This is a genomic window from Enterococcus sp. 2G9_DIV0600 (genome assembly GCF_002140615.1).
GTDB lineage: Bacteria > Bacillota > Bacilli > Lactobacillales > Enterococcaceae > Enterococcus_D > Enterococcus_D innesii.
This window is the reverse complement of sequence record NZ_NGLL01000001.1, coordinates 1,287,749-1,403,091: the sequence shown is the minus strand read 5'-3', so window position 1 is coordinate 1,403,091 and position 115,343 is coordinate 1,287,749. Positions and strand designations below refer to the sequence as shown.

The 115,343-nt window shown below is 43.3% G+C and carries 110 protein-coding genes, 1 tRNA gene, 2 pseudogenes and 3 other annotated features (1 of these 116 cut by a window edge); of the genes and pseudogenes, 24 read left to right on the top strand and 89 right to left on the bottom strand.

Features of this window, described 5'->3' with window-relative positions:
- The 13 genes from A5870_RS06710 to A5870_RS06640 all read right to left on the bottom strand — a co-directional run.
- A protein-coding gene (locus tag A5870_RS06710; RefSeq protein WP_086292195.1) for an SLC13 family permease crosses the window boundary here: on the bottom strand, positions 1-697 show its 5' portion. The gene continues 656 nt to the left of window position 1, outside the view; 697 of the gene's 1,353 nt are visible here — the first part of the coding sequence; its start codon is at positions 695-697; the stop codon falls past the left edge of the window.
- Positions 698-1,374: 677 nt separating this feature from the next.
- Positions 1,375-3,150, bottom strand: a complete 1,776-nt coding sequence (locus A5870_RS06695) for an ABC transporter ATP-binding protein (protein ID WP_086292193.1) — start codon at positions 3,148-3,150, stop codon at positions 1,375-1,377.
- A complete protein-coding gene (locus tag A5870_RS06690; protein WP_086292192.1) occupies positions 3,150-4,898 on the bottom strand; it encodes an ABC transporter ATP-binding protein in 1,749 nt (582 codons plus the stop codon). Before A5870_RS06690 ends, A5870_RS06695 begins: the two co-directional genes overlap by 1 nt.
- A gap of 200 nt (positions 4,899-5,098) precedes the next feature.
- Positions 5,099-5,320: a YneF family protein gene (locus A5870_RS06685; protein WP_005225816.1), complete on the bottom strand. Its 222-nt coding sequence runs from the start codon at positions 5,318-5,320 to the stop codon at positions 5,099-5,101.
- A gap of 107 nt (positions 5,321-5,427) precedes the next feature.
- Positions 5,428-6,231, bottom strand: a complete 804-nt coding sequence (locus A5870_RS06680; protein WP_081118090.1) for an ABC transporter permease — start codon at positions 6,229-6,231, stop codon at positions 5,428-5,430.
- A 2-nt stretch (positions 6,232-6,233) separates the two neighbouring features.
- Entirely contained in the window at positions 6,234-7,142 is a 909-nt protein-coding gene (locus A5870_RS06675) for an ABC transporter ATP-binding protein (protein WP_086292191.1), read from the bottom strand.
- 240 nt (positions 7,143-7,382) lie between these two features.
- Complete coding sequence (locus A5870_RS06670) at positions 7,383-8,906, bottom strand: helix-turn-helix domain-containing protein (protein WP_086292190.1); 1,524 nt, start codon at positions 8,904-8,906, stop codon at positions 7,383-7,385.
- Between the two features lie 297 nt (positions 8,907-9,203).
- On the bottom strand, positions 9,204-10,256 hold the full coding sequence (locus A5870_RS06665; RefSeq protein ID WP_086292189.1) for an LPXTG cell wall anchor domain-containing protein: 1,053 nt from the start codon (positions 10,254-10,256) through the stop codon (positions 9,204-9,206).
- A gap of 182 nt (positions 10,257-10,438) precedes the next feature.
- Positions 10,439-11,809 (bottom strand): Ig-like domain-containing protein, encoded by a 1,371-nt coding sequence (locus tag A5870_RS06660; RefSeq protein ID WP_086292188.1) that lies wholly within the window; start codon positions 11,807-11,809, stop codon positions 10,439-10,441.
- A gap of 303 nt (positions 11,810-12,112) precedes the next feature.
- Positions 12,113-14,203 (bottom strand): ABC transporter permease, encoded by a 2,091-nt coding sequence (locus tag A5870_RS06655; RefSeq protein ID WP_086292187.1) that lies wholly within the window; start codon positions 14,201-14,203, stop codon positions 12,113-12,115.
- Positions 14,175-14,951, bottom strand: a complete 777-nt coding sequence (locus A5870_RS06650) for an ABC transporter ATP-binding protein (protein ID WP_077454307.1) — start codon at positions 14,949-14,951, stop codon at positions 14,175-14,177. The genes A5870_RS06655 and A5870_RS06650 overlap by 29 nt, the downstream gene beginning before the upstream one ends.
- 89 nt (positions 14,952-15,040) lie before the next feature.
- On the bottom strand, positions 15,041-15,988 hold the full coding sequence (locus tag A5870_RS06645; protein ID WP_077454308.1) for a sensor histidine kinase: 948 nt from the start codon (positions 15,986-15,988) through the stop codon (positions 15,041-15,043).
- A complete protein-coding gene (locus A5870_RS06640; protein WP_086292186.1) occupies positions 15,985-16,680 on the bottom strand; it encodes a response regulator transcription factor in 696 nt (231 codons plus the stop codon). The genes A5870_RS06645 and A5870_RS06640 overlap by 4 nt, the downstream gene beginning before the upstream one ends.
- Before the next feature lie 162 nt (positions 16,681-16,842).
- Between A5870_RS06640 and A5870_RS06635 the strand changes: the two genes are divergently transcribed.
- On the top strand, positions 16,843-17,460 hold the full coding sequence (locus A5870_RS06635; protein ID WP_005225804.1) for an FMN-dependent NADH-azoreductase: 618 nt from the start codon (positions 16,843-16,845) through the stop codon (positions 17,458-17,460).
- 140 nt (positions 17,461-17,600) lie between these two features.
- On the opposite strand, the gene A5870_RS06630 is transcribed toward A5870_RS06635, so the two are convergent.
- The 4 genes from A5870_RS06630 to tyrS form a co-directional block, all read right to left on the bottom strand.
- Complete coding sequence (locus A5870_RS06630; RefSeq protein ID WP_086292185.1) at positions 17,601-17,987, bottom strand: cytidine deaminase family protein; 387 nt, start codon at positions 17,985-17,987, stop codon at positions 17,601-17,603.
- A 43-nt stretch (positions 17,988-18,030) separates the two neighbouring features.
- Positions 18,031-18,924, bottom strand: a complete 894-nt coding sequence (locus A5870_RS06625) for a deoxyribonuclease IV (protein WP_077454311.1) — start codon at positions 18,922-18,924, stop codon at positions 18,031-18,033.
- 88 nt (positions 18,925-19,012) lie between these two features.
- A complete protein-coding gene (locus A5870_RS06620) occupies positions 19,013-19,924 on the bottom strand; it encodes an AEC family transporter (protein ID WP_086292184.1) in 912 nt (303 codons plus the stop codon).
- Positions 19,925-19,993: 69 nt separating this feature from the next.
- Positions 19,994-21,256 carry a tyrosine--tRNA ligase gene (gene tyrS, locus A5870_RS06615; RefSeq protein WP_086292183.1) on the bottom strand — a complete coding sequence of 421 codons (1,263 nt, stop codon included), beginning with the start codon at positions 21,254-21,256 and terminating at the stop codon, positions 19,994-19,996.
- A gap of 262 nt (positions 21,257-21,518) precedes the next feature.
- Here tyrS and A5870_RS06610 point away from each other — a divergent pair, with 262 nt between their 5' ends.
- Positions 21,519-23,957, top strand: a complete 2,439-nt coding sequence (locus A5870_RS06610) for a transglycosylase domain-containing protein (protein WP_086292182.1) — start codon at positions 21,519-21,521, stop codon at positions 23,955-23,957.
- 144 nt (positions 23,958-24,101) lie between these two features.
- Here the strand turns inward: A5870_RS06610 and ccpA are convergent, their stop codons facing one another.
- Complete coding sequence (gene ccpA, locus A5870_RS06605; protein ID WP_005225798.1) at positions 24,102-25,100, bottom strand: catabolite control protein A; 999 nt, start codon at positions 25,098-25,100, stop codon at positions 24,102-24,104.
- Between the two features lie 194 nt (positions 25,101-25,294).
- Between ccpA and A5870_RS06600 the strand changes: the two genes are divergently transcribed.
- Positions 25,295-26,395: a M24 family metallopeptidase gene (locus tag A5870_RS06600; protein WP_086292181.1), complete on the top strand. Its 1,101-nt coding sequence runs from the start codon at positions 25,295-25,297 to the stop codon at positions 26,393-26,395.
- A gap of 53 nt (positions 26,396-26,448) precedes the next feature.
- On the top strand, positions 26,449-27,327 hold the full coding sequence (locus A5870_RS06595; protein WP_086292180.1) for an NAD-dependent epimerase/dehydratase family protein: 879 nt from the start codon (positions 26,449-26,451) through the stop codon (positions 27,325-27,327).
- 81 nt (positions 27,328-27,408) lie between these two features.
- Here the strand turns inward: A5870_RS06595 and A5870_RS06590 are convergent, their stop codons facing one another.
- From A5870_RS06590 to hprK, 6 genes are all read right to left on the bottom strand, one after another.
- Complete coding sequence (locus tag A5870_RS06590) at positions 27,409-28,089, bottom strand: YtxH domain-containing protein (protein ID WP_086292179.1); 681 nt, start codon at positions 28,087-28,089, stop codon at positions 27,409-27,411.
- 14 nt (positions 28,090-28,103) lie between these two features.
- Entirely contained in the window at positions 28,104-28,529 is a 426-nt protein-coding gene (locus A5870_RS06585; protein WP_005235398.1) for a DUF948 domain-containing protein, read from the bottom strand.
- A 160-nt stretch (positions 28,530-28,689) separates the two neighbouring features.
- Complete coding sequence (gene galU, locus A5870_RS06580; protein WP_086292178.1) at positions 28,690-29,607, bottom strand: UTP--glucose-1-phosphate uridylyltransferase GalU; 918 nt, start codon at positions 29,605-29,607, stop codon at positions 28,690-28,692.
- A 17-nt stretch (positions 29,608-29,624) separates the two neighbouring features.
- Positions 29,625-30,653: an NAD(P)H-dependent glycerol-3-phosphate dehydrogenase gene (locus A5870_RS06575; protein WP_081118074.1), complete on the bottom strand. Its 1,029-nt coding sequence runs from the start codon at positions 30,651-30,653 to the stop codon at positions 29,625-29,627.
- A 75-nt stretch (positions 30,654-30,728) separates the two neighbouring features.
- A complete protein-coding gene (gene lgt / locus A5870_RS06570; RefSeq protein ID WP_005235390.1) occupies positions 30,729-31,559 on the bottom strand; it encodes a prolipoprotein diacylglyceryl transferase in 831 nt (276 codons plus the stop codon).
- 14 nt (positions 31,560-31,573) lie between these two features.
- Complete coding sequence (hprK, locus tag A5870_RS06565; protein ID WP_005235388.1) at positions 31,574-32,509, bottom strand: HPr(Ser) kinase/phosphatase; 936 nt, start codon at positions 32,507-32,509, stop codon at positions 31,574-31,576.
- Positions 32,510-32,666: 157 nt separating this feature from the next.
- Here hprK and A5870_RS06560 point away from each other — a divergent pair, with 157 nt between their 5' ends.
- Positions 32,667-34,367, top strand: coding sequence for a M3 family oligoendopeptidase (locus A5870_RS06560; RefSeq protein ID WP_086292177.1), 1,701 nt, complete (start codon positions 32,667-32,669; stop codon positions 34,365-34,367).
- Between the two features lie 62 nt (positions 34,368-34,429).
- On the opposite strand, the gene A5870_RS06555 is transcribed toward A5870_RS06560, so the two are convergent.
- The 37 genes from A5870_RS06555 to rplU form a co-directional block, all read right to left on the bottom strand.
- Positions 34,430-34,789, bottom strand: coding sequence for a phage holin family protein (locus A5870_RS06555; RefSeq protein ID WP_086292176.1), 360 nt, complete (start codon positions 34,787-34,789; stop codon positions 34,430-34,432).
- Positions 34,789-35,097: a PspC domain-containing protein gene (locus tag A5870_RS06550; protein ID WP_005225787.1), complete on the bottom strand. Its 309-nt coding sequence runs from the start codon at positions 35,095-35,097 to the stop codon at positions 34,789-34,791. The genes A5870_RS06555 and A5870_RS06550 overlap by 1 nt, the downstream gene beginning before the upstream one ends.
- A gap of 49 nt (positions 35,098-35,146) precedes the next feature.
- Positions 35,147-36,709, bottom strand: a complete 1,563-nt coding sequence (liaX, locus tag A5870_RS06545; protein ID WP_086292175.1) for a daptomycin-sensing surface protein LiaX — start codon at positions 36,707-36,709, stop codon at positions 35,147-35,149.
- Positions 36,710-37,241: 532 nt separating this feature from the next.
- Positions 37,242-37,919 carry a phosphate signaling complex protein PhoU gene (phoU, locus tag A5870_RS06540; protein ID WP_010748004.1) on the bottom strand — a complete coding sequence of 226 codons (678 nt, stop codon included), beginning with the start codon at positions 37,917-37,919 and terminating at the stop codon, positions 37,242-37,244.
- Between the two features lie 11 nt (positions 37,920-37,930).
- Positions 37,931-38,689 carry a phosphate ABC transporter ATP-binding protein PstB gene (gene pstB, locus A5870_RS06535; protein ID WP_077454322.1) on the bottom strand — a complete coding sequence of 253 codons (759 nt, stop codon included), beginning with the start codon at positions 38,687-38,689 and terminating at the stop codon, positions 37,931-37,933.
- 31 nt (positions 38,690-38,720) lie between these two features.
- Entirely contained in the window at positions 38,721-39,527 is an 807-nt protein-coding gene (pstB, locus tag A5870_RS06530) for a phosphate ABC transporter ATP-binding protein PstB (protein ID WP_005225783.1), read from the bottom strand.
- Between the two features lie 13 nt (positions 39,528-39,540).
- The gene (pstA, locus tag A5870_RS06525; protein ID WP_077454323.1) at positions 39,541-40,425 is read right to left on the bottom strand and encodes a phosphate ABC transporter permease PstA; all 885 of its coding nucleotides are present in this window, start codon (positions 40,423-40,425) and stop codon (positions 39,541-39,543) included.
- Positions 40,425-41,345 (bottom strand): phosphate ABC transporter permease subunit PstC, encoded by a 921-nt coding sequence (gene pstC / locus A5870_RS06520; protein WP_077454324.1) that lies wholly within the window; start codon positions 41,343-41,345, stop codon positions 40,425-40,427. Before pstC ends, pstA begins: the two co-directional genes overlap by 1 nt.
- A 97-nt stretch (positions 41,346-41,442) precedes the next feature.
- Positions 41,443-42,297 (bottom strand): phosphate ABC transporter substrate-binding protein PstS, encoded by an 855-nt coding sequence (locus tag A5870_RS06515; RefSeq protein WP_086292174.1) that lies wholly within the window; start codon positions 42,295-42,297, stop codon positions 41,443-41,445.
- 398 nt (positions 42,298-42,695) lie between these two features.
- On the bottom strand, positions 42,696-43,427 hold the full coding sequence (locus tag A5870_RS06510; RefSeq protein WP_170924018.1) for an alpha/beta hydrolase: 732 nt from the start codon (positions 43,425-43,427) through the stop codon (positions 42,696-42,698).
- A gap of 96 nt (positions 43,428-43,523) precedes the next feature.
- Positions 43,524-45,197 carry a DNA repair protein RecN gene (gene recN / locus A5870_RS06505; RefSeq protein WP_077454327.1) on the bottom strand — a complete coding sequence of 558 codons (1,674 nt, stop codon included), beginning with the start codon at positions 45,195-45,197 and terminating at the stop codon, positions 43,524-43,526.
- A gap of 15 nt (positions 45,198-45,212) precedes the next feature.
- Positions 45,213-45,662 (bottom strand): arginine repressor, encoded by a 450-nt coding sequence (argR, locus tag A5870_RS06500; protein WP_005235362.1) that lies wholly within the window; start codon positions 45,660-45,662, stop codon positions 45,213-45,215.
- A 97-nt stretch (positions 45,663-45,759) separates the two neighbouring features.
- A complete protein-coding gene (locus A5870_RS06495) occupies positions 45,760-46,581 on the bottom strand; it encodes a TlyA family RNA methyltransferase (protein WP_086292172.1) in 822 nt (273 codons plus the stop codon).
- Positions 46,578-47,474 (bottom strand): polyprenyl synthetase family protein, encoded by an 897-nt coding sequence (locus A5870_RS06490; protein ID WP_086292171.1) that lies wholly within the window; start codon positions 47,472-47,474, stop codon positions 46,578-46,580. The genes A5870_RS06495 and A5870_RS06490 overlap by 4 nt, the downstream gene beginning before the upstream one ends.
- Positions 47,471-47,692, bottom strand: a complete 222-nt coding sequence (locus tag A5870_RS06485) for an exodeoxyribonuclease VII small subunit (RefSeq protein WP_086292170.1) — start codon at positions 47,690-47,692, stop codon at positions 47,471-47,473. The genes A5870_RS06490 and A5870_RS06485 overlap by 4 nt, the downstream gene beginning before the upstream one ends.
- Entirely contained in the window at positions 47,673-49,025 is a 1,353-nt protein-coding gene (gene xseA, locus A5870_RS06480) for an exodeoxyribonuclease VII large subunit (protein WP_086292169.1), read from the bottom strand. The genes A5870_RS06485 and xseA overlap by 20 nt, the downstream gene beginning before the upstream one ends.
- Entirely contained in the window at positions 49,026-49,877 is an 852-nt protein-coding gene (locus A5870_RS06475) for a bifunctional methylenetetrahydrofolate dehydrogenase/methenyltetrahydrofolate cyclohydrolase (protein WP_086292168.1), read from the bottom strand.
- A 292-nt stretch (positions 49,878-50,169) separates the two neighbouring features.
- Positions 50,170-50,634, bottom strand: coding sequence for a transcription antitermination factor NusB (gene nusB, locus A5870_RS06470; RefSeq protein ID WP_034858046.1), 465 nt, complete (start codon positions 50,632-50,634; stop codon positions 50,170-50,172).
- Positions 50,627-51,052: an Asp23/Gls24 family envelope stress response protein gene (locus tag A5870_RS06465; RefSeq protein WP_005225770.1), complete on the bottom strand. Its 426-nt coding sequence runs from the start codon at positions 51,050-51,052 to the stop codon at positions 50,627-50,629. The genes nusB and A5870_RS06465 overlap by 8 nt, the downstream gene beginning before the upstream one ends.
- Positions 51,053-51,261: 209 nt before the next feature.
- Positions 51,262-52,326, bottom strand: coding sequence for a M24 family metallopeptidase (locus A5870_RS06460; protein WP_086292167.1), 1,065 nt, complete (start codon positions 52,324-52,326; stop codon positions 51,262-51,264).
- 214 nt (positions 52,327-52,540) lie between these two features.
- Positions 52,541-52,780, bottom strand: a complete 240-nt coding sequence (locus A5870_RS06450; RefSeq protein ID WP_005225767.1) for a GlsB/YeaQ/YmgE family stress response membrane protein — start codon at positions 52,778-52,780, stop codon at positions 52,541-52,543.
- Positions 52,781-52,854: 74 nt separating this feature from the next.
- Positions 52,855-53,220, bottom strand: coding sequence for a DUF956 family protein (locus A5870_RS06445; protein ID WP_005235348.1), 366 nt, complete (start codon positions 53,218-53,220; stop codon positions 52,855-52,857).
- 116 nt (positions 53,221-53,336) lie between these two features.
- A complete protein-coding gene (locus A5870_RS06440; protein ID WP_005235347.1) occupies positions 53,337-54,248 on the bottom strand; it encodes a PTS system mannose/fructose/sorbose family transporter subunit IID in 912 nt (303 codons plus the stop codon).
- Between the two features lie 20 nt (positions 54,249-54,268).
- Positions 54,269-55,072: a PTS mannose/fructose/sorbose transporter subunit IIC gene (locus A5870_RS06435; protein ID WP_008378492.1), complete on the bottom strand. Its 804-nt coding sequence runs from the start codon at positions 55,070-55,072 to the stop codon at positions 54,269-54,271.
- Between the two features lie 30 nt (positions 55,073-55,102).
- Entirely contained in the window at positions 55,103-56,095 is a 993-nt protein-coding gene (locus A5870_RS06430) for a mannose/fructose/sorbose PTS transporter subunit IIA (protein WP_081118063.1), read from the bottom strand.
- Positions 56,096-56,164: 69 nt separating this feature from the next.
- Entirely contained in the window at positions 56,165-56,659 is a 495-nt protein-coding gene (locus A5870_RS06425) for a PTS system mannose/fructose/N-acetylgalactosamine-transporter subunit IIB (RefSeq protein WP_026008065.1), read from the bottom strand.
- A 229-nt stretch (positions 56,660-56,888) separates the two neighbouring features.
- Positions 56,889-59,711, bottom strand: a complete 2,823-nt coding sequence (locus A5870_RS06415) for a sigma-54-dependent transcriptional regulator (RefSeq protein ID WP_086292166.1) — start codon at positions 59,709-59,711, stop codon at positions 56,889-56,891.
- 180 nt (positions 59,712-59,891) lie between these two features.
- Entirely contained in the window at positions 59,892-60,425 is a 534-nt protein-coding gene (locus tag A5870_RS06410; protein WP_086292165.1) for a GNAT family N-acetyltransferase, read from the bottom strand.
- Positions 60,426-60,520: 95 nt separating this feature from the next.
- The gene (locus tag A5870_RS06405) at positions 60,521-61,429 is read right to left on the bottom strand and encodes a diacylglycerol/lipid kinase family protein (protein ID WP_086292164.1); all 909 of its coding nucleotides are present in this window, start codon (positions 61,427-61,429) and stop codon (positions 60,521-60,523) included.
- A 144-nt stretch (positions 61,430-61,573) separates the two neighbouring features.
- On the bottom strand, positions 61,574-62,365 hold the full coding sequence (gene phnE / locus A5870_RS06400) for a phosphonate ABC transporter, permease protein PhnE (protein ID WP_081118059.1): 792 nt from the start codon (positions 62,363-62,365) through the stop codon (positions 61,574-61,576).
- Positions 62,362-63,144: a phosphonate ABC transporter, permease protein PhnE gene (phnE, locus tag A5870_RS06395; protein ID WP_005235330.1), complete on the bottom strand. Its 783-nt coding sequence runs from the start codon at positions 63,142-63,144 to the stop codon at positions 62,362-62,364. Before phnE (A5870_RS06395) ends, phnE (A5870_RS06400) begins: the two co-directional genes overlap by 4 nt.
- Complete coding sequence (gene phnC / locus A5870_RS06390; protein WP_016610305.1) at positions 63,141-63,929, bottom strand: phosphonate ABC transporter ATP-binding protein; 789 nt, start codon at positions 63,927-63,929, stop codon at positions 63,141-63,143. Before phnC ends, phnE (A5870_RS06395) begins: the two co-directional genes overlap by 4 nt.
- Positions 63,930-64,020: 91 nt before the next feature.
- On the bottom strand, positions 64,021-64,956 hold the full coding sequence (gene phnD / locus A5870_RS06385) for a phosphate/phosphite/phosphonate ABC transporter substrate-binding protein (protein WP_086292163.1): 936 nt from the start codon (positions 64,954-64,956) through the stop codon (positions 64,021-64,023).
- A gap of 459 nt (positions 64,957-65,415) precedes the next feature.
- Positions 65,416-65,880: a GNAT family N-acetyltransferase gene (locus tag A5870_RS06380; RefSeq protein ID WP_086292162.1), complete on the bottom strand. Its 465-nt coding sequence runs from the start codon at positions 65,878-65,880 to the stop codon at positions 65,416-65,418.
- Between the two features lie 109 nt (positions 65,881-65,989).
- Positions 65,990-66,283, bottom strand: coding sequence for a 50S ribosomal protein L27 (rpmA, locus tag A5870_RS06375; RefSeq protein ID WP_003126181.1), 294 nt, complete (start codon positions 66,281-66,283; stop codon positions 65,990-65,992).
- A 12-nt stretch (positions 66,284-66,295) separates the two neighbouring features.
- Entirely contained in the window at positions 66,296-66,640 is a 345-nt protein-coding gene (locus A5870_RS06370; RefSeq protein ID WP_005225752.1) for a ribosomal-processing cysteine protease Prp, read from the bottom strand.
- 26 nt (positions 66,641-66,666) lie between these two features.
- Entirely contained in the window at positions 66,667-66,975 is a 309-nt protein-coding gene (rplU, locus tag A5870_RS06365; protein ID WP_005225751.1) for a 50S ribosomal protein L21, read from the bottom strand.
- Positions 66,976-66,994: 19 nt separating this feature from the next.
- Positions 66,995-67,065, bottom strand: a sequence feature (ribosomal protein L21 leader region).
- A 169-nt stretch (positions 67,066-67,234) separates the two neighbouring features.
- Here rplU and A5870_RS06360 point away from each other — a divergent pair.
- Positions 67,235-67,888: a uracil-DNA glycosylase gene (locus A5870_RS06360; RefSeq protein ID WP_086292161.1), complete on the top strand. Its 654-nt coding sequence runs from the start codon at positions 67,235-67,237 to the stop codon at positions 67,886-67,888.
- A 17-nt stretch (positions 67,889-67,905) separates the two neighbouring features.
- Here the strand turns inward: A5870_RS06360 and leuD are convergent, their stop codons facing one another.
- The 4 genes from leuD to A5870_RS06340 are packed head-to-tail and all read right to left on the bottom strand — an operon-like array spanning position 67,906 to position 72,437.
- Positions 67,906-68,493: a 3-isopropylmalate dehydratase small subunit gene (gene leuD, locus A5870_RS06355; protein ID WP_086292160.1), complete on the bottom strand. Its 588-nt coding sequence runs from the start codon at positions 68,491-68,493 to the stop codon at positions 67,906-67,908.
- Positions 68,493-69,875, bottom strand: coding sequence for a 3-isopropylmalate dehydratase large subunit (gene leuC, locus A5870_RS06350; RefSeq protein ID WP_086292159.1), 1,383 nt, complete (start codon positions 69,873-69,875; stop codon positions 68,493-68,495). The genes leuD and leuC overlap by 1 nt, the downstream gene beginning before the upstream one ends.
- Entirely contained in the window at positions 69,856-70,920 is a 1,065-nt protein-coding gene (gene leuB, locus A5870_RS06345; RefSeq protein WP_086292158.1) for a 3-isopropylmalate dehydrogenase, read from the bottom strand. Before leuB ends, leuC begins: the two co-directional genes overlap by 20 nt.
- Positions 70,917-72,437 carry a 2-isopropylmalate synthase gene (locus A5870_RS06340; RefSeq protein WP_086292157.1) on the bottom strand — a complete coding sequence of 507 codons (1,521 nt, stop codon included), beginning with the start codon at positions 72,435-72,437 and terminating at the stop codon, positions 70,917-70,919. The genes leuB and A5870_RS06340 overlap by 4 nt, the downstream gene beginning before the upstream one ends.
- A 575-nt stretch (positions 72,438-73,012) precedes the next feature.
- On the opposite strand from A5870_RS06340, the gene A5870_RS06335 reads away from it, so the two are divergent.
- Positions 73,013-73,711, top strand: coding sequence for an O-methyltransferase (locus A5870_RS06335; RefSeq protein ID WP_005225745.1), 699 nt, complete (start codon positions 73,013-73,015; stop codon positions 73,709-73,711).
- A 145-nt stretch (positions 73,712-73,856) separates the two neighbouring features.
- Positions 73,857-73,930 (top strand) — tRNA-Arg (locus A5870_RS06330).
- 112 nt (positions 73,931-74,042) lie between these two features.
- Here A5870_RS06330 and A5870_RS06325 read toward each other — a convergent pair.
- On the bottom strand, positions 74,043-75,338 hold the full coding sequence (locus A5870_RS06325; RefSeq protein WP_086292156.1) for an ISL3 family transposase: 1,296 nt from the start codon (positions 75,336-75,338) through the stop codon (positions 74,043-74,045).
- A 338-nt stretch (positions 75,339-75,676) separates the two neighbouring features.
- On the opposite strand from A5870_RS06325, the pseudogene A5870_RS17790 reads away from it, so the two are divergent.
- Positions 75,677-75,922: pseudogene (locus A5870_RS17790) on the top strand (PhzF family phenazine biosynthesis protein); the annotation flags it as partial.
- Positions 75,923-76,068: 146 nt separating this feature from the next.
- Here the strand turns inward: A5870_RS17790 and trpA are convergent.
- The 7 genes from trpA to trpE are packed head-to-tail and all read right to left on the bottom strand — an operon-like array spanning position 76,069 to position 82,477.
- Entirely contained in the window at positions 76,069-76,845 is a 777-nt protein-coding gene (gene trpA, locus A5870_RS06315; protein WP_086292155.1) for a tryptophan synthase subunit alpha, read from the bottom strand.
- Positions 76,842-78,035, bottom strand: coding sequence for a tryptophan synthase subunit beta (trpB, locus tag A5870_RS06310; RefSeq protein WP_086292154.1), 1,194 nt, complete (start codon positions 78,033-78,035; stop codon positions 76,842-76,844). The genes trpA and trpB overlap by 4 nt, the downstream gene beginning before the upstream one ends.
- The gene (locus tag A5870_RS06305; protein WP_086292153.1) at positions 78,032-78,679 is read right to left on the bottom strand and encodes a phosphoribosylanthranilate isomerase; all 648 of its coding nucleotides are present in this window, start codon (positions 78,677-78,679) and stop codon (positions 78,032-78,034) included. Before A5870_RS06305 ends, trpB begins: the two co-directional genes overlap by 4 nt.
- Positions 78,676-79,434: an indole-3-glycerol phosphate synthase TrpC gene (gene trpC / locus A5870_RS06300; protein WP_086292152.1), complete on the bottom strand. Its 759-nt coding sequence runs from the start codon at positions 79,432-79,434 to the stop codon at positions 78,676-78,678. The genes A5870_RS06305 and trpC overlap by 4 nt, the downstream gene beginning before the upstream one ends.
- Positions 79,435-79,460: 26 nt before the next feature.
- Positions 79,461-80,495: an anthranilate phosphoribosyltransferase gene (trpD, locus tag A5870_RS06295; RefSeq protein WP_086292151.1), complete on the bottom strand. Its 1,035-nt coding sequence runs from the start codon at positions 80,493-80,495 to the stop codon at positions 79,461-79,463.
- A 16-nt stretch (positions 80,496-80,511) separates the two neighbouring features.
- Positions 80,512-81,090 (bottom strand): aminodeoxychorismate/anthranilate synthase component II, encoded by a 579-nt coding sequence (locus A5870_RS06290; RefSeq protein ID WP_086292150.1) that lies wholly within the window; start codon positions 81,088-81,090, stop codon positions 80,512-80,514.
- On the bottom strand, positions 81,071-82,477 hold the full coding sequence (gene trpE, locus A5870_RS06285) for an anthranilate synthase component I (protein ID WP_086292149.1): 1,407 nt from the start codon (positions 82,475-82,477) through the stop codon (positions 81,071-81,073). Before trpE ends, A5870_RS06290 begins: the two co-directional genes overlap by 20 nt.
- Before the next feature lie 58 nt (positions 82,478-82,535).
- Positions 82,536-82,780 (bottom strand) — a binding site (T-box leader).
- A 65-nt stretch (positions 82,781-82,845) separates the two neighbouring features.
- Positions 82,846-83,060: a binding site (T-box leader), on the bottom strand.
- Between the two features lie 842 nt (positions 83,061-83,902).
- On the opposite strand from trpE, the gene A5870_RS06270 reads away from it, so the two are divergent.
- Positions 83,903-85,354 (top strand): helix-turn-helix domain-containing protein, encoded by a 1,452-nt coding sequence (locus tag A5870_RS06270; protein WP_086292146.1) that lies wholly within the window; start codon positions 83,903-83,905, stop codon positions 85,352-85,354.
- A gap of 16 nt (positions 85,355-85,370) precedes the next feature.
- On the opposite strand, the gene A5870_RS06265 is transcribed toward A5870_RS06270, so the two are convergent.
- Positions 85,371-87,935 (bottom strand): HAD-IC family P-type ATPase, encoded by a 2,565-nt coding sequence (locus tag A5870_RS06265; protein WP_086292145.1) that lies wholly within the window; start codon positions 87,933-87,935, stop codon positions 85,371-85,373.
- 268 nt (positions 87,936-88,203) lie between these two features.
- Between A5870_RS06265 and A5870_RS06260 the strand changes: the two genes are divergently transcribed.
- Positions 88,204-88,542: a RidA family protein gene (locus A5870_RS06260; protein ID WP_086292144.1), complete on the top strand. Its 339-nt coding sequence runs from the start codon at positions 88,204-88,206 to the stop codon at positions 88,540-88,542.
- 89 nt (positions 88,543-88,631) lie between these two features.
- Here A5870_RS06260 and A5870_RS06255 read toward each other — a convergent pair whose 3' ends face one another.
- Positions 88,632-89,783 carry a glycerate kinase family protein gene (locus tag A5870_RS06255; protein ID WP_086292143.1) on the bottom strand — a complete coding sequence of 384 codons (1,152 nt, stop codon included), beginning with the start codon at positions 89,781-89,783 and terminating at the stop codon, positions 88,632-88,634.
- A 155-nt stretch (positions 89,784-89,938) separates the two neighbouring features.
- Between A5870_RS06255 and A5870_RS17785 the strand changes: the two are divergent.
- From A5870_RS17785 to A5870_RS06235, 4 genes and pseudogenes are all read left to right on the top strand, one after another.
- Positions 89,939-91,129, top strand: a pseudogene (locus A5870_RS17785) (helix-turn-helix domain-containing protein).
- A complete protein-coding gene (locus tag A5870_RS06245; protein WP_010747962.1) occupies positions 91,122-91,349 on the top strand; it encodes a PLD nuclease N-terminal domain-containing protein in 228 nt (75 codons plus the stop codon). The pseudogene A5870_RS17785 and the gene A5870_RS06245 overlap by 8 nt, the downstream one beginning before the upstream one ends.
- Positions 91,346-92,257 carry an ABC transporter ATP-binding protein gene (locus A5870_RS06240; protein WP_016610334.1) on the top strand — a complete coding sequence of 304 codons (912 nt, stop codon included), beginning with the start codon at positions 91,346-91,348 and terminating at the stop codon, positions 92,255-92,257. The genes A5870_RS06245 and A5870_RS06240 overlap by 4 nt, the downstream gene beginning before the upstream one ends.
- Positions 92,254-93,018, top strand: coding sequence for an ABC transporter permease subunit (locus A5870_RS06235; protein WP_086292142.1), 765 nt, complete (start codon positions 92,254-92,256; stop codon positions 93,016-93,018). Before A5870_RS06240 ends, A5870_RS06235 begins: the two co-directional genes overlap by 4 nt.
- A 102-nt stretch (positions 93,019-93,120) precedes the next feature.
- Here the strand turns inward: A5870_RS06235 and A5870_RS06230 are convergent, their stop codons facing one another.
- The 4 genes from A5870_RS06230 to A5870_RS06215 form a co-directional block, all read right to left on the bottom strand.
- Entirely contained in the window at positions 93,121-93,744 is a 624-nt protein-coding gene (locus A5870_RS06230) for a YitT family protein (protein ID WP_016610336.1), read from the bottom strand.
- 164 nt (positions 93,745-93,908) lie between these two features.
- Complete coding sequence (locus tag A5870_RS06225) at positions 93,909-94,469, bottom strand: NAD(P)H-binding protein (RefSeq protein ID WP_015509475.1); 561 nt, start codon at positions 94,467-94,469, stop codon at positions 93,909-93,911.
- Positions 94,470-94,529: 60 nt separating this feature from the next.
- Positions 94,530-94,937, bottom strand: coding sequence for a MerR family transcriptional regulator (locus A5870_RS06220; protein WP_086292141.1), 408 nt, complete (start codon positions 94,935-94,937; stop codon positions 94,530-94,532).
- Positions 94,938-95,025: 88 nt separating this feature from the next.
- Positions 95,026-96,006 (bottom strand): aldo/keto reductase, encoded by a 981-nt coding sequence (locus tag A5870_RS06215; protein ID WP_086292140.1) that lies wholly within the window; start codon positions 96,004-96,006, stop codon positions 95,026-95,028.
- A 209-nt stretch (positions 96,007-96,215) separates the two neighbouring features.
- Here A5870_RS06215 and A5870_RS06210 point away from each other — a divergent pair, with 209 nt between their 5' ends.
- The gene (locus A5870_RS06210) at positions 96,216-96,581 is read left to right on the top strand and encodes an HIT family protein (RefSeq protein ID WP_086292139.1); all 366 of its coding nucleotides are present in this window, start codon (positions 96,216-96,218) and stop codon (positions 96,579-96,581) included.
- A 65-nt stretch (positions 96,582-96,646) separates the two neighbouring features.
- Here A5870_RS06210 and A5870_RS06205 read toward each other — a convergent pair whose 3' ends face one another.
- The 3 genes from A5870_RS06205 to A5870_RS06195 are packed head-to-tail and all read right to left on the bottom strand — an operon-like array spanning position 96,647 to position 100,859.
- The gene (locus A5870_RS06205) at positions 96,647-97,495 is read right to left on the bottom strand and encodes a PRD domain-containing protein (RefSeq protein ID WP_086292138.1); all 849 of its coding nucleotides are present in this window, start codon (positions 97,493-97,495) and stop codon (positions 96,647-96,649) included.
- 20 nt (positions 97,496-97,515) lie between these two features.
- Positions 97,516-98,979: a glycoside hydrolase family 1 protein gene (locus A5870_RS06200; protein ID WP_086292137.1), complete on the bottom strand. Its 1,464-nt coding sequence runs from the start codon at positions 98,977-98,979 to the stop codon at positions 97,516-97,518.
- A 47-nt stretch (positions 98,980-99,026) separates the two neighbouring features.
- Positions 99,027-100,859, bottom strand: coding sequence for a beta-glucoside-specific PTS transporter subunit IIABC (locus tag A5870_RS06195; protein WP_086292136.1), 1,833 nt, complete (start codon positions 100,857-100,859; stop codon positions 99,027-99,029).
- 336 nt (positions 100,860-101,195) lie between these two features.
- On the opposite strand from A5870_RS06195, the gene A5870_RS06190 reads away from it, so the two are divergent.
- The 8 genes from A5870_RS06190 to A5870_RS06155 all read left to right on the top strand — a co-directional run bounded on the left by A5870_RS06190 (position 101,196) and on the right by A5870_RS06155 (position 108,513).
- Positions 101,196-102,119 (top strand): dihydrodipicolinate synthase family protein, encoded by a 924-nt coding sequence (locus tag A5870_RS06190; protein ID WP_086292135.1) that lies wholly within the window; start codon positions 101,196-101,198, stop codon positions 102,117-102,119.
- The gene (locus tag A5870_RS06185) at positions 102,109-102,768 is read left to right on the top strand and encodes an HD domain-containing protein (RefSeq protein ID WP_005225715.1); all 660 of its coding nucleotides are present in this window, start codon (positions 102,109-102,111) and stop codon (positions 102,766-102,768) included. The genes A5870_RS06190 and A5870_RS06185 overlap by 11 nt, the downstream gene beginning before the upstream one ends.
- A 314-nt stretch (positions 102,769-103,082) precedes the next feature.
- A complete protein-coding gene (locus A5870_RS06180) occupies positions 103,083-104,147 on the top strand; it encodes an ABC transporter permease (protein WP_005235249.1) in 1,065 nt (354 codons plus the stop codon).
- Positions 104,148-104,158: 11 nt separating this feature from the next.
- Positions 104,159-104,875, top strand: a complete 717-nt coding sequence (locus tag A5870_RS06175) for an ABC transporter ATP-binding protein (protein WP_005225713.1) — start codon at positions 104,159-104,161, stop codon at positions 104,873-104,875.
- On the top strand, positions 104,872-106,359 hold the full coding sequence (locus A5870_RS06170; protein WP_005235239.1) for a phytoene desaturase family protein: 1,488 nt from the start codon (positions 104,872-104,874) through the stop codon (positions 106,357-106,359). Before A5870_RS06175 ends, A5870_RS06170 begins: the two co-directional genes overlap by 4 nt.
- Complete coding sequence (locus A5870_RS06165; RefSeq protein ID WP_086292134.1) at positions 106,349-107,272, top strand: phytoene/squalene synthase family protein; 924 nt, start codon at positions 106,349-106,351, stop codon at positions 107,270-107,272. The genes A5870_RS06170 and A5870_RS06165 overlap by 11 nt, the downstream gene beginning before the upstream one ends.
- Before the next feature lie 2 nt (positions 107,273-107,274).
- On the top strand, positions 107,275-107,835 hold the full coding sequence (locus A5870_RS06160) for a TetR/AcrR family transcriptional regulator (protein ID WP_010747950.1): 561 nt from the start codon (positions 107,275-107,277) through the stop codon (positions 107,833-107,835).
- A gap of 99 nt (positions 107,836-107,934) precedes the next feature.
- On the top strand, positions 107,935-108,513 hold the full coding sequence (locus A5870_RS06155; protein WP_170924019.1) for a TMEM175 family protein: 579 nt from the start codon (positions 107,935-107,937) through the stop codon (positions 108,511-108,513).
- Positions 108,514-108,619: 106 nt separating this feature from the next.
- On the opposite strand, the gene A5870_RS06150 is transcribed toward A5870_RS06155, so the two are convergent.
- The 7 genes from A5870_RS06150 to A5870_RS06120 are packed head-to-tail and all read right to left on the bottom strand — an operon-like array spanning position 108,620 to position 115,267.
- Complete coding sequence (locus tag A5870_RS06150; RefSeq protein ID WP_086292132.1) at positions 108,620-109,630, bottom strand: sugar kinase; 1,011 nt, start codon at positions 109,628-109,630, stop codon at positions 108,620-108,622.
- 9 nt (positions 109,631-109,639) lie between these two features.
- Positions 109,640-110,389: a 2-dehydro-3-deoxy-phosphogluconate aldolase gene (gene dagF / locus A5870_RS06145; RefSeq protein WP_086292131.1), complete on the bottom strand. Its 750-nt coding sequence runs from the start codon at positions 110,387-110,389 to the stop codon at positions 109,640-109,642.
- Positions 110,386-111,492 (bottom strand): DgaE family pyridoxal phosphate-dependent ammonia lyase, encoded by a 1,107-nt coding sequence (locus tag A5870_RS06140; protein ID WP_086292130.1) that lies wholly within the window; start codon positions 111,490-111,492, stop codon positions 110,386-110,388. Before A5870_RS06140 ends, dagF begins: the two co-directional genes overlap by 4 nt.
- On the bottom strand, positions 111,476-112,588 hold the full coding sequence (locus A5870_RS06135) for an amidohydrolase/deacetylase family metallohydrolase (RefSeq protein WP_086292129.1): 1,113 nt from the start codon (positions 112,586-112,588) through the stop codon (positions 111,476-111,478). Before A5870_RS06135 ends, A5870_RS06140 begins: the two co-directional genes overlap by 17 nt.
- A gap of 4 nt (positions 112,589-112,592) precedes the next feature.
- Positions 112,593-113,687 (bottom strand): DUF871 domain-containing protein, encoded by a 1,095-nt coding sequence (locus A5870_RS06130; RefSeq protein WP_086292128.1) that lies wholly within the window; start codon positions 113,685-113,687, stop codon positions 112,593-112,595.
- Position 113,688: 1 nt separating this feature from the next.
- Positions 113,689-113,940: a hypothetical protein gene (locus A5870_RS06125; protein ID WP_005225703.1), complete on the bottom strand. Its 252-nt coding sequence runs from the start codon at positions 113,938-113,940 to the stop codon at positions 113,689-113,691.
- 28 nt (positions 113,941-113,968) lie between these two features.
- The gene (locus A5870_RS06120) at positions 113,969-115,267 is read right to left on the bottom strand and encodes a PTS sugar transporter subunit IIC (protein WP_005225702.1); all 1,299 of its coding nucleotides are present in this window, start codon (positions 115,265-115,267) and stop codon (positions 113,969-113,971) included.
- Positions 115,268-115,343 lie beyond the last annotated feature (76 nt).

The following is a 115,343-nucleotide window of genomic DNA, read 5'->3' as shown; positions in this document are numbered from 1 at the left end:
TGACTTTTGATGATTTCGCACGACTTAAAGCAATATTGGCAAAAACCAATGTCACAATTAAGGAAACGACTAGTGCGATCATGCCGAATGTGAAATAGTCGGAAAACCCATATTCCATCATAGATTGACTTCCTTCAGGTTGTAATGCTGCTAAAATACCTTGGTATTGCACAAAATTTGTTACATTGGCAAAAATTCCCGCCATGATGGAACCCATAAAAGCGAATAAAGCGATCGCTGTTGGAATACCCAACGCTTGCAAAATCGGCATAACGATCACTGCGATAGAGATTACAGGACCAATGCCTGTCATGGAAGTGAAACATAAGGCAGTAACAGTACATAAAAGGGTCATGGTGATCCGTGGTTTATCTCCACCAAGCTCAACAACCTTTCGAATAAGCGTTGCAGCGATCCCTGTATCCATCAAAATCCGACCAAAGAAGGAACCGAAGAAAATATTGACCAGAATCGAACTAGCAAAACCGGCGGGTCCTGTTTGATAAATGTTCGTGATCGTATCGACAAAGTTCAAAGCTGTTAAATCCGGACTCAACGCATTTCCAATAAAAGCTAAAACGGTCCAAAGTGTTGCCATAACGAAGAAACCCACCATCAGGTTGAACCCTTTGACGCAGTACCAAACCATTCCTAAGAAAGAAACGATCATTAAAATACCAATTATAATTTCTACCATAAATTTTCCCTCATCTTTCCATTTGAACTATTTTTTTGTTCATACATCGTGCTGCAAGTTTCTACGTTTGCTACTTCCCCTATTCTCGCTGAATGCGACCTTTGTCATGAAAAAAACGGCTAGACTTGTGACCATTCCCCACGTTTTCTTTCCTCCTCTTTTTTTGTTAACCGTTTTAGTTAACCGGTTAACAAAAATTTTAAAAAAATAAAACAACGAATGATTTCTCGTGTTTATCCACTCCACTATCTTTGAGCTCTCAATACATTCCTATTCGCCCCCTTTCTCAATGGGGCTATCATTATTCCAATCACCCTCCACAATCCTCTCTCGTCGGTTGGGCTTTTCGTAAAAGATAGGCTCAGGATGCTTGCCTTTTGCTTAGATCAGCTTCCCTCCTATTTATCCTCTATGATTTGATCCTCCTATTTGCGCAACATTTCACATGAAGCTCCTTTGCCACTCGCTTGACCATGCGTAATTCCTAGTCTAAACCGAAAGGAATCGCGACCGTTTGATCCGTTTGTATGTCTAGGAGCTAGTTGCTTTAATGTCTACATAATAGCAAAGGATGAAAACGCTGTCAATCACAAATAGAAATTTTTCCCTTCATTTGTTCAATTTATACAAAATAGACCTTAAAATACCTAGGTGGTATTTTAAGGTCTATTGGTCGTTTAAACTTCACTTGCCTGCAAACGATACATATCGGCATACAACCCTTTTTGAGCCAAAAGTTCATCGTGGGTGCCTCGTTCGACGATCGAGCCTTTATCAAGCACCAAAATCAACTCGGCATCGCGGATGGTAGACAACCGATGGGCGATCGCGATCGTGGTTCGTCCTTGACGCATATTGGCCAATCCTTCTTGGATCAGTCCTTCTGTTTCAGTATCAATATTGGCAGTTGCCTCATCCAAGACCAGAACTTTCGGATCGGTCACCATCGTGCGAGCAAAGGAGATCAATTGTCGCTGACCGCTTGAATAACTGGCACCCCGTTCAATCACTTTGGCGTGGTATTTACCAGGTAGTTTTTGAATGAAAGCATCTGCTTGAACAAATTTTGCTGCTTTTTCAATCTGTTCCTCATCAATGTCCTGATTTAATAAGCGGATATTATCAGCGATGTCCCCATAAAACATGAAGGCATCTTGCAATACGAGTCCAACTTTTTTCCGAAGCTCTTCCATCGTAAAGTCGCGGATATCTTGATCATCGATCAAAATTTGTCCTTCCCCGAATTCATAAAAACGCATCAGCACATTGATGATCGAGCTCTTGCCACTTCCTGTGTGACCGACTAAAGCCACGGTCTCACCTGGATAGGCGATGAAAGAAATATGATTCAATACGTTGTTTTTTCCATCATAGGAAAAACTGACATCACGAAATTCGATTTTTCCTTTGGTGATGGTTTGACTGGCATCGGGGTTTTGCTGCGGCGTATATTCTTCATTATCCATAATCTTCAAAATACGGCTGCCGGCTACCATCCCATCAGTAAAGACGCTGAGAAAATCCATCATCTGTGTCATGGGATTAAAAAATCCTTGAATATAGGTCGTAAAGGCGAAAATCAACCCGACTTCAATGGGCGATTCTAAAGCATCAAACCCAAAGACCGTCAATGACAAGGCGATCGCTAAGGCATACAACAAACTAATGATTGGTGATAATAGCAGCGCATTCGTGCGGATCATGGCGTATCTAGTTTTCAAATAATCATCGTTGGTCGCTTCGAATTCTTCATTCAGCCGCGCCTCTTGGCGGAATTGTTGAATGATCTGCATACCAGAAATCGATTCATTCAATTTCGTATTCAGCTGACTCAGTTTTTCCCGCATTTGACGATAGATACGAGAGCTGAATTTTTGATAATACCAGATGACTACCATTAGGATTGGCAGAAAAATCAAGTTTAATAAGGCGATTTTGACGTTGATGCGGAACATGGCGGCAAAAGAAGAAACCACCGCAAAAATTCCTGTCAATACCATCAAGAAGACATACCAAAATTCATACAATGTTTCTGTGTCGTTGCTGACCCGTGAAACGATTGACCCTGCTGGTGTCTGATCGAAATAGCGCATCCCAAGACTATGCAATTTTTCAAATAATTTTGCTCGAATATATTGATAGGTTTTTAAAGAACCCATCGAATAAAGGAACCATTGGAAAAACCAAATCACAGCTTTTACCAACACCCCAAAGAAATACAGCGCAGCAAAGAAATAAATGACTTGCTGGGTCGCCGTTTGATTGGTCAAATAATTATCCATAAAGGTTTGAATGATCAAAGGCAACAAGATATTGACGATCGATAGCACAAAAGCAAAAAAGATCGCTGCATAGAAGGTTTTTCGAAATGGCTTGGCAAAAAGAAACATTCGTTTGATGATGTTTTTTTGCTCTTTAAAGGGAATCGATTTGCTCCATTCTGATTCTTGCATTAGGCTTCACTCCCTTCGATTTTGGCTTCTAATTGCTGTTTGTCCCACATTTTTTTATACCAGCCATTTGCAGCCAATAATTGTTCATGGGTCCCGCGTTCACTGATTTTCCCATTGTCGATCACCAGAATTTCTTCTGCGTGCTTGACACTGCTTAGGCGGTGAGCAGCAATGATTGTTGTTTTATTCTGACGGAAGGTCCGTAACTGTTGTAAAATAGCTTCTTCAGTTTTGGCATCTACTGCTGAAAGGGCGTCATCTAAAATCAATAATTCTGGATCAGTGATCAAGGCACGGGCAATGGATAAACGCTGTTTTTGTCCGCCGGAAAGAGAAACACCACGTTCCCCCACCATCGTTTCGTATCCATCAGGAAACTGACTAATATCCTCATGGATCACTGCTAATCCAGCAGCCGCTTCCACTTCTGCTTGAGAAGCTCGTGGTTGCGCAAAGCGGATATTGTCTCGAATCGTCATGGAAAACAAGAAATGATCTTGCGGAACATAGCCAATCGAACCCAAAAGAGCATTCAAGGAGTATTGCTTACTGTCGATGCCCCCGAAGGTGATCGCTCCATCAAATGAATCATACTCTCGCAACAAAAGCTTCATCAAAGAGGTTTTTCCAGCACCGGTTTTCCCGACGACACCAAGTGTTTGCCCGGCAGGCAAAGTAAAGTGGATGTCTTGCAGGGCAAAATCATCTCCTTGATAGTGAAACTCATTGATTTGAACGTTCACCGTTCCTTGGGCTGGGGCATCGACCGCATCTTTGGCTTCAATAATATGGGTCTTGGCCGCCAACAATTCGGCAACCCGATCATAACTAGCATTGCCTCGTTCCAGCACATTAAACAGACGTCCGATGGCAAACATCGGCCAAACTAACATACCGATATAACTGATGAAGGATACCAATTGACCGATCGAGATGGTACCGTCCATAACATAATTGCCGCCAACGATGATCGTCAGCACATAGGAGATTCCGATGATGATCGTAATAAACGGATCAAACAAGGCATCCAGAAAATTGACTTTGCGGTTTTTGATGATGGCATGGTCGATTTTGGTTTGAAAATCAGCGATGTCCTCTTTTTCCTGTCCAAAAGTTTTGATGACTTTCATCCCAGTAATACTTTCTTGGGCTTTGTCGTTGATGGAAGAAAAGGCTTCTTGAGAGTCACGAAACGCATCATGCAATTTGCTACCAAGCACCCGTGCCATGACTGCTAAGAAAGGCAGCGGCAATAGAGCAATGATCGTTAACCGCCAGTCGATAAAGAGAACCATCGCAATGATGGTTGCCCCTCCCGAGATGAAGGAATCGGCAAAGGTTAAGATCCCCGCCCCTGCCACATTTTGGATGGCATTCAAGTCATTGGTGGCATGGGCCATCAAATCACCTGTCCGATGCTTTTGATAAAACAACTGATCCATCCTTGTAAAATGTGCAAATAGCTGTCTGCGTAACGTTTTTTCTAGCCGAGCAGCACTGCCCCAGATATGCGTCCGCCAGACGAAACGGAACACGTATTGAGCGATGGCTGAAGCAATCAAGATCATGACCCAAAAAAAGATCGTCTGCATCGAGATCTCTTTTTCCGCAATCTCATCGATGATGATCCCGATAACTTTTGGGGGTGCCAACTGTACCAAGGCGACTAGGACTAAAGAGCCTACGCCTAACAAATAATGTTTCTTTTCTTGTTTAAAAAACCAACCTAACTTCCTAAATATTGACATAACACTCTCCATTTCTTTGTGACCTGTTGCCTAAATTTTGCAATTTTTCCGAATATTCATTGGATTCGGATTCGATTGCTCCCCCGCTATTCACAGAACGTAAATAGAAAAAGTAGCCTGGGGACATTTTTTATTAGTTGCTGCGTTTTGCCGCAATAAAAAGCGAGCTGATAAAATCAGCCCGCTTTTTAGAAAAAAACCTACTTTTGGTTTTTCATTTGCTGCATCATCTGACGAATCTTTTTCTCAGAAGGTTTTTGACCCATTGACATCATCATCGAGCGAAGCATATCCTCATTAACGGGAGGATTTTTCTTTAGATAATCTTGCATATATTTACGCGCCAAAAAGAAGCCGCCGACAGCGCCTAGTAATGCTGCAACAACAGCGATCACGATTACGATTCCTATATTAATAGTCATTTGAAAACTCTCCTTTCTCTTGTACTCTCAATGAATCATTTTACTAGAAAAAAACACAAAAAGAAAGAGTGAAAGCTGGATTTATCCAAAAACTTTCACTCGTTTCCTCAACTTAATGCGACATCTCTTTTGTTGAATAACCAATTTGTTAAAAGGTAGATTAAAACACTGTAAACAAGGATCCCGATCGCCATTTCCCAATAGCCCAATCCCGGATCAAAGGCAGTCATCTGCATGTCAGGACTATTTAATAAACTCGGTATCTGCTCTTTGATATTCATAAAATTAAATGGATTCCACTTCAGCCATGAGTATTTTTCTTGCGCAAAAAGCATGATCGAGTTGATGATGCTGCTTCCGAACAACATACCCAGGCCTAAGCCTACCGCCAGGCTTTGAGAGCGAATGACGGCTGAGATAAAGATGGTCAATGCAATATAAAAGACAATCAATAGCAAGTTGGTTCCCGCAAAAACAAGGGCAACGAGAATCGCCGCTAGCCCGTTGTAGCCAGTAGCAGCAAAAGGTGATTCAGCTGCTAAAAATAAATTGGCAGCTGCTAAACTACTGATGAGTAAAACAGCAGTCCCTAAAAGCGCAAATAAAAACGTGTTGATGGCTTTTGCTGCTAAGATTTGGCTTCTGGAAAAAGGCCGAATCAATAAGAACTTGATCGTTCCACGACTGAACTCTTCCGCCACTGAAGAAGCTGCCACAATCACTACAAATAAGTTTAAGAACGAAGTCATGTCGCTCAAAGAAGCAAACAAATCATTGGCACCAATTTCTGGACTACCTAAGCGTACCACATAGGTCAAGCCAAACGTCATTAAAACCAATAAAAGCAACATGATCCAAGTAGAACGCTTTTTGGTTAATTTGATCCATTCATTTTTAATCAATGTCAGCATGCTTACAAACCTCCTTCTTCGGTCCAAGCCAAGAATGTATCTTCTAGAGAAGATTGCTTTGTCCGTAGTTCTTTCAAGCCGATACCCGCCGTCACGATCGCTGCAGCGATTGCCGAACGCTGATCGGTTGCTAGAGTGACTTGCAATTCATCTGCAACCTGCAGGACCTCGACCTCAAAGGAAGCTTTTAACAGTGCTTCTGTTTGCGCATTATCATCTGTTTTAATAATCAGTACATTTTTCTCTGCTTTCAACTCTGCCATTGCTACTTGATGAGTGACTTTTCCTTTTTGCACCACGATCAAATGATCGGCAATTTGTTCGATATCGCTTAATTGATGACTGGAAACTAAGACAGAAACTCCTTTTTCTCTCAAAGAAAGAATCATTTCTCGAAACTCCCGCATGCCTTTAGGATCCAGACCATTCATCGGCTCATCTAAAACTAATAAGTCTGGTTGATGGACCAATGCCTGGGCAACACCTAAACGCTGACGCATCCCTAATGAATAGGTTTTGACTTTTTGATGGATATGTCCTTCTAAATGTACCTGACGAATAAGTGCTTCTAATTCTGCTGTCGTACTTTTTTTCTTCGCCATGCGCTGATACTGCATCAAATTTTCATATCCGGTCATGTAATTATAAAACTCAGGATTCTCAACGATCGCTCCGACTGAGGCAATCGCTGTTTTAAACGAAGAATCCAATAAATTTCCCATAATGGCAATCGATCCTGTGTTGTGCTTCATCAAGCCAACGATCATCCGGATCATCGTCGTCTTCCCAGCCCCATTAGGCCCTAATAAACCAACGACTTGTCCTTGGTCCACCACAAAGGAAACATCATCAATGATTCGTTTGGTTCCAATCAATTTGGAAACATTTTGCAGTGCTAATACTTCTGTCAAAGTTACCCCTTCTTCCTAACACCATTTCTGCAACAATTTTAAATAAAAAACGTTATGATAATATGTATACCATGCCATCTCTGTAAAAAAAAGTCAAGAAGCGAAAAAGGAACATCGATGCTCCTGTTTTTGCTTCTTGTCCTCTTCGTCTATCACTGTCACTTTTCAGGTTTGACCTATTGCTACTGGTCAAAAACTTGGCAAAATTATAAGTTCTATTTGCTCGATCTTATAGCGGGATCACTCCGTTCGGGTGAATGCCAGCTGGGCGAACGCCGCCTTATTCTTGGCACTTCTGATCTGTTTGATCACTTGCTTGAGCTGTTTCCACTCCTTTGCGCTTGGGTGACCATTCCAATAAAAGAGGTACGGCTGTTCTTCCTCAGAAAATTCCTGATGGATCGGATAATCGCTGATCACCAAATCTGGCTTTTGAGACAGCGAATAATGGGCCATCGCTCGATGCGTGGCGTTCATCAAGCGGTTCTTGATCCAAAGCTCTTGCGTTTTTCCGTATTTCGAATGGATCGAGAACGTGACCGGCTGTTCATATTTTATAAAAATAACTCTCAGTAACATACAGTATTGGAAAATCAAGCGATCATTCATTTGCAGTAATCTACGCAACTCTGGTAAAGAAACAGTCGCTTCCAAAAAAAAACGTTTCATGGTTGGATAAAGCACCGGAAAAGCTGCTTGCAGCTCTTGCTCGTCGGTTGTTTTGCCAAAACTATCGCTTTTTTGTCGCGTACCAAAACAGCCAGAGGCGGAATGGATCATTACCAGATTAACCAGTAAATAGTTTTTTTCGGCTTCTGTAAACGTCAACCGAAAATACACGGCTAGTTTTTCAACGAGCTGCGCTTCTTGCTGGTACTGTGGTTGAGTCAGCCACGAGATGTTAGCAGCATCGAGATCCTCCTCAAGATAGGTGTTCATTACGCCAAACATATAATACAAGAAACTGCGTTCATCCTCCGAAATATCAGAAAAAGGCAGATGATTCCTGTTAAACAATGGTTTCAAAAAGACCTGATCAAACTGATTTTTTTCAATTAATGGGTGCTCAAACGCCAGTACTTCTTTTGGTAAAAATGAAAGCGGATGCTTTTGATGGATTCTTTGCACGGAGATAGCGAATAGATGAAGAAATTTCTCGATATCGATTTTTCTCATATAAGAAGCATGGGTTTCAAACAACGCTACAGCCTGCTCTTTCTCCTTGAGCGATGCCAAGACTCGTGAGTCCTTCTCATCAAAAATTTGCCAATAGGTAAGATGATAAAAATAGCGGATCGCATATTCAGCACCTGCCAAAGGATCACCTTTTTTTAAACTATAGGACAAATGATAGTTCGCCAAAACATGATTTAACTCCTGCAATTTTCGTTGAATCGTGCGGGGACTCCTAAAGGTTTTTTGACTGAGTTGTTCAAGGGAATGATAGTCCCCCTGAAAGAGTGCATCCAGCAAGATAAATCCAACGGTTCCCCGCAACAATATACTATAGGCTTGACTCAATAGGAATCGTGGAGAAAAAGCAATGGACACTTCTTTCTCCAGCCGATCATAGGTCAAAGTAAACTGAGGATAGCGTGCACGAAACACCTCTACTTGCTGAACGATCGACTGCATTTTGTTGGTTTTCCAATCGAAAACACCTGAGAGCTCTTTCATTGTATAATCTTTCTTGTTCGTTTCGTAACAATGACTTAGAAACGCATAAATTTGTTTTTCTGTCGTATCCAAAAGTGCCTGTAACATGAAATTTCCCTCGCTTGAATAATCAGCAAACGCTGTTTTTACCCTAAATTTGTCATCTTACAAAATTGTAAGCTGTCAGTGTTTGGTGATCGTACCACCGTGCGCTCTTTTCTGTCAAATCACTTTTAACAAATTTTCCTTTCGTTATCTGTGTATTTTCATAAAAAAAAGTCTGACGCCTCAATACGATCGTCAGACATTTTGTTACAACAGTAAAACAAAACGTGATTGTGCTTTCTGGGGAAGAAAATTCCAATCGTGGGTTATCAAGTCTCTCATTTTCCTTGGCTTTTTTCTTTACTGCCTCTCATCAGAAAATAACTTTCGATTCAGCCAGTAAAGGAAGACGGCAAGGATAACCACGCCTAGACCAAAGAGGATATAGCGAATACTCGTATTTTTGCTGCCGGTTTTCGGTAGTACGGCCCCATTGACCTCCTTAGCACTGCTTGTCTTCGTACGTTGTTCCTGTTCCTTTTTCACTGAAGACGATGCTTTAGCGAGTTGTTTGCCTGCGGGATCATTGGAGGAAATACTTAGCTTGCTTGACTGACTTTGGTTCGGCGCTAATTTGTTTGGTTTCGTTTCTGAATCTGAAAGCTCTTCAGATGCAGCTTCACTAACGGTCGTTGTTCCTGTTGTTGCGGTGGTTTCTCGACTCCTAGTTATCTGACTTGATTCGCTCTCACTGACTGGTTGAGTGTTCAAACTTTCTGACTCACTTGAATTGTGACTACTTTCTATACTTTGAGAATCCTGACTTGTGTTTTCCGTAGTAGAAGTCCTTGGATCCGTGGATTGAGAGTCGCTAAATTTCGGTTCGATACTACTAAAGGAAGAGCCCGTTTCTTCAGTCACCTTAGAGCTTGCGCTTATCTCAGAGTTCGTGGTCTCGCTAGAGCTCGGGGGCGTTATTACTTGCCATTGACTGGGCTTCAAGTTCTCAGTTATCGTTGTTTCACCATCATATATGACAACTAAATCAACTTTATCCATACTTTTTATCTCATCAATAACCATCTCAGCATGAATTCTTAAGTAGTTTTCAACACCTGAAAACCAATCGACATTCGTCAAAACTGTTTCGCCGATCACTTTTTCGCTGTGACCGTTCCCATCCCAACCATAAGTTAGTAGGACACGAACCTTTTGTGAAGTCAGCGTTTTGTTCGGCCGTACCGGGATCGTAATGACTTTCAAGGCTTCATCATAGATCACTCGGTTCGTTTGAACAGAAAACGATAAATTCCCTCCGGCTCGTTCTTTTGCTGAAGTATGATCGAAACCAAACACCAGCAGCAATAATCCCGCTAACAGCAAAATCAACACGATTCCAACCAGTTTTCTCATTTCCTCACTTCCTAAATGAATATTTCAAGATAACTTGATAAGGAAATTATAATAAATTCTCAGAAAAAACATGCGCCGAAAAAAAAAGGAAAGTAGCCATAAAATGGCATCTTCCCTTTAAATAAGTCTTTATTAATTTTTCTTCCTAGTAATAATACTGCCTCCAAAATTTCAGTTTCTTTCTACCTGATAAATTTACACCAACTTAACTTCAACGCGCATCCTGCTAAAACCATTCCTATTGCAATCCATAAATGATTAGACGCTTCATTCGTTTGAGGAAACTGCTGTTTTTCTGACTGATTATGCAAATTATTTGATTGGGATACCTGCATGTTCCCAGGGGTTGAACTTTGATGTGTCATCGCCCCATTATTACTAGAACTACTCCCGTTATTTGATTCTGAACTACTAATCATACTGCTTCCACTACTTGGTTCCGTACTACTGCTAGTACTACTTTCACTACTTGGTTCCGTACTACTACTTGTACTGCTTTCGCTACTTGGTTCCGTGCTACTACTTGTACTACTTCCACTACTTGGTTCGGTTGTACTACTGGTGCTGCTTTCGCTACTTGGTTCCGTGCTGCTGGATTCTCCTGGTTCACCGGTTCCACCACCACCGCCACCATAGCGTGGTGTATAGCCAGTAATACTGCTTGTTCTTGGCACATCATTGACCACGGCATCAAGGATGCCCCGATTGGTATATTGTTCCAATGAACCATCCGTTTCTGTTTTGTAGGTAATGTAGATCCGTTCCTCTGTATCCCGCAAAGGAATTTCAAAGGAGCCATCACTGTTTAAAACGATCGGTACTTCATCAACATATGTTGGGTTGGAAACGCTGGGTCCGTAAACAACTCGAGCAGTCGTACTGACGAGTGTCTGATGGGGACCTAAAATATCAATAAACGTTCCATCTTTGATCGTCACTTGGTTTGTATCAAACGAGTTGATGTACACACGCCAATCAATAATCCGTTTGGGTTCTTGCGTACCTAAATACAGTCCTTGTTTGGTGAGTAAGGCACCCTCCCCTGTATCATCCACTGCTTGAATAAAAATAGGCACCGATTGCGTTCCATTTACTGTTTCGAAGTTAATGTTGTTGATTTGGTTCTCTGTCACTTCATCGCTGAACTTTGTCCAAAAATAAAAGTCCCCATGTACATTGGTATTTTTTTCGACAAATTCCGTGAAAACAAAGGTCAGCTGATTGCCAACTTGGGTAACATTGACCACTAAGTTGTTATTTTCATCGTATAAAGCATACGTATTATTGACGCCTTCAATCTCAACTGGCAAGGTGACTGTTGCTTTGTCACCGGCTTTTACGTCACCCAAATTTTCTAAACTCCACCTCATATCTATTTTAAACGAGTCATCTTTTTCGATACTTGTAATGACTTCATTGTGGCTATTGACGATCGACACATTTGTGATCAGCTTGGCTCCCACATCGGTTTCTCCATAAACAATCCGCATACCGGCAAAAACAGGAAGTAACAGTAGCAAGACAGCAAATGCTTTTCCTAGTCGTTTGATCATTGGTTTCCTCCTTAAGTGAGCGCTTAGCTAAACCTACCGATCACAGCAGTCACTGTGCTCGACATGAATATTGTACTTAACAATTGTCTTTTCGTTTCACGTTGAGAAAATAGACTTCCAGTTGCCACATTCTAGCAGCGAATCGGCGACTGCTTGATAGAATAAGTGTTAACTAATTTTATCTGCATATTAGTGATTTACACAATTAAAACGCTTCATTGCCAAAGGAAAATAACATTGCAGCAAATAAAAAGCCAAATCCCAATCCGTGTTGACTGAAAGGGATTTGACTTAAAAATTAAACTACTCTGTAGGATCGGCGATCCTATCAATTTGCTGGAAGTATCGATATTGACAAATCAAGTAAAAAACGATTTGAAAAATCAAAAAGAGACTAGCGATCACACCGTAGTATTGCCAAACAGGCAATTCTACTAAGATACGCAAAGCGGTCATCGCTACCGCAAAATGGATCATTGCCACGACTGTTGGCAAGAAGTACATCACTTGCAGCTGGCGTCTCAGAACGTTGTGCCGCTCCTTCGGCGACACACCTAAGATATGCAAGGAACGATGGTACGCCCCATCTTTATCTAAATCTGCAAATAAACGGAAATAGATAATTGAAGCGGAGAAAATAAAGAAAACCGAACCCAGTAATACCGTGATCATTAAAATGATGCCATTTCCCTGACGATTTTCTTGGAAAACTTGGTATTTCGAGGTATAAGACGTACGCATCGGAATGTCTTTTGCCGCTTCTGACCACTCTTCATCCGTATAGTCTCCTTTGGCTTCAAACTCCTGACTGAGCTCTTCGTATTGCTGATCGATCAAGGCATTTTCTTTATCTAAATTCCCATTGAAATCAGATACCAATTCAGGTGTTTCAGCCCATTCTGGATAGTCTAACCAAATAAAACCAGATTCCATATCATCGTTAGAGTTTTGTAAGAGGGCTTGCCACTCCTCAAAGGTCTTATCTGTCACAACTGACAGTCCAAAGAAATCCAGAGAAAGCATTGAGGGGCTGTGGACAATCGTAATATCCTTTTTTATACCGGTTTCTGAACCTAATTCAAGTGGGTAGATACTTGTGCGTTCGTTCTCAGGGACTTCTAGGAGCTGTTTTCGACGTGAATAATTAGCACTAAGTGTCATTATTTGATTATCTGCAACGGAATCAGCTTCCTCACCGATTTGTTTCATCATTTTCTGATAGTCGCTTTCTCGCATAATTGAAAAGCCATTCGTCGTATAAAATGAATCATTCATAACTGCAGATTCATCAAGATTCGCATAGGCCCATAGTAAGGAAACACTATCTGATACAGGTGCATACCCTTTTTCTTCTATGGCAGTTTTAATTTCATTCATTTTCCTCTCAGAATGATCGAGGTCTTCTGGCCCAGACCACGTAAATACATAGGCTACACTGATTCCTTGGATCGAAGAAAAAGAAGAACTGCCAATCGCCAGCATCACGGAAATCCCAACGAATGCCACGGAGGTACTAATAGCAATCAGACTATACATCGCCGCATTGTCTCGCATGCGAAAAATCCATTCGCTGATAGTCAGCATCCGAGTCCCTCGTAAGAAGGTCGGGCGTTTCTTTAATCGTTTCAACAGAAATACGCTGAACTGATGGAATGACAAAATCGTGCCCGCAACAGTCAACAAGACTCCTAGCATAAGCGGCAGCATCGAGTACGTTTGGTAGCTAAAATAAAAGACCGATCCATAGCCAATTAGTAACAGCACAATTCCTGAAAAAGCCAATGCCCAATGGCTTTTTGGTTCAGGACGTGGTTTTTCATTTTCCTTAATCAATGAAATGATCTGCTCTCCTTGCAAGGCCCGAGTACTGAAAAAGGAGATCAAGAGAAAAATAAAGACATAGATCCCAAAGGTCAATCCTAAACCTTCCATAGGAACCATAAATTTCAGTCCTTCTGTTAGATACATGACATTTTGCGCAATCAGCAGCAATAATTTCGTCAATAAAATCCCTAACCCAATACCGGTCACTGTGGCACAGGTTCCTAAAAGGGCATTTTCGACAAACAAAATCTTTCGCAGATCTTTTTCTTCGATCCCCAAAATCAAGTAGATTGCCAGATCACGTTTGCGTCGTTTTAAAAAGACCACAAATGTATACCATAAAAACAACAGCGACAGTAAAGCGATCACCACAAGTGCGACGGATAGACCGACCTTCGCCAATTCTGAAAGTGTACCGCTATTGGACAAATTTTCTTCCAATTGCGGATGAAAGAGCAAAAGACTAAAGATATAAAACACCATCGCCGCAAAGGCGCTACTGACGAAGTAGGCCGCATAGGTTCGAAAATTCCCCCGCAGATTACGAATGATCAACTGTCTGAAATTCATGACGGCGACCTCCTAAATGTGCTAGGACTTCAAGAATTTTTTGATAAAATTGCTGTTGATCAGCCCCGCGATAGACTTCGTTATACAGTTTTCCGTCTTTGATAAAAACGACCCGATCAGAAAAGCTGGCGGAATAAGGATCATGGGTGACCATCATGGTGGTCACCTTGCGCTGCTTGTTCATCTGACTTAGTATTTCCATGACATCTCGTGCTGCCTTTGAATCAAGATTACCTGTCGGTTCATCTGCTAAAAGCAATTCCGGCTGATGGATCAAAGCTCTAGCGATTGCAACCCGCTGCTGCTCCCCACCGGAAAGCTGATAGATGCGTTTGTCTTTTTTCTCATAGATCCCAAGTTCACGTAATAGCTGTTCCGAACGTTCTTTCATCTCAGGAACCGGCACCCGATCCAATGTCAGTGGTAAAATAACATTCTCAAGCACACTCAATGGTGAAAGTAAATTGTAGTTTTGAAAAACAAAGCCCAGTTGCCGACGACGAAACTCTGCGAGTTTTTGCTTAGATAATTCCAGCGGCTGCTCTCCTTTGATGATCACTGAACCCGCAGTCGGTTTATCCAATGTTGCTACCAAATTCAACATAGTAGTCTTTCCACTGCCAGAAGGACCCATTATGCTGATAAATTCTCCTTCTGGCACTTTGAGATCGATTTGTTGCAACACCTCAACAGAAACTTCTCCCGCATAGGTTTTTGTTATATTTTTCAATTCTAGTAAAGCCATCATCTTCACTCCTTTGCTACCAGTTTAGCAGGTGGCAGCGCAATCAGTTATCGATTTCGTGATAGAAAGCTTACAAAATTGTAAGAAAGCCTTTACGTCCGAAACGTTAATGTAACCGTCGTGCCTAGATTCTCCTTAGAGACCAAAGCGATATCGATATCCAATTGCTTGCTGATCGTTTCGACTAAGTAAAGTCCGATTCCAGTTGCCTCGCCTGTTTGCCGACCATTCTGACCTGTATAAAAGGGGCGAAAAACCCTTGGCAGATCCGCTTCCGCAATCCCACATCCTTCATCGGAGATCGTCAAACTTCTAGAAAACGGATCAATTTCAAAACAGACTTTGCTCTCTGGCTTTGAGTACTTAATGGCGTTGCTGATGAGTTGAAACAGCAAGATCCCTAGCCATTTTTTGTCTGTTGTGACCGTGATATCCGCATCACTCAACAGTTTCGGATAGACTTCGCTGCGAATAAAATTCCGCTTCTGTTCACCAATCCCGTGCTTGACCACTTCCAGCAGGGAGACGGACTCAATAACAAAGTCCTCCGTGAAATCTTCCAATCGCACAAAGTTCAAGGCGGTCGCCAAGCCGCTCTTCAAGCGATCTGTCTCAGCCAAAAGATCGTAGCTGTCGACTTCCTCACTTTCAGCCATTAGCGCCAAGACCGAGACAGGTGTTTTCATTTGGTGAACCCATATATTCATAAAACGGATGTGGTTTTGATGATGCTGATTCAGTTCGGTGAGTTTCTCTTGCATTTGCTGTTCTCTTGCATCGAACTGCTTACGCCATTTCTTGGAAAGAGAGCCATTGCTGCCACGAACAGCTTTTCCACTCTTGAGATAGTGATAAAAAGCGGCATTGGATAGATACTCCGCCAAAGAAACAAACAAAAGCAACAAGCAAAATAGTAACAGACCATACCCAATGACTAAATAATTTCGATACCCATCGAGCCAAATCACTAAGACGAACAGTGAAATGGCGAGAACGGTGATCAAAATTCTCGCTATATGAAGCTTGACATATTCTCTCATTGTTCGGTACCTACTACCGATAAGGCGTAACCCTTGCCGCGAATCGTTTGGATTGGATCATTGATGCCCATTGCCGCCAATTTTTTTCGCAAACGGCCAACATTGACAGAAAGCGTATTGTCATCAACGAAACGCTCATCATCCCATAATAGATTTAAGATCCGTTCTCGTTTGACCATCTCTGGGTGTGCTGACATTAACAGGGTCAATAATTCTCCTTCTCGAACAGTCAGCCATTCACTGGCTTCACGATAGACCATCTTCAACGCTTCCGGATAATAGATCAATTCGCCAGCTTTCAAGCTTCGCGCACGATCCGACTGCGCATAATCCCCATAAACTCTGCGAATATGGCTCTTCACTTTAGCTAGCAGCAAGTCATAAGAAAAAGGCTTGACCAGATAATCATCGGCCCCGTATTCTAAAGCCATCACTTGATCCATGTTGCCATCGCGCGCCGAGATAAACAGAATCGGCACCAGCGAACGTTCTCTGATTTTTTGACACCAATAGAACCCGTCATAATAAGGCAGATTGACATCTAATAAAACCAAATCTGGTTGAATCGACAAGAATTCATCTAAAACCGCAGCGAAATTTTCTGGAACAAAGGTTTGATACGTATAGCGGGATAATTGATTTTCCATCATTTTTACTAACGATTTGTCATCTTCGACCACGAATATTTTCATAGAAATCCTCCTGTTTTCTCTAAAGTTTACCAAATCTGTGTGAAAAAAACTGCAAAATTCCAGTTTTTTTAAAAAAAGTGTACTTATTTATTGTAAGCAAAATTATTTTATAGTATACTACATTTTGTGATTAAAACTTACTTAAAGTAAAGGTGGAAAAAAATGAAAAATATTTTAGTTGTTAAAGCCAATAACCGTCCTGATGGAGTATCTGCAAAAATGTTTGATACCTTCGTTGAAAATCTTGATACCAACAATGTGGACGTTGTAACCTTTGATGTGTACGCACAACCAATGCCTTATATCGGTCAAACGTTATTTGAAGCATTTGGCAAACTTTCACAAGAACAAGAATTAAACCAAGAAGAACAAGAATTGATGACTGTCCGTCAAGACGTGATGAACAAATTCGCAGCAGCGGATACCATCGTTTTCGCTTTCCCAATGTGGAACTTAACGATTCCTGCTGCCTTGCACACATTCATCGACTATATCTTCCAAGCTGGCTTTACTTTCTCTTATAACGAAGATGGTTCAATGAACCAATTATTGAAAGACAAAGAAATCGTTCTATTGAATGCCCGTGGTGGTGTTTACTCAGGCGAAATGAGCGCAATGGAAAACGCTGTAACCTTTATGGAAAAAGTTTTCGGTGGTATGTTCGGCATGAACATCACAGAAGAAGTAATCATTGAAGGCCACAATGCAGATCCTTCTAAAACAGCAGAAATCATTGCTGAAGGTTTAGAACGCGTAGCAGCAGCTGCGAAAAAATTCTAATCATTGCTATCGATCAACTCCTCAACAAAGCGCTATTGCTGGTTGAGGAGTTTTTTTATCCAAAAACGTAGCTCGTTTATTGGATTGATAATACAAAGATGCCCCTTCAAACACAGCGGTCTAAGGGGCTAAGTCTCTTTTTATTTTGAAGATTTCCAATCACAAGGCAACAGCTCTGCTATCGTCATGATTTTTCCTGCTGCAATCATCACTTGCGTGTTCTGATTGGCAGGATCTAGCTGGCTGATGAATTCACGGCAACGGCCACAAGGTGAGATCGGCTCACCTGCTGAATTGATTGCAACCATCTGTAACACCCGCTGCTGCCCATCGGTGATCATTTGCGCAGCCGCAGCCTGTTCGGCGCAAAAGCCCATGGAACAGCTGGTATCGATACAGATCCCCGTATAGATCTGTCCATCTGCAGTAGCTAGTGCTGCTGCGACACTCCCTGCTTCTGCAAATTGAGAGAGCTGTCTGAATCCCAGTTTTTGTTTCGCGGCATTGATCAGCAACTGAAAGTCCATTTTCTTCCTCCCACAACAAGATAGTTCATATTAAATGAACCGTTTAAGCACCGGCCATGATTTTCGTCAAGAGCTCAGGATCAAAGTTCTTTTCCCGCAGCATCGCAATTTCATAACCATAAGGGGCTTTTTTGTTCTTTTTGTCTTCCCCGACATACGGTGTTTCCAATATTTTCGGCAACGCTGTTAATTGCTCATGATGAACGATTTTATTCAACGCTTCAAAACCGATCGTCCCAAAACCAATATTGGCATGTCGGTCTTTATGACTGCCTTGCGGATTTTTAGAATCGTTGACATGGATGACTTTCAAACGATCCAAACCGATAATTTTGTCAAACTCGTTTAAGACGCCGTCAAAGTCTTCTTTGACATTATAGCCGGCATCATTCGTGTGACAAGTATCTAGTGTAACGGATAGTTTTTCATTTAAAGTAACACCATCGATAATTGCTGCCAGTTCTTCAAAGCTGCGACCAATCTCGGTGCCTTTACCTGCCATTGTTTCTAATGCGATCTGGGCAGTTTGATTTTTTTCAAGGACCTCGTTCAAGCCTTTAATGATCTGTTTGATCCCAGCTTCGGGTCCTGCACCGACATGGGCACCGGGATGCAACGTGATTTGAGTCGCACCTAAAGCTTGCGCTCTTTGGATTTCCTCTTGTAAAAATGAAACGGCAAAGCCAAAGTTTTCAGGCTTGATGGTATTGCCTAAATTAATAATGTAAGGAGCATGCACGACGATATTCGAAATTCCTTTTTCCGTCATAAAATCTTGTCCGGCTGCGATCTGCATCTCTTCGATCGGTTTGCGCCGCGTGTTTTGCGGAGCTCCGGTATAAATCATAAACGTAGTAGCTTGATAGCTAGCCGCCTCTTCTGCTGCTCCTAAAAGCATTTTTTTGCCGCTCATTGAAACGTGTGAACCAATCAACATTTTTCTTTTCCTCCTAAATCTAGTCTTCTCTATTATCGATAAAAGCGCCTTGTAAAGCGATTATTTTGCTCATTGCCGTATTTTTTTATCAAGCGAGTCCAAATAACATTAGGACACCCGTCATTATCGGCATACTTATCAAAAAGCTAATGGAAGAAACGAACCCTACTGCTTCTTCCTCCATCCCAGCAATCACGGAATTAATGACACCGAACAAGGGAATCGGAGCAAACACTAACAAACAAAGAACTGGCTTTAATAAAACTGGGATTGGTAAAACATAGAAAGCCGCAAATAGCACGAAGGCCAGTCCGTAGCGCAAGCTTAAAATTTTGATTACCGTTGGCGTAGTGTGCTTCGGTAAGCGGAAATCCAAAAATAAGCCAATCATAAACATGGACAAAAACGTATTTGCGATCCCGATTGGTTGGACAAGCGCCAATGCCGCCTCAGGGATCCTCCAATCCGCACTGCGGATAATCAGCATCACTAGATAAATGGTAAATGTTGGCGAGCGCAGGAGATTCAAAAAGATTTTCCCTGGTTCAAATGTCGTCCGCTTTCCAATCAAGAATTCGATGAAAATCGTCGTTCCCCCTGCCAACATGATACTGTTTCCCATATCAAACAGCGAAATCAGCGGAATCCCTAAAGGATAAAAGCTTTGGGCAAAAGGAATCGCAAAATTGCCGATATTAAAGCCTGAACCGCAGTACATCGCAAACTGTTGCAGCGTGTTCGATTCTTTTTTTGTCAAGAAAAATGCGAAGAGGATCTGAACGATCGTAATGATCAACGCGATCACAATCAAACTAAGGGCACTGACTTGTACTTGCATTGCAGCTAAATTCAAAATGATTGCCGCCGGTAACGTTACATTCAAAATAATTTTGGATAAGATCGAGCCATCGGCTTTCGAAAGGACTTTCAATTGCTTAAGAAAATATCCTAAGAAAATCATGGCAAATAAGCCGGCGGCATTCAACACTATGTTTCCCATTCCAACAAAAACCCTTCCTCTACAAAAATTTGAAAAAAGCGAACCAACAGGGCGGTTCGCTTTTTGCGATTAAAATGTTAATAAGAAATATTTTTTCTTGCCACGACGAATCACGACGTATTTCCCACCGATCCGATCACTTGCTTGGAGCTCGTACGTTAGGTCTTGGACGCGTTCCCCATTGATGTAGATGGCCCCATTTTGTACGTCTTCTCTTGCTTGACGTTTTGATGGTTCGATTTTAGCAGTTGTCAATACTTCAATGATGTTCAAAGAATCATCAGTTGTTACCTGGTGGCTAGGAACCCCTTTAAAGCCTTGTTCGATCTCTTCAGCGTTCAACTCTTTGATGTTGCCACTGAATAAACTTGCTGAGATGCGTACGGCTTGTTCATAAGCCTCTACCCCATGAACCAAAGTAGTGACTTCTTTTGCCAAAGCTTTTTGCGCTGCTCGAGATTCTGGTGCAGCGTTAAATTCTGCTTCGATTGCAGCGATCTCTTCTAATGATAAGAAGGTGAAATATTTCAAGAATTTGACTGCATCACGATCATCGGTATTGATCCAGAATTGGTAGAACTCGTAAGGTGTCGTTTTCTTAGCATCCAGCCAAACGGCATTGCCTTCTGTTTTCCCAAATTTGGTTCCGTCTGCTTTTGTGATCAATGGCATAGTCAACCCAAACCCTTGGACTTCACGCTCACGACGCAATAATTCGATCCCAGAGGTGATATTCCCCCATTGATCGCTACCGCCTAATTGCAACAAGCAACCGTGGTTGTCGTAAAGGTTCAAAAAGTCATAGGCTTGTAAAAGCTGGTATGCAAATTCCGTGTAGGAAATTCCTGTTTCGATCCGACGTTTGACACTTTCTTTGCTCATCATGTAGTTGATAGTAAAGTTTTTCCCAGTGTCCCGTAAGAAATCGATCAGTTTCAATTCCCCTAACCATTCATAGTTATTGGCAATGATGGCAGGATTTTCTTGGTCATCAAAATCAATAAAGCGAGATAATTGGCTCTTGATACTTTGTGACCATTCCAAAACCGTATCTAATGTGTTTAATTGACGTTCTTGATCTTTAAAGGATGGGTCACCGATCATTCCTGTACCGCCACCAACTAATGCGATCGGCACATGTCCGTTTTGTTGGAAACGGCGCAACATCAAAATAGGCAATAAATGACCAATATGCAGGCTATCTGCGGTAGGATCAAAGCCGATATATAGTTTCACAGACTCTTCATTTAATTGTTTGGTCAAGGCTGCTTCGTCTGTGGTCTGATGAACTAATCCGCGTTGCTTTAGTTCTTCAAAAAAGTCTGTACTCATTCTTTCTCCTCCTAATAATTGCTTCATTGTTCATCTTAACTGAAAAAGAGGGCAATGAAAAGTCTTTCTCTCAAAGTCCTTTACCAAAAAAGAAACTTTTAGGCAAATCCTTTCGTTTTCCTTTGTTTTCACTGATCAGATCCAACCGTGAAAAGGAATTTCCTGATCCTCTTCTTGAGATAACGGATAGGGTGCTACCCAAGCGTCTTGTTTTTTGCTATAATTACACGGAATCTATTCTAATTTATTGAGGTGACTCTTTTTGTCCCAGAAAACGAAAAAACAAAAGAATACAGAAAACAAAAATAGAGGCTGGTTCTATTTCAATATCAGTCTAAGGGTTTTACATGCCTTATTCTTAGTCGCTATTTCTTTGCTGGTGCTTGGCGGCTCTTTAGCCTTAGGGATCGGTGCCGGCTACTTTGCTTTTCTTGTGGAAGATACCGCAGCTCCTTCTAAAGAAGAGTTGCAGAAAGAACTGACCGACATCACAGAGACTTCTCAACTCGCGTACTCAGATGGCAGTAAAATCGCAACGATTCGCTCAGATCTGATGCGAACGTCGGTTAATTCTGATCAAATTTCGGACTACTTGAAAAAAGCAATCATCGCAACCGAAGACGAATATTTTAATATTCACAATGGCGTCGTACCAAAAGCGGTCGTGCGAGCATTATTATCTGAAGCGACAGGTTTTGGCGGCAGCGGGGGTTCCACTTTGACCCAACAGCTGGTAAAGCAACAAATCCTTTCCAGTGAAACGACCTTCAAACGCAAAGCCAACGAGATCTTATTGGCCATGGAAGTAGAGAAGTTTTTTGATAAAGACGAGATCGTCACTATGTATCTAAACATCTCTCCTTTTGGTCGGAACAATAAAGGGCAAAATATCGCAGGTGTGCAAGAAGCGGCGCAAGGAATCTTTGGCGTCAACGCAGCTGACCTGTCTTTACCGCAAGCAGCCTTTATTGCGGGTCTGCCACAAAGCCCGATCGTCTACAGCCCTTATACAAATACGGGGGAGATCAAGGAGAACCTGACTGCGGGCTTAGAACGGAAAGACTTTGTCCTCTTCAGTATGTATCGCAACCACGATATTACGAAAGAAGAATACGAAGAAGCACTTAACTATGACTTAAAACAAGACTTCAAAAAACAAGAAGCCATTGAACAAACGGATCAAAGCTTCCTTTATTACACTGTGTTAAATGAAGCAAAAGACATTATTGCCAAACAGCTGGCAGATGAAGATGATGTCAGTGACGAAGAATACGCCAAAGAGGAAACCTATCAAAAATACTTCGAATTGGCGCAGCAAAAACTTGTTAATGGCGGCTATACCGTCACATCAACGATCGATAAAGACATTTATAATGCGATGCAAGATGCCGTTGATAAATACGGCTCTATGTTAGACAATTGGGGCGACGCCACCATCGAAGTCGGCAATGTTATGATGGATAATGCCACTGGGAAAGTCTTAGGCTTTATTGGTGGACGTAACTATGCTGAAAATCAATTCAATCATGCCTTTGATGCCAAACGTCAAGCAGGATCAAGTATCAAACCAATGCTGGTTTATGGTCCGGCCATCGAAAGTGGTTTGATGGGCTCAGAATCGATGGTTTCTGACTATGCCGCAAAATGGCGGACGGGAGAAAACGCTGGTGAGTCAATCGTCAATGCCACAAACCGCGGAACCAATACCTTCATGTCGATTCGCGAATCACTAGAAGTTTCCAGTAATATCGCAGCGACAAATATTTTCCAAGATCTTTGGGAAAAAGAAGGCGATCATTTTTACGCCTACACAAATTATTTAAGCAAAATGGGCTATCCGGAAGATAATAGCTGGGCATATGAATCAGCGCCATTAGGGGTTACGGATGTCACAGTGTTGAATCAAACGAATGGCTTCCAAACATTTGCTAATAATGGTGTCTATCAGCAAGGCTACATCATCGAATCCATCAAAGACAATGAAGGCGAAGTGCTTTATCAGCATGAAGCCAAACCAGTACAGGTCTTTTCTGAAGCGACGGCTTCTATCATGACCGACATGATGCGCAGTGTCATCGATGAGCAAAAAACCAGTACCTTCAAAACAGTTATCAGTGGATTAGATTGGAATCTCGGGAATGCCGATTGGATCGGTAAAACTGGTTCCACCAATAACTGGTCAGACTCTTGGCTAGTCGTTTCCACCCCATCGATCACTATCAGCAGCTGGTCAGGACGGGATGACAACAAAGCTACTGATAGTGCTGCAGGAACTCGGACAGCCAATTACATGGCTTACTTAATCAATCGGATCTATCAAACAAATCAAGAAGTTTTTGGTGTGGATCAGAAGTTTGAGCTTTCAAATGACGTGAAAAAAGTCAAAGTTTCCAAATTTACAGGGACCCAACCAGGAGGCACCGTGCGGGTCGATAATCGAACCTACACGAATCCAAGCGATACCGTCAACTCATATTGGGCCACTGGCGGACCGGATACGGTCGACTTTAAGTTTGGGATCGGCGGTTCGGACGCTAATTACGCTGACTATTGGAAAAAAGCATCGTCTAGCCGTTCAACCAATCGCTCTTCAAATACATCGTCTAATAATACTTCAAACAATGCCACGCCTACAGCAAATGATGATGATGACGATGAACAAGACAATGACCAAGCAAATACAACGAATAATGATGACTGATCAGCCTTGTGCTGATCAGTTTTTTTATGCAAAAAACGTGTGGGTAAAAAATCCGTAGATTTTCTACCCACACGAACGATCGTAAAAGTAAAAAGCGGAACAACGTAGTGTTGTTCCACTTGTATAGGTTCCGTGAATCGCTGCTTATTTCGTAGAGCTTTTTTCTGAAATACCGTAAGGCAAGACGATCGTTTTTTGTTCTACATCTTCTTTGTTCATCATTTTTGTCAATAGACGCATCGCAACGGCACCCATATCATACAATGGTTGCGTCACGCTTGATAAGCGTGGACGAGCTGCTTCAGCCAATAATGAATTGTTGCTGGTGATGATCTCGAAATCTTCAGGAACTTTAACACCTTTGTCTAACAAACCATCTAAGACACCGATGGCTAACTCATCGTCTGTGACATAAGCTGCTGTTGCACCACTGTTGATGATGCGATCAACTAAGGCCAAGCCTTCTTTAAAGCTGTATGGTGATTCAAAGATCAACCCTTCAGAATATTCAAGGTTGTTTTCTTTCAAGGCTTCTTTATAGCCTTTCAAGCGGTTTTGGCCATTGATTGGATCGATCAAAGCACCGCTGACAAAAGCGATTTTTTGATTGTTTTTCGCCAATAATGAAACAGCATCTTTGGCAGCTGCTGTGTAATCGATATTGACACTTCCTACTTGTTCATCAGGATCGATCGAACCAGCTAAAACGACTGGTGTTTTTGAGCGAGAGAATTCCCCGCGAATTTCATCCGTGATGCGATGACCCATGAAGATAACGCCGTCCACTTGTTTTGCTAACAAGTTGTTCAAAACGTTGACTTCTTTCATCGTATCGCCATCAGAGTTGGCTAAGATGATATTGTATTTATACATGGTCGCTACATCATCGATCCCACGAGCAAGTGATGAGAAGAACATATTGCTGACATCAGGAATGATGACACCAACAGTCGTGGTCTTTTTACTTGCTAACCCTCGAGCAACTGCGTTTGGACGATAATCCAAGCGGTCGATCACTTCCAGCACTTTCTTACGAGTTGCTGGTTTTACATTTGGATTTCCGTTGACTACCCGTGAAACAGTTGCCATCGATACATTCGCTTCCCGTGCAACATCATAAATCGTAATTGTTTGTTTTTCCATGATATATCTCCCTTATTCTATTTTCAGAAAATCTTATTTACATTTCTTTGTTAGGATAGCAAATTTTTTCCGTATTTGCAACCGTTTTAATTTTGTTTTCATGAAAACTTAGCAATTTCCTACTTTCCCCGCCCCTATTCTCTTCTAAAGCATGATAAAATAGAAAAAGAATACTTGAAAGAAGGTTTTTTCAAATGAATGATAAAAAAATCAATGAGTTAAATGGCTGGTTGAAAACCAATGGCGCAGATGTTGCCTATATTTCTAATCCAGCAACGATCGCTTATTTTTCAGGTTTTAAAAGTGAACCTCATGAACGGGTCCTTGCTTTGTTTGTCGCACCTGGAAAAGATCCCTTTCTTTTCACACCAGCTCTGGAAGTAGAAGAAGCAAAAAATAGTGGCTGGCCCTTTGACATTATCGGTTATCTCGATAGCGAAGACCCTTGGGCGAAAATCTGTCAGGAATTGACCTCTCGTTACCAAGTTTCTTCCTTGGCACTAGAAAAAAATGACCTTTCCGTCGAGCGCTATGAAGCATTGAAACGGTTTTTGCCACAGACCGATTTTTCTTTAGATGTGACTCCGGTCATTCAAAAAATGCAGTTAACCAAAACGGCTGCTGAGATCGACACCTTGCTAGAAGCTGGCAACTGGGCAGATGTTGCTTTTGAGATTGGGTTTGCTGCCATCAAAGAAGGCGTCAGCGAAATGGCAATCGTGGCAGAAATTGAGTACGAGTTGAAAAAACGTGGGGTTTCCCATATGTCCTTCGATACGACCGTATTAGCTGGTGCCAATGCAGCAAGTCCTCATGGCGTACCTGGTGAGCGCAAAGTGACTGCCAATGAACTTGTCTTGTTTGACCTTGGGGTCGTTTGGAAAGGATATTGCAGTGATGCAACCAGAACGGTTGCCTATAAAGAACCGACTGCATTACAAAGAAAAATTTATGACATCGTTCTTGAAGCAGAACTAGCAGCGCAAGCAGCGGTCAAACCTGGGATCACCGCTGGAGAATTAGACAAGATCGCTCGTGATGTGATTACTGGCTATGGCTACGGCGACTACTTCAACCATCGTCTAGGTCACGGCATCGGGACCACGGTTCATGAGTTCCCCTCTTTGATCACTGGCAATGATTTAGTGATCGAAGAAGGCATGAGCTTCTCTATCGAACCGGGCATTTATTTACCAGATCAGGTCGGTGTCCGTATTGAAGACTGTGTGTATGTCACTGCAGATGGCTGTGTACCTTTTACCAAAACAGCAAAAGAATTGCTGGTTTTATCTTGATTTTCTAATGAAACGGCGCAACATGTTGAAATTACATGAAAAGGAGTGTTCTTATGAGTAAAAAAGTGTTGGTTTTAGGCGGCACGCGTTTTTTCGGTAAATATTTGGTCCAATCACTAATTGATCAAGGATTGGACGTGACGATCGCTACCCGAGGGAACACGAAAGATTCCTTTGGCGATCAAGTCAACAGAATCATCTTCGACCGTACGGAGGAAGAAAGTATCAAAACGGCATTAACAAAAGAAACCTATGATATTATTTACGACAATATTGCTTATACTTCCAACGACATTGAGATCCTACTGCGTCATGTCACACCGAAGCGCTACATCGTTACTAGCTCAATGTCTACGTACCATGAATTACACTTGGATTTGAAAGAAACGGATTTTGACCCAGCTGAAGAACCCTTCAGATTGGTCAGCTCTGAGGAAGTCAATTATGCTGAAGGCAAGCGAACCGTGGAAGAAATTCTAACCCAAAAATACAGTCAGATCCCCTCCGTTTTTGTCCGCTTTCCTTATGTGATTGGTGCAGATGATTACACAAAACGTTTTACCTTTTACATTGACCATCTGATAAAGCAAAAGCCAATGGCTGTCGATAATCTAACGCATCAAATGGGCTTTGTGGATGCCCAAGAAGCTGGTAAATTTTTAGCGTTTCTAGGTACTAGCTCATTCACCGGACCCATCAATGGTGCGTCAAAAGGTACGATCTCTTTAGAAGAAGTACTGCAATACGTATCGAAAAAAACCGGTCTTTCCCCGCTCTTTTCAGAAACAGGCGATCAAGGCCCTTACAATGGTACACCTGCTTATTCGATCAATATGGCGCTCGCTGAGGAAATTGGTTTTTCATTCAGTCAACTGCAGGATTGGCTCTATCAACTTTGCGATTGGGAAATCGCCCAAGCATCAAACGAATAACTACTGAAATCACAAAAAAACGTTCGCCGATTTAACTGGCGAACGTTTTTATCTTTTAAAGCAATCAAGTTTTATCCTTACTTATGCTTCTGGGTTGTTTTTTTCTAATGTGTCTTTTAATTCTTCTTTCGCATCTTCCAAGTCAGCTTTGGCTGCTTTTGTTTCTGCTTTCGCTGTTTTTTTGGCATCATCTGCTGCTTTTCCAGCTTCTTTTTTCAAATCAGCTGCTGCTGCTTGACCATCTTTTTTGGCTTCTTCGACAACAGGTTTAGCTTCTTCTGCCCCTTCTTTGACAGTTTGTTTCATATCTGCTGCAGAAGATTTTGCATCAATGATGATATCTTGGACTGTATCATCTGCATCTTCTTTGGCATCTTTGGCTGTTTCTTTTACATCGCTCGCCGATTTTTTGAAGCGTTCTGATAGATCCCCTGCTTGTTTCTTTAATTCTTCAATAGTTTCTTCTGAAGAACCAGCTGCTGTTTCTTTTAAGTCATCAACTTTCGCTGTTAAAGAACCGGTAAAATCAGATGCTTGCTCGCTTAATTTTGCTGCTTTATCTTTAGCGATATCAACAAGATCCGTACTTCTTTCTTTGGCTAAATCACCATAATCAGATGCTTTATCTAATAAATCGTCTGCTTGTTTTGCTAATTTATTTCTTAATGTTTTACCAGATTCTGGCGCCAACAAAAGTGCTGCTGCTGCTGCCGCAGTTCCTCCGATAATTGCTCCTAATAAAAATCCGCCTTTTTTACTCATTGAAAGTCCTCCTTTTATTTTTGGTTATTTTTGTCTTTGAAAAATTTCATGGCTGTTTGACCGACTTTTCCAGCTACCGTTGCTTTGGCAGTCGTCCGGCCAAGACTACCCACACGCGTAATTAAATTTTTTCCAGAAACATTTAATTCTGAAACACTGGTACTTAGATCTGCGACTGCTGTGAACAAAGGATCGATGGTTGCGACTTTTCCGTTCACATCTTGTAAAAGCTCATTCGTTTTTACCAATAGACCTTCAACCTCTTTTGAAAGAATATCAACATCTTTGGTAATGACACGGATGGTTGTGTTTGCCTCTTCAACCGTTTTGTCGACTTTTGTCATTGTCTTGCTGACTTGCATCAACAAACGAACGACGAAAATAACCAGTACGACAAATGCGATCGCAGCAATTAATGCAGCTAGTTCTCCTCCTGACATAGAATGGCTCCTTTCCCCATTTACTTATATTAAGAATAGCATTTCACTGCACTTTCTACAAATAAAAGACTGCATTTTTAAGAAAATTATCCGCTTTCAACAGGAAATAATAAAAAAACAAAGCAATTTCATCAGAAATTGCCTTGTTTAGGAGTTTGTGTTATTTTTTTGACGCTTTCGGTGCTTCTTTGACTTCTTTTTGAGCTGGAGCTAGTTCTTTTCCTAACTCAATCAAATACTCTTTCAGGTTGTCTTTGACTTCAGGGTGCACTAGACCATACTCAATACTTGTTTTTAAGAAACCGAATTTGTCTCCTACATCGTAACGCTTGCCGGTAAATTGATGAGCAAACACGCGTTGGGTTTTGTTTAATGTGTCGATGGCATCCGTCAATTGGATCTCGCCGCCAGCACCAGGTTCCTGATTGGCTAAAATATCAAAAATTTCAGGGGTCAGCAAGTAGCGGCCAATAATTGCTAAATCACTTGGCGCATTTTCTGGCGCTGGTTTTTCAACAAAGTTTTTGACATTGAACAAGCCTTTTTCAACTTCCATACCAGGATCAATGATTCCGTATTTTGATGTATCTTCATGAGGAACATCCATGACAGCGATCGTTGAGGCATGCGTTTTTTCATAATTATCGATCAGCTGTTTCGTCAATGGCACTTCATCTTCCATCAGGTCATCACCTAGCATGACTACAAATGGTTCGTTGCCAACAAACGCACGGGCTTGTAAAACCGCATGACCTAGTCCTTTCGGATGGGACTGACGAATGAAATGAAGATTTACGTCCGTTGTTTCTTCAACTAATTTCAAAAGCTCAGTCTTGCCTTTTTCTTTTAGATTCATCTCTAATTCTAAATTGGCATCGAAATGGTCTTCGATCGGACGCTTTGCTTTCCCTGTTACGATCAAAATATCTTCGATTCCTGATTGTAAAGCTTCTTCCACGATAAACTGGATCGTTGGTTTGTCAACGATCGGCAACATTTCCTTTGCCATTGCCTTTGTAGCTGGTAAAAATCGGGTACCTAGACCGGCTGCTGGGATAACTGCTTTTTTGACATTCATGTGACTCGCTCCTTTAATCATAATGATTGATCTACCGTAAATTCGTTTTCTTCTTTGCCGTCTCGCAGCATAATATCTTTCGCCGCTTGCTTGATGTCTTTGCCTTCATACAAGACCGAATAAATCGTTTCTGTGATTGGCATTTCCACCGACAAAGCTTCTGCTAATTCGCGAGCAGCTTTAGTGGTTGAAACTCCTTCAACGATCATCCCCATATTGTCTAACACTTCATCTAAGCTATGGCCTTTTCCTAATAGATTTCCGGCACGCCAATTCCGCGAATGGACACTGGTACACGTAACGATCAAATCGCCAACCCCACTCAATCCGATAAAGGTTAAAGGATTGGCACCCATTGCCACACCAAGACGACTGATTTCTGCTAACCCACGGGTCATGATCGCAGCCTTCGCATCATCCCCAAAGCCCAGTCCAGCAATCGCACCGGCACCAATAGCGATGATGTTTTTCAAAGCGGCGCCAGTTTCGACACCGATCACATCGTTATTGGTATAGATTCTAAAGTAATCATTCATAAACAGCTCTTGTACATATTTAGCAGCCGTTTCATTTTCTGAAGCTGCCGTGATCGTGGTGATATCATGGACAGCGACTTCTTCAGCATGTGATGGTCCTGACAGGACAACGATTTCTTGGCGTTTATCAGCTGGGATCTCTTCAGCAAGTACTTCTGAGATTCGTTTATGGCTGCCTTGTTCTAATCCTTTTGAGGCATGGATGATAACTGGTTTGCCGGTTGTCTTTTCAGCGAACTCTTGTGCCACGGCACGAATCGCTTTGGTTGGTACCACAAACAAGACAGCATCTGCTCCTTGGATCGCCTCTTCTAGATTTTTGCAGCCTAAGATATTTTCAGGTAATTTCAAATCAGGCAAATAATGCCGATTGGTATGATACGTATTGATTTCATCGATTTGGGCGGGATTGTTCCCCCAAATAGTCACTTCATGTCCATTTTCGGACAAGACTTGTGCCAAAGCAGTCCCCCATGATCCGGGACCTAATACGGCGATTTTCTGTTTCACTATGGAAACCTCCTCTATCCTTTTCGCAAATTCATGCACTTTATCATTTTACCATAATTTCAATAAAATAACTGTTTAGATAATCGTTTGGTTTTTGCCAAAGCTACGGTTGTAGTCTTTTAAGGTTTGGTTTTTCCGGCGCCAGATCAATAGTCCGATCGCTCCGAAGAACAATAAAGCGGAAAGTGCTTGTGACACACGGATATCCCCAAATAAGTATAAACTATCGGTGCGCATTCCTTCAATAAAGAAGCGTCCGAATCCATACCAAATCAAGTAGCTTAAGAAGACTTCGCCTTCTTTTAATAACCCAGTTTTCTTACGCAAGAAGATCAAAACGATAAATCCAATCACGTTCCAAACCGATTCATAAAGAAAGGTCGGCTGCCGATACGCTTCATCGATATACATATTATCGATAATAAATTTCGGTATATACAAACTTTCTAAGAAGGAGCGGCTGACTTCAGCTCCAAATGCTTCATGGTTCATAAAGTTGCCCCAACGCCCGATTCCTTGTGCCAATAAGACACTTGGTGCGGCGATGTCTAAGAAGGTCCAGGGAGAAATAAAATTTCGTTGGCAGAAAAAGTACAGCCAGATCCCCCCGGCGATCAAAGCGCCGTAGATGGCGATCCCACCAGAGCGAATATTAAAAATTTGACTTGGGTCATCAATGTAGTATTGCAAGTCAAATAGAATATAATAAAGCCGCGCACCAATGATCGATACTGGCAATCCAATCAACATAAAATCAGTCACATCATCTGGCTTGAGCCCGACACGAACCGCTTCTCTCGTACTTAACCACATAGCAATGATCACGCCTGATACGATAATGATCGCATACCAATAAATCGGCAAACCAAATAGTTCAAATGCGACTCGATTTACTAAACCTAACATCTATCTTATCCTCTCTAGTTTCCAGAATTTTCTTCGATCAATTGCGTCAATCGATTTTCAAAGGTCTTCGTTGCATCGTAGCCCATCGTTTTCGCCCGGAAATTCATGGCAGCAACTTCGATAATAATCGCAACATTTCGACCCGTTTTTACCGGGATTTTGATTTGTGGTACATCGACGCCACCAATTTCAACCGTCGTATCATCGGTTCCTAGTCGATCATACTTTTTGTCTTTCGCCCAAGCTTCTAAATACACCGCTACTTGAACCTGCATATATCCTCGTACGGCACTGGCACCAAAAAGATTCATGACATCGATGATCCCGATCCCGCGGATCTCGATCAAGTGTTGCAAGATTTTCGGCGGTTCCCCCACCAAAGTCAATTCATCTTGCTTATACACATCCACACGGTCGTCAGCAATCAACCGATGCCCACGTTTGATCAACTCTAATGCTGTTTCGCTTTTCCCAATTCCGCTATCGCCTTGGATCAAAACGCCTAAGCCATAGACATCCACTAATACCCCATGAACACTGGTTCTTGTTGCTAAACGCCCATCGAGAAAACTAGACAGCTCTCCTTGCAGACGTGAGGTTGAGATGGGCGAACGTAGAATCGTGATCTCATGTTCTTTGCAAGCTTGAATCATTTCCGCTGGTACTTCCAAGCCGCGAGAAACAATAAATCCCGGTGTATCATCGGCACACATTTTGCGCATCACCATCAAGCGTTCTTCTGGCATCATTCGTTCCGCAAAGGTGATCTCTTTGCTGCCGAATAATTGCAGACGATCATGGGAATAGTAATTAAAATAACCCGTCAATTCCAAACCAGGTCGGGAAATATCGCCGGTAATGATTTCTCTTTCTAAACTGTTTTCAGTTCCTTCCACTATCTCTAAATTTAAAGCCTCCGCCAGCTCGCTGACTTTGACGGTTTCTGCCATAGGTTTTCCCTCTTTTCTCAATGATTCTTGTCGCTGCTTCTTGTAAACGACACTCTGGTTCTATTTTATCATTCTATCAGTAAAGTTACTACCTTCGCCAATAGAAGTCCTCATTCTTTTTCGTTTGTGTTATTATTTTACTAAGGAGGGATTTTTAATGAAATTTTCAGCATACACGTATCAACGCCCTGATTTTCCAGTCTATCAAGAAACATTCAAAAAAGCATTGACAAACCTTCAGTCAGCCGATACCTTCTCGGAGGCGAAGCAAGCCCTTGATGCTTTGAACGAACTAAGAGGAACGATCGATACAGCAATGAACTTGGCTTCAATCCGCTATTCGATCGATACGAACGATGCCTTTTATGAAGCAGAAGACACCTTTTGGAATGAATACCAGCCTCATTTTGAAGCTCTGGATTTTCAATTCTATCAAGCACTCCTGGCTTCACCGGTCTTAGATGAATTAAAAGCCGAATATCCAGAAACACTTTTCTTGTTTGCCGAAAGCCGCGTGAAGCTTTTTGATGAGGCCTTGATCGAATTGTTTCAAAAAGAAAACCAATTGGCTTCCGATTACAGCAAATTGGTCGCTTCTGCGCAAATCGACTTCCAAGGAGAAACCTATACCCTCGCACAACTGCGACCATTTACCGAAAACAAAGATCGCGGCGTTCGAAAAGAAGCGTTTGAAAAACAAACGGCTTTCTTCACGGAAAATGAAGACCGTTTTGATCAAATTTATGACGAGATGGTCAAGGTTCGTACCGAGATCGCCCGCAAGCTCGGCTTTGAAAATTACGTTGCCTTTGCGGATACCCAAATGAATCGTTGGGACTATGATCGTTCAATGATCGAAACCTATCGTCGGGAAATTTTGGAAAAAGTCGTCCCAATCACCCAAAAACTATACCAAAGACAGGCGCAGCGTAATCAATTGACTCAGGCAACCTTTACCGACCTGCCGCTTGTTTATCCTAGTGGCAACGCAGAGCCTAAAGGAACTCCTGAAGAACTAGTGGAAAAAGCCCGTGTGATGTATCAGGAACTATCCCCTGAAACTGGCAAATTTTTTGATTTTATGGTCGAGCATGACCTACTTGATCTACTAAGTAAAAAAGGCAAACAATCTGGCGGCTACTGTACCTTTATCCAAGACTATCAATCGCCATTTATCTTTGCCAACTTTAACGGCACTTCGGGTGATGTCGATGTTTTGACTCACGAAGCTGGCCACGCCTTTCAAGCCTTTCGCTCTCGTTGGATCAAAGAACCGGAAATTTTGTTTCCAAATTATGAATCTTGCGAGATACATTCAATGTCGATGGAGTTTATCGCTTGGCCATGGATGGACGCCTTTTTTGAAGAAGAAACAGAAAAATACAAATTTGCGCATCTTGCTAGCAGCCTGCAATTTCTGCCTTATGGCGTTTTAGTGGATCACTTCCAACAAGACGTTTATGAGCATCCTGAATGGACACCATCACAGCGCAAAGCCCGTTGGCGGGAATTAGAACGCCAATACTGTCCAGAACGGGATTATTCAGAGTATCCAGACCTTGATCGTGGCTTGTATTGGTTTAGACAAGGGCATATTTTTGAATCACCTTTCTATTATATCGATTATACATTGGCGCAAGTGTGTGCATTCCAATTTTGGTATCGATTCATCGTGGCAAAAGACGAAACCGCTTGGCAAGATTATTTGGCCATTTGCGAAGTCGGCGGCACGAAAACATTTCTTGAGATCCTGGCTCTTGCTCATTTGCGATCACCTTTTGAAAAAGGAGCACTTGATGAAACGTTACAGGCAGTAGATACGTACCTGGCAGCCATCAAAGAAGAACAGTTAAACTAAAAAAAGACGTTTCCGTTTCTCCACTAGCTTCATAGTTAGTGGAGAAAACGTGAAACGTCTTTTTAACGTGAATATTTTTCGATGTGGTGTTCGGTCACGATCATATTGACTACTGACATGATCAGTGCCACTAATAGCGCAGCCCCAAACGAGGAGAAGCCAAAGTTGGCTGACCCAACAAAATATGAAGTCAAATTCAGCATGAGCGCATTGATCACAAAAGTGAAGAAACCAAGCGTCAGTAAAGTCAATGGAAATGAAATGACGATCAGAATTGGTTTAATCAAAGCATTCAGGATCGACAGTACGAAACTGGCGATCACTGCAGTCATAATGCTTTGAACGTGGATCATATTTGGTAATAGAACCGCCAATGTGACAAACGTCAGTGTATTCATGATAAGCCGTTGAAAATAAGACACTAGAAGTCACTCCAGTCCTCATCCTCCACCTTTTCCGCTTCTTTACGGGGACGATTTGCTTCATTGTATTTGTTTTGTTTGTAGTAGTGATTGTCGTGGCCATATCCTGAGGTGCTCTTGCGTCCTGAAGGAATCAAGACCGCCATGATGATATATAAAGTGATTCCAGGGAACCCAGCAGTCACTAAAGATAGAAAGACATAGATCACGCGAACGATGGTTGGATCGATTCGCAAGTATTCTGCCAGACCCCCTAGAGTACCTGTAATGACAACGTTATTGGCTGATTTTGTTAATTTTTTGTTCATTTATCTACACCTTCCTTCTTTTCTTTAATGAGTGTAAACCCAGCGATTCTTATTTGTCTGTATCTTTGATAAAGACATTTCCTGTTGTTGTGGATAGATCGATTTGAGCGACTTTATCGGCAACCCGACGGAATTGCAATAGTTGGTTTAGGCGTTCTTTTTTCTCACGCACAACTTCCATCTCGCTTAAACGATTGTTGATGCTACCTAAACTTGTTTTGGCGATCCCTTCAAAACCGATTCCTGTCGGTAATGCTACTTTGACATTCCCATTTACAGAACTGGCGTTTAATTTTTGGACCGTTTCTTCTTTATAGGTCACACGGATATTACCGTTAACTAAAGAAATGCCGGTATTTTGTGGCGTTGCTGTCAACGTAACGTCGCCGTTCACCGTTTCGATGATGGCATCTAAAATCTCACCATCTTGAACAGTGATCGTTCCATTCACGCCTTCAATCTCTAACATCGATGCATTTACTTTGCGGAAATCGATATTGCCGTTTGTTGACTTTGTATAGACATCTTTCGCATCTAATTCATTGAATGTAACATTGCCGTTCAATAGTTTTACTGCCACATGATCATAGGTACGTTTTGGCAAGTAGAAAACGAGATCGGCACGAATGCGTTTGTTGGGAATTTGGAAAGAGATGCGTTCATCATCAACATTGATTTGGCTTCTAGCTTCAAAAGCATCGAAAGGCTCCGCCGCATCCATTTTACCATATAGTTTGATTTTGGCATCTACTTTGACACCCGGTTCATCCCATAATTGGAAGGAAACATTGCCGTTTGCTAATTTCACATCGATCAATGTCGCTGCCGTTTCGTCATAGCTGAATGTATGCTCAAATTTTGTCGCTGCAACACCGGGAACTTTTAAGTTGATGTCTTTCCATTCCATGTTGTCATTGACTGACTCTGTCACTGCCCGAACCGTTTTCTTCAAGAAGTGTCCGAAGTGTGTGCTGGCATCGACCATTTTTTCACTTACTTGATTGATAGTATCGGTCGCTTGTTCTTTCCAATCTTCTGGAATATCTAATTTTTGAGAGATTTTCTCTTTCGTTTGAGACCATTGGTCTTTACGAATATTTTTTAGTTTAGCTTCCAATTCTGCTTTTTCTTCGGTTAAACCATCTAAGGTTTCTTCTAAGCCAGTAATGGTCGCTTCTGTTTCATGACGTGTTGCCAATTCATCTTCTGACAATTGATCCAATTCTTCTTTGGTGTTCAATTGCATCAGTGTTTCTTGTGCTTCTTTTAATTCTTCTTTAACACCAAGAATTTCAGCATTGATTTCGTCCAACTCAGCAGATGCTTGGTTGGCTTCTGTTGCTAAGCCATCGAGAATCTTTTCAAGATTTTCTTTGTCTTGCGCTTCGTTTTGACGAAGCTTTTCTTCGCCGTCAAACGTGAACATCTCATCGTTATTTTCAGTATCATCAAATGGGCTTGTCGCATTCTTATCCGCGGTTACCTCAGCAGCAGCTTTGTTAATTTGTTTTTCGTCTTTGGCTTTTGCCATACCTTCTAGTAAATCTAAGGCTTCTTCTGTAGAAAGCACACCTTTTTTTACTAGATCCAATATACGTTCTCTTTCGTTCATGGAAATTGCCTCCTTCAGCAAATGTGTGATTGCAAGTTTAGCTTACGAACCTATTATGCCTTGTTTTTGCGAAAGTGTCATAGGTCTTAAGTACCAAGTTTTTCTCAATCTGCAGATTGGCAAGCAGAACCGGCACTTCTTCTTGATTACTTTAGGCAGAAAACGATCTTCCTTATCTTAACAGTACCACGAAAAACCATTGGAAACAAAAGTTTCAGCTAGTAACAACTCTGAGGAATAAAACTGCTACTGTGAAGGATTTTCGAGGTCATTCACAACCGTTTTTTCCGCTGTTGGCCGCGAATCAATCAATAATCGACTTTTCAATGCATGGAAGGTCAAAAGCATGCTTACTTCTGTATCTCTTAGTAAAAAACTAACGATCCTTTTCAATGAATCATAATCATCCGTAGCACTTGCTTCACATCAAAAAGACCGCCGAGAGAAGTTGTTTCCCGAAGGTCAACTTCTTTCGACGGTCCGTCCCATCTCTAATAAAAGAGATAAGTGATCAAGAATCTAAGCTGGTTTCTTAGATCATTTCCGTACGGTTGGTATTCAATTCACTGATTTTCCCAGTAGCAAGATACACGATCCACTCACAAATATTCGTTACGTAGTCACCGATACGTTCTAGGTACTGAGCAACAGATAAATAGTCGGTTCCACTAACAACGGTTTCCGGATTTTCTTTCATACTCTCGATCGTTTTGTAATAGATATCTTTGTAATACTCATTGACCCGATCATCCATTTGGGCGATCATACGGGCATCTTCTTGGTCGGTTTTTACATAGGCAACTAAAACATTATCGACCATTTTCTTGACATAATCCGACATATCAGAAATTTCTTTTTCGATTTCGGCGATCCGTGTTTCACCTTTGACCCGAATCGTTGACTTCGCGATTGATACTGCATGGTCCCCCATTCGTTCCAAGTCAGAGCTGGCTTTCATTACAGTAATGATCATTCGTAGATCGGTGGTTACTGGTTGTTGCAAAGCAATCATTTCAAAGCTCTTTTTCTCCAAACGAACTTCCATATTGTTGATCGCCAAATCATTTTCAATTACTTCCTGCGCAATTTCTTTGTCATGTCTGACATATGCTCGCACAGATTTATGAATGGCACTGCTGACTAGCATCCCCATTTCATAAAATTGATTGTGTAGATTTAATAATTCTTCTTCAAATTGTGTACGCAACATCCCTTTTCCTCCTAACCAAATCTTCCTGAGATATAATCTTCTGTTTCTTTTTTGCTTGGACTTAGGAACACTTTTTTCGTGTCATTGAACTCGATCAAGTTGCCGTCCAAAAAGAACGCGGTTTTATCTGAGATTCTTGAAGCTTGTGACATGTTGTGAGTCACGATGATCATGGTATAGCGTTCTTTCAGTGCCAAAAGGGTATTCTCGATTTTCCCAGATGAAATTGGGTCTAACGCACTGGTTGGTTCATCCAGCAAAATGATTTCTGGATCGACAGCCAATACCCGAGCGATACATACCCGCTGCTGTTGTCCACCGGATAAAGATAGCGCACTTTGGTGAAGCTTATCTTTGACATCTTCCCAGACAGACGCTGCTTTCAGGCTTTCTTCCACTGTTTTATCAAGAATCGCTTTGTCGGTGACTCCTTTTAATTTTAACCCATAAATCACATTTTCGTAAATTGAAAAGGGAAATGGATTCGGTTGTTGAAAAACCATCCCGATTTCTTTACGCAAATCAACGATGTCTTGCTTCGGACTATAAATGTCTTTCCCTTTATAGACAACACTTCCTGTAATTGTCACACCAGGGATCAAATCATTCATTCGATTAAGAGAACGCAAGTAGGTCGATTTCCCACAACCTGAAGGTCCGATCATCGCAGTAATCTCGCCTTGTTTGATGGAAAGGTCGATTCCTTTTAATGCTTCTTTTTTTCCGTAGTATAAATGCAGATCTTTCGATGTAATAATTTCTTCTGCCATTGTTTTGCCTCCGTTTACTGATCGAATCGGCTCAGCCAAAATGACCGGATACGTAATCTTCTGTTGCTTTAATTTTTGGACGAGTAAATATCTTACGGGTCTCATCGTACTCGATCGCATTTCCTAAGTAGAAAAAGGCAGTATAATCGCTGATCCGAGCAGCTTGCTGCATGTTGTGGGTCACGATGATGATTGAATAGTCGTTTTTCAAGTTGATGAGGGTTTCTTCCACTGTCCCTGTTGAGATTGGATCAAGGGCGCTGGCCGGTTCATCTAGAAGCAAGATATCTGGTTTCATCGCAATTGCTCGAGCGATACACAGACGTTGCTGCTGCCCACCAGATAATGCCAAAGCACTTTTGTCTAAACTGTCTTTTACTTGATCCCAAAGAGCCGCTTGTTTCAAGCTGGTTTCGACTGCTTCATCCAATTTCTTTTTGTTTCTTTCTCCATGACGACGTAAAGCAAAGGCAATATTGTCATAGATCGATTTACTGAAAGGATTTGGTCGTTGGAAAACCATGCCGATCCGCTTGCGCATTTCGAAGACATCGACTTCTTTTGTGTTCACGTCGACTCCCTTATACATGATGTTTCCTGTGACTCTCGTGTTTGCGATCCCGTCATTCATTCGATTCAAAGAACGCAGATACGTTGATTTTCCGCAACCGGAAGGCCCGATCAATGCGGTGATTTTGTTTTTTTCAAATTGTAGATCAATGCCTTTGATGGCTTCATTTGATCCATACCATACATGCAAGTCAGTGGTATAAAGCGCCACATCTTCTGGTTTATCGAAGGTAATGATATTTCGATCGTCCCAATTGTAATCGTTCATACTGTCATTCTCCTTATGCTGACGTCATTTTCTTGTACAACCGTTTGCCAGCTGCACGGGCGCCAAAGTTAAATAGCAAGACGGCAATGATCAATACCGCCGAAGCCCCGGCTGAAACTTGCGCGCCATCAGGCATCGTACCTTCTGTATTGATTTTCCAAATATGGACTGCTAGCGTCTCCGCTTGTCGGAAAAGACCGATCGGGCTGGAAACACTCAATGGATTCCAGTTTGTAAAATCAAGGGCCGGTGCACTTTGTCCTGCAGTGTAGATCAGCGCTGCCGCTTCACCAAAAATCCGACCAGAACTTAGAATGACCCCAGTCAAAATCCCTGGTGTTGCTTCTGGAACAATAATACGTGTGACAGTTTCCCAACGTGATAAGCCTAAAGACAAGCCCGCTTCACGCTGCGTGTAATGAATCGCTTGTAGAGATTCTTCCACATTTCTCGTCAATAGTGGCAAATTAAAGAAAGTCAATGCCAAAGCACCTGAAATGATCGAAAAGCCATAACCAAACTGGATAACGAAGACTAAGAAACCAAAGAGACCGACAACCACAGAAGGCAGTGAACTCAAGATTTCGATTGATGTCCGAATGATATCCGTCAACCAGTTTTTCTTTGCATATTCGGATAAGTAGATCCCCGCTCCTAAAGAAATAGGGAAGCTAATGATCATTGTTACTAAAAGCAAGTAAAGGGAATTGAACAATTGGATGCCGATCCCGCCACCTTCTTGGTACGCTTTTGAAGAAGAAGTCAGAAACTCCCAATTGATATGGGGAACCCCCCGAACCAAAATGTACAGTAATAAGGAAGCCAAAATCAATACAATGATGCCAGCAACGGCATACAAGACGCCGGTAGCAATTTTATCTGAACGTTTCGCATTCATTATTTCAAGGCTCCTTTCTTCCCAATAAAGCGAATCACAATGTTAAACAGTAAGGACATCAATAACAAGATCAAGGCTAATGACCACAAGACATTATTTTGGACTGTCCCCATGATCGTATTTCCGATACCCATCGTTAGGATAGAAGTCAATGTTGAAGCTGGTGTCACTAAGCTAGTTGGCATCAATGCCGCATTACCGATAACCATTTGGATTGCCAATGCTTCCCCAAACGCCCGCGCCATTCCAAAAACAACCGCTGTTAAAATACCAGGAACAGCTGCTCGTAAAACCACTTTGTAAATCGTTTGCCAGCGCGTTGCACCTAAAGCTAACGAAGCTTCACGATAATGCCGTGGAACTGCCCGCAAAGCGTCGACCGTCATCGTAGTCACTGTCGGTAAGATCATGATAAACAGGACAAACGTCCCTGCCAAGATTCCAAAACCAGTACCGCCAAAAACGGAGCGGACTGCTGGTACAACGACAGACAAACCGATGAAACCATAAACAACTGAAGGGATACCGACTAAAAGTTCGATGACCGGCTGCAAGATCTTCTCTCCATTACGAGGTGAGATTTCTACCATAAAGACGGCTGCACCAATGGCAAAAGGTGTTGCAACGATTGCTGATAGGAACGTTACGAAGAACGAGCCAAGAATCATCGGTAAAGCACCAACTAAAGGTTGGCCATCAGGACCAACAGCACTTGGATTCCATTGGGTACCAAACAAAAAGTCAAACACATTGACTTTGTCTACAAAGAATGTCGCTAATCCTCGGCTAGCAACGAAATAAAAAATGGAGATCACAACCAATACAATCAACGCGATACATAGAAAGCTGACCAGCTTTCCTCTTTGCTCCATTCTTGCGCGCTTAGATTTTTTTGTTAACACTTCTTTTACATTTTCCACGAGGGTTCCTCCTCAAAAATCAAACTAAACTCATAACCATTAGTTTATCGGTTCAACATCAATTTCTGTTAAAGCTTGTGTAAATTTTGTGTAAAGATTATTCGACAATGTTGCCTTCCCAGTCTCTTTCCACCTGCATGATCGAGATTGGAATATAGCCTAGATCGCCAACGATATGCTCTTGGACTTCGTCAGAAAGCATATATTCTAAAAACTCTGCAGTTAATCCGGTTGGTTCTCCTTTTGTATACATATGCTCATACGCCCAAACTTTCCAATCATTCGTCGTCACATTTTCAATCGTAGGTTCAACACCATCAATTGAAAGGACATTGACTTCATCGGTCACATAAGAAAATGCAACGTAGCTAATAGCCCCTGGTGTATCAGAAACGATCGAGCGAACCATCCCACTAGAATCTTGCTCTTGGGAAGGAATTGCTGTTTCACCATCCATGATCCATTTTTCAAACGTGCTTCTCGTACCACTACCGGTCGCCCGGTTCAATAAAACAATGGGTAGATCATTGCCACCGACTTCGCTCCAATTGGTGATCTTTCCTAGGAAGATATTTTTTAAATCTTCTGTAGAAATATCTGTGATCCCGACCCCTTTGTTAACGATCGGTGTGATACCCACCGTTGCGACCCGGTGGTCAACGAGGGCATCCGCATCGATTCCCGGCTTTTCTTCTGCAAACAAATCAGAATTCCCGATATCGACTGCGCCTGCTTGGACTTGACTTAATCCGGTTCCGCTTCCGCCCCCCTGGACATTAATGAACCGTCCCGGATTTGAATTTTGAAATTCTTCCGCAACTGTTTCTACGAGTGGCTGCAAGGCAGAAGACCCGACTGCTGTGATCGATTCTCCTCGATCTGCCCAGCTTGCACATCCTGAGAGTAAAATAACCAATCCGATGATAGGACTTAGAAGTTTTAATTTTTTCATCATAACGCTCCTTGTACTTTCGAAAGTCATTGATTGTAAAAATCAATTATTTTCATTTTACCATTAGTTGAAATCAATGAAAATTATTATTTGCTTTTTTTTCTGGGACTACGATTGTCAGTTTATTTAAAACACTTTTTTTCTTTTAAAAAATAACTGTTTTGTAAATAAAATGACAGGATTTCTTAATTAAATTACGTGCATCATGAACGTGTACTATGCTATACTGTGAGAGGAAACGTATTTTAAAAGAACATAATTATTAATCTTGCTTCCCCAATCAAGTACAATATGTTGTTATGTTCAGCGTTTTCACGATTTCATCAACATTTCCCCAAAATGTCTGTTGAATCGAAACGGCAGAAAGAAGCATTTCTATGCATCTTCTGCCGTCTTTTTTACTCTAATTCACTTAACCATGCTGCCATCTGCTCAATGATGGCTTTTTGCTGTGCTTCATTTGATAAATCAGCAGCTGCTTCTCCTTTTTGTAACCCATAAGTACCAAAGCCAGCATGATTGCCGCCTTCAATTGTTTCGAAGATGGTCGAATCTGGTAAGAAGCTGCGGGCGGCTTGCCAATTTTCTTGATTTACTACTTGATCTTGACTACCTGATAGTGACAACACAGAAATCGATTGATCAGCTAACGAACCTTTTTCATCGGGATAACTTGCAAAGAAAAAGACCCCTTTTAAATCCTTGTCATTTGCGGCCAACTGATTCGCTGCAAAACGGCTTGCCATGACGCCACCTAATGAATGACCACCTATCACATAGGAGTCATGGGGAATTTCTTTCAAAACCGCTTTTGCACGATTGCCTGCTAAAACAGCCATGTTAAAGGGCATTTTAACGATTGCGACAGGATAGCCTTTTTCCGCTAAACCTGCTGCCCATACACTATAGCTTTCCGCATCGACAAGAGCACCGGGATAGAAAATAACCAATGGCTTTTCTTTATCTCCAGCAAAATAAAGGACATTCCCCTCATCTTCTGCTTCTTTCGCAGCTGTAACTGCAGCATCCACTGCTGGGTAATGCAGTTGTTGCCAACCGACCCAACCGGCAATAGTTAAAATAACAACGGTGATCAATACACCGATCAAAACTTTTGTTCTTTTTCTCATCATATCCTCCTGCAAAAAAGAAGATCAGGAAAGGATGACGGACGAAACTTGCGGGTCCATCATCTCCTGACTCTTTTTACGAATGTTTCCCAATTTTTATCGGTGTGCCAGTGCCAATAGTTCTCGTGCATGTTCGATCGTTAAATCGGTGATTTCTGCACCTGAGAGCATACGGGCAATCTCTGCCACTCGTTCTTCTTTAGATAGTTTACGGACATGGGTTTCCGTCCGTCCTTCTTGAATTGCTTTTTCAATAAAATATTGATTATCCGCTACAGCAGCTACTTGCGGCAAGTGAGTGATACACAAAACTTGCGAATTGGCTGCAATCTTGGCGATTTTTTCGGCGATCGCCTGAGCTACTCGGCCACTGACCCCAGTATCCACTTCATCAAAGACAATGCTGGTGATTCCTTGTTTCCGAGAGAAAATTGATTTGAGAGCCAGTAAGATCCGTGAAAGTTCTCCCCCAGAAGCAACCCGCACTAACGGCTTCATGCCTTCACCGGGGTTGGTAGTCAGATAAAACTCCACAGTATCAAAGCCGCTGCTACTCAATTGTTTTGAGCCAGGTGCGAACCGTACTTCAAACTGCGCGTGTTCCATATACAGCTCTTTTAACTCTTGAACGATTTCTTTTTCTAAACGATGAGCCAATTCACGTCGTTTGACGTGCAAGGCTTCCGCCAACTGCCAAACAGCTTCAGCTTTTTGGGCAAGCTCTTCTTCTAATTGCTCCAACTGACCTTCCGTATAGGCTGATTCGCTGATTTCTTTGCTGATCTCATCATAATAAGCTAGGATCACAGGAATCGACTCCCCGTATTTGCGCTTCAATTGACGAATCGTTTCCAGCCGCGAAATGACTTCTTCCAGTCGGCCTTCATCTAATTCAAGGTTGTCGACTTGTCGCGAAATATCGGTGGCTGCATCTTGCAACAAGTAATACGCGCTTTGGATCGCTTCACTGATTTTTTCATACGCAGGATCAAGATGGGCGATCGACTGGATCTCTGACAATGCCACACTGACCCCATCTAAACTATTGACTTCCTCAGCTGATAGAGCACCATAGCTTTGTCCCAAGGCATCCACGATTTTTTGATAGTTCGTGAGTTTTTCCCGTTCGTCGATCAGCAGTTCTTCTTCATTTTCCATCAATTCGGCTTGGGCGATCTCTTCTTGTTGAAAACGCAGCATGTCCATTCGTTGCACATAGAGCTGTTCATTTTCCTGAATGGTTCGGACATGTTTTTCTAAGGAGCGATAGCTTTGATAGGCTTGACGGTAATCCGCAAGTTCCGCTTTAAAGCTATCATCCCCAAATCCATCCATCAATGCCAAATGTTTTTCCGGTTGCAGCAGCTCTTGATGCTCATTTTGTCCTTGGATATCGACTAAGAATAAACCGATTTGACGCAAAACCGACAAGGTAACGGTTCGACCATTGACACGACAAATAGTTTTCCCTGATTGAGAGATATCTCGTTGTACGATCAAAACTTCTTCTTCATCAATACCTAAATCTGCGGTCAACTCTTTGAACTCCTGCTGATTCGGCCATTCGAAGATCCCTTCTAAACGACATTTCTCTGCTCCTTGACGCAAATAGTCGCTGGAACCTCTACCGCCTGCTAGCAAACCCATCGCATCGATAATAATTGATTTCCCGGCACCTGTCTCACCTGTCAGTGCCGTCATTCCCTCATGGAAAGATAAGTGTAAGTTGGAAATAATCGCAAAATTTTGGATCGACAATTCTAAAAGCATCCCTTGCCTCCTCTTCTAAACGTAACGTTGGAAATCCCTGAATAGGTTCTCAGTATCTGCTTCTGTTCTAGTGATCATCAAGACGTTGTCATCATCGTTTAACGTGCCAAATAATTCCTTGGCATAACGTTTATCGATTAAATTCGCCAAAGCCGAGGCATTGCCGGGCAGTGTGCGCAGGATCACAAATTTGTCCATTCGATCGACAGAAACAAAAGCTGTTTTTAGGATTTTATCTAGTTTACCACTCACGTCTTCCGTTGTCTCTTGTGGGATACTGTAGCGATAGCCGCCTTTTTGGGAAGGAACTTTCACTAACTTCAATTCCTTGATATCTCTTGATATAGTTGCTTGTGTAACTGAGACGCCGCGATCTTTTAACAACTCCACAAAATCTTCTTGTTTCTGAATATCTTGTTCACTTAACAATCGCGTAATCAAGCGATGCCGTTCTTTTTTTCTCATCTCTTGTTCCTCCTGAATGAATTCCTACTAATTTTATCCTATTTTGCGCAAGAAAGAAAGAGAGCCGACAAGTAAAATGTCCACTCTCTTCCATTCTTTATTTTGGTTGATGAAAGGTCTCATGTGCTGATGCAACAACTTTCGGGATATCGATCCCTGCTGCGGTACCTTCTTGCAGGCTTTTCTTTAAATGTACGATAAACTCGATATTCCCTTCGCCGCCAGTGATGGGTGAAAAACTTAGATTTAATACATCAAATTTTGTTTCTTGCGCAAAGGTGAGTACTTCCTCCAACACTCGTTCATGGGTTTTGGGATCACGTACGATCCCGTTTTTCCCCACCGCTTCTTTACCTGCTTCAAACTGGGGCTTGATTAGCGCCATCACTTCGCCGCCCGCTACCAAAATATCATACAGCGGGGGTAAAATCAGTTTAAGTGAAATAAAAGAAACATCGATCGTAGCGGCATCAGGAAGACCGTCTAAAAAATCAGTTGGTTTTGCATAACGGAAGTTGACCCGTTCCATTACGATCACTCGCTCATCTTGCCGCAGCTTCCAGGCTAACTGATTGTATCCGACATCCAGTGCATAGCTTTTTTTGGCACCATTTTGCAACGCTGCATCAGTAAAACCGCCGGTGGAAGCGCCGATATCTAACATGATTTTATCGGTTACGTCAAAATCAAAGACTTTGAGCGCTTTTTCTAACTTGAGACCACCACGTGAAACATACGGCAGCTTCTTGCCTTTGATCTGCAACAGTGTATCTGCAGCAATTTTTTCTCCCGGTTTATCAAGTCGTTCATTATTTTTTTCTTTGTAAACCAATCCAGCCATCACTCCTCGTTTGGCTTGCTCGCGGGTCTCAAACAGGCCTTGCTGGACAGCTAAAACATCTACTCGTTCTTTCTTCATGCGTTCCCTCGAATCTCAAATCGTTCCACAAATGCCAATAAAACATCCGGCGTAAATTGACCGTATTGACTTAATTGCGCCAGAATTTCTTTAGCCTTGGATAATTCTTCTGTCAACGCTTGTTGCGCCCCTGCTAAGCCAAGCAAAGCAGGATAGGTACTTTTCGCCAATTCGTCATCTCGACGGACAACTTTTCCTAGCTCTTCGGTCGTGCTAGTAGCATCCAACAGATCATCGCGAATTTGAAAGGCTAACCCAATATGCTGGGCAAAGCGATCCAATTCTTGCAGAACTTCTTCCGTCTGGTCGGCTAGGACACCTCCGGCAATCACCGCAAAGCGAATCAATTCGCCGGTTTTCCGTTCGTGAACAGAAATCAGTTCCTCAAGACTAAGGGCTTGGTTTTCCCCTTGAATATCAGCTGCTTGGCCGGCGACCATGCCTTGTGTTCCCGCCGCTTTACTCAATTGCTGCAGCAGCAAGACTTTTTGATTGGCTTCGATTTCCGCCATAGCGACTAATTGAAATGCAGCCGTCAAAAGACCATCTCCAGCTAAAATCGCTAAAGCTTCACCAAAAACCTTATGGTTGGTGGGTTTGCCTCGACGCAGATCATCGTTGTCCATAGCAGGCAGATCGTCATGGATCAGCGAATAGGTATGCACCATTTCTAAGGCTGCCGCACACTGGTACACCGCGGTATTGATTGGTTTGTGAAAAGCGGCGACTGTTGCAGCCAATAAAAGCGGACGAATGCGTTTGCCGCCGGCTTGGATCGAATACTGCATGCTTTCAAACAATCGTTGATCAGAGGTGTGTTCTTTGACAAAGCGTTCCATGACTTCTTCAATCAAAGAGGCGTGCGCTTTTGTGAATTCGGTTAAAGCACTCATTGGTTTTCCTCTTCAAAAGGCACTTCTGCGTTGGATTCAGTCATCATTTTTGTTAAGGACTTTTCCGCTTTACTCAAAGTATCCTTGCATTGCTTGCTCAAAACCATGCCTTTTTGAAAAGCATCTAACGCTTCTTCCAATGGAACATCGCCTTGTTCCAAACGGGTTACGATTTGTTCTAATTCTTGTAATGATTCTTCAAATGTTGGATTTGCCATGATTAACTCCTTCTGTACTAATAACTTCGACAAGTGCTTGGCCATCTTGGTAATGGATCGTCAACTGATCTTCTGGCTCGATCGCATCAATCGATTTGATCACCTGCTCATTTTTCGTGGTATAGCTGTAGCCCCGACCCATGATTTTTAGTGGGCTTAGCAAATCAAGGGATTGGACTGCATTTGCAAATTGATTTTCTTTTGCTGCATAGATATCTTTCATGGCTTTGGTTAAGCGTTGGGAAAGATAACTGACCTCTTGGTTGCTGGCTTGTAATCGCGCTTTTGGTTGTTGTTGTGCCAACCGTGAAATCAATTGCTGTGCATGGCGATCCTTGTCATAAAGCAAGGTTTGTAAGCCTTGCTGCATCCGCTGCTGCAACTGATCGAGTTTGATCGACTGTGCCTCATACAAGCGCTCTGGTTGACGAAAAACATACGATCCAATCACTCGCTGATAGCGTTCTTGTTTGTACTGGATCTGGTGCATAAATGCTTGCTCTAATCGGGCTTGTCTTTCTTCGATCCGCAAAATCTCCTCCGACAGCACTGGCACCGCTAATTCGGCAGCGGCGGTCGGTGTTGCCGCCCGCACATCCGCCACTAAATCGGCAATCGTCGTATCGGTTTCATGCCCCACTGAAGAAATAATGGGGGTTCTTGCATCAAAAATGGCTCTTGCCACTCGTTCTTCATTGAAAGGCCAGAGGTCTTCGATCGATCCACCCCCACGTCCGATGATCATAGTATCAAAGGTCCCATCGGCTTCGACTCGTTGGATATTTTTCACCACATCATCCGCGGCTTTGTTGCCTTGTACCACGGTTGGGTACAAAACGATCTGAGCAATGGGATAACGCCGCTGGGTCGTCGTGATGATATCTCTGATCACCGCCCCACTAGGACTGGTCAAGACTGCGATGCGTTTCGGGTATTTCGGCAATGACTGCTTCGGTGCAGAAAATAATCCTTCCGCTGCCAATTTCTGCTTTAATTGTTCATAAGCTTGATAAAGGGCACCGACACCGTCTGGTTCCATGTGATCGATCACCATCTGGTAATTTCCGCTTGCCTCATACAAGGTGATACGTCCAACCGCCATGACTTTCATGCCCTCTTCTGGTTGAAAACGCAGCTTGTCAAAAGCGCCTTTGAACATGACGGTCGAAATCTTTGCACCATCATCTTTCAAACTAAAGTATTGGTGATTGGGGCGACGACGAAAATTAGAGATCTCCCCCGTCAAATAAACTCGCTCTAGATACGGATCGACGTCAAACTTACGCTTGATATATTTTGTTAATGCAGTCACCGTTAAATATTCTTGCGCCATTTAGTTTTTCATTGTCTCCTTTGCTGCCTCGATCGTTTGGGCCATCAACATCGTGATCGTCATTGGTCCTACACCTCTAGGTACCGGAGTGATATAGCTAGCGATCGGTTCAACTTCATCAAATTTCACATCGCCGATCAACTTGCCATTGGCATCCCGATTCATTCCTACATCGATCACCACGGCCCCTTCTTTTACGAAGTCTTTTGTGACAAAATGACCGCGGCCGATCGCCACGACTAAAATGTCCGCTTGCTTCGCTAACTCAGGCAGATTTTTGGTTTTTGAATGAGCGATGGTCACAGTGGCATTTGCCCCTAAGAGCAAGTGCGCCATTGGTTTTCCGACAATGTTGCTGCGACCGATCACTAAGGCATTTTTCCCTTCCAATTCGATCCCATACGCAGCAAACATTTTCATAATGCCATAAGGGGTACAAGGAATTCGGTCAGGTACACCTGCGAATAATTTTCCTAAATTGATTGGATGAAAGCCGTCGACATCTTTTTCTGGTTTGATGGCTAACAGTACTTTTTCTTCATTGATATGTTTTGGCAAAGGAAGTTGAACCAAAATTCCATGAAAGGCATCATCGTTATTGAACTGCTCGATTTCTGCTAATAATTCTGCCTCAGTAATGGATTCAGGGTAGCGGGCAACACGGGAATTGATGCCGATTTTCGCCGCAGCTAGTTCTTTATTTTTCACATAAGTCTGACTCGCTTTGTCTTCTCCAACAAGCAAAACAACTAATCCCGGTGTCACACCCTGATCTTTTAGTGTTGCTGTCTCTGAAAGAAACGCTGCTTGCATTTTTTCAGCCAATTCTTTTCCATTGATTAATGTACCCATTCTGACAACTCCTCCAACCTGATTATACTGACTTATTTTGTAAAAAGAAACGCACCAATCGTTTGTCGATATGCTTCTTCATGTTTTCTATCATAGCATTTTCTGAAAAGAAAAACACCGTCTAAGGCTCCCTTTTTTCGGAAAAAACGAGGGTAAACCGACAAAGTGCGTGCAAAAAAACCGAACGATCAAGCAGGACCGTCAAAACAAGGCGGTTGCTCATAAATCGTTCGGTTTCTGACTCGATCGAAAAAAACTGATCTCTTTTGATCGATCGTGTTAGGGCTGAAAATTACTCACTTACCTGGTTGGTTTTTGTTTCTAGCTCTTGATTGACTGTCGATAAAATACCGTTGACAAACTTTCTGGACTGATCATCACTAAAAGTTTTCGCTAACTCGATCGCTTCATTCAAAGCCACACGATTCGGCACATTATCCACATAGATCATTTCATACAAAGCAATTCGTAAAATCGTCACGTCCATTTTTGATAAACGCTGGATTTTCCAACCAGCTTTTAAATGATTTTGAATGACTTCATCCAAGGCTTCTTTGTAATGACAGACACCTGCCACTAATTGATCTAAATAAACAGGCACAAAATGCTCTTGTTCTTCATCGATCAATTCATGGTGTTCCAACTCGATGGCATGCATGATGGCATCTTGTTTCGTTAAATCTTTATTAAAGTCTAGTGGAAATAAAGCTTGTAACGCCATTTTCCGTATTTCATGCCGTGATAATTCTTTACTCATTTTCTTCCTCATCGTTTCCAAATAATTCTTCGATGTCTGGTAAATCTACTTTTTCTGGCACGACTGCCACAACATGAACATTTACTTCAGCCAGTTGTACATCTGTCATAAATAAGACTTGCTGTTTGACCCGTTCTTGGATCTCCATTGCCACTTTAGGCACTGACATCCCATAAGTGATATAGCAATAGATGTCCACTTTGATCCCTGTTTCATCGATCGTTAAGTAGACCCCTTTGCCATGAGCTGCGCGACCTAATAATTCAGTGACACTGTTTGCCAGTGTTCCTCGCATCCCATAGACACCTTCCACTTTAGAAGCAGCGATCCCAATAATGATCTCGATCACTTCTGGTGCGATGACGATCTCGCCTAATTCAGGACTTGCATTTAATACAAGGTTTTTATCTTCATTCATACGTTTTTGCCTCCATTCTAAACAGCTGTACCGTATTGTTTGTAAAAAAACCGCTCGTTTTTTCCGTTTGAAGCAAACCAACGCTTGATTCAATCAATAACATCCATGGCACAGTGTTTCTTCTCGCTCTAAGTTTATCATTTTCTGCACTGAGAATCTATAATAACCCACTATTCTCAATGAATTTTCTGAAAAACAAGGTCGATGAATCAGAGAATGATCAATTCTTTCGGTGAATGTGTCAACACTTTATTGCCAGTTTCGGTGATCAAAAGATCATCTTCGATACGAACGCCGCCAATTCCTGGAAGATAGATTCCTGGTTCATCTGTAATGACGTTTCCGACAACAAATGCTTTATCAGCGCGGAAGGATACATTTGGTCCTTCGTGGATCTCTAAACCAATCCCATGACCTGTTGAATGACCAAAGGCATCTCCGTAGCCAAAGGAAGCAATGTGATCCCGGGCGATCGCATCTAGTTCAATTCCGGTCATTCCAGGTTTTGCTGCTGCCAAGACTTTTTCTTGTGCTTCAAGTACGATTTGATAGATTTCCTTCAATTTATCGCCAGGATCGCCTACTGCAAAGGTTCTAGTCATATCAGACACATAGCCTTGATAATAACAGCCAAAGTCTAACGTGATCAGATCACCTTGTTCAATCACTTTTTCACTGGCAACTCCATGGGGCATTGCTGAACGCAGACCACTAGCCACGATCGTTTCAAAAGATACGCTTGTGGCACCTAATGAACGCATAAAGAAATCCAACTGATTCGCCACTTCGATTTCGGTCATTCCTGGGCGGATCATTTTCAAAATATGTTCAAATCCTTGATCGGCGATATGGCAGGCTTGTTGGATCAATGCGATCTCTTCCTCATCTTTGACTTCCCGCAAAGCCTCGATCATCCCCGATACAGGGGCTAGTGATGATTCCTCGATCAAGTCTTCTAAGACGGAGTATTCAGCAAAGCTGACGAAACTTTCTTCAAATGCTAAGACATTGATTTCTTCATTCTGGCAGATGGTTGCAACTTCTTCAAAAATCGGCCCGCTATTTTTTACGATCTCAAATCCTTGGGCTTGAGCAGCTGCTTGTTCTGTATAACGAAAATCTGTTACAAAAAAGGCTTTGTCTAACGTAATGACTGCTAAACCAGTTGTACCAGTAAAGTTTGTCAAGTAACGCAAATTGTATGGGCTGGTGATCAAGAACCCATCAATCGAATCTTTTCTCATTGCTTCGCGTAATTTTTCGACTCTTAACATGTATCGTTCCCTACTTTCTTTTTCTATACGATAGTATTATAACAAACTTCCAGAAAAAGCGGAAAGTAAGCGAAAAGTTTTCTAAAAAATCAAACAATACGAATGAAAAGAATGGTATTTTAAAAAGACTCTAGTTTACTCTCTCGTTATTCTCTTCTAGATAGCTTCAATGCACAAAAAAAGCAACCCAGTCAATGGATTGCTTCTTTGATAATTATCTTTTCCGTCCCAAAAAGAACGATACGACAGCCACGAAAATAACTGCGCCAATGATTGCCGGCACGATTGCCATTCCTGCCACTTGTGGTCCCCAAGTGCCGAATAAGCCTTGTCCGATTGATGCGCCCACAAGTCCTGCGACGATATCAAAAATGCAACCGCGTTTTTCTCCTGCGATAGCACCGCCGATCGACCCGATGACCGCTCCCACGATCAATGTCCATAAAAAGTGCATAATAACCCCTCCTAAACTTTCTTATAAAAAGGGTAACACATTGAGAATCAATTGGAAAAACATATGCTCTCTTGTTATTTTCTACGGGTAATTGCCCGTTTCAAGATATCGAAAAAGCCAAGAGAATGGACCATATGATCTGGGTCAACGTATTCGCGAATTGCCCGCAGAACTTTTTTTGGTTCTTTTGATGAGAAGGTATACGTCCCATTCTTTTTGGTCCGAATCGCATAACGTGGGATCCAACGTCCTTTGAACAAGACCGAAGCGATCACATAGTCGACGTCTTCCCAAGGAATTTGAATAAACTTGCGTTTGTCACGATCATTGTAAAACTCAAAGGCATTATCGCCGATCATGATTTTGCCGTATTCATTGATACCTAAAAAAGACGTAGCATCGATCGTCAAATCAACTTTTGTATTAAGGGATTGTACCATTTGCGCTTACTCCATTCTATATCGTCTTATTGTTACCTATTATACGTGTTTGCGGCATATTTGGCGAATAAATAAAAAGATGCTTGGGTTTCCCCAAGCACCTATCATTGAAAAGATTATAACAATCCGATCAAGTGTCCACCGATACCGACTAAGAATAGACCGATAATAATGACGATTGGAGAAACTTTTTTCTTCAATAACCACATACATAACAAAGTAAGCAATAGTGCAGCTAAACCAGGAATCAATTGATCCAAGTTGTTTTGCAATGTTGTTACTTTTGTATCAGTCAATGCACGGCCTTCAGCTACTTGTTGGAAGGCTTGTTGCAAACCAGCTGAACCGGAAGGCAAGTTTGCCCAGTCGACATAGGCACCTTCATCAAGCGGTACGCTTGAGACAACTGGTGCAAAGGAAATCGATACCCAACGTTGAACAAGTGACCCTAATACAAACATCCCTAAAATAGAAGCACCTTTTGTTACATCTTGTAGCAAACCACCTGAAAGGTCATCTGTGATTTTAGAACCAGCACGGTAGCCGAATTCTTGTGTGTACCACATAAATGCCCAACGGATGATGTTCCAAGCAACGAAGAAGATGATTGGGCCTAAGATGTTTCCGCCTAAAGCAAGAGAAGCACCTAATGCACCTAACATCGGACGGACAGTAAACCAGAACACAGGGTCACCGACACCGGCTAAAGGACCCATCATCCCAACTTTTACCCCTTGGATCGCTACGTCATCGACAGGCGCGCCATTGGCACGTTCTTCTTCTAACGCTAGTGTTACCCCTAAGATTGGTGATGCGATATATGGGTGAGTATTAAAGAATTCTAAGTGACGCTTCAAAGCAGCGGCACGGTCTTCTTTTGTTTTGTATAATTTTTTGATTGCTGGAATCATTGAGAATGCCCAACCACCATTTTGCATACGTTCATAGTTCCATGAACCTTGAATGAAGGTAGAGCGCCATGCTACGGCTAAACGATCTTTTTTATTTAATTGAATTTTTTCTGCCATTTTTTTCTCCTCCTTCGATTCTAATAGTCATTCAAGATATCGCCTAGAGGGTCGCCAGTGTTGCTGCCGCCGCCTCCATTTGATGATCCACCCATTTTAGTTAGGTTCAAGTAGATCAATGCGATTGCTACTGCCAAAGCACCGATAGCGATCAATGTCAATTGAGAGATAGCTGCGATAACGAAACCGATAATAAAGAATGGCCATACTTCGCGAGTTGCCATCATGTTGATAACCATTGCATAACCAACGGCAACAACCATACCACCACCGATAGCCATACCATCCGTCAACCATGCAGGCATTGATTCTAAGAAGTTTTGAACAGTTGCAGCAGGGATTGCCAACAATGCAGCTGCAGGAATCGCAATACGAACCCCTTGCATACATACAGCGATCACGTGCCACATTTCAATTTTACGAATGTTACCTTCTTCAGCAGCCGCATCCATAAAGTGAACGATTGGCACAGCCAATGTACGAACGATCATTGTCAAGAACAAACCAGCAACAGCTAGAGGGATTGCAACGGCAATCGCTGTATCAACACCAGCAGTTCCTTGTCCACCTAAAACTAAAATAATTGCAGATGCAACAGACGCCAATGCAGCATCAGGTGCAACAGCGGCACCGATGTTTGCCCATCCAAGTGCGATCATTTGTAATGATCCGCCCAAAATGATACATGCTTCCAAATTACCGGTCACTAAACCGATCAAAGTACACGCGATTAGCGGTTGATGGAATTGGAATTCATCCAAGATCCCTTCCATACCAGCTAAAAAGGCAACGAGTACTACTAATACCATAGATATAATAGTCATGATAGACCTCCTATTTAGTTGAATACGTTTCTATTTATTCGCCAATTCATTTTTGGCTTTGCGTAAGATTTCGTCCATGTTGTCTCGAGAGTCATTTGGCACTTTACGCACATCGAATTTGATGCCGCGTCCTTTTAGATCTTCAAATGTCTTCACATCGTCCGTACCCATCGACAATACTTTACTTACAACAACTTTCCCAACAGAGTGAGCCATTGAACCAACGTTCACCTCAGTGATGTCAACGCCACCTTCAACTGCACGCAACACATCTTGTGGGTTTTCAAATAATAGTAAAGCTTTCGTATTCCCGAAACGAGGGTCTTTAGAAACTTCGATCATTTTATCCACTGGAATGACGTTCGCTTTTACTCCTGGAGGAGCTGCTTGTTCGATCAGTTTTTTACGCAAATCATCTTTTGCCACTGCATCAGAAACAACGATGATCCGAGATGGATTAACTGATTTTGTCCAAGCTGTAGCGACTTGACCATGTAGCAAACGAGAATCCACACGCGCAAGCACGATTTTGATTTTGCCATCGCCTAGAACAGTTCCCGGAGGAAGTGATCCTTTAGGTTGATCGTCTTGCACTGCTTTTGGTGCTACCGCTTCTTCTGGTTCAAGCTCTTCTGGTTTGACCTTGACCCCTTCTTTAGCTGTTTCAACGATATGCGCAGCGATTTCATGCGCTGTATTCATTGAAAAACGTGAAGCATAGGCTTCGATCACCATTGGTAAATTCATACCAGCAACGATTGCCCATTTGTCTTTGTGATCTTCAAACAAGCTGTTCGCTTGGTTGAAAGGAGTACCACCCCAAAGATCAACTAAGAATAATACTTCTTCTTGATCGTCAAATGTAGCAATTGCTTCTTGCATTTTTGCCTTGATGTCATCTGGACCTTCACTTGGCATCAATGTAACAGCTTTAACATTTTCTTGTTCGCCGAAGATCATTGAACCAGATTGCAAAATGCCGTTAGCAAATTCTCCATGACTTGCTAGGATAATTCCTACCATCTTTTTACCTCCTATATCAAAATTGAAAAATGTGACACGAATACGAAAGAAAAAACAACATCGAAAAAATTAAGGGTGACTACCTTCTTTTTCCAAAATATCCTTCAAAAAGATTTTACGATCAGCTGGAACTTTGCGTATCTCCACTTCAATGCCTTGGTTTTGCAAGTAAAGCAATGAAGCAAGATCTTGATCATTGACTGACACGAAATTAGTGATCATCCGTTTTCCCATTGAAAAGCTCATGCCGCCGATATTGACGGAACGAATGTCAATGCCTCCTTTGACCAGAGTCACGACATCTTGAGGGTTGGTAAATAATAACATGACTTTTTGCGTATTAAATAATGTGTTATGCGCCACCTCAAGCATTTTTGCTACTGTCACCACATTAGATTTGATTCCTGGTGGAGCAGCTTCTTTCAAGAGAAACTTCCGTAATTGGTCATTTGCGACCTCATCACTGACCACGATGATTCGATTGATACCAGTCATTTTCGACCAAGCTGTGGCGACCTGACCATGAATCAACCGATCGTCGATTCGGGCAAGACGTATATCCATTCCCATTGTGCAAGCCTCCTACATCCATCGATCCGCTTTTCATATTGAGGATCTGTTCTTTTTTCAATCACCTCCTGTATCCACTTATATAGAAGCAAGAAGCGTGCCAAGTTTTTACGATACACTATTCTTGAAAAAACCTTAAGAATCAGCATTTGAATAACACACTAAAAAAGATACACTAAAAAATACTGTATCTTTTTTAGTGTATCTGTATTATTTTTCATGATTATTGGTATTGCTCTTTTTCCCGATGGTTCTTTACGAGTTCCATCAAGTAATACTCTTCCGCATCAGGAATCTCAATATTCATCAAACGACTAAACGACTGGACATGGACATGAAGCAGTGCGTAAAGTGGGTCCGAACGCATCGCCTCTAGCTCTTTCTCCCCAACTGTTAACGGCTGCCGCAAAATGATTCGTTCCAGCATACCTGCACTATGCATGACAAAGTTGATCAAAAAGCCTTGCTGCGCTTGCCCTAATTCAAGATCACGTATGATCTCCTGGCTGAACTTCCATAAAGGATCGACCACTTTTTTCGGATTGATATACGTAAAGTTTTCTTCTAGATACTGGACGCAGATTGCTTTCGCCTGTTGGTCATCCAGCTGAACTTCATCTTCAAAACTCAAATCGTTCTCTAATAGGATATCATCTAACAAAAGATCGACATCTTGGTCAATAAAACGTTCCAGCGAAATAAATGGCGCATCTATATGGGGATCGATGATCCCCGTTGCAGCAATCAATCGATAACGCTGTTGAATCTGTTCCAAATCCGTTCTTAGATCCGCCACCGATAAGGTCACCACTTCAACATTTTGGTTTTGCCGTTTTGACAGTGAACTTTGGATCAATTCTTTGATACGCTGCGCCGTTCCTTTTCCTGAAGCACAGACCGCTAAGATCGCTTTAGGGTGGTGGTTTTGTGTCACTGGTTCTTCCACAGTGACCGCTCCATATCCACGGAACTTCCGTAATGAATCATAGAGCTGATCGAGGTCCGTTCCAATAACCGATGCTTTACGAACGGTCTCCAACACGATGGAGGTGGTCACCATATCGACTGTCCGCACAGCCACGCCTGTTTCCCGCTGGATCTCATTATTAAAGGTCGCTAAAGACCCCATATCGACTAACAGGATCACTCCACTGCCGTCATTGACTGCCCGTACACTATCCACGATTTTTTTCAACGCCACAGCTGGTGGCATATCTAATGGCATGTCCACCGCGGTAACTTGATCGACTTCCAGCAACTGTTTAACCACTTGTACCATGCTACTGGCTGTGCTGTTGCCGTGGGCTGCAACGACGACGCCGATTTTCCCAGAGGAATGAGAGGTTCTAAGAGAAACCAGAAGAACCGCTAAATAATAAGATTCGCTCTCAGGAATCGCCACTTGGAAACTATCACCAATAAAATCGCGGACTTCTTTGGCGACTTCAAACTCTTGCGGATAGTCAGCTACCATCTGACGAATATTGTCATTGGTTTGTCGTTCTTCTCCTAGATGGATTTTTTTCAAAAATGAGCTGATGTGTAAGCTCATGGCATAGATGAAGTTTTGCTGAAAATCGTAATTTAAGCGTTGCCGAACCATCTCATAGATTTGATTTGTTACACTGATCACTTTCTGGTCGACAAATTCACTTAGTTTATTGACCGAGTTAAAGGAAAACCCGTGATCTTTATAAAAAGACTTTAAGTGAACATTAATATCTGTTGAGATAAAATGATTGATCGCCTCTTGGTCTAACCCATCTGCTTTTAGCAAAGCAGCCTTGTCACCGATAATATCGTAAAGATTATAAGGCAATTCATAGGAATCTGATTGGATATTGTTTAAGTTTTGATTCGGCTGAACACTAATTTTCGGTTCAAGGATCTTTGAAAGCTCTGCCAGCTCATTGCGACGATTTCCCAAGACGATCAACCCTGAACGGATCCCTTCTGGAAGATCCAATAAATCGATTTCAATTTCATCCTGCTGCATATGGTTTAGAAATCCACGAGCACAAACAAGCTGCACGTTCGACTTCAATTGCCCGATATTCCCAAAACTAACACTGCCGATCAGTGCTTTGACCACATCTTCTGTCAAGGTGATCGTCCGTTGGATGCGGGTCGCCTCTTGCCCAACTAATACCCGAACAAGGTCGACTTTTTCTGACGCCGGTCGTTTTTCAAAGAAAGGCAATTGAATGTTAATGGGAATCCGCCGGGTGAAGGTATCTAAGAGTGTTGAGTTGGGGTCTTCCGTAGTCGCTCCAACGATTCGGACATTCGCTTGATGGTTTTTGCCTGTCTCTCCTAGACGACTGAAGGTTCCATGATCCATAAAGTAAAAGATCATTTCCTGACCTTCTGGTGGTAAGCGATGGATCTCATCGAGAAATAGCATACTTTCATCTGCTTGATCGATAATACCGATTTTCTCTTGATCGGCACCCGTAAATGCGCCTCGCACATAACCAAACAAATGACTCATCAAAAGTTCCGGATTATTCGCATAGTCCGCACAGTTAAAGACAATCAATTCTTTGTCCTCGGCAATCACCTGATTGCTTTTGGCAAACTGAAACATCGCATGGGCAAAGTAGGTTTTCCCAGAACCTGTAGGACCTGTAATCAAGCAGTTTAGCCCCTTTGGCGGATACAAAATCGCTGCTTTGGCTTGCTCAACGGCGTTTTTCATACTGCCATTGGCACCAATGATTGTCGCAAAAATATCCCGGTCAGAAGGTTTTCCTTGTACTCGCTGAGGGAAAGCTTTTTCCCTTTGGGGACGATTTTCTTTATAGCTTGGGACATACTTTTCCGAACTGCTTGCGTCAATACCTGCTGCCCAATAGCGCACAGGACGTGAATCACTTTTTTCAACGCGTCCTTCTTTGACAAGCTGATTTAAATCTTTACTGGCATTACTGCGCTGAATGGCTAAGTGATCGGCAACCTCCGAAGTAGACAACCCCTTTTTCTCCCCTAAGCCACTCCGCGTGTTTTCAAGGATATATTGATAGATACGTTCGATTCGCTTGCCCAACAGCTTCGCCTCCTTGTTTTTCCACTTGAATACTTTACTCATTTTTCTATAAAAAAGCAACTTTTTTCCACATAGAAAAAACAAAATGCTTTGCATTTAGTAGCAATAGAAAAAATTTCCACCTGTTACTTTCAGCATAAAGCATTTTGCCAAAAAAAGATATTCAAAAGTCAGGATGCGTTAGGCTTTTTCATTAGGAATGAACGCTGGCACCTGGTCTGGAAATCGTTGCAGTTCTTTTTGCATCCATATCACATCGTGCCATTGATTAAACTTATAGCCGACATGCGCAAAATCAGCAACTTTCCGATACCCAAGTTTCTCATGAAAAGCCTCGCTTTGTTGATTGCCTCCTGTAATACACGCAGTCAGATTGACCACGTTTTGCGCTTTTAATTTTTCCTCAAGCGCTTGGTAAAGAGCGGTACCGAGCCCTTTTGCTTTTGCATCTGGGGCTAAATAAACAGTTACTTCAACGGTCCAATCATAGGCTGCTCGTTCTTTATAGGCTGACGCATAGGCATAACCGACGATTTCACCAGCCTCTTCTGCAACAAGATACGGGTAGCGTTTCAAGGTCTTGGCGATGCGTTCCGCGAATTCTTGAACCGTGGGCACCTCCGTTTCAAAGGTAATCGGTGTATTATCTACATAATAAGCATAGATTGCTGTCAAGGCTTGGGCATCTGCAATCTTAGCAGAACGTATCGTCATAGAATCCCTTCTTTCAATAAATTTTTTCCAGTATACTCTTTCTAAAGAAAAAAAACAATCCGCTTTTGACGGATCGTTTCCTAGTTATTGATGATTTAGCGGGCTTTTTCAGCGCCGCAATATACGGTGAGATGTTGTGGCAGCACCTGTACTGTGATTGGCAACTCAGGTCCTGGATCGCCATCGACATTCGTTTCGATCGTTGCCCCATCCTCCAAACGAATCGCAGCTTTATCAAAGGTTTGATAACCAAGAACATCATTTGATTCCGTAACTCCTTTGAGAAGCTCAGGCACACTTTTGACAGTTTCCCAAAGATTCGTATCCTTCAAGTAGATCAGATGCAATTTTCCGTCATCGGTACTCGCTTTAGGTAAAAGAGATTCAAAACCGCCAATCGTATTCGATGACCCAACGATCATCGTACTACTTTCCACAGCGATCGTCGTTTTTTCCCCATTATTTTCGGCGATCACTTCAAACGGATGACTTTCATTTTTCCGCACTTCCCGTAGACCAGAAACAAAATAGGCCATTTTTCCCAGCTTGGTTTTTTCTTCAGCTTCCACATTGTTGATCGCTGCTGGAATCATACCGATCGCCACCACATTGGTAAAATAAGCTTGATTGACCTGCCCAATATCGATTTTGCGGGTGTGATCCACTGCAAATGATTCGATGGCTTCCTTAGGATCTAATGGAATCGCTAATGCTCGAGCTAAATCATTTACTGTTCCCAGCGGGAAGAAACCGAAATTTGCTCGTTTGTCATGAGGGGCTAAGCCATTGACCGCTTCATTGACGGTACCATCACCGCCCATTGCGAAGACACTGTCAAATTCTGCTGCTGCCTCAGAGGCAAAGCGTGTGGCATCGCCTTCTTTTTCGGTATGTTTGACTACGACTTCCGCAAAGCTTTCCCGCAACTTGTCTACTGCCATTTCCTCAAATTCTTTCGCTTGTTCACCACCAGAACTTGGATTGACGATCAATAATGCTTTCATAAAACAGCCTCCTTGTTTAGGTTCATTTTCTATAAATCCAGTATAACAAGTTTCACAAAAACTGTCTTAAACGACCTCCGCCTATCTCCTACAAAAAACACAGCCTAATCAGACTGTGTTTTTTCGAGTACGCACTTCCTTTTATTAAACCAATCGTTTACGCAAGCGCCCAGAAATAAAATCAATGATCGTGACCGTCACAACGATCCCCAATAAAATGATCCCCACGCGGCTCCATGAACGTGCATTGATAGCAAAGATCATCGGTGTACCGATCCCGCCTGCCCCTACGATCCCTAAGATCGAAGCCGAACGGACAGCCAGTTCAAATCGATACAAGGTAAAAGATAGAAATTCTGGGATCAGTTGCGGCAATGTCGCAAAGCCTAATACATCCCAGCGGCTTCCTCCCGCACTAATGACGGATTCCGAGGGACCATGATCCATGTTTTCGATCGCTTCGCTATAGAGTTTTGCCAACATCCCAATGGAATGGACACTGACCGCCAGCACTCCGGCAAAGGAGCCCGGACCTACCGTTTTAATAAACATAATGGCTAAGACGATTTCTGGAAACGTTCGAATCGCCGTCAGTACGATTTTCCCAAATCCCGATAACCAGCGAGGACTATTTTTGCTGCGCGCCGCCCAAAAGGCAAAAGGAATACTTAATAGTGAGGATAAAAACGTACCCACAAAGGCGATTGCAACGGTTTCGATCATCAAACTGATCAAATCTTCGCCATCACCGGTATAAACATAGCCCCAATCAGGATGGATCAGCCCATAAAAGATTGAGCCGACAATTTGACCGACATTTTCTTTGACGCCGGCAAAAGGTACACCAGCGAAAGCCCAAATATAAAGGAAGATAACGACTACTGCGATCAGCCAATTCCGTATTTTTTTCTTTTTCGGTTCTGCTGGCAACATCATAACAATCGCTCCCTTAATCTATTACTGATGGTATCAATCACCAAAACAACTGCAAAAATCACTAAGACGATAATCGACGTCTGGTCATATCGAAACTGGCTTAAAGATCGTTGTAAGAAAACACCGATTCCGCCTGCGCCGATATACCCAAGAATCGTCGATGCCCGCACATTGATCTCAAAGGCATAAAGCAAGTAACTGAGAAAATGGCTCATGACTTGCGGTACGACTGCATAGCGGATGATATCAAACTTCGATCCTCCAGAAGCCGTGATCGCTTCGATCGGACCTTCATCAATCGTTTCAATCGACTCATAAAACAATTTGGTGATCATCCCAAAAGAAAACACAGAGATGGAGATCACCCCGGCTACGGGACCGATTCCGACAATGGCAACAAATAAAGCCGCCAGCATCAAATCAGGTACTGTCCGAATGATATTTAAAACGAAACGGAAACAACCGCTGATCCAATGATTCGTCATGATATTTCGTGCTGCTAAAAGTGAAAACGGAAAGGCCGCCAGTGCACCAAAGGTTGTGCCGATGATCGCCATTTGGATGGTTTGCAAAATCGGCTCAACAATGATTTTGGCATATGCCCAATCAGGATGAGCCATCTTTTGTAAAATGACATTCATTTGACTGCTGTTGCTAAAGAACCGTGCCAAATCAACGCCAGAAATAGAGCCGCTAACGAACAATACCACTAAAAAAATGACGAGCCACAGAACATTTTTCCATAGTCCGCTGCGTTTCGGCAACGTATTTGTCGTCATTGTCCTGCCCCTTCCTGCTCTTCCATGATCTCGCTACCATAAATCTGTTTCAATCGCTGATCGGTCGCTTCACTGACAGGGCCATCAAAAACCAAGCCCCCATCTCGTAACCCGATGATCCGTGTGCCGTATTCTCTTGCCAATTGGACAGAATGTAAATTGACTACGATAGTGATACCCAGATCTTGATTGATCCGTTTTAAGTCATTCATGACTTTTTCAGTGGTTAACGGATCTAATGAAGCAACCGGTTCATCCGCTAAAATAATTTTTGGCTCTTGCGTCAAAGCCCGAGCAATCGAAACCCGTTGCTGCTGACCACCAGATAATTCATCGGCTCGAGTATAAACTTTTTCTGCAAGGTTGACCCGCTGCAGTGATTGATAAGCCAACTCCTTGTCCGCTTGCGGAAAGAGACCCAGCAGCATTTTGATCGTGGGATGATAAGCCACTCGCCCCGTTAAGACGTTTCGCAAGACACTCGAACGTTTCACCAAATTGAAGCTTTGGAAAATCATGCCAATGTCTCGACGAATCAAGCGTAGCTCTCTTCCTTTTGCTTTTGTGATCGACTTGTTATCGATTAAAATCTCGCCGCTTGTAATCTCGTGCAGTCGATTGATGGAGCGCAACATCGTTGATTTGCCTGCACCGGATAAACCCACGACGATGACAAATTCTCCTTTTTTGATATCGATGTTCAAATCCTTCAACCCCAACACCCCATTTGGGTATTGCTTGGTCACATTTTGAAATGAAATAATCGTTTCGTTCTCTAGAGCCATGATTCTCCTACTTTCTTTCCATTAGATAAAAATTGCTGTCCATTCGAAAAGGGTACCTCAAGTACCGGTACCCTCCCGATCTATTCATCTATTATTGTCCGACTTGTTCCGCATACTCTCTTACAATGTCGAAATTGCTGTCTTTTGAAACAACGTATCCTTCGTGCGAGTAAATATCAGAGATGATTTGTTTTCCTTCTTCATCTTTTCCGATCGCGATAAAGGCATCTTGGATTTTTTTGTCCCACTCTTCACTCATATCGCTGCGAACACTGATCGTATCGTTCGGGATCGGTTCGGTAAAGTACATTGGCTCTACCTCATCCATAATTTCAGGGTAATCATTTTTGACCGTGTTACGGGCATCTTCAAAAACGAAGGCCGCGTCAACGTCGCCATTCAAGACAGATAAGACCGCTTGGTCATGGCCTTTGACTTGAACAGTCGTCACATCCGTATTGATGTCGATGCCTGCTTTTTTCATTTCTGCTACTGGCCAAACATAACCGGCAGAAGAAGTAACATCTTGCGTGGCAATCGTTTTGCCTTTTAAATCTTCCAACTCTTTGATGTCACTGCCGCTTTTTACGACGATCATTGAGCGATAGCTATCAACCAATTCATCTGTTGATTCGCCACCAGGCTGCTTGATGCCATAACGCTGCGCTTGCAACAGTACCTTAACATTGCTTTGTTCATTTGCTAAAACGTAGGCATTCGGCGGTAAAAAGCCGACATCTACTTGTTTCGAAGCCATTGCTTCGACGATTGTATTGTAGTCAGTGGAAACACTCACTGTGACTGGAATCCCCAATTCATCGCTTAATAATTGCTCAAGTGGTTTTGCTTTTGCTTCTAATGTTTCTGCTGCTTGTGATGGAACAAATTGAACGGTCAACTTTTCTGGTACATATCCTGCGTCCTCAGCCGCCGAGTCAGTGCTTGCTCCACCTGAGCCACATGCCGCCAGCGTAACTGCTGCCACCAAACCTAAACCAAACATTGCCGTTTTCTTCCAAACTTTCATCACTTTTTCTCCTTTTCATTAAAAAATCGAACTCACGGAATTCCGAACTTTCCTTTTTGATTATAAAAAACCAACGAATTAAAAACAATCTTTTTCGAATTACGAACGTTTTCTTTTTTGATAATGTTCGTGTTTAAGTCGAAATCATTCGTGAGCAGATTCTCAATAATCAACGTTTTTCGAAAGTTTCTTTCCATTTGTTCTACTTCCTCAGAGTATCAAATGAATATAAGGTTTATGTTATCAACGTGTAAAGATTCCGTTAATCGCAAAAGGAACTTTGTGAAGAACAAAGCATGGATATACTCGTAATTCTTGCCCTAAGTGCACAAAATTTCTTGAAACGTCTAACCAGAAGATGCCCGCACACTTTTTTGACCGAAGCAACACAAAAAAAGCAGAGAATTCCCTTAAGAACCTCTGCTTTTGACCTCATTCTCTTACTGTAGAAAGAGTACGTTATCCTTGATCCGTTGGCAACTGCAACAAGAGTACATGCTCGTTCTCAATCATTTCACCCGTCAAAACAAAGCCGTTGCGTTCGTAAAGCTTCGTTGCGATCTCATTGCCAACCACAGCGGAGATCCTTAATTCTTGCGCTTGGATATGGGTTTTGAACCAATCTAACCCAGCAAGAAACGCCTGAGTGCCTAACCCTTGATTTTGGAATTTTTCTGCGATCATAAACCGCTCGATCCACCACGAAGCTTTTGGATAATCCTCATCCGCCTCGTAAAAACTAAATAGCATAAAGCCGACCATTTCCTCACCATTGTATAGGGCAAATGCCTGACGAGGTTCCTCATAGATTGCCTCTAACATTGAGTACCAATTGGGCGCAACAAAGTCTTCTTGCTCCTTCGTTGTCTTCAAATTCATACACGCACGATAGTTTTCCTTCGTGATTTCTTTTAATTGAATCATTGCTTCGCTCCTTTTAAAAGTCATTAATATTGACTAATTTGTTAAAACGGTTTCACTGATGTACAAAAAAACACCCAGGTTACTTTTACGTAATCTGGATGTCGTTTTCTTATGCTTCTTGCGCTACTGGATAAACAGATACTTGTTTTTTGTCGCGGCCTTTACGTTCGAAACGAACCACGCCATCAACTTTTGCAAACAATGTATCATCTCCACCGATACCTACGTTTACCCCTGGGTAAATTTTAGTACCGCGTTGGCGATAAAGGATTGATCCGCCTGAAACGGTTTGACCGTCAGCACGTTTCGCACCTAAACGTTTTGATTGAGAGTCACGTCCGTTAGAAGTAGAACCCCCACCTTTTTTGTGAGCGAAGAATTGCAAATTCATTTTCATCAACATGAGATGCACCTCCTAGTTTTCTTTAGTAGTTTTGATTTGGATATAATCGTTGTACTCTTCTTGAACTGATTGCAAGCCGATCAACAAATTTTCTAAAAGAATTTGTGCGATATTCGACTGCTCTTGGGTCAAACGAGAAGGCAGTGTGACTAATAAGTACCCACCATTTTCGTTATCTGCTTCAACTTTTGGCGCAACGCCAGCCAAAGCATCGATCCCATTGACTGCACTGATCGCTAAAGCGGATGCTGCAGCACAGACGATGTCTTTGCCGTATTCTCCTGCTTGTGCGTGTCCAGCTAGTTCAAAAGAAACAATCCGACCAGAGTCATTTCGTTTGAATGTCCCTTTGATCATATTCGTTACCCTGCTTTTCGTAAGAATTAAGCGTTGATCGCGTCAATAACAACTTTTGTGTAAGGTTGACGGTGACCTTGTTTACGGTGTGAATGTTTTTTAGGTTTGTATTTGAAAGTTACGACTTTCTTTTGTTTGCCGTGTTTTTCAACAGTCCCTTCAACAGTTGCTCCTGCAACGATTGGGGCACCCACTTTTGTTGATTCGCCACCTACTAAGATAACTTCATCAAAAGTAACCTTTTGTCCAGCTTCAACGTCTAATTTTTCAACGTAGATTGCTTGACCCACTTCAACTTTTACTTGTTTCCCACCAGTTTTGATAATTGCGTACATGCTCTACAGCACCTCCTTATAATATACTTAGACTCGCCATCCCAAGTGACTTTCGTACTTACTACTTGTTCTGTGCGGTTGTAGCTGTGGAGTCCACAATTACAACAGATTAACTTTATCAAAATGTTTTCCTAAAGTCAATCACTAATTAAGGAAAAGACAGAATTCTTTTGCTACTAGTCATTTCCTTTTGTGCATTTTTTGTTTTCTATTACTATAGAAGAAAGAGCACAAGTGAAACAGAATTGGAGGAGTTTGCATGCAATACCCCAAAGAATTAGCCATTGCCGTTCAACAGGCGTCCCGCAGTTATCCGTTGGAAGGATTTGTTCCCGGTCAAGGACCGCTGCAGCCCAAATTGATGATCGTTGGGGAAGCCCCTGGTCGAACCGAAATCGAGAATTTTATTCCTTTTAGCGGACAAGCAGGAAAAGAATTGATGAAATCGTTGGCTTTAGCCGGTTTGACCCGTGAGGATGTCTACATCACCAGCGCTGTCCGCAGTCGCCCATACTCCGTCAAAGAACGAATCAACAAACGCAGCGGTGCCCATGAGATCGTCCATCCCAATCGGACACCTACCAAAAAAGAAGTCTTGCTACACGCACCGCTGCTTGACTACGAGTTGTCCGTTGTAGATCCGCCCGTCATTGCAACTGTTGGCAATATCGGACTGCAGCGATTATTAGGCAACGCCTATTATATCAAAGATCACCATGGCGAAGTGATCCGTTCCAAAATACAAGAAAGCAATCCAACAAAAGATGGTTATCAATGGTCGGAAAAAGAATATTTGATCGTACCGATGTATCATCCCGCTGCGATCTTTTACAATCGAACGTTGACTCCGCAAATCGAAGCTGATTGGCGAGGGTTAAGAAACATTCTCTCACAAATACCAGCCGACGAATAACGACCAGTCCCCTAGCCCTACTGCCAATACGCTGGAATCGTCTGCTCATAGGCGGTGATTTTCACCTCTTCCTGCAACGTGATACTGATCTCATCGAGACCGTGGATCAATTTATGTTTCCAGGTAGCATCGATTGCAAAGAAATGCTCCTCCCCGGCAACGATCACACATTGCCTCGGCAAGTCGATGCTGATTTTTTCAGAAGCAGGCAGCGAGGCGATCCTTTGGCGAACATCCAATGGCAGCTCGATGGGCAGCAGCCCGTTTTTGGTGGCGTTCATATAGAAAATATCACCGAAGCTGCCAGCAATCACGGCTTTAAAGCCGTAATCCAACAGCGCCCATGCCGCGTGCTCTCGAGAAGAGCCAGAACCAAAATTATCACCAGTGACGAGGACTTGAGCGGTCTGATATGCTGGATCATTCAAGATAAATGCTGGATTAGGCTTGCGTTGCGGCAAATAGCGCCAATCATCAAATAAAAATTCGCCAAAGCCCGTTTTTTCAACGCGCTTCAAATAATTTTTCGGTAGGATTTGATCGGTATCGATATTGTCATTCATCAAAGGCAGCGTCGTACCTTCAAATTGCGTAAAAGCTTCCATTAACCAACACCTCCAACCACTTCTCGTACATCGACAAAGCGCCCATGAATCGCAGCTGCAGCCGCCATCGCTGGACTACAGAGGTGCGTCCGCGCGTTTTTCCCTTGCCGTCCAACAAAATTGCGGTTTGATGTGGAGGCACAATGGACGCCTTCTGGTACTTTATCAGGATTCATTCCTAAGCACATGGAACAGCCAGGCTCCCGCCATTCAAAACCAGCGTCAATAAAGACTTTGTCTAAACCGATCGCTTCCGCTGCTTTACGAACAGGGCGTGAACCAGGAACGATAATACCAGTGACCCCTTCTTTGATGGTCTGACCTTTCAAAATCGCCGCTGCCTCTTGCAGATCAGACAAACGACCATTGGTACACGATCCAATAAAAATGTATTCAATGGGGATATCAGCAGCTGTCTGTCCAGGTTGCAGCGCCATATATTCATAGGCTTGCTGATCATTGTGATCCCGCACTTCAGGAAACGCTTCGCTGACTGGTACCCCCATTTCTGGATTGGTTCCCCAAGTGATATAGGGTTCTAAGGTTGTTGCGTCTAGGGTGATCAGGGCATCATAGCTGGCATCTTCATCGGTATAAAGGGTTTGCCAATCAGCCACCGCACTGGCAAACGCTTGTGGCGCAAAGCGTCGATCCTTCACATAAGCAAAGGTCGTTTCATCAGGGGCGATCAAGCCCATTTTCGCCCCACCTTCGATCGACATATTGCAAATGGTCATGCGTTCTTCCATCGTCAGACTACGGATCGTTTCGCCAAAGAATTCTACGGCATAGCCACCACCAAAATCAGTGCCATGCGTCGCGATCAATGCCAAAATAATATCTTTGGCGTACACCCCCGGCTGCAGGTGACCGGTAATCTCAACTCCCATGCGTTTCGGTTTTGTCTGCCAAATCGTCTGTGTCGCAAAGACATGCTCTACTTCACTCGTACCGATCCCAAACGCGATCGCACCGAAAGCACCATGGGTGGCAGTGTGGGAATCCCCGCAAACGATCGTTTTCCCTGGTTGGGTCAAGCCAACTTCTGGGCCAACCATGTGGACGATTCCTTGGTTGGCAGAGCCATTGTCACACAATTCGATCCCAAAATCTCGACAGTTCTTACGTAACGTGTCCATTTGCTTTTTTGCAACCAGATCAGTGATGGTAAAAATATCTTTGGTAGGCACGTTGTGATCCATCGTTGCGAAGGTTTTTTCGGGACAACGGACGGTCCGTCCCGCTTGCCGTAATCCTTCGAAGGCTTGCGGTGTCGTCACTTCATGGATCATATGCAGATCGACATAAAGCAGCTGCGCTTGCCCTTCTTCTCCTGTGATGACATGCCGATCCCATAGTTTATCAAACAGCGTTTTCCCCATAATTGCTCACTCCTAACTGTGCAATAACCGCTTCTGTAAAGGCAGTTGTCGTTGCTGTACCACCTAGATCACGGGTCAAGATCCCCGCATTCATTACCTCGTAACAAGCACTTTCGATGGTATCCGCCAGCTCTTCCTCTTGAAAGGACTCTCTTAGCATCATGACGACAGATAAAATCATGGAAACCGGATTGGCGCAATTTTGCCCAGCGATATCAGGTGCAGAGCCATGAATCGGTTCATATAAAGAAACCCCTTCTGCGCCATGACTTGCGCTGGGCAGCACCCCTAATGATCCTGGCAAAACCGAGGCTTCATCACTTAAAATGTCGCCAAAGAGATTTTCTGTCACGATTACATCAAAGTCTTTGGGATTTTGGATGATTTTCATAGCAGCGGAATCAACATATTGATGAGTCAACTGACAATCTGGGAATTCCTGTGCCGTTTCTTCCGCTAACCGGCGCCAAAGTCGGCTAGTCGCCAACACATTTGCTTTATCGACAGAGAGAACCCGCTTCTTCCGCGTGCGGGCGATCTCAAAGGCTTTACGCAAAATCCGTCGAATCTCTGCTTGATGATAATGATTGATGTCGTAGGCTTCTTCAGGTTTTTCTGCTTTTTCGCCAAAATAGATACCGCCAGTCAACTCACGAACGATGACAAAATCTGTCCCCCGAAGGATCGCTTCTTTAATGGGAGACAAAGCAATCACCGCATCAACTACTTTGATGGGTCGAATATTGGCGTATAGCCCTAACGCTTGACGCAAATTCAAAAGTCCTTTCTCGGGTGTTATCGGTGCGTTTTCCCAAACTGGATCACCAATGGCTCCTAAAAGGATCGCATCCGCCTGTTGGCAAGCTTGTAGTGTTTCTTGTGGCAATGGCTCTCCAGTAAGTGCCAGCGCCGCACCACCAAATGGCCGCTGGTCAAAATGAAAGCGTTGAAGATGGTCTGGACAAGCCGCTTTCAATACCGCAAGGGCACTGTCCATAATTTCTGGTCCAATGCCATCTCCTGCTAAAACAATGATCTTTTTCAAACAAGGACACCTCGTTTCTTCAATGCAGCGCTGGCCTGCACATAGGCTTTGGCTGATGCCTGCAAGACATCAAAGTCTAAGCCAATCCCGCTGATTTTTTCATTGGTATCCTGACATTCAATGACCACGTGCACTTCGGCTTGCGCATCTTCCCCACTGGTCAAGGCAGTGATCTCATAATTCAACAGCTTTGGCTGCTGCTGGAAAATCTGATCGATCGAGTTGTAGATTGCTTGGATACTGCCGGCACCGATAGCTGATGCCACTTGTTTTTCCTCATCTTTGATGATAGAAACCACCGCTCCTTGATGGCCATTGGACACATATTGTAGCTGAACGGCGTCCAACTCACAGCCGCCTTCTTGACTGCGGCCTTGATCAGCCACCAAAGCCAGCAAATCTTGTTCGGTCACTTGTTTCTTTTTATCTGCTAACTCTTTGAAACGTTTAAACAATTCGTTGGTTTCTTCTTGGTCAAACTGGTACCCCAGTTGCTGCATTTTATCGACGAAGGCATGGCGGCCAGAAAGTTTGCCTAAAGGCAACGAGTTGGTTTCTACCCCCACCAACTGTGGGGTAATGATTTCGTAGGTCTCAGGATTTTTTAAGACGCCATCTTGATGAATCCCAGATTCATGGGCATAGGCATTGCCGCCGACAATCGCTTTGTTTTTCGGTACCGTGATTCCTGACAAACGCGCTACCAAATCGCTGGTGCGTTTTGTTTCGTTTAACTTGATGTTGGAGGTAGCCTGATAGAAATCATTGCGAATATGCAACGCCAGCGCCACTTCTTCTAGTGCGGTATTGCCCGCTCGTTCGCCGATCCCGTTGATCGTTCCTTCCACCCGATCAGCACCATTTTCGATAGCTGCCAGCGCATTGGCTGTCGCCATTCCCAAGTCATCATGACAATGGGAAGAAAAAATGATCGGCTGCTCACTCTTGATATTGGCGATCAAATAGGCAAAAAGCGCACCATATTCCGTAGGATTAGTAAACCCTACTGTATCGGGCACATTGATGATCGTCGCGCCGGCATCAATCGCTGTTTGAACCGCCTCAAGCAAGAAGGCCTTATCGGTGCGGGTGGCATCTTCTGGCGAAAATTGAACTTTTTCAAAGCGTTCACGGGCATAAGCCACATGTTCTTTGATGGAAGCGAGTACTTCTGCTTTCGTCATATTCAGCTTGTACTGGCGATGCACCTCACTCGTTGCTAAAAAGACATGGATCTGGGGATCGATGGCTTGATGAAGAGCTTCATAGGCACGATCAATGTCTTTTTTCAGACAACGGGCAAGTCCTGCAACGGTCATTTTCGTCACCGCCCCAGCAATCGCTTGGACTGCTTGAAAGTCTCCTTCTGATGCAATCGGAAAGCCTGCTTCGATCGTATCGATCCCCCATTTTTCTAATTGCAGCGCCAGTTGAACCTTCTCTTTTGTATTGAAGTTGACTCCCGGCGTCTGTTCACCGTCTCTCAATGTGGTGTCAAAAAACTGGATTTTTCTCATCACTATTTCCTCCTTGGCAGTGGTAGGGGCACGCTTGGCGCGACCTCATTCAAACAAATTGAAAAAAATGGTATAAAAAAAGCACTCCATAAAGGGTTTCCTTCATGCAATGCGAATAGGACTCTTCAAATGATGCCTTAAAAAGGCGGGTCATAGAAAAAGAGTCCTTACGATAATAATAATAAAAATGCAGCTGTTTGTTTCAATCGTTTATCCATCGTCGTCACCTATCACTTTTTTTATCTTGTTATGAAGATACCAAACAGCAGGTTCCTCTGTCAACACTTTTCCCTGAATTTTCTGAATATTTCGATAAAAAGTTCGTTTTCGCCCTGATGATGGGTTGCTTTTCTTCCTTGATGAAAATTTAAGCAGAACCTGACGAGATCTTCACAGGATTTTAACCAAACCTCCACATAACACCGTTATGATAGAAATATCCCAAAAATATTTTTCACCCCTTTATCCTGCCAGTCGTATGACTGGTTTTTTTGTTGTTCCAAAGACTCGAAAAGATTGAACTTAAGGTGAGTTATTCGTATAATAAGGGGCAGCGATAAATGAGGAGGATGAAGATGCGCAACGAAATGATGCATCGTCCAGTAGTCAAACCAGAACTAGTGGCGTTTATGCGTGAAAAACAAAAACAATTACCCGGCGAACTTGGTGAAATCGAGCAAGCCGCTCATGAAAAAGAAGTGCCAATCATCCCACATGAAACTGTGGTCTTTTTGCAGTTTTTATTGGGACAGCTTCAGCCAAAAGAAATCCTTGAGATCGGCACAGCGATCGGTTTTTCTTCAAGCTTGATGGCGCAATGTGTGAAAGAGGGGCATGTCACAACGATCGATCGCTTTGACGTCATGATCCGCAAAGCCAAAGAAACCTATGCTCGCTTAGGAAATGAAGACAAAATCACGCTTTTAGAAGGACAAGCGGCAGATGTCCTGCCTACATTGAGTGGGCCTTATGATTTTATCTTCATGGACAGTGCCAAATCGAAATACATTGAATTTTTGCCAGAATGTCTGCGTCTGTTACGCAAAGGTGGCGTGTTGATGGTGGATGACGTGTTCCAAGCTGGAACGATTCTACAACCCATCGAAGACATCCCTCGCAACCAGCGAGCGATCCATCGCAAGTTGAATCTTTTCTTGGATACCGTGATGAACCATCCTCAGCTGACCTCCACCCTCGTCCCTTTAGGAGATGGTGTGATTCTCATTACGAAAGAAGCAGATAGCGTAATCCTTGAGGAACCTGAGAAAGGTTGAGGGCAGCTGCGCTTCCTTTTTTCAAAGAAAAAATAAGAAAAGGGCGAAAAGAGATTGACATTGCTGCGCCCTTTTTCTATAATGTTATTTGTTGCTGATTGATTTCAACAGCTTAGGCGAAGTGAGCATTCGCTGAAAATTATTTGTTCCAGTAGCTCAGCCGGATAGAGCATTCGCCTTCTAAGCGAACGGTCGGGGGTTCGAATCCCTCCTGGAACGTTATTTAACCGTCGAGAACCCTTGTTCTTGGGCTCTTTGTCAATAAGGACTGATGAGTTGTGCAAAATCAAATCTGGGTCAGAATGAACCACATTCTGGCTCAGATTTTTTGTTATCTCACTTTGATTAATTGATTGATCAAAAAGATTCTAATTCTCATGTTCTCGAATGATTTAAATCCGTAGGATACTCGTTTCATTGTCTTTATGTGGGTATTCTTCGCTTCTATTTTTCCATTGGAATAAGGATAGATCATTGCGTTGGTGATGCCTTCTTCATGGGTAAGAAGGTTTTGAAGCTTTTCCCGAAAGCTGTCATCTAACGTTTCAGGAAGTTCTGTCAATAAGGAGAAAAATAAGTCAGGGTCTTTGTCTCGAAAGGCTTCAACTAATTCATGAAAAAAGGGATACGCCTCCTTCAGGGGCGTAGAAAACTCAAGCAATCGATCAATCATCATTGCTTCAGTAAGAAATGGGTATTTTGGTGCTCGGAAACTTTTCCATGTTTTGTATTCATAATGGTTGATGTTTGCACGATTTTTTAGCAAAAAGCGCCAATTCTTTTTCAGTTTTTCTGCCTGGCTTTTCTGTCCTGCTTTACGAAGTTCATTCATTTCACGGATACGCAACTCATTGAACGCTTGATTCATGTGTTTGACAATATGAAACCGATCAATCACTATTTTCGCTTTTGGCAGAACACGTTTGGTGAGCTGGAAGTAGGCGGCGTTCATGTCTGTCACCAAAAATTCTACTTCTTCTGGATTGGTACACCCTAAGAAATAGCTTGTTAATCGAGGTAATTTACGCGTAGGCAAAACATCGATTAATTTTCCTGTTTCACCATCTGCGCAAATAAAGCTCATTTTATCTTCTATGGAAGCATGCGAACGAAATTCATCAACCATCAATACTCTTGGGAGAATCTTCTTAGATTGTTTTGGTAAATAGCTTTTAAACTCTTTTAATGTACGAATAACGGTGGTCAAAGATACCTGACAGCTTTTCGCAATAAAAGATAAAGATACTTTTTCAGTCAGTAAAGAAGCAATTTTATATCTCACATGATTTGCGATTGAATGTCTGGGTTGGACAAAATAACTTTGAGCAGTCCAATGGGTGCGACAGTTTTTACAGGTATAGCGCTGCTTTTTTAGGCGCATAACCAAAGGCATATGATTGTATTGCTCAAAACGGACAATCGTTTCCTTCTTCCCATTTTTCACTATAATTGATTTCCCGTTTCCATCTACCACAGTAGAACCACAACTTCTACAAGCACGAGGATTAGGCGAGAGAACAGCATCGACGACCAATGTCTTTTTCTTCTGAAGGGTCTCGTAAGAGACCTCTGTAATCATCAAATCTTTCTCTGTTATTCTCAGCATTTTTTTGATAGAATCATTCATATAGCATATCGTCCTCTCAGTTGTTTATTTTGTGGTGATTTAATCATACTAGAGAACGATATGTTTTTTAATACCTAAAATGAAAATGGGGCTGAAGAATCAATTCTGATTCATCAGTCCCATAAATTATAGAGCCTGTTCTTGACGGTTTTTGTTTGTTCTTGTGCCAAATGTGTGCCAAATTGATTCAGATTTTTTGCCATAGCAGTTTGGTGAATAATCAGCAGCCTGTTCCCTTCCTCATCAAAAGCAATCAAACGATCGCTTTCCATCCGCTTCAATCTTCAGCAAATTTCTTTCATTGGCATCATCGTTTCCGTGTTTATTCTAATTGTCAGCTGTTTGACATCAATGAAGAATCTGCCACAGGTACTTCCAATGCCGCTTTGGCTTGCTTCTTGTATCAAAAGTGTGCTCTCGAAAAAGAAGTGTATCGCTTTGAGCAAGGCAGCAATTTGAGTGAACCTTCAGAAATCTTTGTTAAACTCGCTACGTCCTCACAAAAGGAAATCCAACATGTTTACGTTGGGGGCAGAGGGCATTTTTGCGAGACAGTCACCATAGACATCGATACACTGGCATAATCATGGGAATTTGGGCTGATCTTCCATCAGCCTTTTTTCCTCTTCACAAATCACGTTCTTTTTTCCATAACAGCCCATCAGTACCTCGAATACTAGTTTTCTCAAAAAAAAGAACCCAACTCGGGTTCTTTCCTCACATTGATTTTCTATGGCTTACCAACAAGTTCTGCTAACAGCTCACTGACTTCAGGCAGTGGCTCGTTTTGTAAGGCTGCTACAATTTTTGAACCGATCACTACCCCATCGCACACTTGGGCAAAGCGCTGCACGTCTGCATGGGTCGAGACCCCGAAACCAGCTAGTACTGGAATCGGACTTTTTTCCGAAATGGCTTGCAAATGCTGATCCAGCTGTTCGTTGTATTGGCGATCTTCTCCAGTGACACCGTTCACTGTCACAGCATAAACGAATCCTTCCGCTTCTTCGATCAGTGTCTGAATTCTATCTGGCGGACTGGTCAAGGAAACCAATGTGATCAGTGCGAGATCCGCCGCATCAAACGTAGGCGTTACTAGCGATCGATGTTCAAAGGGCAAATCTGGAATAATCACCCCTTTCACATCCGTCGTTTTTAATTCATTTGCTAGCTGTTCAATGCCATAATGAAAGAATGAGTTGGTATACCCCATCAATACCAGTGGAACCTCGGAATGGATGGTTTGCAGCGCAGCAATGATCTTTTTTAAAGTGGTGCCATTGGCTAATGCCTGCATTCCAGCTGCTTGGATGACCGCTCCATCTGCGACTGGGTCTGAAAAGGGCACGCCGATTTCAATGGCGGCTGCGCCATGTGTCGTCAACAGTTCGATTTCTGCCGGCAGGCGTTCCAGTCCGTTGGCCCCCGCCATGATATAAGGGACAAACAGTGGCTTGCCTTGTTTTTGGCGCTCCTTTAGTTTCATCGTCAATGTTTTGCTGGTCATTTCGCTGCTCCTTTCCGATCTTTGATTTGTTGAACATCTTTGTCCCCTCGCCCAGACAAACAGATCACTAAGCGTTCTTCTGCTGTCATTGTTGGCGCTAACTTTAAAGCATAGGCAACGGCATGAGCACTTTCCAAAGCGGGAATAATGCCTTCGATTTGAGACAAGAGATAAAAGGCGTCAACAGCTTCTTCATCAGTGACCGCGAAATACTCCGCGCGTGCAATTTCCTTCAAATAAGAATGCTCGGGACCGACCCCTGGGTAATCCAAACCAGCTGAAATCGAATAGGGTTCGATCACTTGCCCATCATCGTCTTGTAGCAGATGCATTTTGGTACCATGTAAAATACCGATACTGCCCTTCGTTAAAGTCGCCGCATGCTCGGTAGTATCCACGCCTTTTCCAGCTGCTTCAACGCCAATCAAACGAACGGTCTGATCGTTGATGAAAGGGTAAAACATTCCCATCGCATTGCTGCCGCCGCCAACACACGCAACGACTGTCGTTGGCAGTTGCCCTTCTTTTTCTAATAGTTGCCGCCGTGTCTCACTGCCAATCACACTTTGAAAATCTCGAACGATCTCTGGAAAAGGATGCGGACCGAGTACGGAACCCATCACGTAATGGGTGTCCTCGACGGTTGCGACCCAGTAGCGCAGCGCTTCATTGACAGCATCTTTCAATGTCTGATTGCCTGAAGTGACTGAAACCACTTTTGCTCCCAATAATTCCATTCGAAAGACGTTTAGTGCTTGCCGCTGAACATCTACTGAGCCCATAAAAATCGTGCATTCCATACCGAACAACGCGGCCGCAGTCGCGGTGGCGACGCCATGCTGCCCAGCACCGGTCTCCGCTACCACTTTCTTTTTCCCCATCCGTTTTGCTAATAAGACTTGGCCAAGTGCATTATTGATTTTATGGGCGCCCGTATGATTCAAATCTTCTCGCTTCAGATAAATTTTGGCGCCGCCTAAGTGTTGTGACAAGCGCTGTGCATGATAAAGGGGGGTCTCTCTTCCTACATACTCTTGCAAATATTCCTGTAATTCTGCTTGAAAACTTGCGTCCGCTTGTGCTTCACGGTAGACAGTTTCTAATTGCTTGACTGCATACATCAATGTCTCTGGCACAAACTGTCCGCCAAAAGAACCATAAAATCCTGCTTTTGTGGGATAATGAGTCATTTTTTTTTCTCCTTTACTAAGTGAATAAATTGTTCGATTTTCCGACTGTCTTTCTTGCCCTGAGTTTCCACGCCTGAAGAAACATCGACAGCATAAGGCCTAAAAAGTTGGATCGCCTCTTCTACATTTTCCGCGTGCAAACCGCCAGCAATAAAAAATCGCTCAGACAACGGCAACGGTTTTCTCGCCGCTTTTTGCCAATCAAAGAATTGGCCGTTGCCGCCAGCATAAGGGTGATCTCTTACTGGAGCGTCCAATAAACCAAAATCTGCATCGCAGCTTAGGAAATCTTGTTCTAAAGTATCTGCTTCTCCATCAAAGGCTTGGATCACTGCGATCTTTTGATGAGCAAAAACCCCCTTTTGGATGGCTGTTTGCAAAGATGGCAGGACCTTTCCATGGAGCTGAATCGCTGTCAGTTGAGCGGTTTGAATTGTCGCTTGCACTTCTTCAACACTTGGAGAAACGAAGACTCCGACTTTCCCTACATTTTGGGGTACTTTCTCCGTTATCTTGCGGACTTGTGTCGGATCGATTCTCCGGCGGCTTTCGGCAAAAACAAAGCCAAGGTAATCTGCTCCAGCATTGATGGCAGCTTCGACATGGAGGCGTTTGGTGAGTCCGCAAATTTTCACTTTGGTCATGGTCGACTCACCTGCAAATCTGCCGCTGTTTCAGCAATTCGATTGCTTCTCATCAACGTTTCTCCAACGAGGATTCCATGATAAAACGGTGCAAGCTGCAGCACATCGGCGGCAGTTCGAATACCAGATTCACTGATGTAAATCGCCTCTGATGGCTGAGGCGCTAGAGCAACACTGACATCCAAGGAAACGTCAAAAGTTTTTAGGTCGCGATTGTTGACGCCGATGATTTTGGCACCTACTGCTTGGGCTTGTTGAAATTCTGCCGCATTATGAGTCTCAACGAGTACTTCCAACCCTAGTGCTTCGGCTTCTTGATACAGCGCAACGAAACGGGCTGGCTCCAACGCAGCCACGATCAATAAAACGATACTGGCACCCGCATTTTTGGCCCGAATCAATTGTTTTTTGTCGATAATGAAGTCTTTGCATAGTATAGGCACCGAAACGGCATTACTGACTGCTTCAAGATCTGCCAGCGAGCCTTTAAAAAACTGCTGGTCGGTCAAGACGGAAATCCCACTGACACCTGCAGCTTCATACGCTTGCGCTTGAGCGACAGGATCGATCCCTTGGTTGATGTCTCCTTTGGAGGGTGAAGCACGCTTGATTTCAGCAATAAGGTGCATCTTCTGTGGTTGGTCCTTGACATGTTGATAAAATGATGGGCGTTTCGCTACGACCTTTTCGGTTTCTTGTGGCATCGCGGCAACTTCTTCAACTTTTTTCTGGATGATCGTTTCTAAAAAATCCATGTTTCTCCTCCTTACAACTTTCGTAGTTATTGACTATTTGACTGACGAATCAGCATCTGCAGTTTGTCGTAGGCGGCGCCCGAAGCGATACACGCTCGTGCCATCTCAAAGCCTTCCGCTAGGGTGGCGGCTTTGCCGTTTGCGTAAAAGCCTAACCCTGCATTTAAGACCACTGTCTCTAGATAAACGGAGGGTTGATTTTTCAACACCGCAGTTAAGATCGCCGCATTTTGAGCGGCATCCCCGCCGACGATCGCCTCGATCGGCGCTGGCGTAAAGCCGTACGCTTGTGGATCCAAAGAAAAATTGGCTACCTCTCCTCCTTGATAAAAGCTGATCGCCGTTTCACCTGCCAAATTGGCTTCATCCATTCCATTGCATCCATGGATCACCATTGCTCGTTGTCGACCAAGACTGCCTAACGCCTGAGCGGTGTCGGCCAAGCTCTCGCCTGCGTAGGTACCGATCAGTTGAGTGGTCAATGGCACAGGATTGATCAAGGGCCCGAGTAAGTTAAAAATCGTTGGTGTCGCTAATTCTTGCCGTATCTTCATCACTGCTTTCATCCCCGGATGCAACGACGGGGCGAAGAGAAAAGCGATGCCAACTGTCGCTAATAGCTCAGCGATTTTTTCTGGCGATGCTTGGATCGATACCCCCAAGCAGGCTAAGACATCGGCACTGCCTGAACGACTAGAAATACTGCGATTGCCGTGTTTTGCCATCGTGATTCCCCCGGCGGCTAAAACGAAGGCTGCCGTTGTAGAGACATTAAAACTATTGGAGTGGTCGCCGCCAGTACCGCAATTGTCCATGGCGTCTCCTCCTTCATAAGGAATGGTCAGGGCATGCTCTAACATAATTTCTGCTAAAGCAGTCAATTCGGCAGCTGTGATGCCGTTGATCTTCATCGCAACTAATGCTGCCCCCAATTGACTTTCTGAAAACACCCCGCTTAAAATTCCTTGAGCAAAGTGGCGCATCTCCTGATAACTTAAATGACTGCCATTAAAAAGCTGCTGGGTGATTTGCTGCGGCTGCTGTATTTTGACTGCTTCCATAAATGTTCCTCCTTTTTCATTTGCTGCTTTTTGCTGATTTCTCTGAAATGAGTTCAAGAAACCGTTGGATAAAAAACGCCCCTTCGTTTGTCCCCATTGATTCAGGGTGGAATTGAAGGCCTACGATCGGCTTTTGTCGATGCTGGATCGCCATGATGATCCCTTTTGTTTCAGCCAATACCTCAAATTGTGCAGGAAGGGTCGCTGGCTCAATGACCAGCGAGTGATAGCGCATGACAGTCATGTCTCCTAGGTAGGTTTGGAATACGCCTTTTTTCTGATACGTAAGGCTCGATTGCTTGCCGTGCATAATGGCTGGTGCTTGGACCACTTTGGCACCAAACGCTTCTCCAATGGCTTGATGACCTAAGCAGATCCCTAAAAGCGGCTTGCTATCATGGTGTGCTTTGATCAAAGGAATCATGAATCCTGCCTCTGCGGGACGTCCTGGTCCTGGAGAAAAAATGATGCCATCTGCTTCTTCAGCAACAAGGAAAAGGTCTGGATCATCATTTCGCAAGACGACTGTTTCTTCTGGACAGAGCTGGAGAAGATTGTAAGTAAACGAATCATAGTTATCGACGAGTAAGATCATTGGCTGACACCTCCAATAGTGCTTTGGCTTTGTGTAAGGTTTCGTGGTATTCAGATGAGGGATCAGAATCATAAACGACACCCGCCCCTGCCTGGACATAAGCGATCGCGTCTTTCAAAACCATTGTTCGAATCCCGATGGCAAAATCCGCTTGATCGTTTCGAGAAAAATACCCAACGGCTCCCGCATAGACCCCTCTTCGAACAGCTTCCCATTGATAGATGCGAGTCATGGCACGAATCTTTGGTGCCCCGCTGACCGTGCCTGCTGGCAGGGTTGCTTTCAAGGCATCCATTGCCGTCACACCTGCTCTGCGCTTGGCAGCCACTACCGAAACGATGTGCATGACATAGCGGTATTTCTCGATCACCATGTATAAAGGAACATGAACCGTCCCATGTTCAGCGATCCGCCCTAAATCATTGCGTCCAAGATCGATCAGCATCTGGTGCTCCGCACGCTCTTTTTCATCTGCCAACAGTTCATTTGCTAAAGCTTCGTCTTCCGCTTTGGTCGCCCCTCGTTTGCGGGTACCAGCGATGGGATTTGTGGTGATTTCGTCGCCTTGAACGCGAATCAGGCTTTCAGGTGAGCTACCGATTACTTTGAATCCTTGATCGAAATCAAGATAATAGAGGTAAGCGGAAGGATTTGTCACTCGCAGTTTGCGGTAATAGTCAAAGGGCTCTTGTTTAAATGACGCTTTCAGACGTTGCGAAGGAACGACTTGGAACATGTCTCCCGCCGTAATTCGGGCTTTCGCCTCTTGAACGATCGCTTCATAGGCTTGCTGTGTGACATTGCTGATAAAATGTAGGTTTTCGTTTGACAATACACGGGTCTCAGCGGCGACTGGTGTCCTTAACTGCTGCTTCACTGCTTGCAGTACCTGCTCCATCTCGACGGTTCCTCTTTGGCTGTAGCAATTTTCAAGAATGATCGTTAAAGTTTCCGTCTGATGGTCCAAAACGAGAAAAGTTTCGAAAAGCCAAAAGGCCATATCAGGCACCTGCAATTCATCTGCGGGCAGTTGTCCAATGTCTTCATAGCAAGCGGCGATATCATAGCCCGCATACCCGATAGCCCCACTTTGCAACGGCAGATCCGGTAAAGCGGTGATTTCTTTTTTGACTACATATCGTTCCATTTCTTTTAAAGGGTCCTGGCAGGGATACTTGTTGACCGTTTTTTTCAAAAGATCCTCCACTTGAAAAACACCATCCTTAAAGGTCAGTTTCTGAACGGGATCAAAGGTAAGGATCGAATAGCGTCCGGTATCTTCTTCTCTGGGAATACTTTCCAATAAACATTTATGCGCCCCTTGAATCCGTAAAAACACTGAGACAGGTGTCAAACAATCGCTGTTGATTCGTTCCATTCGATACATAAGCTGCTCCTTTCTTTGTAAACAAAAAGCCCTCAAGCAAACGCCATAAAAACGTCTGCTTGAGGGCGAATGATCGCGGTACCACCTCAATTGAAGTTGCCCAAATAAACAACTTCATCTCTATCAACCGTCTAACAACGGTCTTCCTCTATAACGGGAGTTCCCGCATTTTCCTACTGCCAAAAAAGGGTTCAAAAAATGATCGGCTAAGGCCATTTCCTTGATTTCTTGGTACCGGACTCTCATCATCGCCGACTTTCTGTAGCCAAAAATATTCAAGTACTTCTCTTAGTTTGATTTTGTTGCTATTTTTCTCATTGATCGAGGGGAAAAAAACAAAAAAGCCCTCACGCAAACAAACTTGTCTGCCTGAGGGCGATTACTCACGGTGCCACCTCAATTGGTTCTTTCTAGATCGTCTATCAACGATCGCTCTCTGTAACGGGAGTTCCCGGAAAAAGCCTACTGATTTCAGCCTTTCGACACAAAAGTCCATTTCTGAAGCACCCATCTGCTGATTTACACCACCATCAGCTCTCTGCAAGACGAACATCCTCATACTTCTCTTTTGTATGGTCTTAATGAGTTATTGGTAGTTATATTACGTGGCTTTTGCTGATCTGTCAACAGGAAAAGATCATTTTTTTTGCTTTATTCCTTCTTTGTTAACATGAGCACAACAGAACTTGACGCTTCTGATAAATGGATGAGTCGGCGTTTACTTACGATACATTCTCCCTTCTCATTAAAAAAAACGTCGAAACATCCCCTTCCAAATTTCTACTTTTTGTTTTTTTATTTACGTTATCACCTAAAAAACGGTTTTCTTTTTTCAAAAAATTATTGCATTTTTTATATTTTCATCACATGGCGAAAATATATTTTTGTTATTTTAAATGAAATCTCATATGATTGAACCAGATGTGAGAAAGGGTGATTAAATGTACATAGATAAATCCTTTTTTTCTAACTTTATTTATAAAATGAGTTGTTTGGAATTTACTTACTCACTTATTCAATCCAATGAGAAAAAAATTTCTTTATCCAGGGAAGAACAAGTAGAAATTGAGTGGATCATTGACTCTGCTCTCCATCGAAAACTCTATGCTTCACGCAAAAAAAGTTTGTTTTCTTCTAAGATAAAATTATCGAAAGAAAGTTATTCTTTATATTTACGAATGAAGAAATACGAGCATATGATCGATCTTTAACAGTTGAGACACATGAAAAAATAGCGCTCACTCTTTGCAGACCGTTACTACACCTGATCCCCATTTTTTGATAAATAACCTCTTCCGATGAATTGTAAATAGCAAAACTTGGCTTTTTCGTATAAAATCAATAAGAACACGAACGAGCTGTTTTACGCCAAAGCAGTCAATGGGATGCTTTTGACCTTCAAGAATCGGAAAGGAAGTTTTTGTCATGGATGGGATGATGAAAAAAATCATTACGGAGAAAGATTTGTTGCGCCAGATCTTGCTCTTGGAACAGTTGGCCAATCACAAAATGATCACTGCCAAACATTTGGCAGAACTAATCAATACGACGGAACGAACGGTTTTTTCTGATATAACCTATATTCGTCAACAATTACCTGATGGTTGGCAGATCGAAGCTGCCAGTAGTGGCTTTGCTTTGACCCATGATGGCCCATTGCTGATGAGTCAGCTATGGGAAACGTTTTTTCCTCAATCAATCGGAGTTTCTTTAATGAAAGCATTGCTTTTTTCTAGCGAACTCCGTACCCAAGAGATTCTTAGCCAAACAGGGACTTCCTATGAAACCCTGCGGCGGCATATCTCAAAATTAAACAAAAGTCTGACGGATTTTTCTTTGCGGATTCGCATCACAAATCGCGTGATTCGTTTTGAAGGAAGTGAGATCAATATTCGCGTCTTCTTCCATCGTCTTTTACTGCCTTATACCCATAACAATTACTTTTTTGAGGAATATACGATTCATGAGTCCCACTATTATCATTTCTTGGATCGCTTGGCAAAAGCCAAGCTGCAAATTGATGTGGAACAAATCTTCGGCACCTGCTGGTTTTTTATCAATTCAATCCGTATCAAAGCCAACTGCCGCATTGATTCCTTCGAATTTAATGAAGATGATCCCCTTTATGGCCTTTTCCAGCAGCCATTAAGTCAGCTCTATCAAAAAGAAGGTGTTTATTTAGAGCGCAGCGAACACTTCTTTAGCTTCTATTGCTTTTTAGAAAGTTGGAACTACAATAATGAATGGTCCGAAACAATTCAAACAACCCTTGAAACGTATCAAGCCATTTATAAAAAAACAACCTATTTTGTCGAAAAATTAGCCCGCTTGCTGCAGCTACCTCTCGCTAGTGGGACGCAACTGATTGAGAATCTGTTGCTGCTCTTGATCAAAACGCAAGAGTCTGCCAAACTCTCAGAATGGTTTGGGTTAGAATTTCACGAGATCCAGCGCCTGAATCAGCCCTATTCGCTACCGATCGAAGCAACGATCCATGACTTTTTAGAGGAGCAGACAAGCAGCCAAAGGGAGACGAGTTTCCCTTTGTGGTCTACCACCACCTTGTTGATTCAACAAGCAATTTTACAAATCAACCCTATCCGAGCAAAGGGATACTTTGTCTTTCAAGGGGAGCCGGCATGGAAAGCTTACCTTTTACAAGAATTGAATGACTTTCTCGGAGCTCGTATCCTTTTATCAGCCATCGAACCTGGTCAACTAGAAGGATTCGCGGCAATCGACGTTGATTTTGTCTTATCAAATTTTCCATTAGATGATGCTCCTGTCCCGGTCTTTTATTTATCGATGGTACCGACCAAAAATGAGCTCAATCAAGTGACTGAGCTCATTCAAACCTATTATTTAAGTTATCACTAGAATCATCAAGCTGCCTTTATTGTTTCACTGGGGCAGCTTTTTGACGTCCTTGCAACTTATTTGTAATAAATTTCTCACCTTCGACGACTGTGAAAAGAAGTGCCCCGTTGGCTGCAATACTCAACTGCTGCATCAACGTCAAAGAACCGATCCCTAAAAGCTGGTGTCCGATAGGTGTTAGGAAAATCGCTGCCTGCAATACGATCAGTAGTGCCAGGGAGACTAAGAGTGCTTTATTGGCAAAGAGGTGGCGATTCAACGCCGGCTTTACCAGCTCACGACAGTTCAACAAGTAGACCGCTTGAGCGAAGACGATACTTTGCAGTAGCATGCTTTGCTGAAGGACCGTTCCTTCAAACTGAATCGCTAAGACGTAGGAAGGAATCATGATTAACAACGAGACGTAGAAGATACGGAACAGACTGTACCAAGATAAGATGCCTTCTTTGATTGGCCGTGGTGGTCGATTCATAACATCCGCACTCGCCTTTTCAAAACCTAGTGCGTATGAAAGCGTGATGGTTGTCACCATATTTACCCATAAAATTTGTACAGGTGTCAGTGGCAGTGGTCGGTTCAACAAGAGAGCCGCAATAACGATCAATCCTTGTGCAACGGCCGTTGGTAAGAAGAAGTTGATGGTTTTCTTCAAATTATCGTAGATCCGACGACCCACGCGGACGGCATTGGCGATCGTATGAAAATTATCGTCTGCCAAAACCATATCGGCTGCTTGCTTGGTTACTTCACTGCCTTTGATTCCCATAGCGATCCCAATGTCGGCTTTTTTCAGCGCTGGTGCATCGTTTACACCATCGCCGGTCATTCCGACAATCTCTTCATTCGCCTGCAAAGCACTAACGATCCGTAATTTATGCTCTGGGGTCGTTCGAGCAAAGATATCTGTCTTTTGGACTGCTTGCTGCAATTCTTCCTCCGACAATAGGTCGATTTCTAGCCCTTCCAACACGTGATTCGTGTGCTTCAAGCCAATTTGCTTGCCGATGGCTTGAGCGGTCTTGCCATGGTCTCCTGTGATCATTTTGACTTGGATGCCCGCTTGCAAGCACTCTTTTACTGCTTTGATGGCACTGTCTTTCGGAGGATCAATGATGCCAGCGATCCCAACAAAGGTTAATTTCGTTAGTGCTTCGTGGGACAAGGACTCCTGTGCCGACAGCGTCAGATGCGCAAAGCCAATCAGCCGCTGCCCTTTCGCTGCTAATTTTGCACTTTCATCTAACCACCATTGCTTTTGATCTGAAGTCAGTTGGCTTTTCTCAAGCAATACTTCGGGCGCACCTTTGACAAAAATTACCGAGGCATTCGGCTCTTCTTGATTTTGATGACAGGTTGCCATGTACTTGTAAGAGGAACTAAAAGGAATCTTATCGACTGTTTTACGCAATGGTTGCTGCGCTGATTCTGCGTATTGCAACAAGGCTTTTTCGGTTGGGTTACCAACGAGATCCGCAGCCTTTTGTTCTTCGTCCTGCTTCAAATCTTGACAATTCGCCATGATATCAAGCACCATTTCTTTATCCACGTTCGACTTAACCAAGACATCGACAACCGTCATTTCATTTTTGGTCAAGGTTCCTGTTTTATCTGAACAAATCACCGTCATGGCACCTAGTGTCTCCACTGAGGGCATCGTTTTGATGATTGCTTGCTCCTCAGACATTTCCTTGACACCCATCGATAAAATCATGGTCAGCACGGCTGGCAAGCCCTCAGGAATCATTGCTACAACTAATGCAATACCTGATGAGAACAAGAGATCAAGATCAAAGCCGTAGCGGAAGGTAGTAAAGAAGATCAAGAAAATCACTAATCCGATAATGCCTTTAAAGATTTGGTGATTCAATTGCTTCATTTTTTTGATCAACGGGGTTTCTTGCGCTTTTACAGACTGAATTGCTTGATTGATCTGGCCGATTTGTGTATCGTTGCCTGTTTCAACGACGATCCCGCTGGCAGTTCCGCTTTCTACATGGGTACCAGAAAACGCCATGTTCCGCTGGTCGCCAATCGTACTTTCTTGAGTAATAGGCTCGGTCATTTTTTGAACAGACTCAGATTCGCCGGTTAAAATCGACTCCTCAATCACCAGATCATGGGTTTCGATCAAGCGCATATCTGCTGGTACGACATCTCCTGGTCCTAAAACGACTAAATCTCCATTTACTAAGGAAGAAACAGCAATTTTCTTCTTGCGGCCATGAACATAAATCGTTGCTTCTTGCCCCATGAATTGCTTCAACCCATCCAGTGACTCTTGGGCTTTACGCTCTTGCCAGTAGCCGACTAATCCATTAATGACGACGACCGCCATAATAATGCCGCTTTCGATATAATCACCAGAAACCCCTTTTAAGACGGCTGCGACGATCAAGACCAACATCAGTAAGTCGGTAAAATGCTTGCCGACTTTCTTCCATGTAGGGATCTGCGCTGCCTCAGTAATTTTATTTTCACCTTGCTTTGCTAAACGCTGGTTGCGTTCTTCGGAGGAAAGGCCCTGCCGTGTTGTTTGCAACGTGTGTAATAGTTCTTCTGTTGTGTTTTTGTACCAATTCATATTTTTTTCCTCCTTGTTTATTTATTTGATCTGAACATAGTATAAAACATTAAAACCATAAAATTCTGGCGATAATTTCAGCGGAGCCTGAAAAAAATGAGTGCTTTTATTAAAGGGGAAGAGCGGCTTGGTCGCGTGGCTTCACACAACCAACTGAAAACCTCCGTTGATTGTTTTTGCAGGTGAAATCAAGTAAACTAGGACCCACCCAATCAATTTCTATCTGTCCCATCATCCAAAGGCAAGATAGACGAAAGGAGCCAAATAAATGGCAATCTATACCGATACAAAAATCGCGCAAGGACCTTTTCTTTTCATTTCTGGTCAAACGCCGTCACAAGACGGAGCCACACCTGAGGACCCGCAAGAGCAAACAGCCATCGTTTTGAAGAAAATCGAAGAGCATTTATCAGCCAATCAGCTGTCTTGGTCATCAGTGGTCAAAATGACCGTCTTTTTAACAGATGCTGCCTACTTAGCTGCTGTCCGTACGGCGTTTAAAACTATTTTGGTAGAAAACAAACCAGCCATGAGTCTCGTGATCGTTGCCGGCTTGGTTGCCCCTGACTTTAAAGTAGAGATTGAAGCACAAGCTACCTTGGCTTAAGCACAGAGAAAAACACCAAAAAAACTTCGTACAAAAGGCAGTAGCCAATACGAAGTTTTTTTGGTGTTATCTTCTTATTCAGTCCTATTTTAAGTGTCTGATTCAGTCTTTTTTTGCCACTGCTCCACAAAACCAGCGATGGCTTGAGCAGCCTGTTGAGCATTCACTAAGGTTCGCTTTTTCTCCATCGCTTCTGTCAACGAAATCGGACCTTGCTGGATACAAAAGACGGCAGATAGTAGTTGCGGTAGTTTTCCTAGATCGTCGCTTCGGGAGCCGCAGATGGCAACAACGGGGACCTGATGTTTGTGGGCGAGCAACGCGACGCCATAGGGTACTTTTCCCCCAGCGGTTTGCCCATCGATGCGTCCTTCACCCGTGATCAACAAATCTGCTCCTTTGATTTTTTCCTCAAACCCAACCAATGAAGCGATCGTCGCAAATCCTGGAACCAATTGACCACCTGCCAAACGAACAGCACCACCAAGCCCACCTGCCGCACCAGCACCAGGGACTTCCAGATCGATCCCCGTGGTCCGCTTGATGTGCTCAGCCAAGTGCTTTGCCTGCTGATCCAACTGCTGGATCGTTTCTTGGGATGCCCCTTTTTGCGGACCAAAAACCTGCGCAAATCCCTGATTGCCAAAATAGGGATTCGTTACATCGGCCAATGCAAACAGGTCAATTTGTGCAAGCAGAGGGTTCAACTGGCTGAGCGCCAGAGATTCTGCTTGCAGCAAAGGATTGTTTTCCATCCGCTCGTTTCTTTGAATGGTTGCTCCTAGCGCAAGTAAAAAGCCTACACCCCCATCAGAAGTGCCGCTACCGCCAAGGGTCAGGTAAATTTTTTTCACACCTTGCCTGCAAGCTGCTAAGACCATTTGGCCTAAACCAAAAGAAGAGCTATTGCGGGTGGTCTCGTCACTAGGTTCCACGAGTTGCAACCCAATCACTTCTGCAGATTCAATCAGGGCAATTTTTTCTTCCTTGATTTTGGTGACCAACATACGGGCTTGCAACTTACCGCCTAATGGAGCGGTAACTGAAACCGTTTCGTAATTGCCTCCCAGCGCAGCAATGACTGCTGCCATTGACCCTTCTCCCCCATCAGCGATTGGGATACTGCGTGTTTCCCACTGGTCTGAAAACCCGCTTAAGACCGCTTCATTTAGTTCTGCGGAAGTGGCACTTCCTTTGAAGGAATCGATCGCTGCTACAACTTTCAATTTTCTACCTCTCATTTACGATCATCTCTTTCCCAAAGATTGGAATACTTCGCCTTATAATCAACTTGTAGTTAATTAAATCAACCAAAAATTAACTAGCAATCCATTGTAAGTCATCTCTTATCCTCTTATGATAGAAGTATACCAAACAAACCTATCGGAGGTGCACTATGGACTTACCAATTGGCGAGGAAATCGCTCGGAGAAGAAAACAACGAGGTATTACCCAGCAAGAATTAGCAGTGTTTATGAATGTATCCAAAGCATCCGTTTCGAAATGGGAAACGGGACAGTCTTATCCAGATATCACCTCGCTGCCCTTATTAGCAGCGTATTTTGATTGCAGCGTCGATGAATTATTGATTTTGGACTCGCAGCTATCTCCTAAAGAGATCCAGCGAATCTATCAATTACTAAAAGACGCCTTTCAAACAAAAACACCAAGCGAAGTCCTCGCGCTGGCACAAAGTTTTACCAAACGGTATTACTCTTGTTACCCGTTCTTGTTACAGATGGGCTCCTTTTACTTAAATCATTGGGATCTTTTGCCAGATGTCCCTGTAGCAGATAGCACAGAAGGGCACCCCTCTGAAGAAGCCTTGATGGAAGCGAAGAAAACTACCTATTTGAAAGAAGCAGAAATCCTTTATCAACGGATCATTGCGCATGGTGACAATGCGTTGGCACAACAAGCGCAACAAATCGAAGCCTATTGTCTGCTGATGAGAAACAAGCCCGATTAGGTCTTGGCGATCCTTGGCACGAAAACGCTCTCTTTCTTACCTAGCGAACCGTTGATTGCCGCCGCATTTCAGCAAAAAAATCAGTTGCAGCAAGCTGAGATTGTGACGCAAAGTGCGATTTATCAATACTTGATTCTTTTTATGAGCTTACTGACAAATTATTTGGCAATGCTCACACAAGACGAGGAGCAACTGGAAAAAACCTTTGCACGTGGGCTGGCACTCAGCGAGAGCTTCCAACTGGCCCAGCTGCATCCCCTTTCTTTACTGAACTTTTTATCTGCTGGAATGGTTTCTTTTGCCGCTTTAGGAAAAGAAAGCTTATTGCTACAAGCATTAACGCTGTATGTGAAAACATTAGCAGACACGCCTGAGGAAATCGTTTTGAAAGGAGACGATTATTTCAATAGCATCGATGAGTGGATCAGCGAATTAGAATTAGGTAGTCAGATCCCGCGGAACTCAGACAATGTCAAAAAACAATTTCTCGAAATCGCGCAGTTCACACCATTATTTGAACCTTATCTGAAGCAACCACTATTTGAAGAATTATTTCAGCAGCTGCAAAAACTGTCCGAACAAGAAAATGAGCCACAAAGGAGGGCTTCACATGAATAGTGTTTCACTAAATATACCAGAAAATATGTCTGATTATTTGCCCGTACTGATCCCCTTGATTGTTTTGCAATTGGTCCTGATCATCTTGGCGGTTCGCGATATTTTAAAACAAGAACAGTTTAAATTCGGCTCCCGTATTCTTTGGCTTTTCATCGCCTGTTTTGTTAGCCTGATCGGTCCTATCCTTTATTTTGCTTTCGGAAAAGAGGACCAACAATGAAGATGATCGAGATCAACCATTTATCCAAGCGTTTTGGGCGCAAACAAGTACTGCAAGACCTAACCTTTTCGGTTCCAAAGGGCAGCGTTGTGGGGTTTGTCGGGGAAAATGGTGCTGGCAAAACAACGACCATGAAGGCGATTTTAGGATTGCTCCCCATTGATGAAGGCGAAATCACCGTTTGCGGCGAAGTGGTGCAATTCGGCTCAGCCAAGACCAATCGCTGGATCGGCTATTTACCAGATGTACCGCAGTTTTACTCGTTTATGACAGCTGTAGAATATTTGACTTTTTGCGGAAAGATCCAGCCCAATCAAGAACCTTTTCAGCCTCAGCGGGTGATGGAAGTTTTAGCGTTGGTAGGCCTGGAAGCTTCGAAACAAAAAATCGCTGGCTTTTCTCGCGGCATGAAGCAGCGTCTTGGATTAGCTCAAGCATTGATCAACCGACCAGCTATCTTGATTTGTGATGAGCCGACCTCTGCACTCGATCCTTTAGGTCGCAAGGCCTTTCTTGATGTATTGGCTAAAATCAAAGAAGAAACGACAGTTCTTTTTTCATCCCATATTCTCGCAGATGTCGAGCAACTGTCAGATTACATTGCGATTTTGCACAAAGGTCAGATCCAGGCGTTTGAAACGATGGATTCCTTAAAAAAACGTTATCGAAAAACCGCCTTTGGGATTGTCTTTACCAACGAAGGTGACCATTCGAAATTTGCCAATCTGTTAGCATCCCACGGCATTGCGGCAGAAAGAAAGAACAATCAATTACTGATCGACGAAACTGCCGACACGAATGTTGGAAAGCAGTTGCTGCGATTGCTCAATGAACAACAGATAGTACCTGAATCCTTTCAACGGATCGAACCGACTTTAGAGGCGATTTATTTGGAGGTGATCAAATGAAGGTGTTTCTTGTTTTCTTAAAGAAAGAATTTCTCGGCGGTCTTCGCAGCAAAAAACTACTGATTTGCTTGATCCTGTTTGCTCTGATTGGTATGCTTTCTCCCTTTACTGCCAAAATTATGCCAGATCTGATGGCCAGTATGATGCCGGAATCGATTGAAATCACGATTGCTGATCCGACATCGATCGATGCGTGGCTGCAGTTTTACAGCAACATCGGCACGATTGGTCTGCTTGTATTTGTGGTTCTTTTTACCGATACGCTCTCTGCCGAAATAGCCCAAGGGACCTTTATTCAGCTGATTACGAAAGGATTACCGAAAACGACGATCGTCTGTGCCAAAGCTGGCTATTTAACGATTCTGTGGTCTTTGAGCTACCTCCTAAGTGCCAGTGTCAGTGCTTTTTATACCTTGATCTATTTCGATGATTCTAGCGCTGTTCAAGTCCCTAGCGCATTGTTCAGCTATTGGCTTTTTGGTTTACTAGCAATCAGCATCCTGCTGCTAGGTTCCAGCTTTGCCAAAAGCATCTATCAAGGGCTGTTGTTTATAGGCGTCTGTTATCTGATGGGCATGTTAGGCAACCTATGGAGTCAAGTAACAAACTGGAATCCTTATTCCCTTTCCAGCCAATTTCCTAACTACTTAACCGACCAAATCAAACTAGGGGAACTGCTGCCAGCGCTGCTGCTGAGTTGCTTATTGATCATCAGCTGCCTAGCCGGAGCTATTGCTGTTTTGAGAAAAAGAAACTATTAAAAAACCATCGGTGCAAATGTTGGACTGACCTCCTGTAGGTAGACGTTTCGTCTAACTCTTGGGGGTCACTACCTGTTGCACCGATGGTTTGCTTCTGCTAGTTTATTCTAGTTCTGCTGTTTCTTGAACGTTCACTGCTTTTTTTGCCTGTGTTTTTTGCTCGATCCGCATAAAGAAGCGCATGAAAAAGGCAATCAAATAGATAGAGAAAGCGGAAATGAGGGCTTCTTGCCAAGAAAAAATCAGGAGATTCAACAAGATGATGATCAGATTGGTTAAGAAGACACCACTAGATTTTCGAATGCCATAGTATTTTTCCAAAATCAGCGGCGGAATCGTGACCCCACCATTGGAAGCACCGATTTTGTAAAGTGAAAAAATACCGAAGCTAAAGAAGAAACTACCTAAAATCAAGGAAACGGAATAAAAACGCAAGAGCATGATCTCTGGTAAAAGCGCCAGAAGAACGGGAAATGCCAGACTGCCGATAACCGTATTGACAAAGACCTCTCGCTTTAAAAGCAAAAATGCCAACGCCAGCATCAATAAATTAATCCCCCAGACAACGATATGACGATTGATCGACCAGCCGGTTTCGATCAGATAGCCGATCGACCCGACACCAGCAGAAGCAATACTGTGAGGCAAAAGGAAAAAGTTTAATGCGATGCAGATCCACAGCACCCCAAGCAATAAAGCAAGATTTTTTTTTATAAGTGATTCCATCAACGTTCTCCTTTCAATCTGGCAACTAATTTTATGGATAAAAGCTTCTGTCTATTCTATCAAAAAAAGCTCAAAAGAAAGAACCATTTTTTTCATGAAAACATGAAAAAAATGATTCTGAACTTCAAGAAAGCATGTTGGTTTTCATCACAAATGCACAGGCTTTAGGCTGTATAGCAGTGATACATCGCAAGCATTTCTTCTGCGACTGCTTCTTGCCATCCCCCTGGCTGTAACATGCATTCTTCCATTGATGGCAAATGAACAAAGCGAACAGCCAACTCTGAGCCTACAATCAATTGGTAGGACATCAAGCGATTTTTTTGCTGCAAGAGCAGCTGATGCTTTTCAGGGGCAAGAAAAGGCGCTGTTAAGTCTGCCAATTGCTTCAATGCCGCCGATGTACAAAGTCTTTTTTCGGGTGCGACACTGATCAATTGGTTGACCTGTGCTAATTTCATTGCCTCGATCACCCGCAGCGTTGCCCGAGGATCATGGATATCCGTCAAAAAAACCGACTGGCAGCCTTGCAATGCCCGAACGAGTCGTCCTAAATCGAGAAAGTCACCATCAATGATCGTCTCACGCGCAGCATCGATCTCATGCAAACGCTCCGTTGCACGGCGGGCATAGAGTACGAGTGGTCGATTGGTTCTTTCCAAAAGTTTTTGCCGTGATCGCTGACCGATCGTGCCAGCAGCACCTAAAATCGCAAGTCGTTTCATAAGCTCCCTTTCATTTTTGAAAAATTCAAACCTCGTTCTTTGAGTAGAAAAAATGGCTTGTCATAAAGTCTGGTTGACGAGATTGGCTTTGCGTTGACGCAGTCGTTCTTCAGTCGGCAGAACATGCTCGTCGTAATGTTCCAATTTGTATTCTAAACGTTCAACAGCTTCCGTCATATCTGAGATTTTCTCCCGCAAAACAGCAATTTGTTCGGCTAACAGCTGCTTGCGCTCAGGAACCGTCCCTCGACCTTCTTCAAATAAAGCCAGGTAATGACTCAGCCCATCAATCGATAGTCCAGCGTTGCGCATTTGTCTGGCAAAGATGATCCATTGTAAATCATCTTCATCGAATTCACGAACACCATTTTTGTTGCGTTTGACTGCCGGGATCAGCCCAATTTTTTCATAGTAACGGATGGTATCAGCGGAAGCACCGCTCAATTCACTAACTTTTTTGATATTCATGACTTCACTCCCTTTGTTTCGCGTTTTTTCTTCCTCATTCGCGGTGTATTCTCTCTTTAATCAAGGAACCACTTTTGACTGTGTCTGATTATTCCGCTCCTACCACTGCATGAGGCAAGTATGGCTCTTCCAAATACGCAATCTCTTCGGCAGTCAGCTTTAGATCAAGGGCAGGTAATGCATCTAATAAATGGCTTTCTTTTGTTGCGCCGATAATTGGTGCGACCACTTGTTCTTTTTGTAATAACCATGCCAAGGCGATTTGCGCCCGTTTGCTTTGGTGTTTGTCAGCGATCTGTGCGACCCGCGCCACGATCTCTCGGTCTTGTTCCATCGTTTTGTCGTACTTTTGATTGGCGGTTTTATCCGTTACGTACCGTTTAGTCTCTGCACCCCAATCTCTTGTTAACCGTCCAGCAGCCAATGGGCTATATGGCGTCACGGCAATTTTTTGATCGGCACACAAGGGCATCATTTCCCGCTCTTCTTCTCGATAAAGCAAGTTCAAGTGATTTTGCATCGAAACAAATTTGGTCCAGCCATTTTTTTCGGCGACTGCTTGTGCTTTGGCAAATTGCCAAGCGTACATCGCAGATGCGCCGATATAGCGTACTTTTCCAGAAACTACCAAATCATGTAATGCCTTCATGGTTTCTTCAATTGGCGTGTGGTAATCCCAACGATGGATGATATACAAATCAATGTAGTCCATTTGCAGGCGTTTTAAGCTTTGTTCGACTTGATAAAAAATCGCTTTTCGAGACAAGCCTCCACTGTTTGGTCGCTGTTTCATTTTAGAATATAGTTTTGTGGCAACCACGATCTCATCCCGGGGCGCAAAATCATTCAATGCTCGACCGACGATTTCTTCGCTCGCTCCATAAGAATAGACATTTGCCGTATCAAAAAAGTTGATGCCCAGATCCAAGGCTTTTTTGATGACTTCACGACTGTCGTCTTCTTCTAACACCCACTCATGAAACCCGCTGTTGGGATCGCCAAATCCCATTGTCCCTAAACACAAAGGTGACACATCAAGTCCTGTATTGCCAAATTTTACATAGTCCATTTGTACGTCCTCCTGTTTTTTTAAGTTACACTAAGCATACAGGTTGAAGTGCACTCTAAGTCAAGCGAATCTATAAACTTTTTTTATTTTACTGTCAATTGACTCAAAAGGACATGCTTTTTGTCGTGCGCTTCATTTCAAATCAGCTTTTGGTACACTAAAGATAAGTATTGATACGCTATCAAGCCCAGAAAAAGGAGCGAAAGATTTTGACTTGTATTTTTTGTACTGCCTCAAAACATGCGATCATTGAAAACGAACGCTTTTATGCGATCGCTGATAAGTACCCCGTCACCCCTGGACACTTGCTATTGATCCCCAAAGCGCATCGCAGGGATTATTTTGCTCTCACCCAAGAGGAATTACAAGACTTGCAGGCTTTGTTGCAGGAAGGCAAAGCTTATTTATTGGAAACCTATCGACCAGACGGCTTCAACATCGGCTTCAATTGCGGGGAGGCTGCTGGACAGACGATCTTTCATTGCCATTGTCATTTGATCCCACGCTACCAAGGCGACGTGGAGCAGCCAAACGGCGGCGTTCGAGGCGTGATTCCTAACAAGCAAGCCTACTGAACACAAACAAGCCGTTTCTCCAGCAAAGGGAAACGGCTTGTTTATGTTTGTTAAAATGAGGACGCTTAGGAATTGATCGCTGAATGATTCATCAATCGATTGATATGAACGCCTAGATAGACGATTTCATTGACAGGGATCTTCGTTTGGTATTCTTTGTCGATATAGGCTTTGACTTTTGTCGCGATCTCCATAGCATTTGGATAAAGAGCCCACATTTGACGGTATAGTCCTTCATCATCTTCTTGCAGCAGACCATCCAAAAAGAACCGGTCAACGAAGAAACGCACGTGGGTAATAAAGCGATTGTAATGGATCGAATTGGTGTTGACGTCTTGCTGGATCGAGTAGCGTACCATATTGACGATCAACCCGATCAATTTGGCTTTTTTCAGCCCATCTTGATTTTCCTCGGTGTTCGACTGGGCATTGATCAAATGAAACGCGATATTGGAGGCTTCTTCTTCCGGCAGATCAATTTGATACTGCTCTTTCAACAAGCGTAGTGCCTGTTCGGCGGCTCGAAATTCCTCCGTATAGTAATTCTTGATTTCCCAATAGAGCCGATTCGTCACACTCAAGCCTTTTTGCTGACGTTCTACAGCAAAGTGCAAGTGATCCGATAAGGTGAGGTAAATCGTTGAATTTAGCGGATAAGGCAGCATTTTTTGCGCTAGCTGAATGATTTCTTTGGTCATTTCAAAATAGTACAACGGAATCTCATCCACCAAATCGGCAAACTGACCCGATTTTTTTTCATCGATTGGCAGAAAAACTTGATCGATCTGAGTATCAGCTATGCTGTCGCCGACTTTTTTTCCATAGCCGATCCCTTTCCCAAGTGCAATCATTTCTTGGCCTTCCTTATCAACAAGTACGACACTTGAATTTAAGACTTTCTTGATGTAAATCATGCACTCTCGCTCCTCACTGTTTATTCTGCCAAACTTGCGCCATTGGTGGCGATCACTTCTTTGTACCAGTCGAAGGAATCTTTTTTCAAACGGTCATAACTGCCATTACCTTCATCATCGGCATCCACATAAATGAAGCCATAACGTTTCGTCACTTGTGAAGTCCCCGCACTGACCAGATCGATCGGTGCCCATGAAGTATAACCAATCAAATCGACCCCTTCATCGATGGCTTCCTTCATTTCTTTGAAATGTGCCTTGAAATAATCGACCCGATACGGATCATGCACGTGCCCATCTTCGAGGATATCAATGGCCCCCATGCCATTTTCAACGATCATCAATGGCACTTGATACCGATCATACAATGAAAGCAAGGAGATTTTCAAGCCTTTAGGATCGATCTGCCAGCCCCATTCAGTTGATGGCAGCTTGGGATTTTTCACTCCTAAAACTGTATTACCTGGCGTCCGTTCGGCATTTGGATCACCTGATTCAGCCATAGACATATAATAGCTAAAGGAGAGAAAATCAACGGTGTGATCTTTTAAGATTTGGCGGTCTTCTGGTGCCATTTCAATCTTGATGCCGCGCTTTTCCAGATCTTTTTCAATCATTCGCGGATAAGCACCTTTGACTTGAACGTCTGCATAGAAATCATTTTCTAAGTTTTTCTTTAAGGTCAATTCAACATCCAGTGGGTCACAAGTCAATGGATAGGTCATCAACTTCGTGATCATACAGCCGACTTTGTTGTCAGGATTTATCTCATGGGCGATATTGGTCACTAATGAACTGGCCACAAATTGATGATGAAGGGCTTGATACACATCTTGCTCTTCCTTGCCAGCTTCTGATTGCTCAGGAATGAGGCCTGCTGTCGTAAAGGGATGACGATGGATACTGTCGATTTCGTTAAAGGTCAACCAGTACTCCACGTATTCCCCGAATTCTTCAAAACAGACGGTTGCAAAGCGGACAAAGTCATCGATCACTTTGCGTTCCACCCAGCCATTATACTTTAAGCTCAGCGCTAGCGGCATCTCATAGTGAGACAACGTTACGATCGGTTTGATCCCCAAGCGCTGCATTTCTTGGAAGACATTGCGGTAAAAAGCGATCCCTTCTGGATTGGGTGTCGTTTCTTCCCCGGTTGGGAACAAGCGGGTCCACGCAATCGACAGGCGTAGTACTTTAAAGCCCATTTCCGCAAACAAAGCCAAATCTTCTGGATAGCGATGATAGAAATCGATCCCTCGGCGCTTTGGATAAATGGCATCCGTTTGATCCGCCATTGCTTCTTTGACGGCAGCAACAGTCACACTCATGTGTGCTGCATAGTTTTTCACGTCGACATGCGGTTTGTAAGTCGCTACATCTGCCACCGACAAACCTTTGCCGCCAAGATTCCAACCTCCTTCTACTTGATTTGCGGCGATAGCGCCGCCCCATAAGAAGTCCTTTGGAAAAGTTGTTTTAGTCATTTGTTCAATCTCCTTTTTACATTGTTTTTGTTGCATTGCTCATTTGTTTAGACGAGCGGTGCGATCGATAGGACACCATGGTCGCTTTGATCATCGGTTGATTCGATCGTTTTGACCGTAAAGTTTTCTTGATTGGTGACCACACAGATCACGATTGGATCAAAACCAGCTGCTTTGATAGCCTCGAGATCAAATTGGATCAGGGGTTGCCCTTGTTTCACTTGATCCCCCGCTTTTACATAAGGGGTAAAGTGTTTGCCTTCTAATTGAACGGTATCCAAGCCGATATGAAAGAGCAATTCTGCGCCATTACGGGTTTTTAACCCGATCGCATGGTTGGTTTCAAACAACATCGTGATCTCGCCATCTTCTGGTGCGATCAATTCGCCAGACGTCGGGATGATCCCGAACCCTTCTCCGATCATACCACTTGAAAAGACTTCATCGTTGACTTCAGAGAGGGCTACCACTTGGCCTTCTACTGGTTTACTCAATACTTCGGCTTTCGGATCGGCAACAGTCGTCTTATTTTCTACTACTTTGTCTTTGAATAAGAAAAGGACAAGGACAAAAGAAACAGCAAAGGATACCCCTAACGTGACCAAAGCCCACACAAGATTCATCGGGTTGGCTTCATCCACGAACATAGTGATACTTGCTAGACCAGGGCCAACTAATGCGAAGGCCTTGATGGCAAACAAACCAGCCACCGCTCCACCAACTAGGCTGGAAGCCATCACGCCGTAAAGCACTCGTTTATGCAGGATCGTCACCCCATACAAAGCAGGTTCGGTGATGCCAAAAAGGGCGGAGATGCCTGCAGAAACAGCGGTTGAACGAAGTTTTTGGTCTTTGGTCCGAACACTCACCGCAAAACAAGCACCAGCTTCTGCAATGTTATGTGCCAATGAGGCAGGCAAGTATAACAGCTCTGCCCCCATCTCACTCATGGACGAAACAGCATAGGGAATCATGGCTTTGTGCATACCGGTAACCACCATCAATGGTAAAACAGCGGCTAAGATCCCTGTTGCCACCCAACCTAAATGGGCATACAGCCAAATGATCGCTGCTGAAAAAATCGTTCCGACTTCAAAGCCTAGTGGGCCTAAAATCAATAAAGCAATTGGAACCGTAATAACCAAGCTCATCATCGGAACAAAGAAGATACGGATCGGTTTTGGTGAGATTCGGGTAAACAGCTTTTCAATTTGAGCGTAAAATAAAACCGTTAAAATGGCTGGAAATACTTGTGACGCATAGGCGATATTTTGTAAACCGAAGCCCATGAACGCTGCGCCATCTGTCAATAGTGTCGTTAGGTCAGGCAAAATCAAGGCACCAACAGCGGAAACCGCCACCAATTGGTTGACCTTTAATTTATTTGCCGTGGTGATCGCCACTAAAATCGGTAAGAAATACAATGGTGCGCCACCGATCAGATTCAAAATTTGATACGTCTGGCTCGTATTGTCCATCAATCCAGTGACAGAAGCAAGTAATAGTAAGGATTTCAAGACGCCCCCACCAGCGACCGCTGGAATCAACGGTTGAAAAATCGAGATAATAAAATCAAGCAGGACCGCCCCCCACGATTGTTTTTGTTTCGCTTCACTTCCTCCATCCGCTGTTAGCTCATGACCTAACACGTTCATAACCTCATCATACACTTCGACGACATCATTGCCGATGATGACTTGGCATTGGACATTTTGGCGCACGCCGATCACGCCAGCGACTTTTTCCAAGGCATCTTTTTGTACGAGGTTATTGTCCTTTAAGGTAAAGCGCAAGCGGGTGGAGCAATGTTCCAAATGTGCGATATTTTCTTTTCCGCCAATCAACTCAACGATGGCAGTTGCCGTTTCTTTTACATTCATAATTTTCTTCTCCTTTAATTAGTTTTCCTTTGTTGGCCAAACAAAGAAAAAAGCAGGCAGTACCTACAAAAACATTGAACGGAATCCAACGATCCCTTCCATGTTTTTTATAGGTCCTGCCTGCATTACCAGTCACATGCCTGTTTTATTACTTGCATAATACCATGCTTTTTTTGAAAACGCAACCACCGTTTTAAAAATATTTTGCTAAGCCTTTTGCTGAAACGAGAAGTTTGCTACACTTAGTGGATAATCAGTTGTTTCGTCTTCCTTGGCTTGCACCAGAAGCAAGAAGAACATCGCTGGCTAAACGTATCACAAGAAAGGATGAATCGGATGACTTCATTGAATCACTCATTGCATGTTGCCGTCCCAACAGCATTTGATCATGCAGAAAGACTTGACACGAAAAGAACGATCGCTCATATCTTGCAACTGCAAAAGCAAGGGATCAAATCGGTTTTGGTGTGCGGCTCCACCGGTGAACAGCACTCATTGACCTTAACAGAAAAAAAACAGCTTCTACATGCCTTAGCGCAAGAAACCAGCTGGGCAGCCGATTTCGAAGTCCTCTTCGGTTTAGCTGGCATCGTATTTCATGAAACGCTCGCGTTGGCAGAAGCAGTCAGCAAAAATCCCCGAATCGATGGTGTGGTTTTAGGCTTTCCCCCTTATCTTTGCCTGACCCAAAAGGAATCCGTGCTCTATGCTCAGGGATTGATCCATACTTGCGAAAAACCAGTTATTTTATACAACAATCCCCGCCGCACGGGCTTTGATTTATCTGCAGAAAGCCTCTTGACCTTGATCGCTGACCCTCGGGTGATCGGCTTAAAAGAAGCTGGCAGGAAGGAGCGAGTGCCTCAACTAAAAACAAAGACGGCTGCCGATTTTCGTTTTTATGCTGGTGGTGAAGCGGACTTGGCGGAAAAGGTCGCACTAGGGTTTAACGGGCTGTCATCAATGGCAGGAAACCTTTGTCCCAAGGAGATCCAGGTGATTTGGCAGGGCTTATTGAAAGGTGATGCAACGATTTCTACGTCGAATGAATGGCAGAATATGGAACAAGCAGCTGCTGGCGATCCAACCAATACTATCAGTTACCTTCCGTGGCTCAAGCAGCAAATCACCATTGATGGACAGCCCTTTGGCTTTTGTCGTCAGCCGCTAGGTCTAGCAACAATTGATCGGTTTGGCACTGGCTCAATTCCCCCTCATCTAGCACATGAAAGGCAGGAGAACCAGACAAATGAAGATTGATGCACCGATTGATCCACAACTAAAGCACTATATTGAAAGCTCCATCATCCCGCAATACAACCAATTGGATAGCAGTCACTCCCCAGCGCACGTCCACCAAGTGATCCAAAATAGTTTTGAAATTGCTGAAACATTGCCCGTTGACCTGAATATCGTCTATACGGTAGCTGCCTACCATGATATCGGCTTGCTCTATGGCCGCAAAAACCACGAAAGCAATTCCCGCAAGATCGTTGAACAAGATGCTGTGTTGCCACGCTTTTTCTCTCCTCCAGTCATTTCAATGATCGGCGAAGCTGTAGAAGATCATCGCGCCTCGCTGCCCTATGAGCCTCGCTCGCTTTATGGCAAAATTATTTCCGAAGCCGATCGCGACTTAGATTTTGAGCGAATCCTCAAGCGAACCTTGCTTTTTGCTTATGAGAAAAAGCAGCTGACAGATTTAGAACAATTGCATCATGAAGCGTATCAGTACATTTCAAAGAAATACGGTCCTCAAAGTGAGCTGAAGGTTTGGTTGGATTATCGCAAAAACCAAGACGGTTTGGCGATCATCTATCAAAAATTAGCACAACCTGAAAGCTTCCGTCACTCCTTTGAAAAAATCGTGCCGTTAGTTATCGCTACAAGCAAAGAAACTGACGATTGACACTTTGATCCAGCACCAGACTTCAAATAGGAACCCTCTGATTCAGCGCCGCAGTTGTGTCTGCACTGAATCAGAGGGCTTTTACTGTTATTCTAAACGTTCTTTCTCCACTAAAATCCCCCGCCCCTTCGCTGCTCCTACGCGTCTATTCAAATCAAAGGGCAGCAAGTGGTTTTCTTCAATCAACAGACGCCCCTTCTAAATAACCTTCCTTTTTTCACCGAATTTACTCTTTGTAAGCAAGATAGTTTGCTGAAAATAAAAAAAATGGTATTTTTATTTTATCAAGTGATAAAATATTAGGAGGAATCGTTATGTTTTTGGCAATCAATGAAATACGCCATTCCAAATTGCGTTACGCCCTAGTCACAGGGGTCATGTTTTTAATCGCCTATTTGGTCTTTTTTTTAACTGGGTTAGCTTATGGGTTGGCTCAAGATAATCGGATGGCGGTCGACAAATGGGAGGCAGATCAAATTTTGTTGACCGAAGAAGCAAATGATAATTTAAACATGTCGATGCTTCCTCGCAGTCTTTATGATGAAGTCGATGCACCAGAAAAAGCAGTTTTGGCGCAAACCGCTGGAGTTGTGACCAAAGAAGACAACGGTGAAAAAGTCGATGTCACCTTTTTCGGCATTGATCCAGATCAATTTTTAGCACCCAATATTACCGATGGCGAGATGTTTGCTTCAGATGATGAAGCGGTCGCCGACAGCAGTATTGAGGAAGAATACGGGATTTCCATTGGTGACACCATCAAATTAGCAGGCAGTGACAAAAAATTGAAAATCGTCGGTTTTACAGATAACGCCCGCTTCAGTGTCGCTCCGGTCCTCTACACCTCGATCGGTGCTTATCAAGAAATTCGTTTTGAAAAAGAAGATGATTCTGAAAATGCCCGTATCAACGCGATCGTGACTCGCGGCAAAATCAAAGAAGTGCCAGATGATCTGGTCGCTACGGATATCAGCAAATTTATTAATGAATTGCCTGGTTACAACGCACAAGTGCTGACCTTTGGCTTTATGATCGGGTTCTTGATCGTGATCGCTGCCATCGTTATCGGTATTTTTATCTATGTGCTAACGATGCAAAAATCAGAAATTTTTGGTGTCATGAAAGCTCAAGGGATCTCTAGCCGCTACATTGCTTTTTCGGTGATCGCCCAAACGTTCTTATTGGCAACCTCGGGTGTTTTGATCGGTGGTTTGGCAACGATCGGTACCGCCCTCGTGTTACCTGCGGCAGTGCCATTCCAAATCAATCTATTATTCTTTGCTAGTATCAGTGTCATGATGATTCTGATCGCGATGCTAGGTGCTTTCTTCTCGGTGCGAACGATTGTAAAAATCGACCCATTGAAAGCAATCGGATAGGAGGAAAAAACATGAGTGCCATTGAATTCAAACAAGTCAAAAAATCATTTAAAGATGGGGACGCGACAATTGAAGCCTTGAAAGAAACCAACTTTTCGGTAGAAAAAGGCGAATTTGTCGCCATCATCGGTCCTTCTGGCTCTGGGAAAAGTACCTTTCTAACGATCGCCGGTGGTCTGCAAGCCCCCTCTGAAGGCGAAGTGTTTATCAATGACGAACCCTTCAGTAAACAAAAAGAAAAGCAACGGGCAAAAACTCGTTTCAAAAAGATCGGCTTTATTTTACAAGCTTCCAACCTTGTCCCTTTTTTGACGGTCAAAAAGCAACTCCAATTAGTGGATAAGGTCAGCAAAGAAACCCAAGAGCAATCAGCAACTGAATTGTTTGAACAACTTGGGATCGAAAAGCTGCAGAACAAATACCCCGATGAACTTTCTGGTGGTGAAAGACAGCGTGTGGCTATTGCCCGAGCGCTCTATCATGATCCCACCATCATATTGGCAGATGAACCAACGGCGAGTCTTGATTCAAAAAAAGCCGTCGAAGTCGTCAAAATCTTAGCAAAAGAAACCAAAGAAAAACAAAAAGCCACCATTATGGTGACCCATGATACCCGTTTAACAGATTATTGTGATCGGGTTCTCGTCATGAAAGATGGCGTTTTAGAAGAAAAAGAACACACGAAAAAAGAAGCCGAATCAGATGATTCGCAGAAGGAGCAAGCATGAAAAAAATTATTGTTGTCGGTGCGGGCGTGTCAGGATTAGCTGCTGCTGTCCGTTTGCAAAAACTTGGCTATGACGTCACCCTCTACGAAAAAGAAGGTCAACCTGGGGGCAAAATGAATCAGATCAAGGAAAACGGCTTTACCTTTGATGTGGGCCCCACCATCGTGATGATGCCTGAAATTTATCGTGAAGTGTTTGAATTTGCTGGCGTTGATCCGAATGACTATATTCCTATGGAGAAAGTCGATCCGATGCTGCAGCTGTATTTTGCCCAAGACGAACCGCTGACCTTCTCAAATGACTTAGTAGAATTGACCAAAACGCTAGAAGCGATCTCAGAAGAAGATGCTCAAGGCTATTTTGCCTTTTTAGCAGATATTTACAAACGCTATGTGATCGCCAAAGAGTCCTTCATCACCAAGTCGTTTCGGACATGGCGAGATTTTTACAATCCCAAATCATTATGGGCAGGGTTAAAGCTGCGAACGTTTAGTGACGCCTACTCTTCCATTTCTAAATTTGTCAAAGATGATCGCCTGCGTAAATCATTGGCGTTTCAAACCTTGTATATCGGTGTCTCCCCTTACCAAGGGCCGTCCCTTTATACGATCATCCCTATGATCGAGTTGATGTATGGGGTCTATTTCATCAAAGGCGGCATGTATACGTTAGCCACTGGTATGGCACGTTTGTTCCAAGAATTAGGCGGTACGATCCATTACAATACGCCGATCGATGAATTATTGATCGAAAACAAGCAAACCAAAGGCGTTCGTGTCAATGGAGAAACGATCACCGCAGATGCCGTGATTTGTGCGGCTGATTTTCCTTATGCTATGGAAAGCTTGATTCCTGATGAATCAAAACGCGGCAAATACACCAATCAAAAAATCGCTTCGATGGATTATTCTTGTTCTTGTTTCTTGCTTTATTTAGGTCTGGACAAAAAATATGAGGATAGCGCACTCCACAGCATTTATTTTGCCAATGATTTCAAACGCAATGTAGATGATCTTTTCGAGGCTGGTAAGCTGCCAGAAGATCCTTCCTTCTACTTGTATCGTCCAACCCTGAAAGATGCTTCCTTAGCACCTGATGGTCAAGAAGGTCTTTATGTTTTAGTCCCAGTACCTGAATTATCTAAATTTGATCAATGGACGGATGAAACGATCCAAAGCTACCGCCAGCAGATCATTGGATTATTAAAAGAAAAAACGATCTTTACGGATATTGATGAACACATCGTGTATGAAAAAATGTATACGCCAGATACGTTCAATGACCGCTTCAATGCCTACAACGGTGCGACATTTGGCTTGAAACCAACCTTGGCGCAAAGCAATTACTATCGTCCCCATAATAAATTTGATTATGCAGAAGGCCTATACTTCTGCGGCAGCAGTACGCATCCGGGAGCGGGTGTGCCAATCGTGATGCAAAGTGCCAAGTTAGCTGTGGAGGAGTTGTTAAAAGATGACCGTTAAATCATTAAGCGTCTTTGATGAATACGACAACGATTTTTTATACTGTGAGGCCATCATAAAAAAGCATTCGAAAAATTTCCATACCGCCTTTTCTCAATTGCCAAAAGACAAAGCCCGCGCCGTCTATGCCGTCTACGCCTTTTGCCGACGTGCCGATGATGCCGTCGATGAAAAGCAAGATCCTTTGTTGATCGAAGCCATGAAAAAACGCTTGGAAGAAATGCAAAAACAAGTTTCAGACGATGCGATCGACTTGTCGCAAGCCGTCAAGGAAGAAGATCCTGATGAAGCCATTTGGCGGGCATTGACCCTTTCTTTCCAACAGTTTGATCTGCAATTTCAACCCTTTTTCGACCTATTGGTGGGGCAAAAACAAGACCTTGACTTCCAGCAGCCCACCTCTGAAAAAGAGCTTTCTGACTATAGTTACTACGTAGCTGGCAGTGTAGGTCTGATGCTCTTGCCGATTCTCTCGCAAGCAGCCGCTGCGATTCAAGAGCCCGCCATCAAATTGGGTGAAGCGATGCAGCGCACCAATATTTTACGTGATATTGGCGAGGATCTGCGGATGGGCCGCATCTATTTGCCGCAAACGGTCTTGGCGCAATACAACCTTTCGCGAGAGGCTTTAGCAGCTGGTAATCAAAACCCACAGTTTATCGAGATGTGGGAACACGAGGCGCAACTGGCAGAGACGCTTTATCAAGAATCTTTTGTCATGATGCCGCAAATCGATGAAGATTGCCGTGAAGCTCTATTAGCAGCTGCTTTGATCTATCGGGAAATCTTGACTGTGATTCGCAAAAACAACTATCAAGTATTTGCTGAAAAAACAGCGGTACCGAAACAACGGAAAATCCAACTTTTGTTCACCGCGAAAAAAATGCTTCGTCAGGAACGTTGGGAGGGCTGACTTTGAACTTGCGGGAAAAAATATTACGAGTCGCAGAAAACCTGTTTATGCAGCAGGGGTATCAAGCAACTTCTACTAGACAGATCGCAGAAGCCGTCGGCATCACCCAACCCAATCTTTATTATCACTTCAAAGGCAAAGAAGCCATCTATTATGAAGTGATGGTCTCTTTGGCACAAGAGGTTTCTGGAAAGCTAAATCAGACCGTTGAAGATACTTCCTTGACGATCTCTGAAAAAATCTTGAACATGTTTCTTTTTTTAAGAAGTCGGCATCGCATCAATTTTTATATGATGATGCACGACATTCAGCATACCGTTTCTGAGGATACTTCAAAAAAACTCTACTTGCTTTGGCGGAAAAATTACAAGGAACCGTTTCTTGACTTGTTTCGTCGCAGCGATTCCAATCTCCGTTCGGATGTCGACCCAGAATTTGTCACCAGTCAATTGTTAGTACTGATGGCGGCTCATTTGGACTCACCAGAAAAAGAAGACAAGATGCCAGAAGCGATCGATTTGTTTTTATTCGGTGCACTAGGCAATGGGCCAATTGCGAAATAGCTGGAACGTTGGCTTTTGTCCCGAGAATAATCATTCGACGAATTTCTGACAATCGCGTACACTGATCCAGTAAACAGAAACTTAAAAGGATGGATGTACATGTCAAAAAATCGAATCGAAGCCTTTACCGATGCGGTCATTGCGATCGTAATGACCTTATTAGTATTGGAATTGCACCAGCCCGAAGGCGATACCTTTGCTTCTTTTTTAGGAGTGGAACAGCAATTTATTATTTATTTGATCAGCTTTGTGATGTTAGCGATCTACTGGAACAATCACCATCATCTATTTCAAGTAGTATCTAAAATCGACGGTTGGACCTTGTGGGCGAATCATTTATTGATCCTGGCACTGACCCTCTTTCCTTTCGTGACGTCATGGGTCAGTCGTTATCCAGTCGCTCTTGCCCCTCAGCTGCTATACGGGGCTGTCATATTATTGACGGATTTTAGCTATTTCTTAGTCGGAAAGATGTTGGTTCGTGCCAATCCTGACAATCAAGCCATCGTAGAACTGTTTCGCGGATACAAGAAACTCTATTTTACATTGTTTATCAATGTGCTAGCATTGCTCCTCGGCTGGCTGATCCATCCCCTATTCATCATCACGCTGGATAGTCTCGTGCTATTGTTGTGGGTGATCCCTGAAAAAAAAGTAGAAACCTTTTTAAAACAATAAAAACACTTGCGTCCTTCTCATAAAAACGATGGATGATTGCGCAAAAGTAGCCGATTGGTCTACTTTTGCGCAGCCATCCATCAAGAGAAGGACGCAAGTGTTTTTTCTAGCGAATCAAGTCTTTCCCAGGTGCCTGTAAGACTTGTTCCACTTGTTCTTTGGTGGTTAAGGGGACATCTCCCAGCATCGTATGAGCCAATACTGCATTCGTGATTGCAAAATCAGCGGTGCGTTGGAGTGACCATTTTTCGGCATAGCCTAATAATACGCCAGCGGCATAGGCATCCCCTGCCCCGATCCGATCCAAGACTTGCAGCAGTTGTGGTGCCGTTTCATAGGCATCCTGTGCCGTAATGATCCTTCCGCTGATAAACTGCTTGTCTTCCACGGCTAGACGCCGTGTCCCGCAGAACCATTCTAGTTGATACTGGTCAATAAAGGATTGGATCAACGCAAGCTCGGCGCCTTCGGTTTCCTTTAAGGGATAAGCCAACAGCTCCTCCAAGTCACGGACAGAGCCGAAAACTAGGTCGCAATAAGGCAGGATCGTTTCATACCGCTGTTTCAGTACCTCCCGATTCAATTCATCATTCAAGCTTGGTCGGAAGTTGAAATCAAAGCAGACGCGAATCTGCTTGGCATGGGCCTGTTTTGCCAAAGCCAAAGCTGTTTGCCAAGTTTTCTCAGTCAAACTAAGTGAGATCCCGCAAATATGAATGAGATCCACCGTTTCTAAAAACCCATCGATGGCATATTCTTCTGGACCAGAAACGCCAAAGGAACTATGATGGCGATTTTGATACGTCACATAGGTCGGACGAGCGCCGTAGCCGATCTCGGCGAAATAACTGCCGATATGACTATGACTATATTTTTTGCCAACAAATGCCGTTTGAATCCCATAGGAACGCAAGCTGGCTTTTGCCGTATCTCCTAATCGGTTGGCTGGCACTTGTGTCAGCATCGAGGTGGTCAAGCCGAAATGCGCCAAATTGCCTAACAGATTGACCCCTGTTCCTGTAAAATCCATCCGCAAAGAGTGGGTCTGTTCCAATGTTCGATATTCTGGTGGCGTCAACCGCATCATTACCTCACCGTAAGCACCGATCCGCATCATTGATCCCCCCTATTTGGCTGCTGCCAGTACTTTTTTCGTCATTTCTGCTAATGTCTGTACATCTTCAGGGCGTGTGTCCCCTGTTTCGCCATCGATGATCGAGCTGTAAATATGGGGAATGATTTTTTTCACGCCTGCATCAACAGCGATCTGCAAGATTTCTTCAAAGTTTTCTAAATCGATGCCGCCGGTCGGTTCCAAATAAAAATCATTCGCAGCACAAGCCTCTGCTACTGCTTGATACTCTGCTTTATGAGCCAACCCTTTCATTGGAAAATACTTGATAGAACTAGCCCCCATGTCTTTTAATAAAGCGATCGCTGTTTCGACTGGGACTTCTACAGCTGGGGTTTGTGAACTCAATGGTCCAGTAGCAATATTGACATAGCCGACTTTTCCGGTTGGTGAAACAAGGGCATTGACGATCGTTTCAGATTGTCCTAACAAAGCTCGTGAGGTACCCGCCCCCGTGAATACTTGGTTAACATGCTGTGGCTGTAGAACAGCGGAAATTCGGGAGACCATTTCACTTTGGTTGGGGTCGCCAGCACCAAGCCCTACAGAAAGGGCATTTTTTGTTGCCGCTTGATAATTTTTCATGTCAGCGATGGCTGCTTCATCGCTAGCATAATTTTTTGATAAAACACCTAGGACGATGTTGCCCTCTGCTGCTTCATAACAAGCTTTCGCATTTTCGATGGAGTTTGCTAACACATTTAGACAGACACGGTCAGCGAAATAATTGGGTGAAGTTTTCATTTTTGGGTTGCTCCTAACATAATTTCTTGTAAACGATCGGTGATCACTGCCATTTCTTGTTCATTGACTGCTCGGATATCAAATTCAATAATGCCGTTATTGGCTTGGTACTCACGAGTATAAATCGCTGGTTCTCCTGCTTTTAGCGCGTCGATCACTGCTTTGGCACTTGGTTCTTTCACTTTGACACTGGCCCGATAAATATCTCTGCCAGCGCTGTCTTGAACGATTTTTGCTTCTAAACCAGTGATTTCATTGATTGCCGCAATAAATGGTTGAAGGCGCTCTTGCATCGAAGCGCCAGATTCTGTTCCCTCCGCTAGATAATCCGTCACGGCTTGGGTAAATCCGAGAATATTGTCTTTACCGATTTTCATTGCTCGACCAATCCCTTTGGATTGCAGGCGTACCCAAGAGACATAGGGCTGCTTGCCGATCACTAAGCCAGCACTTGGTCCTGACAGTGCTTTCGCACCTGAATAGATCACTAAATCAGCACCGGCTTGGGTATAGGCAAACAAATCTTCCTCAGCAGCCGCATCAACGATCAATGGAAGATCGTGTGCCTTGGCAACTTGGGCCGTTTCTGCTACTGTCAACATACTTTTTTGAACGGTGTGATGACTCTTTATGTAGAGGATCGCCGCCGTTTCGGGCGTGATCATCTGTTCAATGTGTTCGGGTGTACACATATTGGCATAACCTGCTTCCACGACCTTCCCACCGCCTTGTGCCACCATCACTTCCACTGGTGTACCATAATCTACGTTGTGGCCTTTGGGCAAAATGATCTCCCGCTTACTGATTTTCTCACTATATGGATGGTACAAATGATAGCTGTCGCCTTGACCGATGAGCGCCGCCACTGATTGGGCGATCCCCGCTGAAGCGGAAGAAACGATCTGTGCATCTTCCGTTTTCAACAATTCTGCTAAATAGGCTCCGGTTTTTTCTGCTAGATCTGCCATTTCAAAGAAATGCTCCCCGCCGTAGCGCTGGGCTGCAAGCACACTTTCGCTGACTTTCGAGACACCTAGAATCGTCATTTTGCCAGAAGCATTGATGACTTCTTTCAAGCCTAATTCTTCAATATTCAGTGTCAAAAAGTTCCCCTCCTATCACCGCTTTTTGCGGCACGATCTGTTGTGTCGTGATTCGGCGATTGCCGTTAGAATCCGTCAATTCCTTTTCGCCCGCTTCAAAGCGGAAAATCGTAAAATCAGCATCATATCCCAATGCGATCTCGCCTTTGTTCTGTAAATGAAATTGCTTCGCAGGGGCACTGGTCACCTTCTCGATGATCTCACGCCAATCATACCCTACGACCGCTAATTTTTCCATAGTCGTCGCTAAATCAAAGACTGGTCCATTAGTACGATTGCGAATGTAGATATCTGTACTAATGGAAGAAGCCTTCAGCTGATTGGCAAAGGCTGTCTCCGCCACGTCAAAATTGAAACTGTCTGTCCCATGACCAATATCGAAGACCAAGCCTTTTTCATAGGCAGCAAAGACGTAAGGCTTGATGGTATGGTTCGTCTGATCCAAAATCCCATTGGCTTTGCCGTTAAAGCAATGGGTCACCACATCGCCTGTTTCCAATTCAGCGAGAATCTCTGCTAAATTCGGTGGTGCTGAACCAATATGGACCATCAAAGGCAGCGGTTGATTTTCAGCTTGGATCGTTTTCGCTAATTTCAACGGCGTGATGCCATTTTCGCCGATCACCGTTTTGCTCATTCGGGCTTTGATCCCGACGATAAAGTCAGGAAACTTCTGCAGCGCTTCTTTGACCAATTCTTTTTTGACTTTTGACAGATCCGCAAGTTCATCCTGCTCTACGATCCCCCATTTGGAAATGTTGACTAAAGCAAAGACATTGGTTTTGGCTTCTTTGGCTAAATCATAAAACCGATGGATATTTTCGGCGCCAGTCGTCCCCGCATCAATAACGGTCGTGACGCCTTGTTTGACACCGATCTCGTCTGGATAATCATAATAGAGCGTCATTTCCTCGAAACAATGGACATGGTCATCGATCCAACCAGCTGACAAGAACTCCCCTTCTGCTAAGGTCAGCTCTTGTTTCGCCTGCTCCTGCAACGTGGGTGCCAGAGCAGTGATTTTCCCGTCTTGAATCCCAATATCAAATACTTCTTCATCGATCGTGCGGGCTTGACGAATAATCAAATCAAACATTTCGTTACACCTTCCTCTCTGTGAAAGTGAATTTCGACCAAGGATGGATAAAGGGCAGCAGAACTAACTCTTGTTCGACGATCGAACCGATTTTATTTTTTCGTGGATCTGAGTGAGGCTCTAGCACGACTTGCAGCTCGTTTTTGTACTTGCCAAAACGATCATTGCCAATCACAACGTCCCCTCGTTGAAAGACGCCTTCGTGGTCATGGACAGGATTGTCATGGTTCTTATACTTTTTACGAACTTCTGTAGAACGGATCATCCGATCGGTGATGTCGCCTCGACGGTAATGCTGCTCGTTCAGGGCGATTTGGCGTTCAACTTCATTGATTTCAGGCACAAATTCAATAGCAAATGCAGTCTGGTAGCGATCAATCGCTCCTAGCGCTGCCAATTCTGCTTCAGAAGCATAAGCATTTCCGATAATGACATCGTCGATCAGGCCTGTGGCAAACAAATGCTTTGCGGCAGTTTCTACAGGCATTTTCCGGTGCATTTCTAAGGTCGGTAAGCCATCATTGATATCCCAAGGTCCGATCGTTCCCGTTTTAGAAGAGATAAATGCGGCGGTTCGAATGCCTTTTTCCTTGAAACGACGACTGCATTTTTCAAAGAAATCATAGGGCAAGGCAGTCCCTTCTTGCGGATAGAAATTGTGGCAGCCATATAAGTAAGGAATGTTGGCTTGATAGGTCAAAATATTGTCTAAATACGCCACATCATTGCTCATATTCAATTCAACAGCTAAGCCAAAGGGATTGTAGGTCAACATCGCTTCTTTATTGCCGTCAAAGCCTAAATCTAAACGAATCCCATCGGCACCTAGTTCATGGAAAAAGGTCAAGTCATCATAGGAGATGCCTAGTTCCGAAAAGATGGCTGGTGCCACGTCTAAAATCGTTTCATAGCCTAATCCTTTGGCAAAATCAATCAACGCTTTAAACTTTTTCTGCACATTTTCTTTGCCGTCACTTACTTCCAGCATACTCATAAAAATGCGGCTAAAGCCATAATCATGGGCTAATTGCAGATAGGCTTTGTCTGTTTCAAAATCACTGTGATCGGGATACACCGATACTCCTAGTTGTCTTTTCAACTTATCTCATCCTCATTTCTTCATAAAAAGCAGTAAAACGTGTCAGTAAAAGCGAACTGCAAACAATCGTCGCCGTTATCGTCAAAAATGGTCCCCACGGAAACTGACGGCTCAGTAGGATCGCTGCAGCAACGCCAAGAATCCCGAACAAAAGCATCCGCCAAAACGGCACTTCTTGAATTTTTTTCCCTTGTGCTGATTTTGTTAACCAAATTTGACAACCAAAAAATAAACAAATGGCATAAATCCCCATGTTTGCACCTCACTCTTTTTTGTCTTGCTTAAGCGGCTGTTTCTTCTTCTTGTTCGCGGGCAATCTGCTGTTTCTCAAAGACTTTAAAGAATGGGTAGTAGATTGCGAGTGTGATAAAGAAGTTGACGATTACTAAAATCGCTGCTGCGATACTCCAGTCCGTACTCATCCAGGCGGCGATTGGTGCTGGAATGGCAAACCCAAGTCTGGCAGCCATCATCGGTACGACACCCGTAATAGTCGCGAAGTAAGAAATCGTTGTCGTAATCAATGGTGCCACCAAGAACGGAATGCCTAAGATTGGGTTCATTACGATCGGTGCACCGAAAATCACTGGTTCATTGATATTGAATAAGCCTGGCAAGATGGACAAACGGCCCAATTGTTTCAAGTATTTTGATTTGGAGAAGAAGAACAAAACGACCAACGCTAAGGTCGTACCGGCTCCACCGATCCAGACGAACCATTGTAAAAATTGTTCCGTAAAAATATTAGGCAATTCATGCGCATTGCCAGATGCTTGGAACGCTTCCATATTTTCAGCGATGGAAATATCCCAGAATGGACGAATGACAGGACCCATGATGGCTGGTCCATGAATCCCCAGTACCCAGAAGAAACAGATCAAGAAGACAGTCAATAAGCCACCAAACAAGCTGTTACCAGCTAGCACGTCTTTTAACGGCATCAACAAGTTACTTAAAAAGCCATTGATATCAAAGCCTAACATATGACGGATCACCCAGAACAATATCAGGATCGCACCTCCAGGAATCAACGCCATGAATGAATTCGTCACTTCTGGTGGCACGCCATCTGGCATTTTGATGGTAATGTTTTTTACGATAAAGAAACGATAGATTTCAACGGACAAGATCGCCGTGACGATCGCGCCAAACAAAGAGCCTGACCCTAAATTTGCCACATTGATATAACGTCCCGCATCAATGATGCCTTCCACAGAATCAAAGACTCGCAACGGTGGTGCAGCGGTTACAAGAAAGGACATCGTTGCTAAGATACCCGCAGTCAATGAATCCAGCTTGTAGCTTTTTGCTAGCGATGAAGCAATCCCATACGTTGCATACAATGCCAATAATCCGACTGTATAACGAAAGGGAATATCCAAAACTTCCCGATACGGTTCGATCACCGCAGCGACTGATTCGATGGGAAAATTCAGCAAGATCGTGAAGAAAGACCCAACGATCGTTAACGGTAACGTAGCGATGATCCCCTTACGAATCGCTACCATGTGCCGTTGCATCCCCACTTTATTTGCAATCGGCATCAACTTCTGTTCAATAAATTCTACAAACCCTTTCATAATTGCCTCCTTAGTTTATAACATTATAATGTTTATACAAGGATAATAGCACAGAGCTTCCTTTGAGTAAATATGT

Coding starts and splice junctions, on each gene's coding strand:
- A5870_RS06695 (WP_086292193.1), bottom strand. CDS start 3,150: ATGCAAGAATCAGAATGGAGCAAATCGATTCCCTTTAAAGAGCAAAAA.
- A5870_RS06690 (WP_086292192.1), bottom strand. CDS start 4,898: ATGTCAATATTTAGGAAGTTAGGTTGGTTTTTTAAACAAGAAAAGAAA.
- A5870_RS06685 (WP_005225816.1), bottom strand. CDS start 5,320: ATGACTATTAATATAGGAATCGTAATCGTGATCGCTGTTGTTGCAGCA.
- A5870_RS06680 (WP_081118090.1), bottom strand. CDS start 6,231: ATGCTGACATTGATTAAAAATGAATGGATCAAATTAACCAAAAAGCGT.
- A5870_RS06670 (WP_086292190.1), bottom strand. CDS start 8,906: ATGTTACAGGCACTTTTGGATACGACAGAAAAACAAATTTATGCGTTT.
- A5870_RS06665 (WP_086292189.1), bottom strand. CDS start 10,256: ATGAGAAAACTGGTTGGAATCGTGTTGATTTTGCTGTTAGCGGGATTA.
- A5870_RS06660 (WP_086292188.1), bottom strand. CDS start 11,809: ATGATCAAACGACTAGGAAAAGCATTTGCTGTCTTGCTACTGTTACTT.
- A5870_RS06655 (WP_086292187.1), bottom strand. CDS start 14,203: ATGAATTTCAGACAGTTGATCATTCGTAATCTGCGGGGGAATTTTCGA.
- A5870_RS06650 (WP_077454307.1), bottom strand. CDS start 14,951: ATGATGGCTTTACTAGAATTGAAAAATATAACAAAAACCTATGCGGGA.
- A5870_RS06645 (WP_077454308.1), bottom strand. CDS start 15,988: ATGAGAGAATATGTCAAGCTTCATATAGCGAGAATTTTGATCACCGTT.
- A5870_RS06640 (WP_086292186.1), bottom strand. CDS start 16,680: ATGAAAATATTCGTGGTCGAAGATGACAAATCGTTAGTAAAAATGATG.
- A5870_RS06635 (WP_005225804.1), top strand. CDS start 16,843: ATGAAAAATATTTTAGTTGTTAAAGCCAATAACCGTCCTGATGGAGTA.
- A5870_RS06630 (WP_086292185.1), bottom strand. CDS start 17,987: ATGGACTTTCAGTTGCTGATCAATGCCGCGAAACAAAAACTGGGATTC.
- A5870_RS06625 (WP_077454311.1), bottom strand. CDS start 18,924: ATGTTGATTGGTTCACACGTTTCAATGAGCGGCAAAAAAATGCTTTTA.
- A5870_RS06620 (WP_086292184.1), bottom strand. CDS start 19,924: ATGGGAAACATAGTGTTGAATGCCGCCGGCTTATTTGCCATGATTTTC.
- tyrS (WP_086292183.1), bottom strand. CDS start 21,256: ATGAGTACAGACTTTTTTGAAGAACTAAAGCAACGCGGATTAGTTCAT.
- ccpA (WP_005225798.1), bottom strand. CDS start 25,100: ATGGAAAAACAAACAATTACGATTTATGATGTTGCACGGGAAGCGAAT.
- A5870_RS06600 (WP_086292181.1), top strand. CDS start 25,295: ATGAATGATAAAAAAATCAATGAGTTAAATGGCTGGTTGAAAACCAAT.
- A5870_RS06595 (WP_086292180.1), top strand. CDS start 26,449: ATGAGTAAAAAAGTGTTGGTTTTAGGCGGCACGCGTTTTTTCGGTAAA.
- A5870_RS06590 (WP_086292179.1), bottom strand. CDS start 28,089: ATGAGTAAAAAAGGCGGATTTTTATTAGGAGCAATTATCGGAGGAACT.
- A5870_RS06585 (WP_005235398.1), bottom strand. CDS start 28,529: ATGTCAGGAGGAGAACTAGCTGCATTAATTGCTGCGATCGCATTTGTC.
- galU (WP_086292178.1), bottom strand. CDS start 29,607: ATGAATGTCAAAAAAGCAGTTATCCCAGCAGCCGGTCTAGGTACCCGA.
- lgt (WP_005235390.1), bottom strand. CDS start 31,559: ATGTTAGGTTTAGTAAATCGAGTCGCATTTGAACTATTTGGTTTGCCG.
- hprK (WP_005235388.1), bottom strand. CDS start 32,509: ATGGCAGAAACCGTCAAAGTCAGCGAGCTGGCGGAGGCTTTAAATTTA.
- A5870_RS06560 (WP_086292177.1), top strand. CDS start 32,667: ATGAAATTTTCAGCATACACGTATCAACGCCCTGATTTTCCAGTCTAT.
- A5870_RS06550 (WP_005225787.1), bottom strand. CDS start 35,097: ATGAACAAAAAATTAACAAAATCAGCCAATAACGTTGTCATTACAGGT.
- liaX (WP_086292175.1), bottom strand. CDS start 36,709: ATGAACGAAAGAGAACGTATATTGGATCTAGTAAAAAAAGGTGTGCTT.
- phoU (WP_010748004.1), bottom strand. CDS start 37,919: ATGTTGCGTACACAATTTGAAGAAGAATTATTAAATCTACACAATCAA.
- pstB (WP_077454322.1), bottom strand. CDS start 38,689: ATGGCAGAAGAAATTATTACATCGAAAGATCTGCATTTATACTACGGA.
- pstB (WP_005225783.1), bottom strand. CDS start 39,527: ATGAACGATTACAATTGGGACGATCGAAATATCATTACCTTCGATAAA.
- pstA (WP_077454323.1), bottom strand. CDS start 40,425: ATGAATGCGAAACGTTCAGATAAAATTGCTACCGGCGTCTTGTATGCC.
- A5870_RS06515 (WP_086292174.1), bottom strand. CDS start 42,297: ATGAAAAAATTAAAACTTCTAAGTCCTATCATCGGATTGGTTATTTTA.
- A5870_RS06510 (WP_170924018.1), bottom strand. CDS start 43,427: ATGAGAAAAAGAACAAAAGTTTTGATCGGTGTATTGATCACCGTTGTT.
- recN (WP_077454327.1), bottom strand. CDS start 45,197: ATGCTTTTAGAATTGTCGATCCAAAATTTTGCGATTATTTCCAACTTA.
- argR (WP_005235362.1), bottom strand. CDS start 45,662: ATGAGAAAAAAAGAACGGCATCGCTTGATTACGCGATTGTTAAGTGAA.
- A5870_RS06495 (WP_086292172.1), bottom strand. CDS start 46,581: ATGAAGAAAGAACGAGTAGATGTTTTAGCTGTCCAGCAAGGCCTGTTT.
- A5870_RS06490 (WP_086292171.1), bottom strand. CDS start 47,474: ATGAGTGCTTTAACCGAATTCACAAAAGCGCACGCCTCTTTGATTGAA.
- A5870_RS06485 (WP_086292170.1), bottom strand. CDS start 47,692: ATGGCAAATCCAACATTTGAAGAATCATTACAAGAATTAGAACAAATC.
- xseA (WP_086292169.1), bottom strand. CDS start 49,025: ATGGCGCAAGAATATTTAACGGTGACTGCATTAACAAAATATATCAAG.
- A5870_RS06475 (WP_086292168.1), bottom strand. CDS start 49,877: ATGGGTACATTAATCAATGGAAAAGAATTGGCTGAAAAAATGCAAGCA.
- nusB (WP_034858046.1), bottom strand. CDS start 50,634: ATGAGTAAAGAATTATCACGGCATGAAATACGGAAAATGGCGTTACAA.
- A5870_RS06465 (WP_005225770.1), bottom strand. CDS start 51,052: ATGAATGAAGATAAAAACCTTGTATTAAATGCAAGTCCTGAATTAGGC.
- A5870_RS06460 (WP_086292167.1), bottom strand. CDS start 52,326: ATGTTAAGAGTCGAAAAATTACGCGAAGCAATGAGAAAAGATTCGATT.
- A5870_RS06450 (WP_005225767.1), bottom strand. CDS start 52,780: ATGCACTTTTTATGGACATTGATCGTGGGAGCGGTCATCGGGTCGATC.
- A5870_RS06445 (WP_005235348.1), bottom strand. CDS start 53,220: ATGGTACAATCCCTTAATACAAAAGTTGATTTGACGATCGATGCTACG.
- A5870_RS06440 (WP_005235347.1), bottom strand. CDS start 54,248: ATGGCAGAAAAAATTCAATTAAATAAAAAAGATCGTTTAGCCGTAGCA.
- A5870_RS06435 (WP_008378492.1), bottom strand. CDS start 55,072: ATGACTATTATATCTATGGTATTAGTAGTACTCGTTGCCTTTTTAGCT.
- A5870_RS06430 (WP_081118063.1), bottom strand. CDS start 56,095: ATGGTAGGAATTATCCTAGCAAGTCATGGAGAATTTGCTAACGGCATT.
- A5870_RS06425 (WP_026008065.1), bottom strand. CDS start 56,659: ATGGATATACGTCTTGCCCGAATCGACGATCGGTTGATTCATGGTCAG.
- A5870_RS06410 (WP_086292165.1), bottom strand. CDS start 60,425: ATGACGATACGTTCTGCTAAGATTGCAGATGCCCAAGCCTTGACAGCA.
- A5870_RS06405 (WP_086292164.1), bottom strand. CDS start 61,429: ATGAAAGCATTATTGATCGTCAATCCAAGTTCTGGTGGTGAACAAGCG.
- phnE (WP_081118059.1), bottom strand. CDS start 62,365: ATGATGTTGCCAGCAGAACCGAAAAAGAAAAAAATACGGAATTGGCTG.
- phnE (WP_005235330.1), bottom strand. CDS start 63,144: ATGACGACAAATACGTTGCCGAAACGCAGCGGACTATGGAAAAATGTT.
- phnC (WP_016610305.1), bottom strand. CDS start 63,929: ATGGCTCTAGAGAACGAAACGATTATTTCATTTCAAAATGTGACCAAG.
- phnD (WP_086292163.1), bottom strand. CDS start 64,956: ATGAAAGTTTGGAAGAAAACGGCAATGTTTGGTTTAGGTTTGGTGGCA.
- A5870_RS06380 (WP_086292162.1), bottom strand. CDS start 65,880: ATGATTCAATTAAAAGAAATCACGAAGGAAAACTATCGTGCGTGTATG.
- rpmA (WP_003126181.1), bottom strand. CDS start 66,283: ATGTTGATGAAAATGAATTTGCAATTCTTCGCTCACAAAAAAGGTGGG.
- A5870_RS06370 (WP_005225752.1), bottom strand. CDS start 66,640: ATGATCAAAGGGACATTCAAACGAAATGACTCTGGTCGGATTGTTTCT.
- rplU (WP_005225751.1), bottom strand. CDS start 66,975: ATGTACGCAATTATCAAAACTGGTGGGAAACAAGTAAAAGTTGAAGTG.
- A5870_RS06360 (WP_086292161.1), top strand. CDS start 67,235: ATGCAATACCCCAAAGAATTAGCCATTGCCGTTCAACAGGCGTCCCGC.
- leuD (WP_086292160.1), bottom strand. CDS start 68,493: ATGGAAGCTTTTACGCAATTTGAAGGTACGACGCTGCCTTTGATGAAT.
- leuC (WP_086292159.1), bottom strand. CDS start 69,875: ATGGGGAAAACGCTGTTTGATAAACTATGGGATCGGCATGTCATCACA.
- A5870_RS06340 (WP_086292157.1), bottom strand. CDS start 72,437: ATGAGAAAAATCCAGTTTTTTGACACCACATTGAGAGACGGTGAACAG.
- A5870_RS06335 (WP_005225745.1), top strand. CDS start 73,013: ATGCGCAACGAAATGATGCATCGTCCAGTAGTCAAACCAGAACTAGTG.
- A5870_RS06325 (WP_086292156.1), bottom strand. CDS start 75,338: ATGAATGATTCTATCAAAAAAATGCTGAGAATAACAGAGAAAGATTTG.
- trpA (WP_086292155.1), bottom strand. CDS start 76,845: ATGACCAGCAAAACATTGACGATGAAACTAAAGGAGCGCCAAAAACAA.
- trpB (WP_086292154.1), bottom strand. CDS start 78,035: ATGACTCATTATCCCACAAAAGCAGGATTTTATGGTTCTTTTGGCGGA.
- A5870_RS06305 (WP_086292153.1), bottom strand. CDS start 78,679: ATGACCAAAGTGAAAATTTGCGGACTCACCAAACGCCTCCATGTCGAA.
- trpC (WP_086292152.1), bottom strand. CDS start 79,434: ATGGATTTTTTAGAAACGATCATCCAGAAAAAAGTTGAAGAAGTTGCC.
- trpD (WP_086292151.1), bottom strand. CDS start 80,495: ATGGAAGCAGTCAAAATACAGCAGCCGCAGCAAATCACCCAGCAGCTT.
- A5870_RS06290 (WP_086292150.1), bottom strand. CDS start 81,090: ATGATCTTACTCGTCGATAACTATGATTCGTTTACTTACAATCTTCTC.
- trpE (WP_086292149.1), bottom strand. CDS start 82,477: ATGTATCGAATGGAACGAATCAACAGCGATTGTTTGACACCTGTCTCA.
- A5870_RS06270 (WP_086292146.1), top strand. CDS start 83,903: ATGGATGGGATGATGAAAAAAATCATTACGGAGAAAGATTTGTTGCGC.
- A5870_RS06265 (WP_086292145.1), bottom strand. CDS start 87,935: ATGAATTGGTACAAAAACACAACAGAAGAACTATTACACACGTTGCAA.
- A5870_RS06260 (WP_086292144.1), top strand. CDS start 88,204: ATGGCAATCTATACCGATACAAAAATCGCGCAAGGACCTTTTCTTTTC.
- A5870_RS06255 (WP_086292143.1), bottom strand. CDS start 89,783: ATGAGAGGTAGAAAATTGAAAGTTGTAGCAGCGATCGATTCCTTCAAA.
- A5870_RS06245 (WP_010747962.1), top strand. CDS start 91,122: ATGAATAGTGTTTCACTAAATATACCAGAAAATATGTCTGATTATTTG.
- A5870_RS06240 (WP_016610334.1), top strand. CDS start 91,346: ATGAAGATGATCGAGATCAACCATTTATCCAAGCGTTTTGGGCGCAAA.
- A5870_RS06235 (WP_086292142.1), top strand. CDS start 92,254: ATGAAGGTGTTTCTTGTTTTCTTAAAGAAAGAATTTCTCGGCGGTCTT.
- A5870_RS06230 (WP_016610336.1), bottom strand. CDS start 93,744: ATGGAATCACTTATAAAAAAAAATCTTGCTTTATTGCTTGGGGTGCTG.
- A5870_RS06225 (WP_015509475.1), bottom strand. CDS start 94,469: ATGAAACGACTTGCGATTTTAGGTGCTGCTGGCACGATCGGTCAGCGA.
- A5870_RS06220 (WP_086292141.1), bottom strand. CDS start 94,937: ATGAATATCAAAAAAGTTAGTGAATTGAGCGGTGCTTCCGCTGATACC.
- A5870_RS06215 (WP_086292140.1), bottom strand. CDS start 96,006: ATGGACTATGTAAAATTTGGCAATACAGGACTTGATGTGTCACCTTTG.
- A5870_RS06205 (WP_086292138.1), bottom strand. CDS start 97,495: ATGATTTACATCAAGAAAGTCTTAAATTCAAGTGTCGTACTTGTTGAT.
- A5870_RS06200 (WP_086292137.1), bottom strand. CDS start 98,979: ATGACTAAAACAACTTTTCCAAAGGACTTCTTATGGGGCGGCGCTATC.
- A5870_RS06195 (WP_086292136.1), bottom strand. CDS start 100,859: ATGAATGTAAAAGAAACGGCAACTGCCATCGTTGAGTTGATTGGCGGA.
- A5870_RS06190 (WP_086292135.1), top strand. CDS start 101,196: ATGACTTCATTGAATCACTCATTGCATGTTGCCGTCCCAACAGCATTT.
- A5870_RS06185 (WP_005225715.1), top strand. CDS start 102,109: ATGAAGATTGATGCACCGATTGATCCACAACTAAAGCACTATATTGAA.
- A5870_RS06180 (WP_005235249.1), top strand. CDS start 103,083: ATGTTTTTGGCAATCAATGAAATACGCCATTCCAAATTGCGTTACGCC.
- A5870_RS06175 (WP_005225713.1), top strand. CDS start 104,159: ATGAGTGCCATTGAATTCAAACAAGTCAAAAAATCATTTAAAGATGGG.
- A5870_RS06170 (WP_005235239.1), top strand. CDS start 104,872: ATGAAAAAAATTATTGTTGTCGGTGCGGGCGTGTCAGGATTAGCTGCT.
- A5870_RS06165 (WP_086292134.1), top strand. CDS start 106,349: ATGACCGTTAAATCATTAAGCGTCTTTGATGAATACGACAACGATTTT.
- A5870_RS06155 (WP_170924019.1), top strand. CDS start 107,935: ATGTCAAAAAATCGAATCGAAGCCTTTACCGATGCGGTCATTGCGATC.
- A5870_RS06150 (WP_086292132.1), bottom strand. CDS start 109,630: ATGATGCGGATCGGTGCTTACGGTGAGGTAATGATGCGGTTGACGCCA.
- dagF (WP_086292131.1), bottom strand. CDS start 110,389: ATGAAAACTTCACCCAATTATTTCGCTGACCGTGTCTGTCTAAATGTG.
- A5870_RS06135 (WP_086292129.1), bottom strand. CDS start 112,588: ATGTTTGATTTGATTATTCGTCAAGCCCGCACGATCGATGAAGAAGTA.
- A5870_RS06125 (WP_005225703.1), bottom strand. CDS start 113,940: ATGGGGATTTATGCCATTTGTTTATTTTTTGGTTGTCAAATTTGGTTA.
- A5870_RS06120 (WP_005225702.1), bottom strand. CDS start 115,267: ATGAAAGGGTTTGTAGAATTTATTGAACAGAAGTTGATGCCGATTGCA.